A 115,343-nucleotide genomic window follows, 5' to 3' on the forward strand; every position below is an offset into this window, starting at 1 on the left:
ACCTCGCGCTCGACGTGCCGCGGGAAACCCTCCTTCTCGCGCGCCATGCTCCCCCCTCCCCGCCGGCTCCCGCCGTGCCGAGAAGATAGGCTGGAGCGAGCCGCCATGCGGAAGACGACGCTGCCCAGGGACACGCTCGCCGGCCTGGTGAACGCGGTGGTGAGCGTGCCCGACGGGCTCGCCTCCGCAGCGCTCGCGGGCGTGAACCCCGTGTACGGCCTATACACCAGCGTCGCCGCGCCGCTCGCCGGGAGCGCGCTCGTGAGCGCCCAGCTCATGCAGATCGCCACGACGAGCGCCGCCGCGCTCGTTGCCCGCCAGGCGGTCGCCGCCCAACCCGCAGAGCGGCGTCCGGAGGCGATCTTCCTCCTTGCGGTCGTCGCAGGGCTCTTCCTCGTGGTGTTCGGCCTCCTGCGAATGGGCCGTCTCTCCCGCTTCGTCTCTCACGCGGTGATGACCGGGTTCCTGGGCGGCGTCTCGGTCGTGCTCGTCCTGGATCAGCTCGCGCCGCTCGTGGGGTTCGCGGCTCGGGGGCGCAATCCCGTGGCCGAGCTCGCGAACCTCCTCGCGAACGTCGGCCGGTTCGACCCTCGCACCATCGTGGCCGGCGTGCTGGCGCTCGGCCTCGCGTCGGGGCTCCGCCGCACGCGGCTCGCGACGTGGTCGTCCCTCGTCGCGCTCCTCGTGCCGACGGTGCTCGTCCTCCTCGCGGGGTGGGAGGGCGTGCAGCAGGTCTCGGACGTCAGCCCCATCCCTCGCGGGTTCCCGCTCCCCGCGCTCCCGCATCTCGATCTCCTGTCGCCCGAGCTGCTCGCCTCGGGGTTCGCGCTCGCGGTCGTCATCGCGGTCCAGGGTGTCGGCGTCAGCCAGACGGTCGAGAACCCCGATGGCCGGCCCGTCAATCCGTCGCGGGACCTGATCGCGCAGGGTGCCGCCAACGTGGCGAGCGGGCTGCTCTCCGGGATCCCCGCGGGTGCCTCGGTCGGGCAGACCGCGCTCAACGTCGCCATGCGCGCTCGGAGCCGGTGGGCCGGGATCCTGTCGGGCGCGTGGATGCTCGTCATCGTGCTGCTCGTGCCCGGGCTGGTCGGCCTCGTCCCCATGGCCGTCCTGGCAGCCCTGATGATCATCGCGGGCCTCGGCGCGCTCGACCTGCGGGAGGCGCGCTCGATCTGGGCGACGGGCGGAGCGGCGCGCTGGGCGATCGCCGTGACCTTCGCCGCGACGCTCGTGCTGTCGGTGCCGGTCGCGGTCGGGGTCGGCGTCGTCCTGTCGATCATGATGCACCTCGCGTCGGCGAGCGACGTCACCGTGAGGGCGCTCGTGCGGCTCCCCGACGGCCGATTCGCGGAGGAGAAGCCGCCGCCGCGCCTCCCCAGCGAGGCGGTCACCGTCCTGCACACGCAGGGCAGTCTCTTCTTCGCCGGCGCGCGCCGGCTCGAGGAGTCGCTTCCGAGCCCCGTGGGCGCCGTCCGGCCAGTGGTGGTGCTCCGGCTCCGCGGGCGGACGCGCGTCGGCGCGACGCTCATCGAGGTGCTCGATTCGTACGCCGACGAGCTCGAGGCGGTCGGCGGTCGACTCTACCTGAGCGGCGTGGAAGGCGCGGTCCGCGATCAGCTCCGGCGCACCGGGAAGCTCGATCTCGAGCGCGTGGTGCGCGTCGTTCCGGCGACGACGATCCTCGGCGAGTCGACGGCGCAGGCCCTCGCGTCGGCGAGCGCATGGCTCGGGCGCCCCCGCGCCACGCGGCCGCGCGCGGGCAGCGCGTGAGCGGTGTCCTACGTGGTCCGCCGGCGCGGGATCCAGGTCCCCGCCTGTCCGCGGGCGCGTCTGCGCAGCACCTTGGCGACCGGGAACAGCACGCCGAGCGCCACGAGCGACGAGATCACCACCATTACCAGCGTCCGCGGATCGTGGAAGCTCCCCGAGGCGACCACCGTCGCGGCCGCGATGTTGCGCTGCGCGGTTGCCAGGCCGAGCACCCCGCGGCTCTCGTCGCTCGGGCCGCCGAACCCGTAGCCGACGACGAACGCGAACGCGACGACCAGGAGCGCCGCGAGGATCGCGCCCGTCCCGAAGACGTCGAGGATCGCGCGCAGGTTCAGCATCACGACCGTCGCGACCATCACGATGAGCGCGAGGGTGGACAGCTTCCCGAGCGCCGGTCGGACGCGCGCCGCCCAGCGCGGCGATCTCGCCCCGACGAGGAAGCCGACGGCCATCGGCAGGACCATCGTCACGACCAGCGGCCGCGCGATGGCGCCGGCGCCGACGTCGGCGGCGTCCGGCACCGCGATCGGCACCGTGATCGTCATGAAGACGACGGTGGCCGGGATGAGGAGCAGGAGCAGCGTCGCGCTCAGCCCGACGTCGTGTTCGGCGTGCTCCGTGAGCTTGACGAGGAACGGCGCCCCCGCGGCCACGCCGATGAGGATGAGCCCGACCTCGAGGGAGCGGTCGAGCGACAGGTGTCTGGCCACCACGACGGCGATCACCGGGACGAAGACGAAGTTCGGGACGAGCACGCGGAGGACGAGCCGCAGGTCGCGGAGCGGAGCGACGACCTCGCGCAGCGAGTGGCCGAGGCCGAGCGACAGCATGCTCGCGACCGCGAAGACGGCGACGCTGGCGCCCGAGAGGGCGGAGACGAGCTCGGTCATGCGCCAAGGAGGTGCGCACCGGCGCGGCGGGGGACAAGGCAGATCGAGGCAGTGGGACGCCCGGCCATCAGACCCGCGCGTCGCCCGCAAGCCCAGGGGCGCAGAGCGCGCCCCGGGCTCCCGCTCACCATACCGAGACGACGAACGCGGCGGCGGTGGCGAGCCAGCCCAGGAGGAGGATCGGGCCGAGCGGATAGACGTGCGGGATCTCCAGGCAGAGATCGCGGCGGGCGCAGGTGAGCCGCCGCCTGCCGAGGAGCTGGCACCGGAGGCACTGGAGCGCGCCCGGGCTCCACTCCCGAGCCGTGCCGAGCGCCGGCCGCGTTCGAGCGAACGTCCCGGCTCCGCCGGGCACCCCCGTCGGAGCCACGCCGGCTCCGTCGACCGTGGGACCCGCGGTGCTCGCCAGGAGCTCCACCCACGGCGTGCAACCGTCCACCCCCGTCGGGGGGCACATCCCGTCCGCCTCACCCCAGCTGCCCCGATCCACCAGCACCCGTGTCGCCATGGTCGCATCCTCCTCGGTACGACGTGAGGATGCTCGGCGACTGGTCGTTGAAAAAGGACCGGATCCGACATTATCGATGTGCCAGTGCGCACCTGGTCTCTCGCCCTCGCGGTCGACCGCGCCGACCCCGCGCCGGTGGTGCGCCAGGTCGCGCGCGGGATCGCCTCGCACGTCGCCGCGGGGCGGCTCCGCCCCGGCGAGCGACTCCCCGGCTCGCGCGAGCTCGCGCGCATCCTCGGCGTGCACCGCAACACGGTGGTGGCCGCCTACGCCGAGCTGCTCGCGGAGGGATGGGTGCAGTCGTCCGGCGGCCGCGGAACCTTCGTCTCGCCCGAGATCCCGGCCGCGCTCAGGCGGCGGGCCGGCGGCTCGGGAGCTGGACATCGGAATCCCGGCTTCGCGCTCGGGCCGGCGCCCTCGCCGCGGAGCGCGATCGCGGCGCAGCCCGGCGTGCTCAGCCTCGTGAGCGGCATCCCGGATCTGCGGCTCGTGCCGGTGGACGCGATCGCGCGCGCCTACCGCCGGGCGCTGCGGCGCCCCGGGATCCTCGGCTACGGCGACCCTGCCGGCGAGGAGCGGCTCCGGACGGCGATCGGCCAGATGCTCCGCTCGACCCGCGGCCTCGAGCCGGATCCGGCCGGGCTCATGGTGACGCGCGGGAGCCAGCTCGCGCTCACCGTGACGGCGCGGGCGCTCTTCCGCCCCGGGGACGTCGTCGCGGTGGAGGCGCCCGGGTACGCCGCGGCGTGGGACGTCTTCCGGGCCGCGGGCGCGCACGTGGTGCCGCTCCCGGTGGACGAGGAGGGGCTCCGGGTGGACGCGCTCGAGGCGCTGACCCGGCACGGGAAGGTGCGCGCCGTCTACCTGACGCCGCACCACCAGTTCCCGACCACGGTGACGCTCCCCGCCGCGCGCCGTATCGCGCTCCTCCGCCTCGCGGCGGCGGAGCGCCTCGCCGTCCTCGAGGACGACTACGACAGCGAGTTCCACTACGACGGCGCGCCGGTGCTGCCGCTCGCCGCGAACGACCCGGCCGGCGTCGTCGTGCACGTCGGGACGCTGTCCAAGATCCTCGCGCCTGGCCTGCGCATCGGCTACGTGCACGCGGCGCCCGAGGTGATCCGGTGCCTCGCCGAGCATCGCCGCTACGTCGACCGCCAGGGCGACCGGGCGCTCGAGCTCGCCGTCGCCGAGCTGATCGAGGACGGGGAGCTGCAGCAGCACGTCTGGCGGATGCGCCGCCGCTACGCCGCGCGCCGCGACGCGCTCGCCGAGGCGCTGCGCGCGCGGCTCGCTGGCGCGCTCGAGTTCGCGGTGCCCGCCGGTGGCATGGCGCTGTGGTGCAGGACGGCGCCGGACCTCGACGCCGATCGCTGGGCCGAGGAGGGCCCGCGCGCGGGCGTGCTGCTCCACGCTGGGAGCGACTTCACGTTCGAGGGCGAGCCCTATCCCGCGCTGCAGCTCGGGTTCGCGCTGCTGGAGGAGCGAGAGCTCGGCGAGGCGGTGCGACGGATGGCGGTCGCGCTCGAGGCGGCGGGCGGGCCGGGGCATGCGGGGAGCGGCGGTCGCACGAAGGGGCGGCGGGCGTGACATGAAGGTCTGCCCGTCGATTCCGCTGGCGCGCCGCTCGTCCGGCGGGACGGCGCCGGGGCCGCGCTACGCGGCGGCAGTCGTCGCGAGCCGGATGCCGGCGCCGATCAGCACGATGCCCGCGACGAGCGACGGCCCGATGACCTCGCCGAGAGTGAGGGCAGAGAACAGGATGCCGAGGCTCGGAGCCGCCAGGAGCGCCGTGGACATCGTGCTCGCCCGAAGGTGACGACCCGTCTCCACGACCGCCCAGTAGCCGAAGGCGGTCGCGACCGGCCCGACATAGGCGAGCGACGCCGCGCCGCCCCAGCCGATGGGCGGCAGCGCGCCTTCACTCAATGCCGCGATGGGGAGGAGCAGGATGGCGGCGGCGAGCGCCTGCCATGGCGCGAGCGCGAGCGCGGTCGCGGTGAAGCGGTGCCGGCGGACGAAGACGATCGAGATCGCCCAGGCGGCGGCCGCTCCCATGAGCATGCCGTAGGCCAGGAGCTGGCGGCTCCCGGCGGGACGCAGCGAGGGAACGGCGATCGCGACGACCCCCAGCAGCCCCGCGCACACGCCGAACAGCCCCGAGCGCGACGGCCGCTCGTGAAGCCACCACGCGGACAGCGGCAGGACCCAGATCGGCGTCGAGAACGCCAGGACCGACGCGCGACCTGGGGGCAAGACCGTCAAGGCGAGCCCGGTCAGCGCCGAGTACGCGCCCATCTGGAGCACCGCGGAGACCGCGATGAGCGGCCAATCCGACCGCGGTGGAACGGCGAGCTCGCGGCGGAGCGCGACGAGGCCGAACAGGCAGGAAGCGGCGAGCACGTAGCGCAGGACCCCGAACCAGATCGGCGGCACGGTCGTGACGCCGATCTTGATCACGGGCCAGCTGATCGCCCAGGCGAGGACGAGCAGCGCGAGCAGCAGGTGAGGGCGAGCCATGCGCTTCGTGGCCATGCGTCCGGTTCTAGGGCCCTGCGATGCGCTAGCGCGCGGCGAGCCCTGCCGAGCCGGCGGGGAGCCCGCTCACGAGCTCGACCTGCTCGAGCGCGCCGTCGCTCTGGACCGCGTAACCCGAGATGGAGCCGTCGCGCCCGTTGCGCACGTAGAGGTACCCGCTCCCGCGGCTCATGGCCAGGTCGGCCGGGGCGTCGCCGGCCGAGGCCGCCACGCCGCTCGCATCGAGGAGCGCGAGCGTGCCGTCCGGAGCGATGGCGAAGGCGGAGATGTCGTCGGCGCCCGTGTTGGCGGAGTACGCGAAGCGCCCGTCGGCGGTGATCGCGATCCAGCAGGCGGCGATCTGGAAGTTCGGAGCGGACGCGGTGACCACGTCGAGGACATCGTCGCTCAGCCGGTAGGACGAGACGGTGCTCCCTCCCGCCTCGGAGACGACGAGCAGACCCCTCCGCGTGAACGCGAAGCCGAAGGGCGTCTGGCCGCTCGAGTCGACCACCCGCGGGCCGTCGAGGACGCCGCCCTCGCCGACCGCGTAGACGCTGAGGCGGTTCGTGTTCTTCTCGGTCACGACGAGAAAGTCGCCCCCCGGATCGAACGCGATCTCGGCGGGAGCGCTGTCGGCTGCGCTGAGCGGCCGGGTGGAGCTCGGGATGGGCTGGAGATCGCCGTCCTGGCCGATCCGGAGCCCCGTCACGCTGTTCGGCACGCCCGCGTTCACCACGAACACGAGCCCGTTCGACACGGTGACGCTGATGGGCATGTCGCCGCCCGACGGAGCGCGGTCGACGAGCCGGAGCGAACCGCTGTCGGAGACCGCGAAGATCGAGACGTCGTCGCTGCCGGCGTTGACCGCGAGGGCCCAGCGGCCGTCGCGCGAGAAGGTGAGCGCACCCTGCGAGCCGAGCGCGGCGCCGGTGCCGGTCCCGCCGGTCGAGAACGAGCCGGCGGGGGAGAGCGTGCCGTCGGGCGCGCGCGCGAACGTCACCACCGCGTTGCCGGCGGGATCGTTCGAGAGCGCGTAGACCGTGCCGGCCTCGCCGGCGGATGCGGTGCCGGGCGCTTCCCCGGCCGTGGAAAGAACGGCTGCGGCGGCTTCCGCCTCGCCGCCCGACGCGATGAGGGTGGAGACGACGAGGGCTGCGAAGAGGGAGCTTCGTGGGTGCATGGTACCGACCTCCAGTTCGGGGTTCGGCTGAGCAGTGTGTCCCCGGGGTGGGGCGTTACAGGACGCGCGGCGGGGGCGAGGGACGGGCCGAGCGAGCCGCCCACCCGACGACGTGGGTGCGAGACGATGACACGCTGACGCAGGAGGAGAGGCCACGAGTGCACGATCTGGAGCCGCTCCGTGCGGGGACCCCCGATGCGCTCCGGGCGTGTAACCCCGATGCGCTACGCTTCGTCGTGTCCTTCGCTGCCGCACAGACCCGTGCGCAGCTCGCGAGACCTCCGGAAGCGATTCTCTCCTGCGAGCAGCTGCGCAAGGTCTATCGAATGGGCGAGGTCGACGTCCGCGCGCTCGACGGCGTGGACTTCCGGCTGCACGAGCGCGAGCTCCTCGTGCTGCTCGGCCCCTCCGGCAGCGGCAAGTCCACGCTGCTCAACATCCTCGGTGGCCTCGACGTCCCCACCTCCGGGCGCGTCTTCTTCGCCGGAGAGGACATGACCGCCGCCGACGAGGAGGCGCTGACGCAGTACCGGCGGCGCCACGTCGGGTTCGTCTTCCAGTTCTACAACCTGGTCCCGAGCCTCACCGCGCGCGAGAACGTGGCGCTCGTGACCGAGATCGCCGAGGACCCCCTCGAGCCGGAGGAGGCGCTGGCGCTCGTCGGGCTGGGCAACCGCCTCGACCATTTCCCGGCGCAGCTCTCGGGGGGCGAGCAGCAGCGCGTGGCGATCGCGCGGGCCGTGTCCAAGCGGCCGTCGGTCCTGCTCTGCGACGAGCCCACCGGCGCGCTCGACTTCCGCACCGGCATCCTGGTCCTGGAGGTGATCGAGCAGGTCAACCGCGAGCTGGGGACGGCCACCGCGCTCATCACCCACAACGCACCCATCGCCGACCTCGCCGACCGCGTGGTGACGCTCGGAGACGGACGCGTGCAGAGCGAGCGCAGCTCCGGCCGTGTCGCCCGGGCGCGCGACCTGCGCTGGTGACGCGATGCTGATCTCGGCGCTCAACCGCAAGCTGCTCCGCGAGGTCGGCCGCCTGAGGGGACAGGTCCTCACGATCGCGCTCGTGCTCGCGGGGGGCATCACCAGCTTCATCGGGCTCCGCGGCACCTACGCCGCGCTCCTGCGCGCGCGCGACTCCTACTACGATCGGGAGCGGTTCGCGCACGTGTTCGTGCTGCTCGAGCGGGCGCCCGAGTCCATCGCCCGGCGCATCGAGGTCCTGCCGGGCGTCGCCTCGGTCCAGACGCGCATCTCCAAGGAGGTGTTGCTGCCGATCGAGGGGAGGTCGCGGCCGGCGTCGGGCCGGCTGCTCTCGCTGCCCGCCGCGGGCGAACCCGCCACGAACGCCATCCACCTGCGCAGCGGGCGCCTCCCCGAGCGCGACCGCGACGACGAGGTGGTGGTGCTCGAGGCGTTCGCGACGGCGCACGGGCTCGAGCCGGGTCACCACGTCCCCGCCGTGATCAATGGCAAGCTGCGCAAGCTCCGGGTGGTCGGCGTGGCGCTCTCGCCAGAGTTCATCTACGCGCTCAAGCCTGGCTCGATCGCGGAGGACGCGGCCGGCTACGCCATCCTGTGGATGAACCGAGCGCCGCTCGCGGCCGCCTACGAGCTGGAGGGCGCGTTCAACGAGGCGAGCCTGCTCCTGCAGCCGGGCGCCTCCGAGCCTGCCGTGTGCGCCGCGCTGGATCGGCTGCTCCTGCCGTACGGCGGCGACGGGGCGATCGGCCGCAAGGACCAGCAGTCGAACAAGATCCTCACCGGCGAGCTCGCGCAGCTGGAGGCGCTGGCGGGCATGGTGCCGATGATCTTCCTCGGGGTCGCCGCCTTCCTGGTGAACATGGTGCTCGGGCGGCTCGTCACGCTGCAACGCCCGGAGATCGCGACGCTCAAGGCCATCGGGTACGGCAACCACGCCCTGCGCGCTCACTACGCGGGCCTGGTCGCGGTGGTGCTCGTGCCCGGCACCCTGCTCGGCCTCGCCGGCGGCTGGTGGATGGGGGACGCCGTGCTGGGCCTCTACACGAGCGTGTTCCGGTTCCCCGAAGCGGCCTTCCAACCGAGCTTCTCGCTCGTCGCCACGGGCATCCTGATGAGCGGCGTCGCGGCGCTCGCCGGCGCGCTCGCCGCGGTCCGCGCGGCGGTGCGGCTTCCGCCCGCGGAGGCGATGCGGCCGCCCTCTCCCGCCATCTATCGCAAGAGCCTCGTGGAGCGCCTCAGGCTCTCTGCGCTCGTCGGGCCGGCGGGCATGATGATCGTGCGCGAGGTCGAGCGCCGCCCGCTGCGCACGCTCCTCTCGTCCCTCGGCATCGCCGGCGCGCTCGCGCTCGTCGTGCTGGGCCGCTTCGGCATCGACTCCCTCGACAGCTACCTCGAGGCGACGCTGCGGCGCGAGCAGCGCCAGGACCTGGCGGTCTCCTTCGATCGGCCCGTCTCGCCGAGGGCGCTGCGGGAGCTCGCCGCGATGCCGGGAGTGCGCCAGGTGGAGGGTGTCCGCGCCATGCCGGTGCGGATCCGTCACCTCCATCGCACGCGCGACACCGTCCTCATCGGGCTGCCGGCCGGCGCGACGCTGCGCCGCCTCGTCGAGCGGGGCGGCCGGGAGGTCGCGCTGCCGCCGGAGGGCATCCTCGTCACGAGCAAGCTCGGCGAGGTGCTGGGGCTGCGCGCCGGCGACCGGGCCGAGGTGGAGATCCGCGAAGGCGCCCGGCCGGTGGTCCGACCCGTCATCGCGGGGTTCGTGGACGAGTCGGTGGGCCTGCAGCTCTACGCGCGCGAGGAGCTCGTCGCGCGGCTGGAGGGGGATCTCGGGGCGCTCGGCTCGGCCCTGCTCACGGTCGATCCGCTCGAGGCTGCTGCGCTGCAGGAGCGGCTCCGCCGGGTGCCCCGGGTCATCGACGTCTCCGAGGTGCGCGAAGACACCCGCCGCCTGCGCGACATGAACGCCTCGATGATGAACGTCTGGACCACCGTCGCCATCGTGCTCGCGGCCACGGTCATCTTCGGGGTCGTCTACAACAACGCGCGCATCGCCCTCGCGACGCGGGCCCGCGATCTCGCCAGCCTGCGCGTGCTGGGGTTCTCCCGGCACGAGATCTCCTGGATCCTCATCGGCAGCATGGCGATCGAGATGGCCATCGCCATCCCCATCGGCCTCTATCTGGGCCTCGCGTGGGGGCGGCTCTTCATGCGGTCCGTCGACCAGGAGCAGTTCCGCTGGGAGGTGTACGTCGCGCCCAGCACGTACCTCATGGCGGCGGCCGTCGGGCTCCTCGCGGCCGCGGCGAGCGCGCTGTGGGTGCGCCGCAACGTCGATCGGCTGGATCTGATCGGCGTCCTCAAGACGCGGGAGTGAGCATGGGCGCCATCGGCGAGCAGAGCACGCAGCCCACCCAGCCGCTCCCGGCCGACGAGCCGCCGGGCGCGCCGCCCGCGCCAGCGCCGCCGGGGCTACGCGGCACGTCCGGGGACGAGGCACGACACGCCCGCGAGCATCGACGGAAGCTCATGCGCGGGGCCCGGCAAGGGCTTCTCCTCGTCCTCGTCCTCGCTGCCGCCCTCGCCACGGTGCGGGCGCTGCGGCCGAGCCCCGTGCCGGTGGACGTCGCCACCGCGGCGCGCGGCAGCCTCGTGGTGGCGATCGAGGAGACCGGCATCGCCCGGGTCAAGGACCGGTACGTCGTCTCCGCGCCCGTCACGGGCACCGTCTCGCGCCAGCTCCTCGAGCCCGGAGACATGGTCGGCGAGCGGGACGTGGTGGCGGAGATCGCGGCGGTCCCCTCGCCCCTGCTCGACGCGCGGACGCGCTCCGAGGCGCAGGCGAGGCTGAGCGCCGCCGTGTCGGCGCTCGGGCAGGCGCAGGCGCAGGAGGGACGCGCGAGGGCGGCGGAGGGGCTCGCCCGGGAGGATCTCGTTCGCGCCCGGTCCCTGGCGGCGGGGGGATCGCTGCCGAGCCAGGGCCTCGACCGCGCCGAGTTCGAGGCGCGGATGCGCACGCAGGAGCTCTCCTCGGCGGTGTTCGCGGTGAAGGTCGCGGCCGAGCAGGTGCGCGTCGCGCGCGCGTCGCTGGGCGGGGAGGGCGCCTGGCGCGAGCGGCACGTGGACGTGCTCGCCCCCGCCTCCGGCCGCGTGCTGCGGGTGCTGCAGGAGAGCGAGGGCGTCGTGCAGGCCGGCACGCCGCTGCTCGAGGTCGGCGATCCGGGAGCGCTCGAGCTCGTCGTCGATCTGCTGACCACCGACGCCGTCCGCGTCCAGCCCGGGACGCTCGTGACGATCCTGGGATGGGGTGGCGACCGCGCGCTCGCGGCCCGTGTGCGCAGGGTCGAGCCGTCCGCGTTCACCAAGCTCTCGGCGCTCGGGGTGGAGGAGCAGCGGGTCAACGTCATCGCCGTCTTCACCGATCCGCGAGAAGCCTGGAGCGCGCTGGGCGACGGGTTCCGCGTCGAGGCGCGGTTCGTGCTGTGGCGAGGCGACGACGTGCTGAAGGTCCCGCAGGGCGCCGCGTTCCGCCAGGGCGATGGGTGGGCGGTGTTCCGCGTGGACGGCGGCAAGGCGCGGTTGACGTCGGTGCAGATCGGACACCGCGGCGAGACGGAGGTCGAGGTGCTCGGCGGCGTCGACGCCGGCGCGGTGGTGGCGGTGCATCCCGGCGATCGGGTGAAGGACGGCGGCAGGGTGGAGGTGCGCCGGTAGAGGCGAGAGCGCACCGGACCTACACCCCCCTCCAAGTACCTGTTGCCGCGAGGCACACGCGCAGCACGCGTGCCGCCCTCCAAGTGCGCGATCTTGCTCGGTTGGGGCCGCTGGCTCGAAAGCTGCTGAGCGTGCGCGGAGAGAATACGCCCCGGTGGCAGCTCGTCGGATCTCAGGAGGACAGAATGCGCTACCTGCTCGTTGCATCGTCGCTGCTGCTCGGATCGCTGACCTCGGCCACCTCGGCCCAGGCTCAGGTCTCCGTTGGCGTCGGCATCGCGATCCCCAGCATCCAGATCGGCATCAACGTACCGGCCTATCCGGAGCTCGTCCCGGTGCCGGGGTATCCCGTCTATTACGCCCCTCGAGCGAGCTCGAACTACTTCTTCTATGACGGCGCCTACTGGGCGTTCCAGGGCGACGAGTGGTACGTGAGCAGCTGGTACGACGGGCCGTGGTACGTGGTGGAGCCCGCGCACGTCCCGCTCTACGTGCTGCGCGTACCGGTGCGCTACTACCGGCAGCCTCCGCCGTACTTCCGCGGGTGGCGCGCCGACGCGCCGCCACGCTGGGGCCACCGCTTCGGCCACGACTGGGAACGGGGTCACCGCGGGTGGGATCGATGGGACCGCCGCGCCGCCCCGCGCCCCGCGCCGCTGCCCGTCTACCAGCGGGGCTACGTGGGCGACCGCTATCCCCGCGCGCCCGAGATGCAGCACTCGATTCGCTCCGAGCAGTATCGCTACCGGCCGCGTGAGGAAGTCACGCGGACGCGCTTCGAGCCGTACGGCCGGGACCGGGGGCCCGAGCGGGCGCAGCCGTATCCGCAGCCGTCTGATCACCAGCGCTGGTCGGCTCCTCCGCCGCAGAACGATGATCGCGGGGACTTCCGTGGACGGCACGACGACGATCGTCGGGACGACCGTGGGCGCCACGACCACGGCCGGCGGCACGAGGACGAGGGGCGCGGGCGCGGTCACAGGGACTGACGCGCAACTGGAGTGAGCTTCACGCGGCGGGGAGCCCGGGGCACGGGGCTCCCCGCTGTCGTTTCGTGATCGGGGATCCCGGACGAGGCGGGAGCGTCGTCCGTCTATGTTCAGTGAAGCTGACGCGTGGCATCGGCTCCGAGGGCGCAGCACCGCTTGTACTTCTGGCCGCTACCGCAGGGACACGATGCATTTCGGCCCGGGCGTGCCTCGCGCGTCGCGGGCCGCCGCGCGGACTTCGCCGAGGGAAGCGCGTCGGGGCCGGGCTGCCACAGTCGAGCTGTCTCGCGCTCGATCCGGTCGATATGCGCGCGCTGTGCATCGGTCAGCGCCCCACCGAGCTCCTCGATCGCGTGCGCGATCGCGCTCAGCTGCTCCGCCGCGCAGATGGCACAGTCGGCCTTCGCGACCAGGTCATCGGACTCGAGCGCGCGAACGAGGTGTGGAATCGCCCGGGCGTCGCCGTACCTCGCGAGGAAGGCAGCGCCACCGACGGGACTCTCGTCGAGCACTCGAACGAGAGCAGCAAGAATCCGATCGTCGCGAGCCTGCGTTCGGACCAGCGCCATCGCGAGCCGGGTGCGCTCCGCGACATCTCGCGCCGCGTGGAAGGAGGCGAGGAGGGAATCCAGCGATGGCTTCGGGCGAGTCGGCATGAGATCTCCGGCGAAGAGGTGAGCCTCCCGCGTCGTCCAGTCTGCGGACGAAGGGTCCGCGGTCCCGACGGCGTGTCCGCCGCCATTCCGGTCCTGGAACGCGAAGCGACTCGGACGGCGGGTGCATGAGCAATTCGCGTGCCGTCGGCAAACGACAGGACTGTGCTGACCTCGCGAACTGCGGTTATGATTCAAAGGGATGACCGTACGGATCCACATGCCGGAAGAGGCGCTGGCGACGTTTTGCCGGAAACATCGCGTCAGCAGGCTCGCGCTGTTTGGATCCGTTCTACGAGACGACTTCCGGCCAGACAGCGACGTGGACGTTCTCGTCGAGTTCCAGCCAGGGGCCCGGGCCGGGTTCCTGAAGCTCGCCGAGATGGAGCTCGAGCTCGGCGCCATGCTCGGCCGGAAGGTCGATCTGAGGACACCGGGAGAGCTGAGCCGGTACTTCCGCGACGAGGTTCTAGCGAACGCCGAGGTCCAGTTTGCGACCTGACGACGTCATCCGGCTGCGGCACATGCTGGACGCCGCGCGCGAGGCGATGTCGTTCGCGGCTGGACGCTCGCGGGGCGATCTCGAGCGCGATCGCGTGCTGGTCTTGGCGATAGTCAAAGACGTCGAGATCATCGGCGAGGCTGCCGCGCGGGTCAGCCCTGCACGACGATGCAGGCATCACACCCGGAGATCCCGTGGGCGCAGATCATCGCGACGCGCAACCGTCTGATTCATGCGTACTTCGACGTGGACCTTCAGGTCGTCTGGGACACGGTGACGGATGACCTCCCGCAGCTCGTCCGTCTGCTGGAGCCTTTCGTGCCGTCGTAATGCGGCAAGGTGCGAGAACCCGCGCTGAGCGACTTCATTCACGGGTGCCGTCACGGACGACCCGCCCGCCGAAGCGACGAGTCCTGGTCGTCCGGGAAGCCCGCGTAACCTTCGGCTGCGCTCTCATCGTGCATGCGTCGAGGCTAGCGGCAGTACGGACACGCTCGATCGCCGCCATCGTCAACGTGTGCCGCGTGTCGTGTGGTGCCTCCTACTTCCCGCCCGACAGCCGCTTCCACGCAGCCAGGTACCGCGCCATCCGCTCCGCATCCGCGGCTCCGAACGTCGCGAGCCTGCGGACGTCCATGTTGTCGAGAAGATCTGCGCGCTTCACCGTCGCGGCGAGCTCATCGAGGCGAACGCGCTCGATGAACGCCGCGTAGTCCTCTCCGGGCCGCTTCGTGAGCGCTACGATCGCGGTCACCTCGCGCTGCGGGTACCCGCGCCGTCGCAGCTCGTCGGGCGTGATGTCCGTGTCCTCGAGCACGTCGTGGAGCACGGCGACGCGCCGCGCCTCGTCGGTGCTCATCGCGAGCATGACGCGGAGCGGGTGGAGGATGTACGGGGCGCCGCCCTTGTCGACGGCATTTCGGTGCTTCTCGGCCGCGAGCGCGACTGCGTCGGCGACGGTGGGGGTCTGCATGGCGAGTCTCTCCTGTGTGTGGGTCAAGTCTCGGCCGCCGGCAATCCACGGGCTCATTCCAGGTCACCTCCGAACTCGCGGACGAAACGCTCCTGCGCGGCGTTCTCGATCGCGCGACCGCGAGCTGCGCGCACGATGGCGATGGCCTCCGCAGGAGGCGTGCCGCGCGCGACGAGGCAGGACGCGGCGATGGTCCCCGCTCGCCCGACGCCGCCCCAGCAGTGAACGACCACGTCATGCCCCCGCTCGAGCGCGTGCAAGATGCGGCCCACGAGCCGGCGGGCAGAGGCGAGATCCGTGGGCGCCCACATGTCCGCGATGGGATAGTGAATCCACCGGAGCCGCTCCCGGCGCGCCTCGCCGTCGAGGTCGCCGAGCTCCGCGATCTCGAACCGCTCGAGCAGGGTCACGAGCACCTTCGCACCGTGCACCCGCGCGATCGCCTCCACGTCCTCGCGCAGCCGGACGTCGGAGTCGGGGTCTCGTCCCGCCACCCAGCGGCCGGGCGCGCGCGTCAGGCCGAGCCGGCCCGGAAGAGCGAGCGCGGACGCGGGGAGGTAGTCGACGCGAAGCGCGTACGGTTCCATGAGGTCTCCTTTCTCCTCGAGAGTGGGGCGAGGCCCGAGCCGACGCATGGCTCAGGCCGACGCCGGGCCGGGGATCGCGAACGCGGGCTCCTCCTGGAGCGCCGCCGCCTCGAGGCGCGCCTGCTCGGCGCCGGCCGCGTCCCCGGTCGCCTTGGCGACGGCCGCCTTCGCCTCCCACGCCTCGCGCGAGGCGGGGTGGAGCAGCGTGACGGCGTCGGCGAGCGCGCGCGCCTCGGCCGGCTTCCCGGTGGCGAGGTGGTAGCGCACCATCGCGAGGTGCGACGGCACGTCGACGGTCCCACCCCGCTGCAGCAGCGCGTAGAGCCGAGGCGTCGACGCGTCGTCCGCGGCGCGCTCCAGGTCGGCGAGCGCCGCCTGGATGCGTCCGGTGATCACCTCGAACGAGTGGCGGAACGGAGGCGCCAGCGGGTCCTTGCCGATGGCGATGCTGATCTGCTCGAAGGCCATCTCCATCTCTCCCGAGTAGTCACAGGCCACCGCGAAGGCCCAGTGCAGGTGGGCGGAGTCGAGCCCCACCTTGCGGGCCTCGGCGAGGACCTCGCGGTACACGCTCACCGCCTCGTCCGCCCGCCGCTGCTCCACGAGGTCGTAGGCGCGGCGCATCTCTCCCAACAGTCGGTCCGTCGTCTTCCTGGGGGGCATCTCGTCTCCTCCTGCGCCGTCGCGGCGTCGTCGGTTGCGGACCGGTCGATCCCGGGCCGGTGAACGCTTCAGGACTGCCGTGCCGGACGCGCGGGGGAAGCCGCCGCGTGCCCGGAGCGCTCGTCGCGAGCGAGGGCGGTCGCGCGCGCGAGCGCCGCCTGCGCGCCGTCGAGGTCGCCACGTCGAATGCAATCGCAGGCGATGGCGAGGTGCGAGGCGACGCCGAGCGGATAGCAGATCATTGCGCAATCGTCTTTCCCGGGACGCACGGGTCCCGTCCCGCTGCCGGGCAGCGGGTTCGATGGTCTGGGCGAGGACAGGGGCGCCGGCAGGAACACCCTACACGGCGCACGGACAGGCCGAACCGGGCGCAGGCTGCCCGGGCGACCCGTACGGCTAGCGTGGCATCGCCTGCGCCCGTGGGGCGCCGCGACGATCACGCCGGGGTCCCGGTTACGTCGCTCTCTCGTGGGTCATGGGGCCTCCATCGCAGGCGGCATTGCCACAACCCCGGGATACCGGGAGCTGGCCGAGGGTCATCGGGCCGCCGCCCTCGCCTCGTCTTGATGGAATGACATCGAACATCGGAGTCGCAGTATTTATACCATTCGTCGCGAAATGTCAATCAACTGAGCAATCGCGCCCAATAGGGAGATCACCGTCCGTCCCGGTGTCCCACCCTCCCGGGACGAGCTGCAGAGCCAGCCGCTTCCCGGCCGGTGAGGTCCGGCTGCTCGGCGACCCCCATCACGACCCGCACCTCGTGCGTCCGGCCATCGTGGACGAGCGGGATCGCCCGCGGATCGACTGCCACGCCGTCCAGTTCCGCGAGGGCGACCCCGCGGCACCGCCGCTCGAAGTTGTCGACCGTGATCTCGTACCGCGTCGACCCGAGCCGCCAGGTGATCCCGTAGCCGGGCCAGGACGCCGGGATGCAGGGATCGAGCTCGAAGGTCTCGCCTTGCCTCCGGAGCCCGAGGATGCTCTCGAGCCCGGCGCGGTACATCCAGCCGGCCGATCCCGTGTACCAGGTCCATCCCGCGCGCCCCGCGTGCTCGGGGTGAGCGCAGACGTCGCCCGCGACGACGTAGGGCTCTCCCCGGTAGTGCGCGACGTCCGCGCCGGTGCGGGTGTGGTTCACCGGGTTCAGCATGTGGAACAGCTCGGCCGCCTCGTCGCCGCTCCCGAGCTTCGCGAGCGCCATCACGATCCACGCGGCGGCGTGCGTGTACTGACCGCCGTTCTCGCGCACGCCGGGCGGGTAGCCCTTGATGTAGCCGGGCTCCTGCCTCGACCGATCGAAGGGCGGCGTGAGCAGCACGACGACCTGGGCCCCTCGACGCACCAGGTGAGTCCGGACCGAATCCATCGCGCGGTCGGCGAGACGCGCCGGGGCGGCTCCGGAGAGCACCGCCCAGGACTGGGCGATCGAGTCGATCGAGCACTCGTCGTTCTGGGCCGAGCCGAGCGGTGAGCCGTCGTCGTAGTAGCCGCGCCGGTACCACTCCCCGTCCCAGCTCCGCTCGAGCGCCTCGGCGAGCCGGGCTGCCTCGGCGCGGTAGCGCCCCGCGCGATCGGCCTCGCCACGCGCCGCGCAGAGCGTGGCGAAGTCCTCGAGGACCGCGTGAAGGAAGAAGCCGAGCCAGACGCTCTCGCCGCGTCCCTCCCTGCCCACGCGGTTCATCCCGTCGTTCCAGTCGCCGCTCCCCATGAGCGGCAGGCCGTGGACGCCCGAGGTGAGCCCGCGCTCGAGGGCGCGCACGCAGTGCTCGAAGAGCGAGGCGTCCTCTTCCGAGACGCGGGGCTGGGCGTACGCGTCGTGAGCGCCCGGCGCGAGCGGCTCACCTTCGAGGAACGGGACGCGCTCGTCGAGCACGCCGGCGTCGCCCGTCGTGCGGACGTAGTGCGCCACCGCGTACGGCAGCCAGACGAGATCGTCCGAGCAACGGGTGCGCGTCCCGCGCCCGCTCGGCGGATGCCACCAGTGCTGCACGTCTCCCTCGCGGAACTGCCGCGCCGCGGCGCGGAGGAGGTGCTCGCGGACGAGCGTCGGCCGCGCCATCGCGAGCGCCATCGCGTCCTGGAGCTGATCCCTGAACCCGAACGCGCCGCCGGGCTGATGGTAGCCGGTCCGCGCCCACATCCGGCAGGAGAGGTCCTGCTGCAGGAGCCACCGGTTCATGAGGACGTCGAAGGAGTCGTCGGGCGTCCGGACCTGCACCGCACCGAGCGTGTCCTCCCACGTCCGCCTCACGGCGGCGAGCGCGGCCTCCGCGGCCTCGGCGCGGCCGTGGCGTCCGATGAGCTCCCGAACCTGCGCCACGTCTCTCCCCTCGCCGAGGAGAAACACGACCCGCCGGGTCTCGCCCGGCTCGAGCTCGATGGCGACGTGCAGCGCCGCGCAGGGATCGAGCCCCGCGCCGAAGCGAGCGGGGAGCTCCACGAGGCCGAGGGCGGCGGGCCGTGCCAGCGAGCCGTTCCGGCCGAGGAAGGCGGTGCGGTCGCCGGTCGCGGAGCGGAGCGCCTCGCTCGCGTGGGCGAACGCGACCCGGCCGGCGAACTCGTGGTTCCAGGCGTTCGTCGCGAGGACCGCGCCGGTCTCTGCGTCCTGCCGCGTGACGACGTGCTGGTTCTGACCGGCCTGCGGGGGGCCGAGGACCCACTCGCTGTACGCGAAGACGGAGAGGCGTCGCGGCGCGCCGCTCTCGTTCGTGAGCGTGAGGAGCGAGAGCTTCACCGGATCCGCGCCGTCCACGAACACGTCGAGGGCGTGGCGCACGCCGTTCGTCGCCCGCTCGAAGCGGGTCACGCCCGCCGCGTGGCGGATCACGAACCGGCCCGACGCGCCGGTGCGGGGCAGCGGCCCCGGGGTGGGCGACCACGCCTCGCCGTTCTCGTCGTCGCGGAGAAGGATGGCCTCGGAGGTCGGATCGCTCACCGGATCGTTGGCGAACGGCGTGAGACGGTTCTCGCGGCTGTTCTCGGACCAGGTGAAGGACGACCCCGACGCCGTGACGACCGACCCGAACACCGGGCTCGCGATGACGTTCGCCCACGGGAGCGGCGTCTCCTCGGCCCCCTCGAGGACGATGACGTACTCCCGCCCGGCATCGCCGAAGCCCCCGGTGCCGTTCCAGAGCGCGAGCGGCGGCACCTCGGGCGGCGCGCCGTGCTCGGACGCCAAGCCGCGCCGCGCAGGCGGGGCGAGCGCGAGCGCTGCAGGCTCCGCCGGCGGGGGCGCGTGGCGCTCGAGCTGCTGCGCGAGCGATCCGGCTCCTCCCAGGAGGATCGCGCGTGCCACCGACGAGAGCAGGAGGCGCTCCGCCTCGCTCATCCGGTCTCCGCGCAGGAGGTACGCGCCGCCCGGCTTGTGCTTCCACGTCCGCCCGGGCCCCTCGTCGAGGAGCGCCGCGAGCCGCGCGTGCATCTCGTCGAGGTAGCTCACCGGGTGCTCGTTCAGGAGCACCACGTCCGCGCGGAGTCCCTTGAGGCGCCAGTACTCCTGGGCCTGGAGGACCTGGCGGACGAGCGGGAGATCCGCCTCCGAGACGATCCGCACGAGCAGGACCGGGAGGTCGCCGGAGACGCCGTGTCCCCAGAGCCCCTCCTGGCCGAGCTCGTTCCGGGCGAGGATCTCCGGCCCCGGCCGCAGCGACGCGTCGGCGTAGAGCACGCGCGAGGCGAGGCGCTCGAAGAGGAGGGCCTCCTCGCTCGAGATGCCGAGGTGGTGGAGCCTGCTGCGCGCGTGCGCGAACGCGAGCGCGAACGTCCGCGCTGCGGCGGTCGGGTCGTGGTAGCGCTGCGCCAGCGCGAGCGCCGTCTCCCGGCTCGTCGCCATCCCGGTCGCGAACGACAGCCTCACCACGCCGCCGGGCGCGAGCCGCACGCGCTGCCGCAGGCTCACGATGGGATCGAGCAGGATGCCGGTCGTGCCGGAGAGCGCGCGGCCGTCGAGCGCCTGCGGATCCTCCGGGTCGCGACCGCGGCCGAGGAAGCGCTCGCGGTCGCTCTCCCACTCCACGGGTCCCTGCGTCCGGCCCTCCTGGCCGATGACGTGCACCGCGAAGACCTCGGCGTCGTCCGGGGCGCGGCGCCGCCGCCGGCAGACGAGCGCGTTGCACTCCGGGACGTACTCCGACTCGACGAAGAGCTTGCCGAAGGCGGGGTGGGCGAGGTCGTCGGCGGTCGGCGCGAGGACGATCTCGGCGTAGCTCGTCACCTCGAGCTCGCGAGGGCGGTCGCCGAGGTTCGTCACCTCGAGCCGGCGCACCTCGACGTCGTCCTCGGGCGAGACCGCGACGTCGAGCCGGGTCGCGAGGTCATCGTCCCTCCGCTGGAACGTCGCCTTGTCGATCGTGAACGTGACGACGTCGTCCCCGCCGGCCCGCGCGGTCGGCTGGTGCGTCGCGGACCACACCCGACCGCTCCGGACGTCGCGGAGGTAGAGGTACTGGCCTCCGAGGTCGCGCGTCGCGTCCCGGCGCCATCGCGTCACGGCGCGCTCGCCGCAGAAGCTCGCGCCGCCACCCGCGTTCGTGACGACGGCGGTGTAGCTGCCGTTCGAGAGGAACTGCGCGTGCGGGAACGTGGTGTCCGGCGAGCGGAAGCGGCGGGCAGCCGCCGGCGGCACCGGCGTGGCGACGCGCGCCGTCTCGTCCGGACGGGGCAGGATGACCGCGGCCTGGCGCGGCACGCGCTCCTGGAGGAGCAGCTCCGTCGCCTGCACGCGGCGATCGGCGTGGAAGCGCTCCACCATGCGGTTCCCCTGGAGCGCCCCCGCGATGGCCGCGAGCGTCATCCCCTGGTGGTGGGCGAGGTAAGTCCGGACGATGGTGCCCGAAGGGCGGGCGCGCGCCGGGGCCGCGTCGGACTCCTCCGGATGCCGTGGCGTGTAGTCCACCGCGTCGAAGTAGCCGTACGCGCCGAGGAGGCCTTCGCGCTCGAGGCGGCGAAGGTTCTCCGCCGCCGCGGTGGGGTGGACGAGCGCGGCGAGCGCGGTCGCGTAGGGCGCGACCACGAGCTCGTCGGCGAGGCCCCGCTTCAGGCCGAGCCCCGGGACGCCGAACGCCTTGTACTGGTAGTTGCCGTGGTGATCGACGAGGTCGTAGGCGGACTCGGAGATCCCCCACGGCGCTCCGCGCGTCGCCGCGTAGTCCCGCTGCCGCCGCACCGCCATCCGACAGCTCTCGTCGAGCAGGGTCTCGGGGAAGCTGCGCATGAGGAGCAGCGGCATCAGGTACTCGAACATCGTCGCGCTCCAGGACAGGAGCGTCGGGCTGCCGTGCACGCTCGTCACCGCGCGGCCCAGATGGAACCAGTGCTTCTCCGGCAGATCGCCCTTCGCGATCGCGATGAAGCTCGCGAGGCGGGCCTCCGAGGCGAGGAGATCGTAGTGGGCGGGATCGAGCCGACCGGGCCCCTCCGCGTCCGCGGCGCGGTAGCCGATCGCGAGCAGGTTCCGGCGCGGGTCGTAGAGGAAGCCGAAGCTCATGCCGTCGGCGAAGGCCGCCGCGCGCTGCGCGAGGCTCTCCAGCCGCTGCAGCGCATCGCTCGGGCCCGCCTCGCGCGGGGCGGGGCCGCGCCCGAGCGCGCGCAGCCCCTCGGACACCGCGATGAGCGCGCCGGCGAGGTTGCCGCTGTCCACCGTCGAGACGTAGCGGGGCGGAAGCGGCGCGAGCGTCTTCGTGTCGTACCAGTTGAAGAGATGCCCCTCGAGCCGCTCCAGGCCTTCCATGGTCGTGAGGGTGGAGTCGATCCGCTCGATGAGCTCGCCGGTGGGGATGATGCCGAGATCGTGCGCGGCGAGGGTGGAGAGGAGCCCCATGCCGATGTTCGTGGGCGAGGTGCGGTGCGCGATCCGCTCGGGCAACTCCTGGAAGTTGTCCGCGGGCAGGTGGTGATCATCCGGCCCCATGAACGCCTCGAAGTACTTCCAGGTCGTGCGCGCGACGCCGAGGAGGAAGCGCCGGTCCTCCTCGCCGAGCCCGAGGTCCCGGTCTCCGATCGGCTGCGAGAGCCGGTGCGCGACGAACGGCGCGACCGCCCACAGGACGAGCAGCGGCGCGGCCGCGAGGAGCGCCTCCGGCCGCCACACCGCCACGAGGACCACGCTCGCGAGCGCGATCGCGGGACTCGCCGCCATGGCGACGAGGAACGATCGCCTTCCGAGCCCGGTCCCCCGCGCGGCGCTCGCGGCGGCGGTCTCCCACTCGAGCAGGCCACGCCGCGTGATCGCGAGGCGGACCAGCGTGACGGCGATGGCGTGCACCATCTCGTAGGCCTGGTTCGCGAGGAAGGTGACCTGGAGCAGGACCCGCGCCGCCGTGGCCGCCCCGTCCTCGTACAGCCCGCGCACGAACGCCCGCATCGGCTGGTGCCGCCTCGGTCCGCCGAGGGCCTCGAGCGCGAGCGGGAAGAGCGGGAACGCGAGGGACGTCACGACGGCGGCGGTCCAGAGCACGGCGCTGCCCGGGAGCACGGTCCACGCCGCGAGGAAGAGGACGAGCGTCGCGGGCGCGAGCAGCGCACGCCGCAGGTTGTCGAAGATCTTCCAGCGCGCGATGAGCGGGAGGCGGTTCCGGGCCAGGCCCTGCGTCGTCCGCACGAACGGCAGGAGCCAGCCGAGGATCTGCCAGTCACCGCGCGTCCAGCGGTGCTGGCGGCGCGCGTGGGCGAGGACGCTCGAGGGGTAGTCGTCGACGACCTCGACGTCCGTCACGAGCCCGGTGCGGGCGTGGAGGCCCTCGAAGAGATCGTGAGAGAGGAGGGTGTTGTCCGGGACGCGCCCCGCGAGCGCCGCCGTGAAGGCGTCCACGTCGTAGAGCCCCTTGCCCGTGAAGCTGCCCTCGCCGAAGAGGTCCTGGTAGGTGTCCGAGACCGCGGTCGTGTACGGGTCCAGGCCAGTGTGGCCGGCGAAGATCCGGGCGAAGCGCGAGCCGGCCGCGCTCGAGGTCGTGACGCTGACGCGCGGCTGCAGGATCCCGTAGCCCTCGGTGACGCGGCCGGAGCGGGGGTCGAGCACGGGGCGGTTGAGCGGGTGCGCGATGACGCCGACGAGCTTCTTCGCGCCGTCCCGGGGGAGGCGCGTGTCCGAGTCGAGCGTGATGCAGTAGCGCACGCTGGGCAACACGCCGACGTCGCCGACCTGCACGTCGTAGCTCGTGTCGGTCATGCCGCGGAGGAGGCGGTTCAGCTCCTCGAGCTTTCCACGCTTCCGCTCCCAGCCCATCCACACGTCCTCTGCCGGGTTCCACTGGCGCGTGCGGTGGAAGAGGAAGAACCGATCGTTCTTCCCCTCGCCCAGCCGGGCGTTCAAAGCCTCGATCCCGCTCCGGGCGGCGTCGAGGATGGCGGCGTCCCCGGGCGCGTCGCGGCCCGCGGCGTCGGTGAAGTCCCCGAGGATCGCGAAGTGCACGCGGGGATCGAGGTTCCCGAGCGCGAGGACCTCGAGGTGCTCGAGCTGCCGCTCGACGCCCTCGACGCACGTGAGCAGCGTCGGGACGACCACGAGCGTGCGGGCGTCCTCGGGGATCCCCGCGGTGAGGTCGAGGCGGGGGAGCCGTCGGGGCGGAGCGAAGCGCGTGGCGAGGCGCTGGACGAGCGCGATGGCCACGTCGCTCGCGGGCAGGACGAGGAGCAGCGCCACCCCGAGCTGCGCCCAGGTCGAGCCGCCCGCGTGCCGCGCGTACGCGGCGCCGGCGAGGGCGAGCGCCGCCGTCGCGAGCGCGATGGCGCCGAGGTACGCCGCGGTCGCGTGCGCGAACGCGAGCCGCCGCAGGGACTTTCGCGGACCGGGCCGCCAGGCCACGTCGGCCTCGAGCTCGCGGCGTCCCTTCCCGATGAGGTGGTACCCGACGTGCGCGGCGCGCGCGCCGGGACCCTCGACCTCGGCGGCCTCCCGCGCGCTCTCGACCGCGCGCAGCGCGACGCGAACCTCGGCCTCCGCGGTGCCCCCGGCGAGCTCCTCGACCGCCTGCCGGTAGCGATCGCGGGAGAGGAACTCCATCCGCGCGTGGACGCCGGCGGGATCCCGCTGCAGCACCCGCTCCACCAGGCTGACGCTCTCGACGAACTCGGTCCAGTCGAGGGTGGAGCAGAGCCGCAGGCTCGTGATGACGTTCGCGACGGACACCTGGGCGACGGCCTCGCGCTGGTGCTCGCTCCGGATGGCCTCCTCCGCGGTCTGTCGGTCGAAGGCGAGGTGTGCGTCGAGATCGCTCCGGACGGCGGAGAGGCGCGGCCCGTACTCGCGCAGGCGCTGGAGGAGCTGCACGACGAACGCGGGGTGGAGGACGCGCGGCAGCGGCGGCGCGGAGCCCTTCCCCTCGGTCTCGAAGCGCGCCACGTACGCGTCCGCCAGGCGGCGGGCCGCGCGGGCGACGAGCGTCTCGTCCGCGAGCCGGCGAAGGTTCTCGACGAGCGCCAGCTTCAGCATGCTCGGCCAGGCCCAGAGCTCGCCGAGGGTGAGCGGCGCGACCGTCTGGAACGCATCGAGCCAGCGCTGAAGCTGGGCGCGATCGAGGCGGCTGTCGCTGTGGCGGATGAGCTCGACCGCGAGCGCGTAGACGCGGGCGCTCCCTGCCTGCTCGCGGGCGGCGAGCTTGGGCAGCTCGCGGTAGTAGCGCCGCGGGAGGTTCTGCCGGACGTCGCGGATCTCGGACGCGACGAGGTGATAGTTGTCGAGGAGCCACTCGGCGGCGGGGGTCACGAACTCGGCGCGGCGCACGTCGTCGGCGAGCGAGCGGTAACCCTCCCGCAGGACCCGGACGTTGTCCTCGAAGCGCGGCAAGACGGTCCGCGCCGAACGGCCCGACGGGTCCACCGTGAAGCGCGCGGCGAGCGAACGGGCGCGCTCGTCGAGGCGCTCGAGGCTGAGCAGCTCGTCGCGGAACGGCAGCAGCGGAGCGGCGAACGCGCCGCCGCGAGACCTGCGGAAGAACGACGACTCGAACCTGAACGAGACCAACAGCGCCCCTCCCGACCGGCAGCGGCGCGTCATCGGGACGATGCGGCGGGGCTGATGACATCAGTTTAACGTGAAGGACGCGGCGGCGCCCCTGCGAGATTCGCTCCAGCGCATCCGGAACAGCGCACGAGGGTTGCCCCGTCCGGGGAAGAGCGTGCGGTGGCGAAACCCCTACGGCCCCTGCGTGAGCAGGGGGCTGCCGTCGTCGTGCCGAGAACGACGGGCGCGGAAGGCGCTGCTCGCTTCCTTTTTCGGAAGCGATGCGCTGCTCGCGTCCAGCTTCGAGAGCGAGGCATCGATGCGCGGGAGCACGACCTCTTCGGTGTAACGGATGAGGCTCTCGCCGACGATCGCGAACATCACCGCGCGCGGCAATGCGGCCGTGCCGCGGCGCAGCGCGTGCGCCATGAGCCTCCAGAAGAGCTGCCTGCGACGGCCGCGGATGCCGAGGTGCCAGATCGCCCGGCCCAGCGTCCCGAGAGATCCGTTGCTGATGCTGTGCGCGACGGCGCGGCGCGGCTGCGGCGCCTGGTCCAGGTGGAGCGCGCAGCGCCGATAATAGGCGGCGGGCGAATACAGCGACGCGAGGAGGCGACGGTACCCGGCGAGCAGCACCCGCTCGTCGAGCGCGGGCACGAAGTTCGGACGTTCGAACGAGTCGCCGGACGGCACGCCTCGCAGGCGACCCTCCTGCTCGAGGCGCCGCCACAGCCGCGTTCCCGGAAGGGCGATCAGCAGGTTCACCATGGCCCGCGGGATCGGCAGGCCCGAGATGAACGCGAGCTGCCGATCGAACATGTCCGGGCCATCGGTGTCGAAGCCGATGATGAACCCGGCGTAAACCTCGAGCCCCGCCCGTGTCAGCTCCTCGACGGCCTGCTCCTGCGGCATGTGCAGGTTCTGCGTCTTTCCCGCCTGCGCAAGCGCCGTGCGAGAGGGTGTCTCCAGACCGAGGAAGACCTGCCCGAATCCCGCGTCGACCATGGCGGTCACGAGCTCGGGATGCATCGCCAGGTCGACGGACGCCTCGGTGCAGAACGCGAACGGAAAGCCGTTCCGCTCCTGCCACGCTCTCAGCGCGGGGAGCAGGCGCGCGATTGCGCGCCGGTTCCCGGCGAAGTTGTCATCCACGAAGAAGAGCGTGCCGCGGGCCCCCAGCGCGCGCAGGGCGTCGAGCTCGGCGAGGACCTGATCCGGCGATTTGACCCTGGGTACGCGACCGAAGATCTCGATGATGTCGCAGAACTCGCACCGGTAAGGGCAGCCGCGCGAGAACTGAAGCGCGTGGCTGCCGTAGCGGGAGAGGTCGAGCAGATCGAAGCGCGGCACGCGAGCGAGGCACAGGTCGGGGCGATCGTCACCTTCGGGCGACAGCAGGCGCGGCGAATTGGGCGCGGGCGACTCGAGCACGCGCACGAGCAGGTCGAGCCTCCCCTCCGCCTCTCCGCAGAACACGTGGTCGGCCTCCACGAAGAGCTCGGGCGCGCTGCTCACGGCGGCGCCGCCCACCACCGTGCGACGGCCCATGGCGCGCGCGCGGCGGAGGACCTCCCGCACCGAGGGCGCCTGCACCAGCAGGCCAGAGACGAGCACGGCATCGGCCCACGCCAGATCGGCGTCGTCGAGCGGGCCGACGTTGAGGTCGCGGAGGCGCAGCTCCCAGCCGTCCGGCAAGAGCGCGGCGAGCGTCGCGATGGCCAGCGGGGGAAAGGTGGAGTCCTTCCGGATGATCGGCAGGGCGTGCTCGAAGCTCCAGTAGGTTTCCGGGCTGCGGGCTTGGACGAGGAGGGCGCGCACGGATCGATCGTAGACGAGCCAAGCCATGCGTCCGTCAGGCCACGCGGGTCGAGAGAGGGGACGGCCCCTGGAGGGCGAGCCCTTGGTGGAGGGGACTTCCACGCGGGTCTCAGGGGTAGCCCCTGCCGTAGCGCCGTGCACCGTCCTCTGAACGCGCACAGGCGGCGCGCGGGGCGTCCACCGCTCCAAGTCCTGGTACGCGGGTGAGACAGAAGATCCAGCGGCGCGGCACGCGGACGCATATACATCCACCCAGCAGTCGCCCCTCACCCGCATCTCGCTCGCGCCGTGGCGGCTCCCGGAGCCAGCACATGGCGACGACTCACGCTCAGCGCGATGGCGCGAGCTCGGCTGCGCTCGTCGCCGAGGACGGCACACAGAAGAACGCGACGGTGCTCACCCCGGACGACCTCGCTCGGCTGCTCGACCTGTCTCGAGCGCTCGCCGTCGCCTGCGAGCACGCGGACATCGCCGTCATCGCGGCCGAACGAGCGGGCGCGCTCACCGGCGCGTCCCTCACGCAGGTGATGGAGCTGCGCGATGACGCCACGCTCGCGTTGATCGCCGAGGCGACGGGAGCTGTGGCGACACGTCGCGACGAGGAAGAGGCTTCGGTCGGCTCAACGGGGCCAGAGCAGCATGCCGCCCGTGGCGGCGCGCCGCTCTGGATCAGCTCGCTCGCGGAAGCACCGCAGCATTATCCGGGCATCGCGTTCGACGCGCTCACCGGGGGACCCTTCGGGGCGTCGTGGGCGTTTCTGCCTCTCCTCGCGGACGATGAGACGAACGGAGTCCTGACGCTCGTGTTCGACGCAGAGCAGGAGTTCGATCCGCACGCGCGCGCATTTCTTGGCGAGGTCGCGGCAGCATGCGGAAACGCGCTCGCACGAGGGAGCCTCTTCACCCAGGAGCGCGTACGCGCGAACGCTTCGGAGAAGGCGCTCGCTGCCTGCGGGCTCCGGCAGCGCCGCAGCGACAAGCAGTTCGCGGATCGCACTCACCTGTACGAGCGGGAGCGCTTCGCGCGAGCGCGCGCCGAGGCGGAGGCGGTGACCGCGGTGCACGCGGCGGACGATCTCGAGCGGGTCCAGCCTTTCACCACCGCGCTGTTCGGTGCGGAGACCGCGAAGGACGTCGCGGCTGCGCTCGCGGACTTCGGTCCTGACGCATTCGGCGCCCTCGGCGTCGAGTTGACGCCGCGAGAGGTCGCTGGCGAGGGTCCAGACGGAGCGGGGACTCAGCGCGCCCAGGCGGAGGTGGCACGACTCGAAGAGCCGCTCTGGCTCGATCCGAAGGAGCTGGCCGTGCGCTTTCCGGAGACCTCCGCGGCGTTGCTCGCCCGCGGCGCCGGCGCCTGGCTGGGAGTCCCTGTTCCGGACGAGGACCGCGCCCACGCGGTGCTCTCGATCGCGTTTCCGAAAGAGCGCGCGTTCACGCCAGGCGACCGAATGCGCCTCCTCCTCCTCGCGAGCGAGAGCGCGTCGGTGCTGGCGCGATGCGCCGCGCGCGAGGTCGCCATGGCCCAGGCGGACACCGCGAAGCCTGCGAGCGCGTTCGTGGTGCAGTACGAGGAGGATGGCGTCACGGGGCCGGTGACGCGCGTGCTGGGGGTCTTCTCCTCCGAGACGACCGCGCGCGAGGCACTGCGCGAGCTCGACCTCGCGCGTTCCCTCGTGTGTCACGCGTCGATCACCTCGTGGAGCCTCGACGTGACCCGTCCGCTGACCTCGGTCGAGATCGACCTGCCGGGGTGACGGCGCGCACGCCGCGGCGGGGACCACTCCGCAGCGGAGCTCAATTCCCGGGCGCGAAGCAGGCGTCGTCAGCGCGGGCGCGCGACGTCGCGACGCCGCGCAGCTCGTCCATGAGCGCCTTGACGGGCACGACGGCCTCGACCCGATAGGCGTTGCTGCCGACGGTGTAGAGCGGCTCCTCGTCCTCCGGGTTGTAGCCCGCCGAGCTGAGCAGCCCGTTGCAGATGCAGAAGTAGTGAGCGCCGTCTTCCTTCGCGAGGCAGCGATTGAACTTGCCGTCGCCGTCCTTCAGCAGCACGTACCCCTTGTTGCAGGCCGGCTTGCGCCTCCCCTCCAGCGTGGCGCGGAACATCGGCGACTGCTTCAGGACCCTGAACGGCAGGCCGCACGGCGACCCGGGATCGCGGGTCACCAGGATGTCGTCCTGGGTCGCGTTCACGACCGCCTGCTTGTAGGCGTCGTCGGCGGTGCTCTCCTCCGTCGCGAGGAAGCGCGTCCCCATCTGCACCCCGTCGGCGCCTTGCCGGAGGATGCTGACGATGTCCTCGTGCGTGAAGATGCCGCCGGCGGCGATCACCGGGAAGTCACCGTGCCGGAGCGCCATGTCCTTCACGGGCGGGAGCAGGGCCTCGAGCGTATTCGAGGGCAGGCCGATCTCGTCGAACTTGAAGCCGAGGTGGCCGCCCGCAAGCGGGCCCTCGAGCACGACGGCGTCCGGGCGGTAGCCGAGCTTCTCCCACTTCTTGATGATGATCTCGAGGGCGCGAGCCGAGGAGACGATCGGGATGAGGGCGGTGTCGCGCGGCGCCTGGATGGCGGGCAGCGACGTCGGCAGACCGGCGCCCGAGATGATGGCGTCCGCGCCGGCGTCGATGGCGCCCCGGACCGAGTCGGCGAAGTCGCGCTGCAGGGCGACCATGATGTTGATGCCCGCGAGGCCGCCCTGGGACTTGGACGCGGCGATCTCCTCGCGCACCGCCTCGTACGTGCCGACCTTCCTGCCCAGCCGCTTCGAGACCACCCGATCGATGGCCGCGCTCGACACGACGCCGAGCCCGCCCTCGCGGGCGACCGCGCCGGCGAGGGGGTGAAGCGATACGCCGACGCCCATGCCCCCCTGCACGATGGGCACGTTGAGCTTCTTGCCCTTCACGAAGAGTGGCGGGAGGGCGGGCCGGGATCCCGGGCGAGGCTTCGTCCCCGGGGTTGCGTCTTCGATTCGCATGTCCGCTCCGTGCTGGTGAGGCGAGTCGATGCCGCGGCGGCTCGGAGCGCCCGGCGCAGGCCGGAGCGCCGCGGCGCGTACGGGTTACTGTCCAGTAGGTTACCATACCGTAACAAGGGCACCCCGCCTGGCGCAAGAGGCCCACCGACGGGGGCAGCGTCCAGGCGCCGTTACGATTGAGTAGGTTACTTAGTGGTAATACGATCCTCCCATGTCTGAACGGGGTCGACGACTCACCGCGGCGGCCCGTCGCGCCCAGCTCATCGACGTGGGGCGCGCGGTGTTCGCGAAGCGCGGGTACGAGGCGACGTCGGTCGAGGAGATCGCGGAGCACGCGAAGATCTCCAAACCCATCATCTATGAGCACTTCGGGGGCAAGGAGGGGCTCTACGCGGTCGTGGTCGATCGCGAGATGGAGTACGTGGTGCGCCGGATCGCCGAGGCCATCGGAACGGGCTCGCCACGTCAGCGCGTCGAGCGCTCGGCGCTGGCGTTCCTCACCTACGTGAGGGACCACCCCGACGGATTCGCCGTCCTGGCGCACGGTGCGCCCGCCGCCTCGGCGACGGGTGGCATGTCGAGCCTCCTCAACGACGTGGCGGAGCGCGTCGGCGACATCTTCACCGCGACGTTCAAGGACGCGGGGTACGACCCGAAGGCCGCGCCCATCTACGCGCACGCGCTCATCGGGATGGTGACGTCGGTCGGCCAGTGGTGGACCGAGACCCGCGAGCCCAGCGTCGACGAGGTCGCGAACCACCTCGCGGCGCTCGCATGGATGGGCCTGCGTCACCTGCCCAAGAAGCCGACGCTGGCCGTGAGGACGTGAGTCGGGGTCGACGACTTCGTGGTCAACCGCGAGGTCGCGCGCCTGCTCCGCGGCGCTGCGCGCTTGCACGTCTTCCGAGAAGGAGCGCGAGGTGACGCCCTGACGGCGGCGACCTCCGTCAGGAGACGCGCCTGCTGCGACGGACGGTCACGAGCTCGGCGATGACGACCTGCGCTGCCGCGGCGAGCGGCACCGCGACCACGGCCCCCACCACGCCCATGAACTCCACCAGGAACAGGATGGCGAGGAGGGTCACGAGCGGGTTCACGTGCGCCGTGCGGCGGTAGATGAAGGGCGCGAGGACGTTCCCCTCCAGCTGTCCGTAGATCACGAAGTAGATCGCGGCCGCCAGCGCGGTCCATGCGCCGCCGGTGACGAGCGCGAAGAGCGTGATGACCGTGCCGACCACGAGCGGGCCCGCATACGGGACGAGGCTCGAGGTGCCGCTCAGGATGCCGAGTGGAAGGAAGAACGGCACCCGGGCGATGACAAGGAACGTCGTCGTGAGGACCGCGTTGATGGCGCAGATCCCGAGCAGGCCGCCGAGGTAGCCGCCCACCGAGCGGTAGACCTTCGCCGCCATGCGCTCGTAGCGCTCGCGATGGACGGGGGTCAGCTCCGCGAGGAGCGCCGTCACGAGATCGCGCCCGAACACCAGCATGAAGATGGCGAGGAAGAGGAAGGCGAGGAGCCCTCCGAACGCGGTCACCGCGCCGCCGATCGCGGAGAGGAGCGGGTTCACCGCGCCGACCGCGGCGGGGCCGGACTCGCGCAGCCGCTCCTGCAGGTGCAGCCCGGCGTCGAGGCGCAGGAACCAGGGGGTGTGCTGCACCTTCTCCCACAGGGCTGGCAGCTCGAGGGCGAGCGCCCTCCCTTGGTGCACCATCGGTGGAACCAGGAGGAACCCCAGCCCGACGAGGAGCGCCGTCACCACGAGCATCACGGCGGCGATCGCCCAGCTCCGGCGCAGGCCCCGGCGCGCCAGCGCGTCGACCGCATGATCCATCGCGACCGCCGCCATCGCGCTGCCGAGGACGAGCGTCAGGGCGACCCGGGTCCTCATCAGGAAGAAGACGAGGCCGACCACCAGGACGACCCCGAAGCAGACGGTGAACACCGTCGTGAGGCTCACCTGGGACCGGGGGTGCTGCGGCTCGGCAGTCGCCATGGCGTGAACCCTGGGGTGTCGCACCTCAGGTCCTCGGAGGTGCGCGGTCACTGCGTGTCATACGCCCTGAGCCTGTGCCGAGCGGAACGAACTTGCTCCGGTCAGCAGGGGCTGGTTCTCGCCGCCCCGAACGTCGTACGCACCAACACGCTCCGCGAGCGCCTCGACTCCGGCCGGGCAGGCCTGCGGTCGCTCTCCTGAGCTGCCCGCCGCTTGCCGTTGCGTGCTGCGCCGGACCGTGAAGCCTCGTCCCCGGCCAGTGCCTTCGGGCTCGACCTCGGCGAAGCCCCCGGCTCGCGGTAGAGATCGCGGCGGAACCGTGCCGAAACGCCGCAGTTGCGGTCCGTTTCGTCCTCGCCCCGTCCTTCGCGTGGCCACCCGTCGCATGCCTGTGCAAGGAGTCGGGCCCGTGCTCATCCGAGTAGGAGACGACGGCGAGGTGAGGCCATGAGCCCGGTGAGTGACGCGTCGAGATGGGTCACGCGGCTGCTGCGCTTCGCAGGGCGAACCCTGCGCGCGTTCTCGCGCAACCGCGGCATCCTGCTCGCCGGCGGGGTTGGGTACAACGCGCTGCTCTCGCTCGTGCCCTTCCTGACGCTGGTGGTGGCCGCGCTCTCGATCGTGTTCGACGAGGCTCGCATCATCGACATCCTGCGCCCGGAGCTCACGGCCCTCGTCCCTCAGCACGCGGACGCCGTTCTGCAGGCTGCGCGGACGTTCCTCGAGACCGAGGCGCCGACCCGCGCGCTCAGCGTGGTGAGCATGCTCTTCTTCAGCTCGATCGCGTTTCGAATGCTGGAGCAGGCAGTCGCCGCGATCTTCCACTCGTCGAGCCGCGCCGCGCACCGGAGCTTCTGGGTCTCGGCCCTGCTTCCCTATCTGTTCATGCTGGTGCTGATGGTCGCGCTCCTGGGCGTCACCGTGCTCACGGCCGCCGTCGACGCCCTCGGCGAGCACCACCTGCGGATGTTCGGCCTGCAGCGCCCGCTCGCGTCCGGGATCAAGCTGCTCCTGCGGGCGTCGGGGTTCCTGGGGCTGGTCGCCGTCTTCGCCGGCATCTACCGCGTGTTGCCGGTGGTCAGGATCTCGGCTCGGCGCGCGTTCGTCGGAGGCCTGGCCGCGGCGGCGCTATGGCGGCTCACCGCGCTGTTCGTGGTCTACTTCTTCACCAACCTCTCGATGGTCAACGTGCTCTACGGATCGCTCGCGACCGTCGTCGTCGTTCTGGTCTCGCTCGAGATCGTCTTCGTCATCCTGCTCCTCGGCGCGCAGGTCATCGCCGAGCTCGAGGCCAGCTCCGCCGCGGGAATGCGCTGGTACGAGAAAGCGGGCGAGGAGACGGGGCGGGCCGGCGCCCGCCGCTGACGACGGCGACGCACCTCACTCGAGAGCCCGGTCATTTGCGTCAGGGTGGCGAGGCTTTTCGGTGCGACCTAGAAGCTGAAGAACTCGCCCGGTATTCCCTTCCCGGCGAGCAAGTCCCTCAGCCGGCTCACGGCGCAACCATCGTCTCGGTACAGCTGCTCGAGCAATGCGAGGACGAGGGCGTCCTTGTGCTCGCGGCGGACCGTCAGGAAGTACTCGAGATCGCTGCTGCCGAGGAGCTCCTTCGGCCCCTGCCCGACGTCCTGGCCGGACAGGACGAGATCGCCCTTGTCATCGATAGCTGCGTCGACATGGATCGCGGTCGGTCCTTGAACACGCACCAGTTCGAGCTTCTTCGTTGAGTCGGGATCGTTCAACACCGTTGAGCCTCCTGTGCGGGATGTCAGAACCAGCCCTCCGCGAAGAACGCGAGCAACGCTGCAATGGTCCGCTTCGACGCCGGGTCGCCGCAGCAGTTCCGGACGCTCCCCCACGCGCGGCCGTCCAGGCGCAGCGTTCCGTCGTCCTCGATGGCGCCCATGGCCCGGCCGCCCCGGCGCACCGTGCCGTCCCGCTCCACGCGACCGATGAACCTCCCGGAAGCGCGGATCGTCCCGTCGTCCTCGACGTCCCCGACGCTCCTCCCGTCGCGTTGCACCGTTCCGTCCGGCTGGATGCGCCCGACGCCGCGACCGTTCACGCGAACCGTGCCGTCGTCCTCGATGGTCGCCCAGGCGCGGCCGCCAACGCGAACGTCGAGCTCGGCGCGAGCGGCGACGGGGGCCGCTGCGGAGGCGAAGACGGCGAGGAGGAGTGCTTTGCCTGCTGCCATGGAACAAGCATACCCGAGCGACGGACACGGCCGAGTCGACGAACACGGTGCCGCTAACGTTCGCGGCGGTTTGGGTTCGCTACGACGCTCTTCCGCCTGATTGCACTGTCGGCCAGCACCGTTTGACTCGCTCCCGCCTTCTGGCACCCTGTCCCGGTGCCGCCCCCGCGCCTGAATCCCGCCGAAGCGCCGCGCCCCGCCAAGTCCGAAGCAGAGCGAACCGTCTGGAAGGCGTTGAAGAACGGGCTGCCGTCCGGCTGGACCGCCTGGCACTCGCTCCGCATCCGCGACGGCAGGAACTACCTGGGAGAGGGGGACTTCGTCCTCGCTCATCCGCAGCGGGGGTTCCTGATCCTGGAGGTGAAGGGCGGCCGCATCGAGCAGCGCGACGGGCGCTGGTTCACGAATGGGATCCCGTTCGACACGACTCCCCTCGATCAGGCACACGGGTTCATGCACAAGCTCGAGCAGCGCCTGAAGGACTGGAAGTGCTATCCGCCAGCATTCGGCGCCGCGCTGGCTCTGCCGGACACCGACTTCGACGAGCAACCGCAGGAAGACGTGCTGCGCGGCGTCGTCCTGGGACGGATGCAGCTGCGCTGGCTCGGGGAGGCGCTCCCCGGCGTCGTCGAGCGCGCCCTGCCGCCGCCGCAGCCGGGCACGTCCGGCTGGATGGACCGGCTCCACCAGCTATGGGGCGAGACGTGGGTGCCGGCGCTCTCGCTCGGCACCCGGCTCCGCTCCCTGGGCGAGCGGCAATTCGCGCTGGACGAGGTCCAGCTCTCCACGCTCGAGGGCCTCCTCGAGAACGATCGGGTCCTCGTCCGCGGCGGCGCCGGCTCCGGCAAGACGCTCCTCGCCGTCGAGGCGGCGCGGCGCCACGCGGGGGAGGGAAAGCGCGTGCTGCTGCTGTGCTTCACGCAGCCATTGCGCAAATGGCTCGAGGTGCGGTTCGCGGGGAGCGGCGTGGAGGTCCAGACGGTGAGCGGGCTCGCGAAGTCGATCGCCGACGCGGCGGACGGTCCGGACCGGCAGGGAGATCTCACCGCGAACGAGTACTGGCAGGCGACCTACGAGCGCGCGGCGGATCTCTGCGAGGCGCGCTGGGACGCCGTCGTCGTCGACGAGGGACAGGACCTCACCTTCGAGGCCTGGTACCTCGTCCGCGGGCTCGCCGAGGGCGCGCGGCTGTGGGCCTTCCACGATCCCGGCCAGGGATTCTGGCCCGATCGTGCGCCGGTCCCCGACCTGTTCGCGACGACGTTCCGGCTGACGCGCGGTCAGCGCTGCCCTGCGGGCATCGGCGCGCTCGCAGCGCTCTATGCCGGGGAGAAGGGGGACGAGAAGGCGATCGCGGCGGCCGTGCAGGATCGCACGCTCGCGCTCGTCGAGTGCCCCGACGCCGCGAGGACGGCAGACCGGGTGGGGGAGGAGATCGATCGCCTGCTCTCGCAGGGGCTCACGCTCGCGGACATCGGCGTGGTGTCCTTGCGCGGGCAGACCGCGGCCGATGCCATCCACCAGCGCGAGCGCATCGGGCGACACGCATTCGTGCACGCGGACGATCCGGACATGGAGAACCGACTCGTCGCCGACACCTTCCTGCGCTGGAAGGGGCTCGAGCGTCCCGCCATCGTGGTGGCTGACGTGGACCCGAGCGTGAAGCGGTTCGGGACGCGGATGCACATCGCGCTCACGCGCGGGCTGGTCGCAGCGCGGATCGTCGCGGCTCCGCCGGGTCAGGGCCGCTGGCCGGGGCTCGGGTGAACGCCCCCAAGCGATCTCCACTTCGCGCTTCGTCCTGAGCTTCTCTGTCGCTCGCCCGCTGCCCCGAGGCGCGGTTCCCCGGAGCAGCGGGCAAACGGTTCATCAGCGACGGTAGACGATCGCGCTCAACGGCGTCTGGTGGGCCCGTCGTCGACCTCCACCGGCTCGATCGGCATCACGTCCGCGCCGATGCCCCGGCCTCGGTCCGGCGTGGCGCGGCGCGCGGCGGACGCGATGCGGAACGGGTCCGCCCTCGTCGCGTCCACCTGGTAGCCCAGATCGCCGAGCGACATCACCGTGGTCCGGCTCAAGGCCTGGGCTCCGCTCACGAGCCAGCCGATCATGAGCTCTTCCCCGAACACGCTCATGCGCCAGTGCGAGTCGGCCGTGCCCGCACCCCCGAGGCTCTCCACCGGGACCGGAAAGCCGGAATAGTTCCAGCCGCCTTCGTCGACGAAGCCGCTTTGCGCACCGGCGCCTACGAAGAAGGGATTGCTCGTCCCGGCGCTGGCGAGCAGGCGCACGTAGGGGTCCTGCCACATGGTGCCGAACCCGAGCACGTGGAGCAGTTCGTGCGTCATCACCGTCCGGATCTCGTCTTCCGTCATGGTCTGCAGGTCGTCTGAATCGAGCTGCAGGATTCCCATCACGGGCAGACGATTCGACGTCCGGATGAAGCAGGGGCCGGCCTGGGCCAGGATTCCTCCCCATCCATCGACGGGGGCGATCTCCACGAGCACGAGAAGGTCGTCGATGGTCTCGGCCATCCCGACGTTCCCGCAGTAGTAGAGCGGGGCCGTGCTCAACCAGATGTTGCTGAGTTCCCCCCGGACGACCTGCTCCACGCGGACTCGTGCGCGGTCGAGCAGCGCGAACAGCGCGTCGTTCACCGGCGACAGGAGGCGCATGCGAACGTCGTATCTCTCCCCGGGATCGCGGAAAGTGGCGCGGAACGCTGCGCTGTCGCTCCCCGTCACGTCGCGAAGCTTCCCGGCGACCTCCTGGGCGCCCGACGCTCCCAGGACCCAGCCGGCGGCGCGCGCGACCCCATCCGCATCGCTCACCTGCGCTCCGCCGAGGACCCTCCCGCCGCCCGACACCACTCCGAACTGCACTGGAGCGCCGGGGACGGTGTTGCCGTCGAGGTCCATCACGAGGACAGCAGGTGGGGCCTCCACTCCCTGGCTGGCACCAGCCGACTGATCCACGGTCGACGCGGCAGCGACGCTGGCCGCCGGACCCGGAGCGACGGTGACCGCGAGCGTCGCGGCGGTGAGGTTCGGAGAGGAGAACGCCAGCTGGCGAGCTCCGGTCGCGCGGCCCGTTAGCATCAAGTCCGGGAACTCGACGCGTCCCGCCGCATCCGTGAGCTGCGTGGTCGTGCCCTCGAGCGATCCGCCGCCCACGAGCGAGACCGTGATGGGCAGTCCTGCGGCCGGGGTGGAGGTGCCGGACGCGTTCACGAGCGCGACGACCGGCGCCGGGCTGAGCACCACCCGGACCTGCGCCGCCGAGAGCGAGGTGGTCACCGTCACGGCGACGGGGGCAGGGCTGGCGGTCGCCTCGAACGCGACCGCGGCGGACACCCCGTCCACGCGCGCCTCGAGGCGCTGCGGGCCTGCGTTCCCCAAAACCCAGCGCTGAACGCGCGCGACACCATCGTCCCCCGTTGCGGTGGCCGCACCCGATACGCTGCCGGCGCCAGCGATGACCGCGAACGTGACGGCCGCGCCGGGGACGCGGTTCCCGCCGCTGTCGCGCACCTCGATCGACGGCGCCACGGCGACCTCCGTCAGCTCCAGTGCGGTCTGGTGTGTGCCCGATACCGCCTGCGCCGCCACCGCGACGCCCGGCGTGAGCTGCAGGCCACTCTCGGCGACGCCGAGCCCTGGGGAGGAGAACTCCAGCGCGAGAGGCCCCGCACGGCCCACGAGCGAGAGCCCCGGAAACCGCGCCACGCCCTCGACGTCGGTCGTGGCGCTGGCGGTTCCACGCAGCGTTGCTTCGCCACCCACGATCGCAATGGAGACGGTAACCCCGCGGCGCCGCACCGCAGACCCGGTGGCGGCCACGAGGCGGACGGCGGGAGCGGGCTCGAGCGGCGCGCCGTTCGAGACGGAGGCGGGCAGCGCCGAGACCAGCTTCACGGCGGCCGGCGCTTCCGGGGCGGCCTTCTTCGAGCTGCACGCCCACAGCGCGGCGCAGACAGCGAGCGTGGACGAGATGCGAACGAGCTTCATCGAGTTCCCCCAGGGACGAGATGATCGAGCTGCTTGGCGTGCGAGCGCACAAGCTGCGCCCGCGTTCCGGCGAGCGAGCCTGACAGGCGACGTTCACCATGCGGCGCACGATGCGCCAGCGACGGACACGTTCCGGGTTCGCTCACCGTGTCGTGGAGACGCGGTACGGCGCAGCCTTGCAGGAAAGCGCGCTCGAAGGTCGAGCGGTGCAGCGGTACAGCCCGTTGCTTCACGCGTGAGGAAACGTGCGAGCCATGCTGTCGCCGTCGCGAAACGCGAAGGGCAATCGATGAGAGTGAAGGCGCGCGCGCGCACTGCGCGCACCACGCCCGCCCACTCGGTCAGCGTCTGGGCTGACCTCGTCAGCAAGGCGCGGCCCTGCACCACGGGTGGGTCACGCGGGCCTCGGATTCGCGATATCGCACATCGAAAATCTGGCAGCCCGCGCGGGCGCACCGGGCGCGCAAGCGACCGATAATCGGTCCACTCGCCGCGGGCACGCCTGGTGCTGACGTGACCCGTCCGATCGCACGCCTCCGGGGATCCGCCCTGGCGCGATGTGGTCAGGAGGCGAGACCGCGGCACACGTCCCCACGCCGCGCCCGCCGCGTTCTCATCCGGACGCGGCGCGCGCGGCGCCCCTTTACGGCGCGGCGCGGCCTCCGCAGCGGAGGTCGGCGCCGCCGAGATCGGAGACGCAATGCAGATGAACCGGATTCTCAACTCGCTCGCCGTCGGCGCGCTCGTCGCAGGTTTGACGACCAGTGGATGCGATGGCGGTGGCAGCAGCTCCGCGCCCGCCGCAGACGCGCAGGTCACCGCGGCCGTCCGCGCGGCCGCGAAGGAGCTGTCACCCGGGGTCGCGCCCGAGCGGGCGGTGAAGACGTTCATGGACGTCCTGAACGAGCTGCGCACGATCCCGGCGCTCGCCCCGCTCTTCGAGAACTACCGGGTCCCGAGGCCCGTGGCGATCGAGGGTGACCACGGGAGCACCGGACTCGTGCCGCTGCTCAGCGTCATCAAGGTCACCCGCGACCGCGAGGGGAACGTGGCGGTCACCAACCGCGAGACGGGCGGGCTGATCTTCTCGGCACCTCTCACGGACCTCGCCTCCGGCGTGTTCCACGCGGAAAACCTTCCGGCGGCGGTGACGCCTCCGACGGCGTGCACGTATACCTACTCGGACTGGAGCGCCTGCCAGCCGGACGGGACGCAGACTCGGACGGTGATCTCCTCCGGCCCCGATGGCTGTACGGGTACGCCCGTCCTCACGCAGTCGTGCACGTACGGCCAGCCCCCGGTGACCTGCTCGAGCTTCACCTACTCGGACTGGGATGCGTGCCAGCCCGACGGGACGCAGACGCGCACGGTGTTGACGTCCTCGCCCGAGGGCTGCACCGGCGGTAGCCCGGAGCTCTCGCAGCCGTGCACCTACACCCCCCCGGCGACCTGCACGAGCTTCACTTACTCGGACTGGAGCGCCTGCCAGTCCGACGGGACGCAGACGCGCACGGTGCTGACGTCCTCGCCCGAGGATTGCACCGGCGGTAGCCCGGAGCTCTCGCAGGCCTGCACGTACACGCCGCCCGCCGTCGAGTGCGGCTCCTTCACCTACTCGGACTGGAGCGCCTGCCAGCCGGACGGCACGCAGACGCGGACCGTGCTCACCTCGTCGCCGGACGGCTGCACCGGCGGCACACCCATCGTCCAGCAGGCATGCACGTACACGCCCCCGATCGACGGCGCCGCGCTGTACGGCCAGTCCTGCGCCAGCTGCCACGGGCCGCTCGAGACGAGCAACCTGAAGGGCAAGGGCATCACCGTCCAGACGATCAAGGACAGGAACATGACGTTCGGCCTGACGGACGAGCAGCTGCAGGCGATCGTCAGCGTGATCGGTCCTTAATCAGCGGCGGAGCCGCGCGAGGCGGTCCGGGTCGCTCCACGAGCGGCCCGGATCGCCCGCGCCTTCCCGGCTCGACGAGCCTTCGTAAATCGGCATGGCCGGCAACGCCGCGAACCGTCGCTACGCGAGCCGCATGTCCGTGCCCGGCGTAGAAACAGACGCATGGGCGGACCGAGCCGGGAGTCATACCTCGCCGGGATGAATTGGTGCGCTCGCAGGACTGCGGGAGGTGTCGTGGACGACGGAGGGACGAGGACGCGTGACGCATTCCGTGGGTGCCTGCTCGGCGGCGCCGTCGGCGACGCGCTGGGCGCGCCGGTCGAGTTCATGAAGCTCGAGGAGATCCGAAACCGCTTCGGTAGCGCAGGCGTCACGGGGCTCGAGCCGGCGTACGGCCGGCGCGGAGCGATCACGGACGACACGCAGATGACCCTCTTCACGGCGGAGGCGCTCATCCGCGCCCTGCATCGCTTCGAAGGGCGCGGCATCGTGTCCATCTCGGACGTCGCACGCGGCGCGTACCTGCGCTGGCTGTCCACGCAAGGCGAGCCCGCGCGCACCTTCGGCGATCCCGGATGGCTCGTGGGCGTCCCCGAGCTGCACTCGCTCCGCGCGCCCGGGAACACCTGCATGGCGGCGCTCCGGAGCGGCGGCAGCGGTACGCCCGAGCATCCAATCAACGACAGCAAGGGCTGCGGCGGGGTGATGAGGGTCGCGCCCGTCGGCCTCGCTCGGGCGCATGATCCATTTCGTATTGGTTCCGAGGTCGCGGCCCTGACGCACGGACATCCCTCGGGCCACCTCGCGGCTGGGTGTCTCGCGCTCGTCGTGAGCGAGGTGAGCGACGGCGCGGAGCTGCGCGACGCGTGCCGTGGCGCGCTGGGTCGCCTGGAGAAGGAGCGCGGGCACGAGGAGACCACCGCGGCGGTCGAGGGCGCGCTCGAGCTCGCCGCGGAGGAGGACCCATCGCCGGAGGCGGTCGAGTCACTCGGCGCGGGTTGGGTCGCCGAGGAGGCGCTCGCGATCGGGCTCTACTGCGCGCTCGTCGCGAAGGACTTCGCGCACGGGGTGCTGCTCGCGGTGAATCACGGAGGCGACAGCGACAGCACCGGGTCGATCGCTGGCAACCTGCTCGGGCTCCTCGTCGGCGAGCGCGGCATCCCGGGACAGTGGCTCGAGGAGCTCGAGCTTCGCGACGTGATCACGACCATCGCCGACGATCTGTGGAGACACTTCGGCCCCGAAGCGCAGGGCGACTGCGTCGACGACCTCGACCGCTACCCGCCCAATTAGCCGCTCGAGCTCGATTACGCCGGAACATCAGGCGTACAGCCGCTGCAACGCCTCCACCCGCTCGCGCAGCTGGGCGACGACGTCGTCGGGCGCCTCGATGGTGGCCTTGCCGCCGTACCCGAGCACCACCCCGAGCAGGAAGTTCCCCGGCGTCACCTTCGTCGTCACGCTGACGCTGCCGTCGTCGCTCGCCCTCGCTCGCGTGCCGTAACGCTCGCGCGCGAGCTGCGCGGCGGTGTCGCGATAGCGGACGGTCACCTCGCGCTCGGCGCCCGACTGGAAGTAGAGGCTCTTCCCGTAGCGCGCCAGCGGCGGACCCTGGTGCTCGCCGAAGACGCGGGTGCCGAGCTCCACCGAGACGATCCGGTCGAGCCGGAAGAGGTGCTCCTCGCCCTTGGCGACGTGCCAGGCGGCGAGGTACCAGTGGCCCTCGCGGTGGAATACGAGCCGGGGCTCGACCACGCGCTTCGCCGCCACGCCGTCTCCGACGGAGCGGTACTCGATCGTCGTCTCCACGCGCTTGTCGATGGCCTCGCGCAGCGCGCCGGCCCACGGGCCGGGCGTGTCGAGCTGAAGGTCGAGGCCGGCGACGAGCCGGTCCGCCTCGGCGCGCAAGACCTCTGGGGTCGCCTTGCGGAGCTTGCGCGCGACCTCCTTCACCGAACGCCCGCCGTCCTTCTCGAACGGCGCCAGCGCGGCGAGCAGGACGGCACCCTCGGCTAGCGAGAAGGCGGTGGGCCTGCCGAAGCCGCTCGCATAGGTGACGTGAACCGCGCCGTCCTCCACGTACACGTCGATGACGTCCTCGGCCTCATCGGGAGCGGCCCAGAGCTCGGAGAGCGCCTCTACGTCGGCCACGACCTCCTTCTCGCTGCGCGCGCCGGTGAGCTCCACCGCCCGCGAGAGGGGAAGCCCCTTGCCGCTCCGCGCAGCCTTTGCCGCCGCAGGGAGCAGGAGGAGGAGGCGCCGGATGCGCCGCAGGTCGTAGGGGCGGGTCACGGCGCCCTCCGCGCGACGCTCGCGTGCACTGCGGAGAGGATCTCCCGGGCCATGGCTCTTCCTTCGTCCGGGGCGACGAGCTCGGCCTCGGGCCCCCACGCCAGGGCCTGCCGGACGAGGCCGCGGAGGTTCCGGACGTCGAGCCGGGCCACCCGCGCGCCGTCCTCGGCGGTGGAGACCCTCGCGGAGGGGAGGAGCTGGCGCGCGATGCGCGCGAGCGAGCCGCGGAGACGGACCGTCGCCTCTACTGGCGGGTGCACGTCGTAGTCCCAGATCTCCTGGCGCGACCAGCGGCGGATGTCGAAGTCGGGCGGGATGGCGTAATCGCCGTTCTTCACGTCCCGGGTGTTCAGCTTCAGTGCGCGCACGCGCGAGAGGTAGAAGATCCGGACGCCCTTCCGCAGGTGGCACCAGCCGACGAAGATCCACTCGCCGCGGCGGCGCGCCCAGCCGTAGACGTCCACCTCGCGCTCGACCACCTCGCCCGTAAACGGCCGCCAGTAGGAGAGGGCGATCCGCTTCCGCCGCTCCCAGGCGTCCACGAGCCTGTCGAGGGTCTGCTGCTTCACCGTCTCGCCCTGGACGACGAGGTCCTGGGCCGCGGACGCGCGCGGCGGCAGGCCTCGAGCGCCCACCACGAGCTTGCGGACCGCGCTCTCCAGCTCGTCGCGGAGGGGGTGGTTCGAGAAGCGGAGCGCGCCGACGGCTGCCGTCCAGACCGCCGCTGCTTCCTCCTGCGTGAGCTCGATGGGAGGCAGCGCGGAGGCGTGCGCGTCGATGGAGTAGCCGAGCTGGGTCTTGTATTTGACGTCGCTCACGTCCTGGATCTCGAGATTGAACCCGAGGTCGCGGAGCGCATCCTTGTCGCGGGAAAACTTCTTCTCGGCGCCGGCGGATTTTGGATCGCCGTAGTCGTCCGGGAACGCCTCGAAGATCTGGGCGCGGGTGACAGGTCCCGACTGCGAGAGGATCCAGGACGCGAGGCCGATGAGGCGTGCCTCGGTGCTGCTCGACTTCGCTCTGCGACGGGCGGTCGGCATGGGCGAGGCCGAGTGTATCTCACCGCACGCTCCGAGCGAGTCGGCGATGGCCGCCACGACGGCCGGCCGCGAGGTCCGCACGCGGTACCGCCAGCCGCGGCGCGAGTCGCGCTCGACCCGGGCAGTCGGCAACAGCGCCGGCACGACGCGGGCGAGGCGTCCATCGACGCGGAGCACGAGCTCGTGCGGAGGGCCGAGATCCGGGCCGAGCAGGTGTCGCGTCGAGAAGTCGAGCGCATCGAAGCCGGAGGGCGGGGGCCCCGCGCGTCGAGGCGTGACCTGTACGCGCCTGATTCGCGCGAGATCGAGGAGGCGCAGTGACTGGCGGTCCCGAGACCAGGTCGCGACGATCCACCTCGGCGGCTCGAACGCCAGGGCGACGACGTCCAGCGTCCGCTCGGACACCGATTGCTCGGTGTCCACGAAGCGGACCCGCACCGTCCGCGAGGCCACCGCCGCGCGGGCGAGCGCCCGGAGCGAACGTGCCGCTCGCGGATCGAGGCGCGCCACGGGTCACGCGTCCAGCTGGTCCGCCGAGCGGGCCGGCTCGGAGTACGCGCGTGCGGCGTTCAGGAGCGCGCCGATGGAGCGCTGGATGACGGGCAGCGTCGGGAGCCTCTCGAGGAACGCCTCCACGTGGAAGTGGACGCTGCGCTCCGCCGGATGGACCGTGACCTTCACGGCCTTGTAGTCCGCGTTGAGGTCGTTCGCGCGGCTCATCGCGCCCGCCATGTCGGCGACGCCATCTCCGAGGTCGTAGCCGAACGCGAGGTGGAAGAACGTCTCGTCGTCCTCGTCCACGAAGAGGAGGAAGCCGGTGCCCTCCGACTTGAACCTGATGACCGATTGGTTGTTCTCAGTCCGGACCGCCTTCGGTCGGTAGCCCTCCTCGGCGAGCAGATCGAGGTAGTGCTTCGCAACCGGCTTCACCATCGATTTCCTGGCCATGAATTCCCCCGATTCGAGACGAAGGAATCATCCATGCGCGACGGACATCTCCGCAGCGCCGATCAGCACGCCGCGCCCCGCGGAGGGGCAATTGCGAACGGCACGCCGGACGACGCGATCGCGGCGGCCTGCGCCTCGCACGTGGCGGCGAGCATCGCGTTGCCCATGGTCCGCGCGAGCGAGGCCTTGTGGAGCCACGCGTCGCGCGAGACGGGCGAGAGCAGCGTGACAGCGTCGAGCAGCGTCATCGCCTCGCCGCCTTGCCGGCGTGCGCGAGGTGGCTCGCCATGGCCAGATGCGACGGCACGTCGGCCTCGCCGGCGTCCTGGAGCAGCGCGTAGAGGCGTGGCGTGGAGGGATCGTCGGGCGTGCGCGCCGGGTCGGCGAGGGCAGCCCGCAGCCGGTTCGCGATGACGTCGAAGGAGTGCTGGCACGCCGGGTTCATCGGGTCGCCCTTCACCGCTTCGCAGGCCGCCTCGAACGCCGTCTCGGCCTCACCCAGGTTGTCCAGCGCCACTGCGAGCCCCCAGGCCAGGTAAGACGAGCGGACGCCGAGCTTCGCCGTCCGCGCCCGCAGCGCCGTGAATGCCTCCCGCGCGTCCGCCCATTGCTGATCGTCGAGCAGCCGCCCAGCGCGCTGGCTGTCCCAGACCGCGTCCCGGATCCTCAGGTCAGGAAAGGTCCTCATTCGTCGTCCTCCCAGGCGAAATCCTGCCAGAGGGACGGACACGTTCGACGCGCGGGGCAGCCGATCCGGAGAGCGCGGACCGTGCGTGTCCGTCCGCCTCCTAATGTCGCCGGGCATGAAGACCACCGCCCAGCTCACGTACGAGAAGGTCCGCTTCGACGAGGCGAAGGACGTCCACCTCGTCGTCTCCCTCGCTGCGCCGCACCTCGACGCGGCGGCACCCCGTCCGCCGGTCTGCGTGATCCCGGTGCTCGACGTCTCGGGGTCCATGGCCGGCGAGAAGCTCCACTTCGCGAAGCAGTCCGTGATGAAGCTCGTGGACCACCTCGCGCCCGGCGATTTCTGCGGGGTGGTGGTGTTCTCGACCGAGGTCGAGACGCTCGCCCCGCCCGCCGAGATGACCCAGGCGCACAAGGACGAGCTGAAGGCGCTCGTCGGCCGGCTCGCGCCGCGCCACAACACGAACCTGGGCGGCGGCATGCTCGGCGGGCTCGACCACGCCAGGGTGACGAAGCTGCCCGAGGGAATGCTCGTCCGCGTCATCCTCTTCACGGATGGGCTCGCGAACGAGGGGCCGGCGAAGTCGCACGAGGCGCTCATGCGGCTCCTCGAGGAGAACCTCGGCGGCGCGACGCTGTCGGCGTTCGGCTATGGCGACGACGCCGACCAGGAGCTGCTCCGCGACCTGTCGACGAAGGGGAAGGGGAACTACGCCTACGTTCAGGGCCCGGAGGACGCGCTCACCGCCTTCGCGCGCGAGCTCGGCGGGCTCCTCTCGACCTACGCGCAGGCGATCGAGGTGCGCGTGACGCCGGCCGATGGCGTCGCGCTCACGGACGTGGTGAGCGACGTGGACGCGCGCGAGGAGGGCGGGAGCGTCGTGCTCCGCGTCCCGGACCTGCTTGCGGACGAGGTTCGGAACCTCGTGCTCGGCGTGCGGCTCGCGCCGCGGGCCGTCGCAATCGACGCACCGGTCGCCGTGGCCGACGTGGAAGTCTCATTGGAGCGGCTCGACGCCGGCCGCCCGGTGAGGGAGCGCTCCATCGCGCACGCGAACGTGCGGTTCGTCGGTCGGGCGGATGCGCAGGCCGCTCCGACCCCGAGCGTGGACGAGGTGGTCGCGGTCGCGCAGCTCGTCCGGGCGCAGATCGAGGCAGAGGAGGCTGCGGGGCGGGGCGAGTTCGCGCACGCGCACCAGGTGATGGTGCTGTTCCAGGAGGCGGTGGCCTCCCGCGGCCACGGCGCGGTCGCGGCCGCAGCCGGAAAGGTCGCGGACCGTGTCGGTGACGCCGGCGCTTTCCACGGCAGCCGCGCGTACCGCGCCAGCATCCGGAGGGGCGGGACGCGGAACGTGACGACGCTCTTTCAGGGAGAGGCGTTCGACGACCTGCGCTCGATGGGCCAGGGGAAGACGACCGCGGCGCAGGACCGAATGGCGGACTCGTTCGGCGCGAGGCACGCGCCGCCGAAGCGCAGCTCGGCCGCGAGCACGGGCCGCCGGCTCGAGCGGAGGCGGTCGAAGCGCTGGTGAAGTGATGTGGTGGGGGGGAACCGTGCAGCCCGGCGCGTCGCGGGGGGCGGCGCGCCGGGCTCCGGTGTCTCGCGAAGACGGCCTAGCGGCGCAGCGTCCACGCGCGCGTATCCGCCGGCGGCTCCACGCTGCACGCCGAGGGCGCGAGCGGCTTACAGCGCTACCTGCGCCATCTCTCCGCGAATAGGTAGGTGGACGAACGCCGCCCTCAACGGCTTCTTGAGGGCGTCCGCGAGCACGCGCGCGTACCAGCCGAGCTGCGGCGCGTACTCCTCCACGAGCCTTCGGTCCCGCTCCCGCTCGCTCCCAGGGAACGACTTGTGGTCCACCAGCACGAATCCATCGGGCAGCTCGAGGAACAGGTCCACGTCCCCGACGACGAGGCGCGGCGTGACACCGCCGAGCCGGGCGCGGACGGGCCACTCGCGATACCAGGTGGCGCCGGGGTAGCGCGCGTCGAGCCAGGTGTGGAGGGCGTCCGAGGCGGAGAGGAGCGTATCGGGCGCCACGGCCCCGACCACCCGGAACGCCTTCAGGATGCGCGTCGCCATGGTGAGGCGCGCCTCCTGGGCTCCGCCCTGGTCGGCGGCGAGGAACGCGTGGATCGCGTCGCCCGCCGGTCCCGCCTGCTCCGGGGACGCGGCGAGGGCGTGCCGGCCCCCGAGCCGCTCCACCTGGACGACTCGCGGCGTTCCCGCGAGCGGCTCCGCGGACGGATTGAGCCGCTCGCGCGGGCGCTCCGCGCGCAGCGCCGGCGCGTACCACCTGACGGCGCTGCGCGCAGGCGCGGGCGTGGCGGGCGGCAGGCCCGATGGCGTCCGCAAGCGGCAGCACCACTCCTGCTGACCGACGGCGATCTTCGCGGCCTCTCCTGTGTCCTCGAACGGCGTCGCGAGGAGCGGCTCGCTGTTCGCGCCGATGAGCAGGTCGAGCGCCGCCGTGGCCGCACCGCTCTTCTCGGTGCAGCGCGCCACGAGGACAAGCAGGTCGCGCGGGCGCGTGAAGCCGACGTAGAGGAGCCGCAGCCGCTCGCGCCGATCCGCCTCCGTCGCGCGTCTCGCCTCGGCGGTCTCGAGGGCGCGGTCGAGCAGCGCGAGCCCCTTGCTCATCTTTCCGTACGGCCAGGGCCAGTACCGGACCCAGCGGCCCTCGAGCGGGCGCGCGAAGTCGAACCGCGGCGCGGGCTCGACGGCGACCTCGAACACGCCGCGCTCCCGGCTGAAGTCGAGGTGCGACAGCACCACGACGGGCCACTCGAGCCCCTTCGCCTTGTGCCAGGTGAGGACGGTGACGGCGTCGTCGGAGCTCGCCGCGGCCTGCTTGCCTGCGTCGTCTTCGGCGTCGAGCGCCGCGAGGTGGGCAACGAGGCCGAGCATGGTCGCCGCGCTGCGCTGCGCCTCACACAGCTGCTCGTACGCGGCGGCCTCGGCGCGGAGCGCCTCGAGGTTCGCGACACGCTGGGCCGGCTCGGGCCAGGAGCGGACGAGCTCGGCGACGCCCGCAGTGCGGAGCGCGAGGTCCAGGGCCTGCGCGGGCGAGAGCCGCTCGGCGGCGGCGACTGCATTGCGCAGCCCCACGACGCGATCGTCGTCCTCGAAGGCGAGGGGCGCCGGGGGCCGGCGCTCCCCCTTCCTCTCGGCGGTGTCGACGGCGGCGCGCCAGCTCGCGATCTCGAGGAGCCGGCGCGAGAGCCAGCCGTCCGGGTCGGACGACGCGGCGCCGCCCAGCCAGGCGACCTGGAGCGCGGCGACGCCGTCGCGCGGATCCGCGAGGAGCGCGAGTGCCGCGCGGGCGAGGACGCCCTCGGGGGTGAGCGTCACGCCCGCGAGCGAAACCTTGGCCGGAATGCCGCGGGCACGGAGCGCGGCGGCGATCTGCTGGCACCGGAGGTTCGAGCGGGCGAGGATCGCGACGTCGCGGTAGGACGCCGGGCGGACCGCCTCCACCTCGGCGGTCCCGCGCTCGCGGACGAGCGGCGGGCTGGCCAGGAGGTCGGCCACCCCGGCGCCGAGGGCGTCCGGCTCGGACGCCTTCACGTTCTTCCCGTTCCGCTCGACCTTCTCGGGCGTCCAGCGCCAGCACTCGAACGAGCCCTGCTCGCGGAGCTTCGGATGGTCGGGCTTCGCGGCGACGATCCGGACCTGGTCGTCGGGAAACCCGTGGGGCGCGAGGGCGCGGGCGAACAGCTCCGAGGTCATCGCGACGAGGTCGGGGCGCGAGCGCCACGACGACGCGAGGATGTCGGGCGTGCGGCCGCCGAGGGCCGCCTCGGTCGCCGCGGTCATCAGCTCGGGGTCGGTACCCTGGAACGCGAAGATCGCCTGCTTCCGGTCGCCGACCCAGATCGACCGGCGAGCGAGCCGGGCGAGGGCGCTCACGACGGCGAGCTGGAGTGGAGACGTGTCCTGGAACTCGTCCACGAGGACGAGGTCGAGGCGGTCACGAAGCGCCTCCAGGACCGCTGGCCGCTCCAGCACCTCTCGGGCGCGCGCGAGCATGTCCCCGAAGTCCACGACGCCCGCGGCGGCCTTCTCGGAGACGAACGTCCCCAGCGTCTCCCCCGCGAGCGCGAAGAGCTGGGCCTGCATCTCGAGGACATCGTCGTGGAACCCGGCGCTGGCGTGGTGCTCGTACGCGAGGTCGACGTACTCGCCGGACCAGGTCCGGAGCTTCTTCTTGTCCACCTGCTGCGCGAGCTGGAATTGGCTCTTCCATGGAGGCATGAGGCCGCGATCGAGGTCGGCGACCAGCCGTCGAGCGGCGGCGGCGCGCTTCTTCGACTCCGCCTCGCCCGTCTCGCGGGCGAGCTCCTCGAGCTTCGCGTGGAGCGGCGGCAGCGTCCGATTCAGCTTCTCGAGATATATCGCGCCATCGAGGGTGGGCTTCCCGAGCAGCGCCTCGAGGCCCGCGCGACTCGCCGCCGCCGAGCGCTCCAGGGCCGCGCGCTCCATGCCGTTCGCGCGGGCCGCGTCCACGATCTTCAGGAGGATCTCCTTCCAGTCCTCGATCTCGAGCCGCCGCGCGAGCTCGTTGAGCGGGCCCTCCCGTCCGGCGAGCACGGACGCCAGTGCGACGTCGAACAGCCGCTGGCGCTCGGGCTCCGGGATCGGCTCGAGCCAGGGAGAGAGCCCCGCCTCGAGGGCGAACTCGCGCAGAAGCCGCTGGCAGACCGAGTGGATCGTCCCGATGTAGCCGTCGCGGATCCGGGCGGCGAGCTCGGGCCGCCCGGCCTTCATCAGCGACTCGCGGATCCGGCTCTCCAGCTCGCTCGCGGCCTTCACGGTGTAGGTGATGGCGACGACGCCCTCGGGGCGAGCCGTTCCCTCGAGGAGCGCCTTGGTGAGGTCGCCGGTCAGGCGGTGGGTCTTCCCCGTCCCGGCGCTCGCGCTGATGACGTCGATCTTCACGGCGTGGCCTCCTCGTCCTTCGGCGGGGGCGGCACGCACACCGGCTTGTAGTCGCAGTAGCGGCACGGCGGCGGGCGTCGCGCCAAGGAGTCCTCATCTGGCGGCGGCCCCGCGGCGGCGCCGACCGCCGCCGCCCAGTCCAGCCCCTCCCGCATCGACGGAACGAGCCCCGCCGCGAGCACCTTCTGCCAGTAGCGGAAGCCGTCCTCCGAACCCTTCAGCGTCGCCTCCGTCCCCGGGCCATCCACGATTGTCGCGCCCGGGAAGGCCTTCGCGTCCGTCGTGAGGAGCTGCCCGTCCTCGAGGACGAAGAAGCCAGCCGCGGGAAGCTTCCTGCCGCGCTTCCCGAGGAGCGACGCGTAGAGCGCAATCTGGAGCGCCTGACCTTGCTCGAGCTCCTCCTGGCGGTAGCGGAGCCCCGAGAGCTTGAGGTCCAGGATCGCCTCGACCCCGTCCCTCTCGACGACGAGGTCGACGAAGCCGGAGGCGGGGAGGCCCGCGAAGATGCCGTTCACCTCGCGCTCCGCATCCACCGGCCTCCACCCGGTGCGCTTCAGGAACTCGAGGAGCGACGCGGCGGCCGTGGCGATGAGGGTGCGTGCGCGGTCGAGCTCGACCTCGCCACCGCGCCGGACGAGCCGGGCCGCCTCGAGACCCACCCGCGCGTCGAACGCCTTCCGGGCCCAGGCGCGTGCGTCCTCGGCGGTCGCCGCGGCGAAGTCGAGCTTCTCATCCCCGCACAGCATGTCCTGCAGCACGCGGTGCGCGAAGTCGCCGAGGAGCCGGTTGCCGTCCGGGAGGTTCACGCCCTCGCCAGGCTTGAGCTGGGCTTGGTACCGGAGCGCCCACTTGAAAGGGCATCCCAGGAACGCCTCGAGGGAGGTGGACGACAGCGTCCCGGTCGGCACGAGGGTCTGAGGCGGGACCTTCCAGGCCGGGCGCTGCGTCATGATGCTCGCCGGGGCGACCTCGACGGTAGCTGCCCTCCAGCTCGCGTCCCCGGCTCCGGCGAGGACGTGCTCGGACGCGACGGTGCACCGGCGCAGTGCGCCGTCTGCGACACGAGACGACAGTTCGTCGAGGAACGGGTGCGCGCCGGCCAGGTCGGCCCCCGCGAGCCGCCAGCGGACGAGGATCGCGCGCTCGCGCGCGCCGAGGATCGGGCGGCGCCAGCCCTCGGCCTCGAGCGCGCGCTGCTCGCCCGGATCCGGGAGGGCGACCCCGGCGCGCCGGAGCGTTTCGCGCTCCACCCCGGTCCACGGGTCCGGCGCAGGCCCGAGGTCCGCGTCGGGGACAAACCCCCACCACACGGTTTCGGCGCAGGGCGCGGTCACGCCTGCAGGGTGGGGCACCATCGCCGGCCGACCGCTCTCGCCACCGAAGTCGGCAACCTCCGAGCCGCTTCCCACCGCGAGTCCGTGGAGCTGCATGAGCGACTGCTGCGACAGCCGTTCGCCGGGCGGGCGGGCCACGAGGAGCTGCTCCAGCGTCCGTGCGACGGCGGCGGCGTGGCTCCAGAGCGTAGAGTCGTCGACGGTGTCGGAGCCGGGCTCCGCGTTGCCGCGGTCGAGCGCGCCCCGCACGCGGCCACCCGCCCAGGCCGCGACGCTCGAGCAGAGGGCCGCCGCGGCGGGCGCCGGAATGCCGGCGACCGGGCAGTGAAGCTCGCCGCCGAACCAGTCGTCGATCCGCTCGCGGAGCGCAGCGCCGGCGGCGTCCGCCACGGACGCGTCCTTCCGCTCCGCGGCGGCCCGCGCCGTCTCCGCCGCGACCGCTTTCTCGACCGCGTGGCGCCACGCCGGCGAGCCGACCCCGGGCATCTGGCCGAGCGCCTCGAGCAGCGCGCGCTGGGCGTGGCGCGGGAGCGGGCCGCCCGGCAGCAGCAGCAGCTCGGCGGCACGGAAGGGATCCTGGGGCGCGAAGGCGAGGGCGAGCCGGAGCGGGAGCACCTGGAGGTGCGGCCGCAGGTGAGAAGCGCTCGGGACGCCAAGCGTGGGGAGGCCCTGCCGCGCCAGCGCCGCATCGAGGGTGGCGGGCTGGGTGGGCACGACGAAGGTGGCCTGCTGCAGCGCCCGCGTCCGGGCGAGCGCCGCGGTCAGCTCGGCGGCCTCGAGCGGCGTATCGGCCTCGAGGAGGAGGAAGGTGCCGTCGCCCTGGAGCGCGGGCCGCTCCGAGCGCCCATCGAGCAGGGCGCGCTGCACGGTTCCGAGGTCGGTGTCGGCCGGCGCCCGCGCGAGGGCCGCGCCCGCGTCCACGACCGTCGCCCCCGCGCCCTCGAGCGCGTCGAGGAGCCGCCGGAACAGTGGCGGGAAGGCGCGGCGCGACGCGCAGAGCTCGATCCGGACCGGGAACGGGAGCTTGCCGTCGGCGACGACGCCGGTGGTCAGGTCCGCGATGACGTCCGGCAGGCCCGCCGGAAGTGGCGGCCCGAGCTGCTCGAGCGCCGCGAGATCGGCGAGCCGCGCGCTCCCGTCGAGCGCACCGCCGTCCCAGCCGAAGAGTCGGAGGGCGTCGCGCAGGCCGAGCAGGTAGCGGGCGACCCCGAACGGATCCTGCCTGCGGGACGATGAGTAGGATCGGGAGCCGCTGTCGTCGTGCGCGTCGAGCCGGAGGCCGTAGGAGGCGAGCCGCTCCGGCGCGGTCGCGATCTCCGCCGGGACTCCGACGATGCGCCCGAGCCGGCGCACGAGGCCGAGTGGGCCGACCGGCTCGAACCCGGCGCGCGCCTCGCCTTCGGCGAGAAGGTGACGCCAGGCTGTGCCGCCGTCATGGGCGGAGAGGAGCAGGGTCAGCATGCGTGAGGTCCCCGTGCGGCGGAGTGGACATCATACGGGAGGCACGGACGCGCGCGCGACCCACCGCTCCTCGAGCCGCTTCGCGTCCTGTGTGCCCGTCATGCATGATGACCCTCTTGAGCGTGAGGGGCGGCCTTGCGCGCTTTCCGCCGACCAGGCTCGCCGGCTGCGGGAGGAAAGCCTCGTGCGCTTCAACGTCTTCGCCGCCCTGCCCGCTACCGCTCCGCCCGTTTGCGTACGCCTCGACCGGCGGGTCGTTCTCGGCGCCTAGGGACTGCCGGCGGCCCAGCGCGGGCGGGCGGCCGTCTCGTGCGCAACACCGCGCTCACATCGCGGCCCTGGCAGTCGCTCAGCACCTGCCCGGTGTGGCCTCTCGTTGACTGGCGGGTCCCCCAAGAGGATTTGAACCTCTCGCTTTCGGATACGTTGAATTACGCCCGCTAAATGGAAGGCGGGCAATCTACACAATCGTGATTATGTGCACCGGAGTTCTCGCGCGGGTGAATGCGAGGGAACTCCGGTGCACGGGTGTGTTTGGACGCGCGGTGGACGCGAAGCGGAGTCGGCATGGTCGGGGCCTTGCGTTCGCGCGGCGTGAAGCAACTGCGCCAACGTCACTCCACATCCCGCCCCGTCAAGAGCTGCTCCAGACGATCGCTCTCTCCCGCCACCGTCCGCAGGTACAGCTGGAACTCCGTCGGCGTCACGCCCGCCTTCGGAACCCAGGCCTCCCCCACCATCCGACCCCGGCGGTCGATCCTGAACCCGACCAGCCGCGACGACCGGTTCCGCTTCCACGCGAACAGGGCAGGGTCCGACATCCGCGCGACCGCCGCCGGATGCGCGACGACTGCGACGAGCCGAAACGACTCCCCCTCTTCGACGATGGATACCCGGTGACTCCGCTCGCCGAGCGCCACGTTCGCGACCCCATTCGCCACGTTCACGTCCTCCGCGCGCGCAAGCTTCGTCCAATCAGCGGTCACGCGCGCCCTCCTTCGCGAGATCGGCACGGAACGTCTCGAGCCTCTCATCCCGGCCCGGGAGCAGCTCCAGCTCCAACAGGTCCGCTCGTTCGACGACCCGGCGCACGAGCTCGGACACCCGCTGTGCGTCATGAGCGCCATCCTCCGGGAGGAGCACGTCGTCCTCGACTGTTAGGGTGTAGCTCGTCTCGTCCTCCGACACGACGGCGCCGACCCGCAAGCGGTGGTACGCAACGAGATCCTGCACGCGCCCGAGCGCGTCGTCCAGTGACACATGTCCCACGGGGCTGACGCAGCGGACGACCCCGCGATCTCGCACCGACTGTAGCAGCAGCGTGAACGGCTGGACGCGAGTCGCGAGTTGCGCGGTTCCCATCAGCACTCCGCGGCTCACCGTGGGTTCCCAGGCGACGGCGACGGCCGGGAGCAGGTCGCGGAGCGAGTCGAACCGCCGCTCCAGCGCCGCCGCCCCTTCCTCGTCGATATCGAGAACGCTGCGGTGCCCGCGCAGGTGGTGCGGCTCGACCCGGAACGCGCTCTGGAGCTTCTGTCTGATCTGCTCGACAGGCCGGCGACTGCGCACGAGTTCCCGCCCGGTGTCGATGGCACGTTCCTCTCGCCCCGCGTTCGTCAATCCCTCGTGCATGAGCCGCATGAATGCGTTCATTCGCTCGAGGACGCGCCGCACCTGGAGGACCTCTACGGTGTCCTCGAGGTGCGGGAAGTAGACCTGGAGCTTCTCGTCGTCGTTGATAGCGGAGACGGCCGAGAGCCGCCGGTCCGTCTGGGACCGCACGCGATCTATCCGTCCGATCCGCTGCTCCATCGACGACGGAGTCCACGAGATGCCGTAGTGGTGGACGGACGAGCAGAAGGTGTGGAGGTCCTCGCCCTCCTGGAGCAGGTCCGTCGTGACCAGCACGAGCGGGTACCCCGGCATCCGGAACTGGCTCACGAGCGTCTTGTTCACCTGGCCCGACATCCCGCCCACAGGCTGCTGCTGCCGGAGCAGCGCGCCGAAGAGCTTCGCGGTCGCCTGGAGCGGGCTCGTGCGCGCGTCGGGCGCGTTCGTGTCGAGCACGAGACCGAAGTTCTCGGACGTGGCCGAGAGCTCGTGGAACGCTCCGAAGGCCGCCGCGCCGGGTAGGGTGGTCCGCTGCCGATCGAGGAGATCCAGGTACACGGTGATCCGGTCCAGGTCGGCCGAACCGCCCTCGTCGTCCCGATCCTGCACGCGCGCGTCCAGGCTTCCGACGCGCTGGATCGCGAGGACGTACAAGTCGATGAACGCGTGGCCGAGACGGGCGGCGGACGCAAGGAGCTGGGCCCGCAGCTGCTCCTCGCGGAACGCATCCCTCCACTCGGACAGGCGAGACGACGGCCAGAGCCGCTCGCGGAGCTCGGGTCGCGCGCGCAGCTCGGTGAAGAAGGTGGGCGTCTCGAGGGTGTCGCCGAGTTCCGGCGCGAGGTCGGCGTGCCGCGTCCACGCTGAAGTCTCGAACCGCTCGTGCCACACGATCCGCGCGCGCTCCCGCAGCTCGCCGTCCGCCGCGTCCTTCAGCCACTCGACGGCCGCGGCCTGGATGGCCTCGAAACGATCGCCCCGCTCCACTCTCTTCGCGCGCGAGAGGAATCGCGTCGATCGCGCCCGCAGCTCGGTCGCGAGCCGCTCGGGCGTGATCTTCAGCGCGCCGGCGAGCCGCGACGCGACCTCACCGGGGCGGCAGTGGAGCAGCGCGGCGACGTGGTTGTCCTCGAAGAACGTCGAGTAGGCCGACGTCTTCTGGATGAAGCGGCGCTGGATGTTCGCTCCGCTGACCACCCCGGACGGTCCCTTCCCCCGGAAGAACCAGGCGAAGAACGTGTCCTGACCGCCCTCGTCGTGCGTCTCCGGCGCGTCCGGATCCTCGACGTCGCTCTTAGTGGACTCCGCTGCACGCCCGATCGAGTCGAGCCTCTCGCGCCGGTACCGCTCGACGATCGACTCGAACCGAGGGAGCGCGTCGGGCGGCAGCTCGCGCCGGAGCCGCTCCAGGACCCACGCGTCGTAGCGCTCGTCGAGCTTGCGCTTCAGCTCCGTCACGGACGCGACGCGCCGGACGAAAACCAGCGCCTTCTCCCCGGTCGTCCACGCGGACGCGAGGCGATCCACGAGCGCGTCCATCTTCGGGTGCGGGAGCTCGCGCCCGAAGCGCTTCCGGTGGTCCCGGGCGATTCGGTTCACGTCGGCAACGTCGATGCCTTCGCGCTCGAGCGCATCCTCGGTCTGGTCGGTATCGTCGAAGTTGGCCCGCTCGTCGTCCGCTCGCTTCACGCGCGTGGTCTCGAGGAAGCTCTCGAACGAGGCGAGCATCCCGACCTGGTAGCTCGACCCGAAGCGCTCGTTCCCGAGGATCTCCGCCACCTTCTTCTGCACGAGCGCCAGGACGAGGCGCTGCCGATCGTCCTGGACGCGGATCGGGTCATCGTGGACCGCCACGCCGCCGCGGCGCCACTCGCGGCGGTAGAGGTTCTTCGTGAGCTCCTCGGCGCCGACCTGGATGGACGTCACGCGCCGTACGAGGAATTGGCGAGCGCACTCCTTCTTCTCCTCCTCGCCCGCCGAGGGATCCCGGAGCACTTCGTACCCCTTCCCCAGCCCGAACACGTGCAGCTGGTTCCAGAGGTGCTCGTACGTCTCCTCGACCGGCGTCGCGGACAGGAAGAGCACGCGCTGCGCGCGGCGCCGGTACTCCGGGAAGAGCGCCGGGTCCGCCTTCCCGCCCGGGTGGCCGAACGTGAGCCCCAGCACGCGGTTGCGGAACGCAACGTTGTCCTTGAAGCCGTGCTTCAGGTTGTGCGCCTCGTCCACGATGACGAGGTCGAACGTTGGCAGCCCGCAGCAGAGCGCCCGGGCGAAATTGTCCTTGAACTCGGACTTGCGGAGGTCGAACACCTCGTCGCGCAGCCACGGCAGGTGCGCGCGCAGGTCGCCCCGGAGCCGCCAGGCCGCATCCGAGCTGGCGCGCTCGCCCTCTCCCGCGAGCGGCAGGCTGAAGCTGGTGAGCCGGAGGAAGAAGTCCCGGTCCGGATCGATCGCCACCTCCCGGACGAAGCCGATCAGGTTCTCGCACGTCACGAGCGGACGGGCGGGGCGCCCGTCCACCGCCTTCACCCGCAGATCGGGATACCGGACGTTGTTCGCGACGAAGTTGCGCAGCTCCTTCGTCCACTTCTGCTGGATGTTCTCCCGCGGTGCGATGACGAGCACGCGAAAGCCCGGGTTGAAGTGGCGGAACAGCGCGAGCGCGCCGAGGGCGACGTACGTCTTCCCCATCCCGACCTCGTCGGCGAGGTAGGCGACGCGCCGCTGCTCGAGCACGTTGTGGAGGGCGACCGCGCCTTCGAGCTGCTCGCGAGCGCGCTGGCCCGGACCGATCTTCGCGGAGAAGTCGAGGAGCGCCTCCGCGGCGGATATGTCGATCACGACTCGACCTCCTCCGCCGGTTTCGCGCGGGCGAGGAACCACTCGTCGAACCAGGGGAGGAACTCACCCATCTCCTTCGGAGACTTTGCCTCGAGCCGCGCTCTCACCTCGCCCACGCGCTGGAGCAATTCGTCGAGCGCCGCGACGTGGGGCCGGTGCGCGCGCCAGAATTCGGGGAACTCGCGCGCGACGGTGCGGCGGAGCTGCTCCGCGCAGAGCAGCAGCACGTATCGATCCACATCGTCGAGCTCGACGTCCGTGGCCAGCAATCGATCGAGGAGGGTTCCGAGGGAGTCGTACTTGCGGCCGAAGAGCAGGTACTCGGCCTGCCGTTCGTTGCGGGCCCCGAGCGCGTCGCGAATCGAGCGCTCGACGCGCGCGAAGCCGTGGAAGAATCCCGCGAAGCGGTCGAAGAGGGTGTCCTCGGCGGCCTCGAGCCGCGCCTGCGCGACGAGCGCCGACCCGTCCTGCGAGAGCGCGAGGGTCGGCGCCCGCGCCTCGATGAACGCGGCCCGCTGCTCGGGCGTGAGCAGCGACCAGTAGCGCAGGATGTCGGCGATCGAGAGCCGGAGGAGCAGCGACGGCTTCGAGCCCATCGCCTCCTCCTGGACGAGGAGGATGCCCGGGCTCGGGCCCTCGCCGTGGATGGTGACGAACGACGAGTCCTGCACGGCGGCGCCGATGGCGCGGGCCAGGTCCGGCGCGCACGGCTTCCATGCACGCGGCGGCCACGGACCGAGCTCGCCCAGGGGCATGCCGCGGGATTCGAGCCGGAGCGTTGGCGACGCGGCGTCCCCGTCCCAGAACGCTTCCGCCGCCCCGGAATCCCAGAAATACCGGACCTGCAGGCGCGTCCCGGACGTCGCGCCGCCCTCGTCCGCGCGCTCGTCCCTCGGCGCAAACTCGCGCGGCGGGCGGGTCTCGGGCTCCAGCCACGACTCGGGGCGCCGTTCGGGCTCGACCTCGACCAGGAACGCCGATTCGACGTTGCCGCCTCGCTGGTGCGCCGCGCGGGTGAGATTGACGGAGCCGACGAGCAGCAGCTCGCTCTTCGGGCTCTGGGTGAAGAACCGGTAAACCTTCGCGTGGACGTACCGGGGCTCCGCGTCGTCGCTCCGGCCCTGGCGCAGCCAGGTCTCTTTCGGGAGCCGCGCCCACGTCGCGCCGAGGGCGTCGACCGCTGCGTACAGCTTCTCGTTGCAAAGGGCCGCACCGGCCTTCGAGCGCGGCAGGAACACGCGGATCTCCTTAGGCTCGAACCGTCGCTTCAGCTCCTCGAGCGGCGCGCAGGAATCCGCGTTGTCGAAGAACGGCGAGATGACGTCGAGGTAGGCCCCCCGGAGCTTTCCGCCCGCGGTGGCATCGAGGAAATCCGCGAGCGACTCGTGGCCCCCGTAGAAGTGGGGGTGGAGCCTGTCGCCGACCGTCCGGTGCTTCCGCGCGCCGGTGGCGCGCAGGAATTCGATGGTGTCCTGGGCGGCCCGATGCGTCTCGTGCCCCTTCGCCCACCGGCGGAGGCGGTTCAGGAACCAGGCCAGCTCGTGCTTCGAGCGCGTCGCGTCGTCCTCGGCGATCTCCTCGAAGTGGCCGACCTCCACGTTCGACCACCAGCCGGACTTGGTGAGGTTCGCGGAGAGCGTCCCGACGAGGAGAGATTGCGCCACGCGTCGGCCCTCGTCGGGCTCGGACTCGACGAGCAGGAACAGGTTCTTCGGATGGAAGACGCCGGTCGAGAGTCGGACCGGGACCCGCCGCACGTCGAGCCGGGGCGGGCCGAAGTCGCTCGAGGTGACGAGCCCTTCCGCGTCGTAGTAGACGGCGACCTCGCCGCGGAACGTCCGGAGCGCGTCCTCGAGCTGGACGAGCCGGACCGCCGCGGCGTGGCTCACGGGGACGCCGAGGACGACCGGGAGCACGTGCTGCTCGAAGAACCCCGGGTCGAGCTGGTACGTGGTGAAGATGGCGGAGACCACGCGCCGACCTGCGAGCCGCTCCTCGAGGTGCTCCGAGAGGACCGCACGAGGGATGTCGCTCACGCATCCTCCCGGAGCGTCTGCTCGAACGTGCGCAGCGCGTCGAGGAAATAGGGGAAGCGCCAGAGGTCCTTCAGCTCCGACGGGCTCGGGAGATCCTGCTCGTCCTCGTGGAAGCGGACGTCGAGCTTGCCGCCGACCTTCTCGATCCACGCCGAGCCGCCCCGGTCCTGCATCACCGCCCGGTTCTGCTGGAGGACGAGCTCGATCGCGGCGAGGTGGTCGCCGGGCGCGAGCGCCTCCGCGATCGCGACCCACCGGTCGGCAGACCCATCCAGCGCGGCCCCGAGCTCGTCGCGGATCGCGCGCACGGCGTCCAGGTCGATGGGCGCGCCGTGCTTCCAAACCTTCGCGGTGCGCGCCGCGACCTCAGCGAGCGGCTGACGGTCGCAGCCCTGGACGTACCCGAAGAGCGCCGCCGCGGGCGCAACCACCGACTCGCATGCGCGGATACGGTCCAGCCGATGCGCGAGCGGGTGCCAGGCGTCGCCCTTGCGCCGCGCCTCGTCAGCGATGACGCGAAGCCAGCGCGGGGACCAGGCGAACTCCGCGTCCCCGAGCGTCGGTCCGAGCAGCGACACGAGCTGCCGCTGCCGGCCGCCGGTCGCGTCCTCGGGGCCGCCGAAGAGGAGGTGCTCGCGGTAGAAGGCGCGCTCCTCGGCGCGGATCTTCGGCTTGATGAGGCGCGCGACCGCCTCGAGCAGCTTCCGGTCGCGGCCGTCGGGGTCGAGGCGCGGAGAGCTCTCGCCGAGCAGGTCGACGATCCGGTCGCCGCGCCGGAACCCGCTCTCAGTGAGCATCGGCAGGTAGTAGGACTCGACGAACTCGAGCGCGGCCGGGCTGAGCCGCGGCGGGTCACCGTGGAGCAGCCCCGAGGCGCGCGCCGGCACTGTGTAGAGGCCCCAGAGCCCGTAGTTCTTCTGGTCGCCGAGGATCGCCCACGCCGCGTCGGCGGAGAGCGCCACCTTCCCGCCATCCGAGAGCCGCTTCTGGACGCGCTCCGTGCCGCGGAACGAGAGGTCCTTGTTCACCGCCGCTCGCGCGTAGGAGGCGAGCTGCTCCCATTTGAGGAACGCGTGGAGGGTGTACTCGCGCGAGCCGGTATCCGCGAGCCGCTCGGCGAAGTGGTACCCGAGCAGCAGGACGGTGAAGTCGCGGACCGAATTGGTGACGGTCGTGAGGTTCCCGACGATGTGGCGGCCGAACCGCGTCCAGATGGTCTGGATCCCGAGCGGATCGCGCGAGCCCCTGACCGCGGCGCGCGAGTCGAGATCGGTCAGGAAAGGTATGGTCAGCATGTTCCCCCAAGTGCGTCCTCCGCTTTATCACCGGAGCGGACACGGGAGGCGATCGGGGCGGGCGAGCGGTGTCGCGGGAACGTGGGATGGCTCGGACGACACGGGATGCACGCTCAGTACGCCGCGCCAGGTTCCGGCGTCGATGAACCGTTCGGTCCAGAGTGGGAACTACAAATTCACGAAAAATATCGCGACGGCCTAACGCAGCGGTTGCGTGAGCAATTCGAGTCCGAAGTACGACCCTCCTGCGCTGAGTTCCTCGTAAAGCGTCTCGGCTCGTCGTGAGGTGCGCGATCGTTCGGCGCGGCGGTGAACCGATGCATCCGCGCGTGGCAGCTGGCCCGATGCGATTACGTCTAACGTCGACGTCTCAAGACCGACGCTCAGTCGAAGACCGTGGACCTGCAAATCACCAGCACTACCAAGCGGCCGGGGGAACGAAATATCGCGATGGTTGATCACGAGGTCATGATCGAGCGCGGTGATGCGAGCAAACTGATCTATCGTGCGCCTGAAGACCCGAGCACTTTCCAACGACCACTCCGCCACCGCGTAGGCGCGCGAGACAGTCGCAGCTCCCATCAGGTGAAGAGTGGATGCCATTTCCGCGGCCCACGAAACGCGCTCAGCATCTCCTTCTTCAAGAGTGATCTTTGTGGCGTCAGGCGCGTCTTCGTGGGGATCCGCAATGCAGCACAGGGCCTGGCCACCGTTGTGCTGGGGGATATACAGGCCCGCTACGAGCGCTTCGCCCCGATACTTCTTGGGAAGCACGGAAACATTTCTCTTCTGGGGGATGCCGTCATTCATGGCTGCCCAGAGTCGCTCACGACGTTGCGTTCCCTTGCACTCGATTACGTGCACTCGGCCCGCGGAATCGAGTCCGAGAAAGTCAGGGGACTTCGCCGGACCACGCTTTCCAGCAGCGCCAAGCTGGACGTGGGCAGGCGCTACCGTGGCGAGGCGATCTACGAAGTAGGTAGTTGGACAGATGAACGCCAAGTCGAGGGCGTCAGTCAGGATGGTGCAAGGTAGCCCCATTCCGAAATCATCGCTTAAAATAGTCTTCTGGTGGGGGTCAATGTCTGACCACTCATCTCGAAGAATTAGCTCCGAGCCGTCTGCGATTGCCGGGAAGTACCTCAGCCACGCCCAATATGAGCTAAGGTCGAAGCCAAAACCGCCCAGCGGTGCCGTACACCGCGCGATCTGGACGAGTACGCGAAGAATATCGACCTTGTACGCAGCAGACGCGACGCCTAGAAGTGAGGGTGGCGGAGTGCCGGCCCCCCACGACTTCGCGTCGACGTCGACCCGCAATGTCTTCATGCCCCATACATTTGGGGCTGGCTTCGGTGATGGCATTGGTCTCACCGCAATGGGACGTGCTCTAGCGCGTTGATCGGAAGGACGCCGTGATCTTCCGTCTCGTGCGCGGTCTCCATCGTCTCGGCGCCGGTGACCGCAACACCGATGACTTCGTTCCGGCGGTTGAGGACGGGTCCGCCGCTAGCGCCGCGGACTATCGGAGCGCTGACGAGAATTCGGCGGATGCCGCTCACCTGGCGAAAGCCGGCCACGCGACCAGGGTGGACCTGAACCGTGTCGCCAAGCCGGAAGTTCGGAAAGCCCCAAACCGTAAGCTCGTCCCCGGTTTGCAGCGCGCTTGCGGTGCCCGCGCGTAACCCGTCGTCGGAGAAGTCCGCGTCGCGGAGACGAAGCACTGCCAGGTCCACAACAGAATGCCGTCCAACGATATCGATGTTGAACTTGGTGCCGGGCGCGTCCGGTCTAAAGGCGCGGATGTGATCGCACACAACGTGATCGCACGAAACCAATCCATTTCCGCGAAGGTAGAACGCCGTTCCTTGCCTAAGGCAGATGTCGCATTCCAGGACCCACACGGCTCGGGCGATTAACGCTTCAACTGTGGGAGCGGTAGGAGCTTCTTCGAAGTGCTCATCGGAGAGCGTGCAGTATTCCCGTAGTAGCTTTCTGTAGAGCGGGTCGTATCGCCCACGAATCATTCTTAAGAAATCGAGCTTGCCCTTCACGACGCGCCGAAACCGTGGAGTTGCGCGTTCGGGCGCTCGGTGCCGCCACCCGTATTTTGCTATGAACTCGGCTTCGGCAGCTTCAAGTCCGAACTTGCGCCACGCATGCAGCATCGCGCGTACTTGACGAACAAACGTTCGGTGAACGTTTGGATCTCTGTTGACGATTAGCCCGGTAACCTCTTGGCGTTCAGAGGGCCGCTGCAGCCGAACCTTGCTGGGGTTGGGTCTGAACCCATTCTGATGCACCACTCTTGAGAGCTCGGGTCCGACCCGCGCGCTCGTGCCCGTTCCAGGTGAGTAAGTTGCTAGCGCCTCCGGGAAAGTATGTGAGTGGCACGAGAAGCTCAGGTCGTCGGCGTATCGCGTGTACGTGCATCTGTGCCGGATGGCGAGTCTTTGCAGCTCGCCGTCAAGCCGTGCGCAAATCATGTTTGCGACGATGGGGGATGTGGGGGCTCCTTGAGGCAAACGGTTTAGGTGGCAGCACAGCTGCGCGATAACTGTCGCTGCTCCCTCGCCAAGATTGTATGGCCGGGCCATGAACATCCCGCGCACGCGGCCGAAGTTGATGGAGCCGAAGAAGTCTTCAAGATCGACGTTGAGAACGTAGCTTCGGCCCGAGTGGCATCGTGCATTCGTAAGAATGCTGCGCGCCGGCAAGAAGCCGTGCGCCGAGGGTCGTGGACGGTACACCGCCTGAAGAACTACATTCAGCTTACGCTGGAGGAGCTTTAAAGCCGTCGCCGGGGCAAGTATCTGCCGGGAACCGCCCGTACTCTTTGGAACGGTGAAGGTCTCGTACCTGATGCTTACGGGAGACTTGCACGCGTGGTAATGCAGCACCGAGTAGGGCACTTCGAGCAGGCGCGCGACGTCTCTGGCCGTTCGACAAGCGAAGAACCTGCGGCGCAGCTCGTCAGCGCTGGACTGGGACAGCCGAACCTGCATTCCTGGTGCAGATACGAGTCGCCACATACGCACGGTGGAGGGAAGAAGGACGCGCCTCTGCCAGAATTCTGCCTATTGGAAACTCCGACCCGGCACTGGCTATTACGACCCCGGCACCGAGACCTACGGGCACACCATCAGAGGAACTGTCGCAGGATCAACGACAGACATCAATTGAGGCGAGGCGCGTCCCGCAAAGCGTACGGGCAGTGCTCACGGCTTGTCAAGGGCGCTGTGCACCGCGCGGGGCACAAAGGACACAGGGCATTTCGGTCCAAGAGCATCTGCGCTGGCGCGGCCGCTGACCCTGCACGAGCAGCCGTGCCCGCCAGACCGGTCGGCGAACCGGTCGCGGCGACACGACTGCCAAGGACGTGGCTGTGGGCGGATGCCGCGACCATGTTCTACTTGCCGGCGGCGCACCGGCAGGGGCTCGATGCGTTGGAGCGCGACCGGCCGCCTCGCGGCGCGTACTTCTCGCCGTTATGTCCGGAGTGGGAGCAAGGTGGGGCCGTGATCGAGGCCCGGACACCAGAGCGCTGCTCGCGGCCTGCCGCTAACGACGGGTAGGCGGCCGTGGCGTGTTATACGTAACATCTAAATACTGCGTAGGACTTCGTGAAGCTAGCCCATTCATGACGTCGCCACCGCGCCGCCGCATGACGCCAGAGGCGCGTCGCCGGGTGATGTCCAGTATTCGGAAGAAGGATACTGCGCCCGAGCTCGCGCTCCGGAAAGCGCTCTGGCGCGCGGGCGTTAAAGGATGGCGCTGCCACGCCAAGCTCACCGGGTCACCAGACATCGCGTTTGCGCGCTGGCGGGTGGCTGTGTTCGTCGACGGCGTTTGGTGGCATGGGCACCCCGACTATCTGCCGCGCGGCCGCCGTGGTCCGTACTGGGATGCGAAGATCGCGGGTAACATCGCCCGGGATCTCAGGGTCAACGCGGAACTCGGTGCCGCTGGATGGACCGTGATACGGATATGGGACCTGGACGTGATCGCGGACCCGGCCGGAGCCGCGACGCTGGTCGTGGATGCGCTCGCGTCGCGCGGAAGGGGCTCGCGTAGCACGTAATCGAGTGGGAATGCGGCGAGCGCGGCAGCAGCCAGGCTGCTGCTGGACGGTGCTGGCGTTCTTGCGGGTGCGCTCTGCGCCCGCTCCTCGGCGCGCCACGAACTGCTACTGTGGCGATGTGTGTCGCTGTGGTCGAAGATTGACGACGCTTCGCGGTGATCCAGTTGGCTAGTGCTTCGCGGCGCCCATGTCCCGCCCTCGCATACACTAATCAGCGGTATGCGAGGCTCGACTCGAACGCCCCGGTGAAGCGTGAGCGCGAATCCCCCCGCTGATTCTGACGTTATGCATCAGCCGATGCTTACGGTCGCTCGGGACGGCCTCCGTAAGCTCGTCGACATCACGACACTAGCTGAGATGAAGAGGCAGGGCGTCGAACGGCCGCCTTGCTTCTGCCTCGCTTGCGATCGGCCGCTCAGCGCACGTCTTGGGCTGCGCAAGCGCCATCACTTCGGTCACCGCCCCGACCCCGAATCTGATCGGTGCTGGGCCAGTCGCCCGGAAGGCGAAATCCATCTCGCGGCGAAGAGGCGGCTCCAGCTCGCGCTCATCGATTCGTGTGCCCGCGGCGCTCCCGTATCCGCCAAGCTGCCGTGCCCGAGCTGCGGCGAGAGGGATTCCTTCTGCGAGGCGGTCGTCCGTCTACAACCCGACTACAAGGTGCTCGTTGAGCACTGGGGCGACCCGCGGAAGGTCATCAAGCCAGATCTCCAGGTGGTGACGCCGAATGGCGAAGCGGTTCTCTTTGTCGAGGTGCGCGTCACGCACGCCAGTACAGACGCGAAGATTAGGTTCGTTCGCGACTCGAGGACGCCCCTGCTCGAGATCGAGGGCGGCGACGTGCTCGCGTCAGACCTTACGGAAGCCGTCTTCTCTTGTGTGGCTCACCAGAACGTTCGCGAGACGATCGCCGCATGCGCTCCATGTATCGCTCGGCGTGAAGAAGAGGATGCCTGGCGAGTACAAGAGGAAGCGCGTCTGGAACGCGAGCGCGCTCAGCGCCAAGCTGAGGCCGAGCGTGAGAAGGCGCGAGCCGCACAGGAGAAAGCGGTTCGGGCACGCGTCGAGGCGGTGCGGCCTGAGGCGGTAAGGCGGGTTCAGCAGCGTCTCGCCGCCGAGCCCCGCACGGGCGTCGTCGCGTGGTGCCACGTTCACTTCTTCGCTGATCATCGCCTTGTGAACTCGACGAAGCTCGAGGTGCGAACCACCTGGTTCCGGGAGGCGACGTCAGTCGCGCTGATCGAGTGTGGTAAGCCCGACGTAATTCGGAGCTGGACGGGTCCGCCAGGAGAGCTCAGGCGCGTCTACCTCAACGAGCTTCGGCACTGCGCATACGACCATGCTCAACAGCTCGCTCGTAAGCTCGGCTCCGGTGTTCAGCTGGAGACCTTTGGTGGCTTCCGAACGGAGAGCTTTAAGCTTGCGCCGCCCGTCCACGTCAGAGCCCGTAGCCCGGACGGAAGTGGCTGGGTGACCGCTTACCCCTGGCGCAACTTAGCCTTCACGTACGGTCACGACGGCTTAAAGAAGATCGTTCGCGAGCACGGATGGACAACGATGAAGACTGACCGCGGCACGGTCGTCATCGCAGCACAATGTGTCCACGCGTACTACAAAGATAAGCGCGGCATTCCGAGCTTCGAGTGCCCACCGATGAAAGCCGATCCGCGGTGGCACACGATGATCGACGAGGAGCTTCGCCGGCTTGTGCCGGAGTACCAGAAGGCGATTCGCTCGCCGGAGATCCGGGTGACGTTCGCCGGGCGTTAAGCCGTGTACGCCACCGGTCGCTTGGTTGGGTCGGAATTCGCTGAGACGACGGTCAGACGTTACGAGAAGCTTTAAGCCGCGCGAGCGCCCCTGTTCCCTTGCCGGTCCCCGGGTGCGCCTGGTGATCGCCGACGAGGCGCCGAAACTCCGCCGGAACGCGCGTCACAGGACGCTCGGGCGGAACCGGAACGCGTCGCGGCGGCAAGAGCTTCAGCTCCTTCTTCAGTACGCTGTGTCGCAGAAGCTGGCGACGAATCTCGCGGCCGAGAACTTCCGCAAGCAGCGACGGGACCGCATTCCCCACCTGCTTCTGGACCGCCGACCGCCCACGCTGGATGACTACGTCGTCCGGAAACGTCTGGATGCGGCAGAGCTCACGCATGCTCAGTCGGCGGTTGTCCCAGTGAAAGGGGCCGACCGCTGGTCCTGGTTGCGCCTGGATCGTCCACGAAGGCCGGTTCTTCGCGAGCTTCAACAAGAAACTCCAGTAGCGCCGCCGCCAGCCGAAGAGAGGGAGGCCGCCCATCCGATCCGTGTGCCAGAGATAGTTCTGGCCCTCCGGAATCGAGGGCAGCAAGCGTGCCCACTTCCCTCGAACCGCGAGGTCCTCACCGGCATCGGGGTTCAAGTCGCCGATCGCGTCCCACGCTGTGCGGAACGGCTCGAGCGTGGACGTCGCAAACAGGTCCCGGACCGATCCGGGTCCCTCGAGATCCGCGTGCGTCGGCTTCGGGAACGCGAACCGCGTTCCGTCGCGCGACGCGATGAGAAAGACTCGCTCGCGAAGCTGCGGCACTCCGTACTCGGCAGCATTGAGCACGGCGAGCTCTGGCCGGTAGTTGCTGGACGTCTCCCGGTTGATCCGCGCGACGGAATCGAGGAGGAGCTTCAGCCCCTCATCCTTGCCGCTGTAAGCGAGGCCCTCAACGTTCTCGAGCAGGAACGCCCGAGGGAGCGCCTCACGCAGGATGCGGAGGTACGCGCTCAGCGTGTTCGCCCGTGGATCCTCGAGCCGGAGGGCGTCGCCGCGGCGCCAGTACCCAGACTTGCTGAATGGCTGGCACGGGGGGCCGCCGACGAGCAGGTCGGCCTCGCCCGTTCGCAGCCCCGCCGTGGCGAGGAGCTCATTCGTGGGAACGTCGAAGACGTCTCGCTCGATGATGGGCCATCGTCGGTTGGCGCGGAGCGTCTCGCAGCACGCGTGATCGAGCTCCAGCGCGACCGCCGTATCGAATCCGGCCGCCTCGAGCCCGTAGTCCAAGCCGCCGGCACCCGAGAAGAGGCTGATGACGCGAGGCTTCCTCATCGATGCTGGCATCTACACCAACACTCTGACGTCATCCTCGGCGTGACCGGAGCGCAGCCGCCGCGCGCAGCGCTTCGCCTGCGGCGGCGGTCCAGCGCTCGTCGATTCGGACTCGGTGCGCCAGCCGTCCACCGCACTTCGGATGGGCGTCCAGCTTGCTGGGGATCACGTACTTGAACTCCCACCTCGTCGTGATCGGGTGAAGGCACCCCGCCACGAGGTCGAACTGATCGCGCAAATAGTACCTCGAGCACGGGTCCGCCGGTGAGGCCCGTGTCTTCATGAAGTCCATCGTGGGCAGCCCCCGCGTCATCCGGCGCAGCACGTTCTTGCACTCGATGACGAGAGGCGGGCTGCCCTCGAACCGCAGGGACACGTCCGGCGCGCCTTCCTGGCGAATCAGCTGGCACTCAGTAACGCCGCGAACACCTGCGAGCGTTCGCTGCAGGTGCCACTCCGCGACACCGCCACGGATGGCCATCATGAGCCGGTCGTTCTTGCGGACCATCGCAACGAGCTCGGGGATGCTCATCCCGAGCTCCGCGACGAGACCGGCGTCGACCCGGAAATCTTCCTCGCCGACCGGGGCATCCGGGACGAGATCGCCGGCGAGCCTTCTCAGCTCGTCGGGCCCGTGCGCTGCTGCGTCGGAGAACAGCCCCCGATGCCCTTGGTCGAGGCCGCGCACGGCGTGCTCGAATCGAATGTAGTCGAGGAAACGCTCGGGCGTGACGCCAACGACAACCTGCTCGGCGTCGCCATAGCTGGGCGACGGGATCACGCCGGACGCGAGCGGGCTACGCACGGGACGGGTCCACGCATACCAGCCCCGCCTCTTGATTTCGCGTACATGCCGCTGCTTGTATTCGAACCGGATGTAGAAGCGTGTGGGGCTGTTCAGGACGGGGTCGATGCCGACGAAGTACCCGCGGTCGGGGCTCACGCCCAAGAACAGCGTAGTGAATGCGCCGGAGGGGTCCTGCCAGATCTCGTGCAGCTTCCCGGGAACCTTGCTGCCGTACTTGATTTGGAAGCTGTGCTCATCCTTCGGGCGGTTCTTCGTCGGAGTGAACGTCGAGGTGAACGCGTAGCACACGATCCCCATGCGCTCGCCGTCGGGCGCATCGAACACGAACTTGAACGGGGCGATCGTCGGATCCGGCGTCTTGGCGATCTTGCAGCCGCACGCGCGCAGCGCCTCAGCGATGAACGCGACTAGGCGCTCGCGCGAGCGCGCCTGGACGGTGTAGGTCTCGAGCGGCACGCCGCTATCCTGCCACGCGCGGAAGCGCTTGTAAGGGAGTCTCTGCTCGGTATGGAGGCGGTCAGCGCGTCAAGGCGCCGCCTCGATGAGCTTTCGATGGGGCTCGCGCATTCTTGCCCCGCACTCTGCACGGCGGCGGGGTAGACCAGGCGTTAGGCGGTCGAGGCAGATTTGGCTGATACCGTCAACCGGTCCGTGCGAGCTTCGAGCGCCGTTTGGGCGCGAACCAGCTCTCGCGCGAACCGCTGAAGACCCACCAACTAATCGATGAGACGCGAACCGCGGCGCTGCGTTGATCTGTCTCGTGCTCCCCGTGAACCCAAGGTCCGGGACGGCATCCGAGTCCGTGTCCGGTGTATCCTCGGCGCGCGATTCGAGACGCCGAACGAAGAACAGCGCGCATGGCGCGGGGGAGCTGTCGTGAGCACCGAGAAGGGCGGATCGGCCCAGGCGACACTCGACTATGAGCTGCTGCTCAAGCTCCGCGTCGTCGTTGCACGGTACGGTGAGATGGACAACGCCCGGTGGTGGAACACCAACGGGCAGCTCGGGCCACTCGGCGCGTCCGTGCTTCGGCGCGGTTTCCCGAGGACCTACCGATTCGCAGCTGCCCGCGGCGTCTTCGCCGTAGCCGCAGATCGTTGCGAGAAGCTGTTCGGCGTTCCGAGCTCTGCCACGCTGTGGCACCTGCCAGCGAGCATCGAGGAACAGTTCGATGCGCGCTGGGAGATGTGGCTTGACGATGCCGTGACGTGGGAGGCCTTCTTCGCGCAGGTGCAGGCGATCAAGGTCCGGGACCTTGCGGCTGTGCTCGAGGAGCTCGGCTTCGTGAGCGCTGAGGATCGAACGGCGGCGTCGCGGATGAAGCGGTCGGCTGAAGGCCGAGCCGTGCCGCTCTCGCGAAGCTTCGCCGCGGATGACGATACTATCCGGCAGCTCGCGCTCGGGTTCTCGAAGGGCGAACCCGCTCATCCGGCCGTGCCGTACGCGATCCTCTAGGGGCCCGCGCCGTGTCTAAACGCGCACATACTGTCTCCTCCTTCATGATCTCGAAGGGGGCGATGATCTCGGAGACTTACGCAGTGTTTCAGTCGTGGAGCTTCGAGGTGCCCAAGGCGGCGAACCTTGCGCGCCTGCGCGCGGAGAACTTCATCGGCGCCAAAAGCGCGGTGTGGGTGGACCAGGTCGCAAAGGTATTGAACCGGCGATTCGATCCGGAGGGGCGGGACAGGCCGCTCGTTATTCTCGCCAAGCGCAATTGTTCGATCGAGGTCTGGAAACCGATACTTCTGTGGCATATGACGCGCGACGAGTTCCTCGTGCGAGACTTCCTCGTGAACTGGCTTTATCCGGCTTTCGATAAGGGCGCCTTTCGCGTGAAGCCGGAGGACCTGTTCCCATTCCTTCGGGCGATCGAATCTCGCGGCGGGCAGGTTGAGGGCGACTGGAGCGAGAACACGATCAAGCGGGTTGCGGCCGGCCTGCTCAAGATCGCCGTCGATTTTGGGCTTCTGAAGGGGTCCGGGGTCAAGGAGGTCACGACGTACCACCTCCCCGAGGAAGCACTTCTGTACGTGCTTCATGCGCTGCGCGAGCGGACGGAGAGCGCGCAGAGCATTCTCGCCTCGGAGGAGTGGCGGATGTTCCTCCTGCGGCGGGACGATCTCGAGCGCGAGCTGCTTCATCTCCACCAGTTCCGGAAGGTCGAGTACCACGTCGCAGGCAGCCTCGCGCAGCTCACGCTGCCGTGCGGCAGCGTGCTCGAGTACGCGCAGAGGATGGTTGTATGAGCGACCTCGAACACCGCCTCAAGCATGATCTAGAGCCTATTCTCGGGCAGGCCGATCCCCGGCAGCGCATCAGCGCGTACCACGACATGCCCTACGCGCTTTTCCGCTATGACCCGGAGGAGGAGTTCACGCTGCGCCAGCAGGTGACGCTGCTCGAGACCCGGCTCTCGCAGAAGGGCAAGCGCGTTCGGCGCATCTCGCTGGCCCAGTGCCTCGACGCCGCCATGCGCTTGCACCGCCCGCTCGCGGAGTGGTTCGACGTCGAGAGGGAGCTCGGCACCGAGACGGTCGTCGACACCGTTCACTCGGTGCTCTCCGAGGGCGAGTCGTCGCTCGTCGACCTCGTCGCGTCGCAGCTCCCCGAAGACGGCGATCCACTCCACGACATCGTCTTCATCATGCGCACCGGCGCGCTCTTCCCCGTGTACCGAACCTTCTCGCTGCTCGAGCAGCTCAAGGGCCGCGTGCACGTGCCGACCGTTCTCTTCTACCCGGGCGACCTCGACGGCGCAGCAGGCCTGCGCTTCATGGGCGTGCTCGACGCGGAGCACAACTACCGCCCGAAGATCTTCTGAGGATCATCGACGATGACGACGCCCATCAAGAACCTCTTCGCCAACGACATTCACCGTCGCATCGAAGAGGTCATCAAGGTCGACCAGACCGACGAAGAGATCATCCGGGACGAGATCACCGAGTACGTCGTCACGGACGCGATCCGCACGCACTATACCGGCATCTTCGAGGCGTACCGCGAGGCGCCGAACAAGCCGACCGACGGCGTGTCCATCTGGGTCTCGGGCTTCTTCGGCTCCGGTAAGTCGAGCTTCGCGAAGATGCTTGGTCTCGCGATCGCGAACCGAACGGTTGCGGGCGAATCCGCAGCCGAGCGCTTCGCCGCGCGCGCGGGCGACAAGAAGCTCCAAGTGCTGCTCAAGGCCATCACCGAGAAGATCCCGACACACGCGGTCATCTTCGACGTCTCGACGGACCGCGGTATCCGGAGCGGTAACCAGACGCTCACCGAGATCATGTACGGGCTCTTCCTGCAGAGCCTCGGGTACGCGAAGGATCTCGACCTCTCGGAACTCGAGATCGGCCTCGAGGAGAAGGGGCAGCTCGCACGTTTCGAGGAGGAGTACAAGCGCCTCTTCAACAAGGGCTGGGCATCCGAGAAGGGAAAGATCGCCTTCGCACTGTCGGAGGCGAGCCGTGTGCTCCACAGCCTAGACCCGGAGACGTATCCGGTCGCCGATTCGTGGGTGAAGGCGGTCAAGAACAAGGCCGACATCACGCCGGGCAAGCTGGCGGATCGCGTCGGCGAGCTCATGAAACGGCGCAGGCCGGGGCTCTCGCTGATGTTCGTGATCGACGAGGTCGGCCAGTTCGTCGCGCGCGACGTCCAGAAGATGCTCGACCTGCAAGCCATCGTGCAGCAACTTGGCGTAAAGGGGCGTGGCAAGCACTGGGTCGTCATCACCTCACAGGAGAAGCTCGGCGAGCTCGTCTCCGGCCTCGACGACAAGAAGATCGAACTTGCCCGCCTGATGGATCGCTTCCCGCTCCAGGTCCACCTGGAGCCCTCGGATATCTCCGAGGTCACCAGCCGCCGCGTGCTCTCGAAGAATGCCGCAGCCCAGACTGCGCTCGGAAAGCTGTTCGACGAGCACCGCGGCCGCCTCACCGAGCACACGCGGGTGACCGCGGACATCAAGCTCCCGGAGCTGACGCGCGAGGCGTTCATCGACCTGTACCCGCTCTTGCCCTACCAGATCGACCTCATCATCCAGGTCGTCTCGGGCCTGCGCACGCAGGGCGGCGCCAGCAAGCACGTCGGTGGCGCGAACCGCACCATCATCAAGCTGGCGCAGCAGCTCCTCATCAACCCGGCCGTGAACCTCGCTGACGGTACGCTCGGCGATCTGGTGCGACTCGATCAGGTCTACGATCTCGTCGAGGGGAACATCGGCTCCGAGGTGCGCGCGAAGATCGCCGCCATCTCGAAGGGCGTTGACCACCGTCTCGCGCAGCCTGTCGCGAAGGTCATCTGCCTTCTGCAGCACGTGAAGAGCGTCCACCGCAGCGCCGAGAACATCGCCGCAGCCCTGCACGGCAGCGTCGGCGGTGACTCGCAGCTCGCCTCGGTGAAAGAGGCCCTACGCGCGCTCGAAGCAGCCCATCAAGTTCGCCGTGGCGACGACGGCTACCGTATCCCCACGCCCGCCGAGGACGATTGGGAGCGCCTCCGTAACGGCATCAGCCCGAAACCCGCCGACTCGCACCGCCTTTACCAGGAAGTGCTGTCGGGCTTCTGGCAGCCCCAGCCCTCCCACACGCTCTTCGACACCAAGACCTTCAAGGCGGGTCTCGCCATCCACGGCCGCGAGATCACGGCGGGCGACATGATGTTTCAGGTCCACCTCGCCGAGGATGGAAAGGACTTCGGCGCGCTCACCACCGAGATGCGCATGCGCAGCCAGCAGGAGCGCAAGCACGTCTTCTGGGCCATCGCGCTGACCGACTCGATCGACCGCGAGACCGTCGAGCTGTTCCGCTCGAAGGAGATGCTCGCGCGCAAGGAGCGCGAGACGAGGGGTGAGGACACGCCCGCCCTCATCGCCGAGGAGCGCGTTCGCCTGCGTCGACACAGTGACGAGCTGCGGCGGCTGCTGAAGGCTGCCGCCCTCTCGGGCCGCATCTACTTCCGAGGCAACGATCGCAGTCCCGGCGAGCGCGCCATTGATGTCGGCAGGACCGCCGCCGAGGTGCTCGGGCACGTCCTGCCGGAGGTCTTCGATCGCTTTAAGGAAGCCGCGGCCAAGGCAAACGACGTGAAGAAGGGCACTGACGCCCTGTTCACCGCCGAGAATCTCCAGGGGCTCCCAAGCGTGTTCGGCAGCATTGGGCTGCTCCGCGACGAGAAGGGCAAGACCGTCTTCCGCACCGAGGGCGGCCCGCTCAAGGAAGTCCTCGACCGCGTCGAGGAGCGCGCCAACTACGGCGACACCGCGAGCGGCCGCTATCTCACGGACGAGTTCGCCAACGAGCCGTTCGGGTGGGACTTCGAGGTCGTGCGTCTGCTCGTCCTGTCGCTGCTGCGTGCCGGCAAGATCGAGGCGACTAGCAAGGGTCAGACGCTCGACACCGTCACCGGCGTCGAAGCGCGCGAGACCTTCTCGAACAACAACCTGTTCCGGCAGGCGTCGTTCCGCCCGAAGAAGGGCATCGAGTTCGAGGAGCTGGTGAAGGCCTCCGATGCCTTCCGGGACACGTTCGGCAGTGAGGTGAAGGAGCTGAATGCCGGCGCGATCGTGTCGGAGCTGCGCAAGGAGGTCGCGCGCAACGAGGACGTCGTGGGCTCCGCGCTCGCGACGCTCACCGCGCATCGCCTCCCGGGGGGCGCGGTGCTCGAGGGAGCCATCGGCCAGATGAAGGCCATCCTCCGCGGCTCGGAGGACAACGCCATCGCGACGTTCAACACGAGCCACCGCGCCATCAAGGACGCTATCAAGCGCGCGGTCGAACTCGAGCAGGCTCTAAACGAGCCGCGCCTCCACGACCTTGAGCGCGCTCGCAACGCGCAGGGGTCGCTCTGGAGCTTTCTCAGCCGGGAGGCCGACATCTCCGACGAGCTGCGCTCGCGCGCTTCGGAGCTTGAAGACCTGCTGCAACGCGAGAGCTTCTACAAGGAGCTGCCCGCTATCGAGCAGGACACCAAGGCCCTCGAGGTCGAATACCAGAAGCGCTTCGACGAGGCGCTCGACGCCCGCGTCAACGCGTACACCGCGGCGTTCGAGAAGCTGGTCAAGACCCCGGGGTGGACCGAGATCGACGAGGACCAGCAGCGTCGCCTCGCCGAGCCGTTTCAGCGCGGGCAGAAGCGCGACGAAGGCCGCGTGCCAATCCCGCAGCTTCGCGCCGATCGCGACGCCTGCGGCGGCCGCCTGAGCATCGCCATAACCGAGCTGCGGCGCATCATCGACGGCGACCGCGTCGTCACCGTGAGCGTGGCCAGCTACTTCGCCGAGGGTATCGAGACAGAGGAGCAGCTCCAAGCAGCTCTCGATGGCATCCGCGAGGAGTGCTCCCGGCTTATCGGTGCCGGCAAGAAGGTTATTGTCCAGTAGGGCATGCCATGACGATCTCGGAGCCTGCGATCGCAGAGGCTGTTGCGCGCTACCAGCGCGAGTACGACAGGTACCTGAAGCTCTGCTCCCGAGTAGCCGATATCTGTCGGTACGAGGTCGTGGAAGCGAACGCCATTCGTGCTCACGTGACCTTTCGCGCGAAGGGACACAAGAGCCTCGAAATGAAACTGCGAAAATTCGCACAGACCGGAAAGAAGTCGATGCCGACTGTCGATTCGGTATTCGACCAGGTCCGCGATCTAGCAGCCGTTCGCGTAGCCACTTACGTGCAGACCGATGAACGCAAGGTGACCGATGCGATCGTGAAACGCTTTGCGGGAAGCAATGGAAATGCCGTGGTGATCGACCGGAAGGATAAGCACGCGACGGATCCACAGAACTTCTACAGAGCAACCCACCTTGAGGTGTACCTGCCGAGCCAGGATCTGGTTGGCACCTACTCGAACGTCGTCGGGGTTCCGTGCGAAATCCAGGTGTGCAGCATGATGGCGCACGTCTGGAACGAGATCGAACACGATATCGGCTACAAGCCGACTGGCGAACTCTCGCCGCTCGAAAGAGAGATCCTCGTTAGCCTCGGTCATCAAACCCGCTCCGGCGACGGCATGATCAGCCAGCTCCTCGCGGCAACGGACGCTCGGAACGCCGAGCAGACGGCGGCTTTCTCTGATGTCTACGACTTCGTTGCGCGTGCGCGCCGCTGGTTTCCATCCGTGGACTTCGCCACCAACGCCGGTCCGTTGTTCGAGGAGTTGCAGCTCCTTCGATTGAACACGCCCGACGGAATCCGGAAGCAGATTGGTGAGCTGTCCAGCGTCGCGGAGCGATCCCTGACGGAACTCAGGACCCTCAGCACGTCGCTTCAACAGCGAGGTGAGACCCGATACGTCCTCGAGGAGAACTCGGCGGACCGATTGCTTGTTCTCCTGCTCCCGAAGGTCGCGCAGCACATTGTGAGCAACCATCCGACGGGGCGCGGCGTGGGAGGGCCGACTCGGATTAGCTGGTTGGCTGCTCGCTACCTCGATCCTGGTGCCGCCACCGCCGGCGCCCAGTCTCCACAGGTGGGCTAGTGAACAAAGACACACGCAACGCCATTGAACGCGCCACCCAGCGAGCGCGAAAGCTCCTCGAGGAGGACTTCGGCGCGCAGCTCGAGGGCGACTTCGACGTGCACAAGGACGGCGAGGTGGCCGCGAAGGTCGGCAAGCACCTTTCTTCCCGCCAAGCGTTCTCGCGCGAGCGCATCGTCGCTGCCATCGAGCACAAGCGCGCCGCCGGGATGACCCCTGCTGATGCGGCCCGCGACTACCTGCGCGACGCCGCCTTCACCACGCTCAACCGCTTCGTCGCCTTGAAGATGCTCGAGGCCCGCGAACTCGTGCAGGAGTGCATCACGAAGGGGGAGCAGTCTGCGGGCTACCGCGAGTTCTGCGGCATGGCGCCGGGCCTGGGGCTCTTGCCCGACAGCGCGGGCTACCGGCTCTACATCGAGTCGCTCTTCGACGAGCTGTCGACCGAGGTGAAGGTCCTCTTCGACCGTCGCGATCCGTCGAGCGTGCTCTGGCCGAAGCGCGCGACGTTCGAGCAGCTCCTCGAGATTCTGAACGCCACCGAGCTCTCCCGCGTGTGGGGCGAGGACGAGACCATCGGTTGGGTCTACCAGTTCTTCAACGGCGAAGATGACCGCAAGGCCGCTCGCTATGATGAGAACGGTAAGCCGAAGGCGCCACAGAACAGCCGCGAGCTGGCCGTCCGCAACCAGTTCTTCACGCCGCGCTACGTCGTCGAGTTCCTCACCGACAACACGCTCGGCCGCATCTGGTACGAGATGCGCGGCACCGAGACCGTGCTCGCCGAGCGCTGCGAGTACATGGTCCGCAAGCCCGGCGAGGAGTTCGCCCCGCGCGCGAAGAAAGACCCCCGCGATCTGCGCGTGCTCGACCCGGCCTGCGGGAGCGGGCACTTTCTCCTCTACGCGTTCGACCTGCTGCTCTCGGTCTACCAGGAGGCGCACGCCGACCCGGAGAGCCCGAAGAGCGAAGCGACGGGAAAGACGCTCGCGGAGGACTACCCGAGTCTCGATACGCTTCGGAAGGCCGTCGCAGGACTCGTCCTCGAGCACAATCTCCACGGTGTGGACATCGACCCGCGCTGCGTGCAGATCGCGCAGCTCGCCCTTTGGATGCGTGCGCAGAAGGCATACCGCGACTTCGGCATTGGTCGCGCCGAGCGTGCGCAGATCCGGCGTTCGAACATCGTCGTCGCCGAGCCGCTCGTCGCCAACAACCACATCGCGAAGGAGTTCGTCGCCAAGCTCGGCGATGTCGAACTCGGGCGCGTCTTCGCCGCGCTTGTCGAGGCGCTGAACCTTGCGGGTGAGATGGGGCTTCTGCTGCGCGTCGAGCGTCTCGTAATGCCTCAGAAAGCGCGCGGGCAGACGGGCAACCTCTTCGCTCCAACCGAGGAGCGAATCCGCGCGGCAATCGACAGATTTGTGCGTGAGGAAGCGACTGCATCGAGCACTCCGCGCCGGTTGTTTGCCGATGACGCGGCGCACGGATTCGGGCTTCTGGTTATAGCGGAAACCAAATTCGACGCGGTGCTGATGAATCCTCCCTTCGGAGAAGGAAGCACAAAGGCGAAGAGCGATTTCGATAAGGCATATCCGCTTACGAAGAACGATGTATATGCGGCATTCGTGGAGCGTAGCATCGAACTGCTCTCTCCTCGCGGTCGCATTGGCGCAATCACGTCACGGACCGGCTTCTTCCTTACGAGCTTTCGAAAGTGGCGAGAGGAAGTTCTCTTGCGGATGGCTCCTCCCGTCGTTGTCGCTGACCTCGGTGCAGGCGTGCTCGACAGCGCGATGGTGGAGACGGCTGCGTACTGCCTGGAGGCGCGGGCATGACATCGTTCTTTCGAATGCTCGATATAGGAATTGATGAGAAGGCAGTCGCGCTAAAAAGGGCCATTCGCAACGGCACTTCCGCGTTTGAAGTCGTACCGGACGCGTTCTCTCAGATCCCGGGCAGCCCTTTCGCTTACTGGGTCGGGCCCCGTATCACCGCCCTCTTCAGCACGCTTCCTCGCCTCGAGACCGGTACACGGGTCGCTCGTGCCGGCGGCCAGACCAGCGACGATGGGCGGTATCTACGAGCATGGTGGGAGGTGGCCTCGCACTCGGCGGCACAATGGCGGACGTACGTGAAAGGTGGTGCCCCCTCCAGCTTCTACGTTGACCAGCCACTTCTCGCGAACTGGGACGACGGCCGAAGCACGTTTCCCGGGTTTCTAGGGCGCCCTGGACGAGCCAGCGAAAAACCATCGAACGTCCAACTCTACTTCTTGCCCGGAATCACGTGGCCGCTGCGCGCGAGTCGATTTGCGCCGCAAGTCATGCCTGCGAACTGCATCTTCACGGTTCGGGGCTACGCGATTATCGAGCCGGTGGACTCGATTGGGGCCACCATCGCGCTCACCTCTTCGACCGTGTTTGATTTTCTCGCGAAGCTTCTGCTGGGACGTTTTGAGTTTCCCGAGTTCGTTGTGGGGGCGATTCAACAGCTTCCTCTGCCGACGCTGCCCGCCGACGTCTCGCAGCAACTTGCGTCGCTTACTCGCAAAGCGTGGTCACTCAAGCGCTCGCGCGACACAAGCAGTGAACGGTCCCATGCCTTCATACTTCCACAGGTGCTCAATGAAAGGGTTGCCCACCTCGATCGTTCCGCCATCGAAGCCGAACTCCAGGAGATCTTGAAGAAGATCGACGATGCGGCCTTCGTCATCTACGGAATTAGCGAGGCCGATCGTGCAGTGATCGAGGCCGCGGCGAGGAGGCCCAAGTCTGCCGGTGACCTCTCGGAAGATGCATGTGACGCCCACGACGAGGATGCCGACGAGGAAGCTCCAGGCCATTCAGGCCTGGACGAGGTTGCCTCTTGGCTGGTCGGCGTGACGTTTGGACGCTTTGACGAGCGCCTTGCGACCGGCGAACGGGCCGTTCCGCGGGAACCTGAGCCCTTCGATGCGTTGCCTTCGCGTTCACCCGGCATGTACCCGGAGGGCGACGAGCCTGCAAGTCGCCCGGACATCCTCGTCGATGACGAAGGTCATGCTGACGACGTCGTAGCGCGTGTCCGCGACATCGCAGAGCGTGTTCGCGTCGACGTACCTGAGCGCCTCCGTGGCTGGCTCGCCAAGGAGTTCTTCCCGCTGCACATCAAGATGTACTCGAGGAGCGGTCGCAGGGCGCCGGTGTACTGGCAGCTCGGGACGCCGTCGGGGAGCTACTCCGTCTGGCTCTACATCCACGCGTTCAGCAAGGACACGCTCTTCCGCGTCCAGAACGACTACGTCGCGCCGAAGCTCGCGCACGAGGAGCGGCGCCTCGAGTCGCTGAGCAATGAGCTTCGCGACGGCGCAACCGCCGCCCAGCGCAAGGCGCTCGCCGCCCAGGGAGCGGTTGTCGAAGAACTGCGTGCCTTTCTTGATGAGGTAAAGCGCGTCGTGCCGCTCTGGGCGCCGAACCTGGACGATGGTGTCGTCATCAACTTCGCGCCGCTCTGGCGGCTCGTCCCCCAGAACAAGGCCTGGCAGAAGGAGCTGAAGGCCACATGGGACGCGCTCTGCGAAGGCAACTTCGATTGGGCCCACCTCGCGATGCACCTCTGGCCCGAGCGCGTGGTCCCGAAGTGCGCCAAGGACCGCAGCCTCGCCATCGCTCACGCCCTCGAAGACGTGTTCTGGGCCGAGGGAGCCGACGGTAAGTGGACCTCGCGCGGGACGCCCACCCGAGGCATCGGCGAGCTCGTGCGTGAGCGCACCTCGCCCGCGGTGAAGTCCGCGCTGAAGAGCCTGCTCGAGGCGCCCGTGGCCAGCGGCAAGAGCGCCGGGCGCAATGGCGGTGGCCGCCGAAAGGCTGCTGCCGTCACCGAAGGAGGCGTCTGATGCACCCGCTTCACGATTACGTGGCGAAGCAGCTCGGGGACAAGCTCAAGGACCGCCGCGTCGTCGTCTGGTACGACGAGCGCCGCGAGTTTCAGACCTTCGTCGATGAGGTCCGCGGTGGGCCTCGGTCAGTGAGCGAGCCCGTCCATGTGGCCGTGGGCGGCACGAACGCGAGCCTAGCCGAGTACGCGGGCTCGCTCTTCGAGCTGCGCGCGGCCGTAGAGCCGCTCGTCAGCGGCGACAAGCCGGAAGCGCTGGTCGTCTACATTCCCGGCCTCACGCACGAGGTGAAGGCGTCGGTGCTGATGGAGTTGGAGAAGGCCGGCCGAACCTGGAAGCCTGAGCTCAAGCAACTTGCCAAGAACGTCCTGCTCCAGAAGTACACGCTCGGCGTCGTCGACGAGATGCTGCCCTTCGACCGCAAGGTCTCCTACGAGGACCTCGCGCGCGCAGTGGCCGGCGATTCTGGCGCGGAGCCGCCGTCGATCCTGAAGAGCATCTTCCACGACGTGAGCGGCAACGACGGGCTCCTCACGGCGTGGCTCGTGAGCGACGCCCGCGACTCCGAGATCGTGAGCAAGGAGGCGACGCGCGAGCTGACGAAGCTCGTGAAGGCCCGCCTGGGGCTCGATCTCGTTGCGGACTCGGCGATGGCGAAGCTCCGCGCCATCACGTTGCGCTACGTGCTCGCGAGCGAGTTTCGGCTCGATCTCTCATGTGACCCGCCCGCGTCGCTCGATGGCGTCGCGAAGCCGCCCACGAAGGTCGAAGAGGCCGCTGTGCGCGAGATCGCGCGTCGCCTCCGGAGCCGCCACGCCGATGCATACGCGGCACTCGCCGACCGCGTCGAGGAGGAGCTGGGGCTCAAGAGCGCCAAGCTGCCTGCGCGCGCGCTCGGGGCCGTCGATACGTTCCGCTTCGAGGAGCGTGTGCTCCTGCGGCATGCCGGCGACCTGATCGCGAACGGCAAGTTTGAGGGCGCCCTGGCGCTCGTGACCGACCGCGAGCAGAGCTTTTGGGTTGACCGTGACGTCCCTCGGAAGGCGCAGTGGGAGGCGACTCGGCGCATGGCCGAGCTCGGCAACGCCGCGGTTCAGGTGAGAGCGGCGGTCGGCAAGACATCAGGCGATGCGGCGGCGTGGCTCGATGGCTACGCCGCACAGACCGGCTCCGGCTGGTTCCGACTCGACCAGGCCCAGCGCCGCCTCGAAGCGTGGGTCGCGAACCTCGACGAGGAGCCCGAGGAACGCCCCCTCGCCGTCGTTCGCCGCGCCTACGAGGACGCTGTCCACGCGATGGCCGAGGGCTTCACCAAGGCGCTCGGCAAGTCCGGATGGACGGTGCCCGGTGCGCTGCACCAGACGCGTATCTGGAGCGAGGTCGTCGCCGACAAGCCGAAGCCCCTCGCCTACTTCCTCGTCGACGCCATGCGCTTCGAGATGGGCGTCGAGCTGGCCGAGCGCCTGCCGAAGACCTCCGAGGTCTCCCTGCGCGCTGCCGTGGGTGCGCTACCAAGCATCACCCCCATCGGCATGGCGGCGCTCATGCCCGGCGCCTCATCGAGCTTCTCGGTCGTCGAGGAGAAGGACAGGCTCGGCGCCCGCATCGACGACTCCTTTCTGCCCGACCTCGCGGCACGGAAGAAGTTTGCCGCCGCGCGCCTGCCGAAGCTGGTCGACCTCGCGCTCGACGAGCTGTTGAGCCTCCAGCCGTCGAAGCTCGCGAAAAAGGTCGAAGGCGCGCAGGTCGTCCTCGTCCGCTCGCAGGAGATCGACAGCGCGGGCGAAACCGGGTTCACCTTCCAGGCCCGTAAGGTGATGGACACCGTCATCGACAACATTGCGCGCGCTCTCGGCAAGCTCGCGAAGGCGGGCGTCGAGCACGCGGTGGTGAGCGCCGACCATGGCCACCTGTTCTTCGCCTACGACCGCGACGAGTCGATGCGCACCGACGCGCCCGGTGGCGTCACCGTCGAGCTGCATCGTCGGTGCTGGATCGGGCGTGGCGGCGCGACGTCTGCCGGCTGCATCCGCGCGCCGGCCTCGTCGCTCGGCTATGCGTCGGATCTCGAGTTCGTGTTCCCGGCCGCGGCAGGCGTCTTCAAGGCGGGCGGTGATCTCGCTTTCCACCACGGCGGGACGTCGCTCCAGGAGATGATCATCCCCGTGCTGAGCGTCCGCACGAAGGCGCGTGACACGGCGCGTCCTTCGGCGGGGCCCATCGAGGCGACCGGACTGCCAGAGGCGGTGACCAACCGCATCTTCAGCGTCACATTCATCTACGGCGCGAAGCAGATGCAGCTCGGCGCGACGAGCATCCAGGTGCGACCGCTGCTGATGGCGGTAGGCAAGCAGGTCGGCGGTGTGGGGATGGCCGTGGACGCGCAGTTCGACCGCCTCACGGGCACGGTGAAGCTCGAGCCGAACAAGCCCGTGACCGTCGCGTTCTTGCTGGGCGACGAGAGCGCCGCCTCGTTGCGCGTCGTCGTGCAGGACCCGACGACCGACGCGGAGCTGTATCGATCGCCGACCGACATCCCGATCCGACTTGGAGTCTAGGCCATGAGCAACGGAGCAGCCGCGACGCGAGATGCGCTCGACGACAAGGTCAACCGCCTGTTCGCCGGAAAGGTGGTGCGCAAGGACCTCGTCCGGAAGGTGAAGGTCGGCGCCAACGTGCCGGTTTTCGTCCTCGAGTTCCTGCTCGGGAAGTACTGCGCCTCGTCCGACGAGGTGGCGATCCAGATGGGTCTCCAGGTCGTTAACGACACCCTCGCCAACAACTACATCCGCTCCGACGAGTCGATGAAGGCGCAGGCGATGGTGAAGGATCGCGGCCGGCACACGTTCATCGACAAGGTAAAGGTCCGTCTCGTCGACTCGGACTACTGGGCCGAGGTCACGAACTTCGGCCACAAGAACGTGCACGTGCCGGAGCACTACGTCCGCGACTACGAGCGCCTCGTAATGGGCGGCGTCTGGGCGCAGGTCGAAATGCGCTTCGAGTACGACGAGGAGTCACGCGGCAAGAACCCGTTCTGGATCGACAAGCTCACGCCGATCCAGATCGCTACCTTCGACCTCGAGGAGTATCGCCGCGTCCGAAGCGAGTTCACCACGGACGAGTGGCTCGACCTCATCATGCGCAGCATGGGTTACGAGCCCAACGAGATGACGCGGCGCCTCAAGCTGCTCTTTCTCGTGCGGCTCATCCCGTTGGCCGAACGCAACTTCAACCTCGTCGAGCTCGGCCCGCGTGGCACCGGGAAGAGCTACGTGGTGCAGGAGGTGTCGCCGTACTCCGCGCTGCTCACCGGTGGCACAACGGTCGCCAACCTCTTCGGCCACATGAACGGCAGGCAGAAGGGCATGGTGCAAATCTGGGACGTCGTCGGGTTCGACGAGGTCGCCGACCTCCAGAAGATGCCCAAGGAGGTCATCACGACGATGAAGACCTACTGCGAGTCCGGCACCTTCCAGCGCGGGCAGGAGGCGGTCTCGGGCGACGCGAGCATCGCGATGTTCGGCAACACGAACCAGCCCGTCGATGTGATGGTGCAGACCGGCCATCTCTTCGCGCCGATGCCCGACATCATCCGCGACGACATGGCCTTCATCGACCGGCTGCACTTCTATCTCCCGGGCTGGGAGATCCCGAAGATGCGGAACGAGATGTTCACGAGCCATTACGGCTTCGTCGTCGATTACCTCGCCGAGGCGCTCCGCGAAATGCGGAAGCACAACTTCACCGAGGTCATCGACCGCCACTTCTCGCTCGGCGCGCACCTCAACGCCCGCGACCGGAAGGCGGTGCGTAAGACCGTCTCCGGCCTGATGAAGATCCTTTTCCCGCACGGAGAGGTGACGGCGGACGAGCTCGCGGAGATTCTTGAGTTCGCCATCGAGGGCCGGCGCCGCGTGAAGGAGCAGCTCAAGAAAATGGGCTCCTTCGAGTACTACCAGACGTCCTTCAGCTACACGCACCAGGAGACAGGCGAGGAGAAGTTCGTCGGAGTTCCGGAGCAGGGTGGGCGGGATCTTATCTCCACGGACCCACTCTCGCCGGGGACGGTCTATACGGCAGGCGTCACCTCAGACGGAACCGTCGGCCTCTACCGCGTCGAGGTCTCGGTCTCGTCGGGCACGGGAAAGCTGAAGATGGCCGGTGGGGTCGCTGGCGCGATGAAGGAGTCCGTTCATCGCTCGTTCAGCTACATCCAAGCGAAGAAGAGTGAGCTGGGTATTGCCAGAGACCTCGACGTCTCGGATGTCCACGTAGAGGTCATCGACCTGCTCGCGAACCGAGTCGAGGCTGAGGTTGGCGTCGCCTTCTTCGTCGCGTGCTACTCGGCATTCCGGCGAGCACCGGTGAGCCCCGCGCTGCTCGTCCTGGGCGACATGAGCGTGCAGGGAAACATCAAGCCGCTCCGCTCACTCACGGAGCCGTTGCAGGTCGCGAAGGACAACGGTGCGAAGCGGGCGCTCATCCCGATCGAGAACAAGCGAAACTTCCTCGATGTCAGCGCGGATATCGTGGAGCACGTTGATCCCGTCTTCTATGGTGACCCGAAGACGGCAGCGATGAAGGTGTTGGGGGTGGGGTAGGGCGGTCCGCTCGGACTTCGCGTCCGAGAGGACGGAGCCGGATGAGTATGCGGTCTATAGCGGACGTGCGCCGCACCGCACGAGGAAGTCGTAGGTGGCGGTTAGCGCCCTTGGGTCTCGGGTAGGGTCGTCAGTGCTGCCAGGCGGTACCCAGATAACGCACCCGGCCCGCGCTCGCGTCAGCAGCACGCGGTAGGCATTGCGAATGTAGTTGCTTCGGTCTGGCGCCGCGTTCTGCCACTGCGTGCCTTTGAACTGCGAGAAGCGCCAACTGCGGGTCAGTGCGTCGAAGAGGAAATCTCCGTCCCAACAGATGCCCACGTAGTCGAGCTCCAAACCCTGGCACGTGTACTCGGAGGCCGTGACCTCGAGAGCGTAAGACGATCTCACGTCCCCAGAGGGCTTGAGGAACCAGTTCACGACGCCGTCCAGCTCGGTCATCAACAGCGAAACGCCGAGCCCCTCTGCTCGTAGCCGGCGAGCGCCGGAGCTGGCCACGAGCCCGCAGCGACGGAATCCACGAGCCTGAGACTTCAGCCAGCTTCGCGCATCGGAAAGAGAGCGAGTGATCCAGACCGGAAGCGCTGCGGCCGTGCGGGTGGTCGCATTCGCTTCCTCAGCGCGGGCGCTAAGGGCCGCGTCAACCCAGTCGGCGAGCTCGGAACAGCGGTGAGACCGGACAGGAACCGTGAGATGAAGCGCGGAGTCGACTGTGACTGAGACGTTATCAGGGCACGGTCCCGCGAAGAGCTGCGAGTGAGCGACGCCCGGGATGCCGGACAGCGCGACTGGGGACGCGAACACGCGCCACACCCGCCCGCCGCTAGCTGAGGGCCCGTTGAAGGAGGCGAGCGCACGCCCCCACTCCTCGAGACCGCGCTCGCCAGTGTTGAGCTCCTGACCACCTCCCACGAGCGCGACGATCACGGACCAGTTGGGATGTCGGGCCATGATGTCGAGGAAAAGGAAGGGCTCAGAGGCTTCGCGGCCAAACTTCCGCTTCCCATATTCAGCGTCCCAGGCGCGCTGGGCTTCGTCATACACGATGACCCGCTCGTGTGGCGCGCGGTCGCGATCGCGGTCGAGGTACTCCTCCAGAAACCCCATCAACGGCTGGATCTCACTCGTGACCTGGCGGCGGGTAGCGCCCAGGCGCTCGCCGGTGCGAGCCGCTGAATCGACCGCAAGCGCCTCTCGGAGTACCTCGACGAGCGGCATGTTGCCTGACAGAAAGGCACCAGGAACATCCTCAGCGAGCCGGAGGTGCTGGTTATGCACCGTGTTGAGACCGACGAGCGTCTTTCCCGAGCCGGGAATGCCCGTCACAAAGATGACGTGGCGCCTGGATGTGTTGCGCGCCTCGCGGACGTACTCCAGCACCTTGGACGTGGTGAGGGTCAGGTTGTGCTCACCCGCACCGGCGTTTGCGACTTCACCCACGTTGTGGCTGGCATACAGAAGTTGGGCGGCTTCGACGATCGTCGGGACTGGACAGTACGGGGCTGACTCCCACGCATTCGCATCCAACGCGCCCGCGCGGTCATCGCTCAGCGCAGTGAATGCCTCATGCAGGAGGCCGCTCAGCGCAGTCGGGCTCGTCGTGGTCACAGCATGGACACCGCCTCGATCCCACCGGGGCGCGCCGGGGCACGCTCCGCCTCCCGTCACGAGCACTGGAACTATGGTTCGTCCGAGGCTGCCCTTGTGAAAATCGCGGAGATCAAGCGCGTAGTCCTCCACCTGCGCTCGAGCGTTCGAGCCGGCTTCCGCCTCCTTGAACTCCAAGACAAAGATGAGGTCCCGCGCGAGCAAGACGGCGTCTATGCGCTTCTGGAGTCGCAGCAACGGATATTCGAGGAACACCGTCCAGGCGTGTGAAGCGGGTATGGATGTCGCTAGATCTTTCAACGAGCTCTGGAGCGAACCGATCTCGTCCGTCCATGCTCGGAGTGCAGCGGGCTGGGTGCCGGAGAACCGCGAGAGCGTTTCTGCCGAAAGCTTCCCGATGATGAGCGCCGGGCTCTCCGAGACAAAGCTGCTCACAGGCGAGCGATAGAACGCACACGACGGGGTGGCGATCTCGAGGCCGACTTGCACGTGCCGCGTCTCCTGAATGGATGCGTTGCCCGCATCCTACCGGAGAGTTAGGTGGAGCGCAGCGCCAGACACACTGCATCTGCCGTTCTCAGCGCGGCTCGCGTACGACCACCTAGGGATGAAACCGGCCAGGCGGGATCGGAGCAGCGAACATCTCCGGATCGAACTGAGCCAGGTATTTCGACCGTTTTGGTGCTGTGCTGAGAGTGAAGCACAGCTCTGCGGGGAAGTCGTGCGGCCCCGCCCCTGAGCGCTCCCAGTACTCGCTGAAGGGGTCTATCGGACTGACTGTCAAAGCTCGGAAGGTGCGGTTGGCCCACTCCTTGTAGCCAGCGCCTCCGCGGCCCGGACGGGCACGCAAGTACTCTGCCCGCCGGTCCTCCGGTATCACCCCCACGCATCCGGAATACGGAGGGCCTGGCCATTCTGCATTGACTTCGGCGGCAGACATGGCCTCAAACATCGACAATGGAACGAAAGACGTGCGCTCGCGCCTAAAAGCGAGTAGCAGTCGGTCTCCCGGATGCGGACCGGCTTCATTCGGTCGTCCGGAGTACCAAATCAGCCCATGTCTCAGGGCAAGGGTTCTCGTATCTTTGATGCACGCCCAATAATCCCCAGCGAGGAATATCCAGCCAGTGCTCGTGGGATTCATCTGTTCTTTACTCCTTGAGTTCTCGCTGATCGAGGGCCTCGCAACTGCGATACGCGGAAACTATCCACCGCTCCAGTTTTCATGTCGAGCCGGCCCCCGTGCAGCAGTGGCGTATCCCGCTCGCATCGCAGTGCGCCCACGGGTCGAAACCCGTAAGCGCCACCCAGCCAGGGTAACCGCGTATACGACGTCCATCTCCTCGGGGAGGAACAGGGTTCGGTGTGCCCGGAGTATGTGACGCGGGTATGTGTCTCCTCCGTACAGTCGCCACGCCGCGCTTGACAAACGCGAGGAACGCTCCGCGCCAGAACCTCGTCCGCTCGTCGGAGACGCGAGCCGCGATGGAGCTGCTATCCTCCCTTCGGCCCATGACACCGGGACACGGAGCCCACTGTGCCTGATTCTTCCTCTTCACAGGAACTCGGCGGTGCACTCGAGAAGCTCCGCCTCAAGCTCCTTGACCTCACCGGCCGCAATCGCCTGATCAACTTCAGGCATACGGCCGGAAAGGCGCTCCAATTCTCGGAAGGCCAACCCGGCGCCATTTACCGAAAGCTGCTCGAGGGCACCGTCTCGATCACCGGACTGCCCGAGCCGCCCCGTCGCGACTGGATCGAGCGGAACGGCCGGAAGATGCGGCCCGAGCCTCTCGAGTGGGCGCGCAAGCAGGGCATTCCGACGGCCTACGATCTCCCGCGGCAAGTCGGCGGCAACGGGTCCTCGGCACTGCTCCGGGCGCTTCTCTACCCCGACGACCTGGCAAAGCACTGCCGAAAGCTCGAGCGCGAGGCGCACCTCGCCATCGAGGAGACGGGCGCCAACATGCTGTTCCTGGTGCTTGGGTTCCTCGAGCTTCCGGACCAACAGCAGAGCGATCGCACGTTCCTCGCCCCCCTCGTAAGCGTCCCGGTCGCCCTCTCGCGGGCGGAGTCGAACGGACAGCAGCGCTTCTGGCTCCAGCACACCGGCGACGATGTCGCGGAGAACCTCTCGCTTCGAGAGAAGCTGCGCCAGGACTACGAGGTTGTGCTTCCCGATCTCGGGGACGACGAGGACCTCGACGTCGAAGAATACCTCCGCTCGGTCGCCCGGGTGGTGGCAACGAGACCTGGCTTCGCCGTACGGCGGAGAGTCTCGCTCTGCCTCCTCAGCTTCTCGAACATGCTTCTCTTCCGGGATCTCGAGCCCAAGCACTGGGCAGCCGGCGCTTCGAATGGCCTCGTGGACCACCCGATCGTGCGCCAGGTGTTCAGCGGCGGCTCGCCGGACGGCGAGGGCGGCGCGCATGGTGCACCGGCTTACGGGGACGGCGAGGAGCATCCGGTCGAAGCGGACCCGGGCGCGCAGATCCCGCTCGTATTCGACGCGGACAGCTCCCAGCACAACGCGCTCGTGGACGCGCTCGCGCTCCGGAGGAACCTGGTCATCGAGGGGCCTCCGGGCACCGGGAAGTCGCAGACGATCACCAACCTAATCGCCGCGTGCATCGCGGCCGGCAAGTCGGTCCTGTTCGTCTCAGAGAAGATGGCCGCGCTCGAGGTGGTCCGAACCCGGCTCGCGCGCGCCCACCTCGACCCGTTCGTCCTCGAGCTGCACAGCAATAAGACCAGCAAGAAGCAGGTGATCGAGGCCGTCGAGAGGCGGACCCGATACCGTTCCACGGCCGCCGACGGGCTGCCGTTCAAGCACCGGCAACTCGAGGAGCGGAGGAGGGCTCTACAGCGATACGTGGAGCTGTTGAACCAGCCCGGCGCGAATGGCCTCGGGCTGACGCTGCATTCCGCGATGTGGCTTGCCGAGCGGCACCGGCTACGCCTCGGACCGGAGGCTGCGCGGCTCACGCAGGTCAAAGTCGACGATGCCACCTCGCTCAGTCCGGACGAGCTCGCCCGCCGCGTCGTTGCGCTCGAGCATCTGGGCAGGCAGCTCGAGGCGATCGGTGGTCAGGTCGGCCCCGAAGCCCCATTTCACGGCTTCCGCCCAGCGCCGATCACCCCCGAGGTAGAGCAGCGGATTGCGCGCATCCTGGAGGGTGCGGAGGGCTGGCTAGCTGGGTTCCAGGAGGCGGCCCACCGGTACGGCGCGTTGCTCCCAGCGGGGCCGCGTGGCGCCACGCGTGAGGACCTGGAGGGCTGGGCCGCGGTGCTCGACGCGCTGGTGTCCCACGTGGACGAGCGCTGGCCGCTCGAGCTCGTGCCCCGGCTCTTCGAGAGCGACGCCACCGGCGTGGCGTCGCGCCGAGAGCTGGAGGCGCTCGCTGAGCAGGTCGCGCGCTACAGGTCGCTCGCTTCGTCCGTCGATCGCGGCCTGCTGCGCGAATCCGCAGCTGACGCGGCGCGCCTGGCCGGGCTGCGGGAGGTTGCGGCCCGCGCCTCCGATGCGGGCGTGACGCTCGGTTCCGCCCGCGAGATCCGCGATAGGCTTGAGATGCTGGTGCGCGCGCGGGGCCGCATCGCAGATGGGCTCGAGCATGTGCGCGTGTTTTGCTTGGACGCGCAGCTCACGTTGCCCGCGACGCGCGCTGTGAACGAAGGGCTGTACGCCCTCGTGTCGCTCGTTGATGGCGCGCCCATCGACGCCCTCCGTGTTCAGTGCGGGAAGTTAGCGGATCCTAGCGCGCTACGAGTGCTCGAGTCGCTCGCGGGTGCGCTGCGGGAGTGGACGGCGGCGCGGGAGGAGCTGGAACGCGACCTGTACCTGGATCTCCTTCCGTCCGAGCAGGAGCTGACTGACGCCGTGAAGACGCTGCGGGAAGGAGCCGCCTGGTACCGCGTGTTCCAGAGCAGCTGGCGGAAGGCGATCCGGCTCCACAAGCGGCTCTCGAGGGTCAAGGCACGGAAGCCCGTGGCCGAGCGGCTGCGGCAGCTCGAGGAGCTGCTGCGCCTTGATCGCCTGGGGGTTGCCTGGCGCAAGCACGAGGCTTGGACGAGTGTCCTGGGGAGCCCGGCGCCGGATGAGCCGTTCCCGCTCGACGAGCATCTTGCGGTCGCGCGCTGGAACGTCGCCGTGGCCTCGGCCCAAGAGGAGCTGGGTGCCCGCCTCTTTGAGCCGGCCGCTGTCGATCCTGAGGCGCTCCGCGCCCTACGGCGCCGGCTTTCGCCGCTCCGTACCGGGTCAACGAAGGTGAAGGAGGGCCTCGCCGCGCTCGATGCCGTTGTCGGGGAGGTCGCCAACCAGGCACCCGACGCTGACCTGGGGCCCTCGCTCCGGAAGGTAGATGCGCTCGTCACGTCGCTCGAACCTCACGCCGAGTGGCTCGCCACGGAGGTGCCGTCACACGCAAGATTCGAAGACGCTCTCGAGGGGTGTGTGGCGGCGGTTGAGCGGGTCAAGGTCCGAGAAAAGGTCTTGGACAACGTCGTCCTCAGGCAGCTGCTCGGGGCCGCGTTCGCCGGCGCCGATACAGACGTGGAGCGGCTCCTCGACCTCCATGCGTTCGTGCGGGGCTTCGAGCAGCTCGAGCTCCCCGCACCTGTGCGGGCGTTCCTGCGCTCCGGACATCCCGTTGAACGAGCCCGAATCCTGCGGCAGATTGCGCGTGAGCTCTCTGAGGGGCTCGCGCACTGCTCGGCGTATACCGCGGCGTTGGTTCCGTACGGCGAGCTCGAGCTCGAGGCTTGGAGTGGGACCACGCCGGAGAAGGACCTGCCCGGTTTCGCGGCGGGGTTCCGCGCCCGCTGCGAGCGGGCGCGCGGCGCCGTCGAAGCGCTGGTGCCTTGGTCGCAGTACCTTTCGCGCCGCCGGGAGGCCGAGGAGCTCGGACTCGGCGCGTTCGTGGCGATGCTGGAGCGGCGTGAGCTTGCGCCGCATGAGGGCGGCGACGCCTACTCGTATTGCGTCCATTCGAGCATCGTCCACGACGCGTTCGCACGGCACCCTGAGCTCGGGATGTTCTCGGGGCTCAAGCACGGGCGGGTACGCGACGAGTTCCAGCGGCTCGATCGCGAGGTGATCGCGCTCCGCGGGCTGGCCATCGCGGCCCAGAGCAAGAGCAGGGCGAACCCCCCGGACGGCAGGAATGGAGCACGGGTCGCCGAGAAGACCGAGATGGCGCTGATTGAGTACCTCTTGCCCCAGCAGCGGCCGCGCGTCCCGGTGCGCGCGCTGCTCCGGCGGGCAGGAAAGGCGGTTCAAGCCCTTAAGCCCTGCTTCATGATGGGGCCGCAGTCCGTTGCCCAATTCCTGGATCCTGCCGGCCTTCGCTTCGATGTCATCATCATGGACGAGGCCTCGCAGCTCCGCCCCGAAGAGGCCCTCGGCGCGGTGGCGCGCGGTCGTCAGCTCGTCGTGGTGGGAGATCCGAAGCAGCTCCCGCCCACGTCGTTCTTCTCCCGCGCGACTGCGACCGACGGCGACGAGGCCCAGTTCGCGACGGACGACGCGGAGAGCATCCTCGACGTGTGCTCCGCGCATTTCCGCCCGCTGCGCGCGCTGCGTTGGCACTATCGCTCGCAGCACCACTCGCTCATCGCGTTCTCGAACCACAACTTCTACAACAAGAACCTGGTCATCTTCCCGTCGCCGTACGGGCAGAGCGATCGGCTCGGCGTGAAAGCCGTCTATCTTGCGGACGCCGTGTACGAGGACCAGGTGAACTTGGTCGAGGCGCGGCGCGTGGTCGATGCCATCGTGGAGCACGCGGAGCGCCGCCCGGACGCGTCTCTCGGCGTCGTAACCTTGAACATCAAGCAGCGGGACGTTATCGCGGAGCTGCTCGACGAGCGGGTCCGTCGCTCAGAGGGCGCGGAGCGCTTCCGCCAGCACTGGCTCGAGAAGGGCCATCCGCTCTTCGTGAAGAACCTGGAGAACGTCCAGGGTGACGAGCGCGACGCCATCATCATCTCGACGACATTCGGCCGGCCACCGGGCGCCGGCGCGGTGCGCCAGAACTTCGGACCGATCAGCAGGAGCGGCGGGTGGCGCCGGCTCAACGTTCTCTTCACGCGGGCGCGCCAGTCAGTGACAGTGTTCACGTCGCTGCGACCTGACGACATTGTCGTAGACAACGGCACGCCCGCGGGGACGCGCGCGCTCCGCGACTACCTCGAATACGCGAGGACGGGGCAACTCGCTACGGCCGAGGACACGGGTATCGAGCCGGAGAGCGAGTTCGAGGCGGCCGTGATCGGGGTCCTAAAGGCACGGGGCTTCGAGGTTACACCCCAGCTTGGTGTGACCGGCTATCGCGTCGACATCGCGGTGAAGCACCCAGATTACCCAGGCGCCTACCTCGCCGCCATCGAGTGTGACGGGGCGACGTATCACTCGGCTCGCTCGGTCCGGGACCGCGATCGAATCCGACAGGAGATCCTCGAGTCGCTCGGTTGGCGCGGGAGGATTTGGAGGATCTGGTCAACCGACTGGTTCCGGTCGCCGCGCGCCGAGATCGAGAAGCTGCTCGGGTTTCTCAACGACCTTCGTACGACTTGGCGGCCCGATCACTCCCCGCTCTCGACGTGGATCGAGGAGGGCGGCGCGATTCCGGAGGGGAGGCCCGACGCGGCGCGGGATGCCGCGAGCGCGCGGGAGGTCGTGCAGCAAGTGTTGGTCGGCCCGGATGACGATCTGGAGGTTGAGGTCGGGGACCTCGTGCGCTACGTGGATATCGCGCATCCGGATGACGTGCTGACCGTTCGAATCGTCGGGCACGTCCCTGCCGTGCGCGACGGGCTCATCGGCTCTGCGGCACCGCTCGCCCAGGCGCTACTCGGCGCGGTCGTTGGAGACGAGGTGCCTTTCCACGTGCCGGGTGGGGTGCGGAAAACGCTCTGCATTAAGGAGATCAGGCGCACTGCGGCCGGTGACCAGGTTGGTAGAAGGGAGTTGGGCGTGAATGCAGGGTGACGTCGGGGGCGTCGGCGCTCGTACGTCGGACGGTGGCCGAACCAGCACAGCGTCATGCCTGGCGGAGTCCATCCAGCCGAGCGGGAACTCAGCAGTCGCCCCCTTGGCTTCCGGCCCTGAAGCGAATGGCTAGCAGCGTCCTCCAGAAACACGAAGGCCCCACCGGCAAGTACCGGTGAGGCCTCGTGATGACTGGCGGGCCCTAGAGGATTTGAACCTCTGGCCTTCGGATTCGTAGTCCGACGCTCTATCCAACTGAGCTAAGGGCCCTTGAAGCCTATTCGACTGTGCCGGCCGCGATGCGCTGGGCCGGGTTGCTGCACGACTGACTGGCGGAAAGGGAGGGATTCGAACCCTCGATACAGGTCACCCCGTATACTGGTTTAGCAAACCAGCGCCTTCGGCCTCTCGGCCACCTTTCCGAACCCTCGTTCTCCTTCACCTGGCGGAGGAGGAAGGATTCGAACCTTCGGAGGGCGTGAACCCTCTGCGGTTTTCAAGACCGCCGCCTTAAACCGCTCGGCCACTCCTCCGAATCCGTCCTCGTTCCGAAACGTTGCCAGCGGGCGCCTTCGGCGCGCGCGAGCGGACGGCCCATATACGGCACCGGCGGGCGGGGATCAAGGGGAGAAGCACGGCGGCGGGTGGGAGGCGAGGGGAGGGGCTCGGGTCCCTCGATTTCGCGTAACGGCGGGCGGTTCGGAGGAGGGATCCCTCGACCTCGCTCGGCCTGCGGCCTCGCAACGCTCGGGACAGAGCGGAGGAGGGGAGGGCAGGCGCCCGCTACCTCTCCACCCCCCTCGGAAACGCCTGCGCCGCGATGTGCTCGAGCCCGCCCATGTACGGCCGGAGCGCCTCGGGCACCATCACCGTCCCGTCCGCCTGCTGGTACTGCTCCAGGATCGCCACCACCGTCCGGCCGATGGCGACGCCCGAGCCGTTGAGCGTGTGCGCGAGCCTCGGCTTCCCGCCCTCGCCGCGGTAGCGCACGCGGATGCGGCGCGCCTGGAAGTCCTCGCAGTTCGAGACCGAGCTGATCTCCCGGTACGCGTCCTGGCCCGGGCACCACACCTCGATGTCGTAGGTCTTCGCGGACGAGAAGCCCATGTCGCCCGCGCACAGGAGCGACACGCGGTGGTGGAGGCCGAGGCGGCGCAGCACCTCGCAGGCGTCGTCCACCATCTTCTCGTGCTCGGCGTAGCTCTCCTCCGCCTTCGCGAACTTCACGAGCTCCACCTTGTGGAACTGGTGCTGGCGGATGAGGCCGCGGGTGTCGCGGCCGGCGGCGCCCGCCTCGGCGCGGAAGCACGGCGTCCAGGCGCAGTACGAGATGGGGAGCTGGTTCGCCTCGAAGATCTCGCCCCGGTGCATGTTCGTCACCGGGACCTCGGCCGTCGGGATGAGGTACAGCGGCGACTCGCCCTGTGTCTTGAAGAGGTCCTCCTCGAACTTGGGGAGCTGCCCCGTGCCGGTCATCGTCTCGGCGGTCACGAGGTAGGGCGGCAGGATCTCCGTGTACCCGCGGCTCGCGTGCACGTCGATGAAGAACGCGGCGAGCGCGCGCTCGAGGCGGGCGGCGGCGCCCTTGTAGATGGTGAAGCGCGAGCCGGAGAGCTTCGCGGCCTGCTGCCACTCGAGGATCCCGAGCGCCTCGCCGAGCTCCCAGTGCGGCCTCGGCGTGAAGTCGAGCTTCGCCTTCTCGCCCCAGGTCGAGACGACGCGGTTGTCGTGCTCGTCCTTGCCGTCCGGCACCGACTCGTGCGGCGGGTTCGGCACGAGCAGGAGGAGCCGCTCGATCTCCGCCTCGACCTGCCCGAGCTCCTGCTCGGTCGCCTTCACCGTGTCGCCGATCACGCGCAGCTCGGCGCGCGCCTTCTCGCCGGCCGCCCTGTCGGTCCGCATGAGCTCGCGGATCCGGCCGTTCGCGTCGCTCTGCTCCTTCTTCTGCCTCTCGAGCAGCACGTTCAGCTCGCGGCGGCGCGCGGCGAGCGGCTTCACGGGGGCGATCGCCTGGACGGCCGCCTCCCCGCGTCGGGCGAGCTTCTTCTCGAAGCTCTCGAAGTCCTGGGCGACGGCCCTGAGGTCGAGCATGGTGATCCTGTCTCGCCCCGAAAAGGAGCGTGAAATCGGCCGGTAGGAGTAGCTTTTAACTTCTGTGCGGGCAAGGGGTCTCATGAGCCGTGGCCCGCGCGAACGGCATGCCTGACGACGGAGACAGGACGCGGCGACCGTCGTTCCGGGTGCTCCCCGGCGGCGCGGCGCGAGCGTCCCCGGGCGAGGGCACTCCCGACGACGCGCTCCTCGCCGCGTTCCTCGTCGGCGACGACGACGCGTTCGGCGACCTCGTCCGCCGCCACGAGCGGCTCGTCCTCTCCATCGTCCGCCGCTACGCGCGCACGCCGGAGGACGCCCGCGATCTCGCGCAGCGCACCTTCCTGCGCGCCCTCGAGGCGGCGCGCCGCACGCTCCGCCGCGGCGAGCGCGAGGGCTTCGCCTTCCGCCGCTGGCTCGTGCGCATCGCCGTGAACCTCGCGAAGAACCACCTGCGCGACGAGCTGCGCCTCGGGCGCACCTCGCTCGAGGCGCTCGGGCAGAGCGAGGCCCACCCGGCGGTCGCGGTCGAGGCGCTCGAGGAGGCGGAGCGCGCCGCCGCGGTCCGGGCCGCCGTCGTCCGCCTGCCGCGCCGCATGCGCGAGGTCCTCACGCTGCGCGTGGACGCGGAGTTGCCGTTCGCCGAGATCGCCGACACGCTCGGCATCAGCGAGAACGCCGCGCGCGTGAGCTTCCACCACGCCACGCGAAAGCTGCGCGCCGCGCTCGCCCCGGAGGGCCAGCCATGAGCTCCGCGCCCGCCTGCAGCGAGTACGACGTGCTCCTCTCGCTCCACGCGGCGAACGCGCTGCGCGGGGAGGAGCGCGCCCGCCTCGAGGCGCACCTCGCGAGCTGCCCGGCCTGCCGCGACGACGTCGAGGCCAGTGCCGAGGCGCTCCGGCTCGCGCGGCTGCCCGCGCCCACCCCGGCGGAGCGGCGCGTCCTCGCCGACCTGCCGGAGCGCGCCGTCGAGGCGGTGCGCCAGGGCGAGCGGCGGCGCGGCGTCCTCCGGCGCATCGCGTTCGCGATGGGCGCGGTGGCGGCGCTCTCGCTCGTGCCGCTCCTGCCGTTCGTGACCGGGGAGCGGCGGCCGCAGCTCGGGGAGCTGCCGCGGGTGAGCGACGTCGCAGGCCACTCGGGCACGGCCGTCGAGCTGCGCGGCCCGGCCCTCGCGCTGGGCGGGTCCGCCGGCGACCGCGAGCACCCCGAGCTCGCGTCCGCGTCCGTCTCGGGGGCGGGGGCCGCGACGGCCCAGGTCCAGGCGGCGTCGTGGCAGGAGCCGGATCCCGATGAGCTCTGGGAGGACAGCTCGGTCCTCCAGTCCCTCGCCGAGGGCGAGGAGATGGCGTTCGCGGCGGAAGCCGCGGTGCAGTGAGGCACGGCCACCCCGGCCGTGCCCCGTTCGACAACGAAGGGAGAGACGTATGAGGAAGCTCCTCATCGCGGCACTCGTGTTCCCGCTCGCCGCCTTCGCGCAGGCGGGACCGCCGCAGAAGCAGCAGCAGCCACCGCCGCCGAAGCCGGGCGGCGCGCAGCAGGCGCAGCCGCCGGGCCCTGGCGCCGGCCCGATGCACGGGCAGGGCGGGGGCATGGGTATGGGCCAGGGACGCGGCGATCCGCAGCGGATGGAGCGGCGCATGCGCGTCGCGCGCACGCTCGGCCTCGCCGAGGCGCTCGACCTCGAGCCGGCCGAGGCGGTGAAGCTCTCCGACCAGCTCGCCAAGTCCGACGAGAAGCGCCTCGCCGCGCACAAGCAGCTCATGGAGGCCAACCAGACCCTGCGTCGCGCGGCATCCGGCGAGAAGGTCACCGCCGCCGAGGTCGATCAGGCCATCCAGCGGCTCTACGCCACCCGCAGCCAGCTCGAGTCGATCGATCGCGACGCGACGCAGGCGCTCGTGAAGGACCTCACCCCCGACAAGCGCGCCCGCGCGGTGCTCTTCCTCGAGCGCTTCCAGCGGCGCTTCGGGCACGGCCCCGGCCCCGGAATGGGAATGGGCATGGGCGGCCGCATGAGGATGCGCGGCGACGGCATGGGGATGGGGCCCGGCATGGGCATGGGCATGGGCGCCGGAGGGATGGGCGGCGGCATGGGGATGGGGATGATGGGCGGTGACTGCCCGAACCCGAACTGTCCGATGAACGGGCCGGACGGAGACGACGACAACTAGCTGCGGTCCGGAGTCTCCGCGCCCTCTTCCCGCGAGCAGCGGGGAGAGGGCGCTCGTGTCTGGGCAGCTTGGCGACGAACGCGGACGACGCGGCAGCGGAGGTGAGGCGGCGTCGTGTAGTGCGGCAGAGTGTCACACACCCACGCGATATCGCCCACCTGCGCCTCCATCGGAGAGTGCGACGCATCCCCGCAGTTCGGAGCACTCCCTCGCATGCGCCTCGCCGCACTCGTCGTCCTCGCCGTCCCCTCCCTCTCTCTCGCCGCCGACCCCGCGATCATCCTGAGCCCGAGCGCCGGGGACCTCACCGAAGGCTCGCTCCAGGTGACCGTCCAGCTCTCGAAGGGCTTCTACGACCAGGTCCTCGTCCCGAACCCGCTCGCCGACGCGCAGCTCACGGTCGTCGTGGACGGCTGCAGCACGCAGACGTTCTCGATCCAGAACGCGGCCGACGTGACGCCCGTCGCGAGGAACGCGCAGGGCAAGCCCGTCGGCGGCTGGCTCTGGAACGTCAACGCGGACCTGTCCGGCTGCAACTGCACCACCGGCGACGTCCGCACGCACCACTGCGACGGCTGCGGCCGCTCGTTCGACACCTGCAGCGGCGGCTCCGCGGCGTGCGCGCCGAAGAACGTCACGCTCGTGCTCACCGCCACGAACAAGCCGGGCAACTCCGCCTGCACCTCGTCCTCCTACGAGGGCCAGCTCGTGTGCAGCGTGGTGGGCGTGACGCTGCAGCCTGTCGAGGGCGCCAGCAGCGAGCAGTGGGTGCCCGCCAACTTCTGGGACACGACGAGCGGCACGCCGGTGTGCATCTCCCGCTCGAACAGCGGCATCCGCGGTCCCGCCTGCAAGCCGGTCGAGAACCATGGCGGGAACGCCTGTCAGTAGGCGAGTCGGCGCCGTCTTTGGGGGAGCCCCGTCCGTAAGGCGGGGTCCTCGCCTTTGGCGGCTGGGACCTGCCGGATCCGGCGGAGAGCGACGAATCGACGCCCCGGCCGGTCGCCCCACGCGCCACCGCGCCCGATCGCCATTATCCTTGCGGCGCGCATGTCCCCGACCGACCCTCGTCCCACGCTGGCCGTCGTCACCGGCGCCTCCGCCGGCATCGGCGCCGCCCTGGCCCGCGACATCTCCCGCCGCGGCCGCCCGGTGCTCGCGATCGCTCGCCGCATCGAGCGGCTCCAGACCCTCGCCGCCGAAGCGCGCGCGCTCGGCCAGGCCGAGATCATCCCCTTCACGGTCGATCTCGCCCGGGAGGGTGCGCCCGAGAAGGTCGCGGAGGCCGCGCGCGAGCACGGCGGCGCCGCCTGGCTCGTGAACAACGCCGGCTTCGGCGCCTACGGCCAGTTCGAGCGGCTCGACCCGGCCCGGGTGCGCGAGATGATCCGGCTGAACTGCGAGACGCTCGTCCTCCTCTCGCACGCGCTCCTGCCCGACCTGCGCGCCGCCGGCGACGGCGTCCTCCTCAACGTCGCGTCGGCCGCGGCCTTCCAGGCGACGCCCTACATGAGCGTCTACGGCGCGACGAAGGCGTTCGTGCTGTCGTTCTCGGAGGGGCTCGCCGAGGAGCTGCGCGGCACGGGCGTGTACGTCGGCGCCTACTGCCCGGGGCCCGTCTCGACCGAGTTCGGCGAGGTGGCCGGGGTCGGGAGCCGCTTCGAGCGCGTGCCGGGCCTGCTCACCGCCGAAGAGGCGGCGCGCGAGGCGCTCGCGCAGATCGAGCGGCGCGCCGTCGTCCACGTCCCCACCGCCGTCTACCGCCTCACCTCGACCGCCGTCCGCTTCATGCCGCGCGCGGTCGTCCGCCGTCTCGCCGCGCTCGCGCACCGGGAGGAGAAATGAGCCGCCGTTCCCCGAAGGACCGCGATCGCGACCGCGACGCCGCGCAGGGCATCCCGCCCGCCTACGAGGGCGCCGAGGTGCTGACCGCGCTCCTCGCCCGCGCGGGCTCGCGCCACGACGCCGCCGAGGTCGCCGAGGCGTTCCGGCGCGCGCAGGCGGCGGGCGAGCAGCGCTCCGCCGTGATCCCGGGCGTCTTCTCCGGCGAGCCGCACTTCGCCTCGCCCGACGAGGCGCGCCGGCTCTACGCGAACCTCTTCGGCCTGTGGGCGCGCGTCGCCGCTGGCGGCGGCCCCGAGGAGGAGTCGCCGCCGCCGGCGAACGTGGTAGCGGCGCAGGAGCCCCTGCCGGAGCTGCCCGACCGCGGCTCGCAGAGCGGGACGGAGCTCGCGCCCGAGCTCGTGGAGGCCGTCTGGCGCCACCTCGCCGCCCAGGCGCCGCGCGAGGTGCAGCGCCGGCGCGATCGCTTCATGAACGTGCAGCCCGACCTCGTCGCCTGGCTCGAGGCCGCGCCGCTGCCCGAGTCCGGCGCCGGCGCCGCGCAGGAGCTGGCGTTCGAGACCTGGGTGATGTTCGACCAGGCCTTCGGCGATCGCCTCGCGGCGGTGGACTTCGGCGCGCTGCGCACGCTGGAGCAGGAGCCCGCCGCGCTCGAGTCTTCCCAGCCGGCCCTCGCCGCGTACGTCTCCGAGCAGCTCGATCTGCTCGCGGAGGACGACGAGACCTTCACGCCCGAGGCGCGGGCCCAGGTGGAGCGGACGCTCGCGACGGTCGCCGGGGCGCTGGAGGGGGCGGTGAGCGAGCTGTCGTGACGGCGAGAGCGCCGCCGCGGAGCTACTGAACGTTGCTGCTGCGGGGCAGCACCGTCAGTTGTAGAGCGCGAGCGTGGCCAGGACCGCGGCGACGCTGAGCGTCGCGGCGAGCGCGCGCGTCCTCGCACCCCACGCCGGCTTCAGCAGGAGGAGCGGGGGAGCGAGGATCGCGAGCTCGAGCGCGGCGGCGAGCCCGTTCCGGAGCAGGAACCCGGCCGACCGGTATCCCTCTGCCGACCGCGCGTAGTACGCGATCGGGAGGAGGCGGACCGGCGCGAGGAACCCGCGCTCGTCGAAGGGCGCGAACGGCCGGATGGGCGGTCCGGCGCCCATGAGGAAGTCGAGGAGCAGGTGCGACAGGGCTGCGACGAGCAGCACGGCGAAGAGCCGCCCCAGCGGAGCGCGCACGAGCGGACGCGCCGCGAGCGCCAGCAGGCCCGCCGACGCCGTCGCGAACAGCAGGCTGTGCGAGAGGCCGCGGTGCGACGCCGCCCCCGGCCCGCACAGCAGGAAGAGCACGTCGAGGTCGGGGAGGAGCGCAGCGGCGATCGCGAGCGCCACGACCGCGCGCGGACGCTCCGCGCGGAGGCGATCGCCGGCAGAGGCGGCGACGACGGCGGCGGCGAGCGAGTGTCCGACGAAGGTCGACATGGTCAGTACCGGAGGAAGCCGACCGCGAGCACCCACGCGGTGACCGTCGCGGAGAAGATCGCGCCGACGGCGGGGTTGCGAGCGGCGCGGTCGAGCAGCGCGCTGACCACGGCGCAGAACGCGCCGATCGCGACGACGAAGAGCGTGAAGCGGCCGAGCCGCGGGCCCGCGAGCGGGAGCACGGCGGCGGCGGCGCCATACAGTACCGCCACAGCGGCTGCGGTGCGCGCACGGGGCCGGACGCCGACCTCGTCCGCCCCCGCGTGACCGACCACACCCTGCACGAACGCGAAGAAGGGGAAGAGCGCCGCGGCGAGCACGACCACCGCTGCGCGCCGCTCGGGGGCGGAGTCGAGAAGCGACACGTGGTACAGCTCGCGGTCCACGCCGGCGAGCGCCGCGACGTACACCAGCGCCGCCGCCAGGAGCGCCGGCGGCAACGCCCGGACGAGTTGCTGCGCTCCCGGTCCCGGCGCCCGCCTCCACCGCGCGAGCGCGAGCGCGTTCGCGGCGACGCCGGCCACCGCGAGCAGCGACGCCACGCGCTCTCCCTCCCCCAGCCGCACGAGCGCGAGCGGCGTCACGGCGTGCGCCGTGAGGAGCCCGATCCCGATCGCGAGCACGCCGATCGCGACGAGCCACGCGCGGCTCGCCACGGGCGGACTGCTCGGCTCGGCCGCCGAGGCGCACGCGCCCGCCCGTGCGACGAGCACCGAGAGGAGGACCGCCCCCGCGAGCGCGAGGAGCGCGAGGGCTCCGGCGAGGCGCGGCGTCACCACGGCCGCGGCAGGGTCGGCGGTCGGGCGGAGCGCGGGCTCGAGCCAGGCGAGCGTGTCGCGCATCACCGCCGGGCTGACGAGGAGCGAGAGGTGGTCCGCTCCGGGGACCACCTGCCAGGCGCGCGCGTCGCGCCGCGCGAGCTCACCGCTGCGCTCGCCTGCCCGCTCGAGCGTGCCAGCGGAGGCGTCGCGCAGCATGTCCTCGGCGAATCCCGCGATGAACCCGTAATCGTGCTCGGCGGTGACGACGAGCAGGTTGCCGGTGGCGGGCGAGAGCCCGCCCTCGTAGCCCGGCCCGATCATCACGAGCGTGGGGCGCCCCGGGTCCTGGCCCGCGACGCGGGCGAGGACGCTCGCACCGTACGAGTGGCCCACGAGCCCGACGCGCGCTCGCGCCACCCCGCGCATCGCCGCGATGGCGTCGAGCGCCTCCCGCGCGGCAGCGACCGCGCGCGCGTCCGAGTAGGGCTCGCGCGAGGCCCCGTGGCCAGGCAGGTCGATCGCGTAGGCGTCGACCCCGCTCGCGGCGAGCCGCCTCGCCAGCGGCACCATCATCGACTTGTTGCAGTGGAACCCGTGCACGAGGAGCGCGACGGGCCGCGCGCGATCGGGGACGCCGCGCGTCACCTCGAGCACCGGCACGCGCGAGGGCGAGGGGATCACGAACGCGTGCACCTCGACGGCGCCCCCCATCGCGCGCCACACGACGGGGGCGGAGAGCAGCGCGAGCCCCACGAGCCAGGCGGCGATGAGACGCCCGCCCTGGCGACCGCGCCGTGGCCGAGCTTCCCCGTCGAGCGTGTCCGCGGTCCCTGTCATCGCTCAGCGCCCGCTCAGTACACGAACGGCAGGAGCCGCCAGCGCGTGCGCGCCCGGTAGGCGGCGTACTCGGGATCGCGCGAGAGGAACTCCTCCTCGCCGCGGATGCGGACGAGCTGCGCGGCGAACGCGGCGATCGCCACCGCGACATTCCTCACGGTGAAGTTGCTCGCGACGTAGCCGAGGTGCGCGACCATGTACGAGGCGTAGAGCGGGTGGCGCACGAGGCGGTAGGCACCGCCGGAGCGAATGCCGCGGTTCGCCGGCAGGAGGCCCACGCTGCGGTTCAGGGAGATCAGGCCGGCGACGCCGAGCGCGGTTCCGATCGCCTGCACCACCTGCGCGGCGAACAGATCGTTCCCATCGGGCGCGGGGCGCAGGAGGAGCGGCAGGTACGTCCCGGCGAGCGTGCTCACCCACGCCGAAGGCGAGCTCGAGGTGGCCGCTGCCTGGCGCCGGACGACGAACAAGATCGCGAGCAGCGTCTCGAACAGGCCGATGAGCAGCACGCTCGCGCGCGGGCGATCCTGGAAGCTGTGGACGTGCGTGAGGGCGAACCCGCCGTAGAGCGCTGCCAGCGCGACGTTCGTGAAGGCCGTCCAGAGCCCGGCGCTGGTCACCCGATCGCTCATGCGCTCCGATGCTAGCACGCTGTGTACGAGCCCCGAACGGTGGGGCCCCCGCAGAAGGTCCCGCCTTCGCGACGCACCCGACGGGCCTAATACGAGGCCCGGAACCTGTTGGGTCGCGTTCACTCGCAGAGCGAGCAGGGACGCGCGCTGATCCGCGCGTCCAGCAGGCAGAACGTTCGCTTTCGACCGGCGACGAACGATCGTCTCGAGCGAGTGTCCCGAGGTCCCAGGACTCCCGATGAACGGCAACCGTCCGCACCTCCGCAGAGCAGTCGAGAGCATGTGGGGGAAGTAACCGAGCAGGCGCCGCGGCGACGACCGGACGAGCTTCTTCGCCTCGAGAGGCGACGACGCCGTGCGGACGCCGAATGGGCCTGGGAGGAGCGACCGCCCGCAGAGGTTTCCCGGCGCTCGCGGGCGCTCGGGGATCGCTCCGCACGCCCGGCTGGGGGCGGGCGCGAGCACGGCACACCCAGCCGGTGTGGACCATCGCGACGGGGGCACCGTTCGCGTGAGTGAAAGGGGCAGGCAATGACTCAGATGCTGAGGAAGCTGTGGAAGGACGAGGCGGCGCCGACGGCGGTCGAGTACGGCGTGATGGTGGCCCTGATCGCGGTCGTGATCATCACGGCCGTGGGCCTCCTCGGGACGAACCTGAGCACCACGTTCAACAGCGTCGCCGGCTCGGTCTCGGCGCCGTAGCGGTCTTCGTGATCCTCGACGCGCCGGCCGAGGCGTCCCGCGGCCGGCGCGAACGGACCCCATGAGCTACCCGCTCTCGCACTTCGCGCTCCTGAGCGCCCTCCTCGCGATCGCGTCGGCGTCCGACGTGGCGCACCACCGCATCGCCAACGCCCTCACCGTCGCGCTCGCCCTCGCGGGCGTCGCCGCGCAGGCGGCGGTGCACGGTGGCAGGGGCGCGGCGGGTGCGGTCGGCGGGATCGTGATCGTCGGGGCGTTGCTGTGGCCCGCGTGGTCGCACCGGATGGTCGGGGGCGGGGATCTGAAGCTGGGCGCGGCGGCGGCCGCGTGGGTCGGGCTGGAGCGCCTCCCCGCGTACCTGCTCGCCGCGGCGATCGCGGCGGGCGTCCTTTCGCTCGTCGCGTTCGGCGCATCCTCGCTGCGCGCGCGGAGCGAGATGCGGCGGAACCTCGTGGCGGTGGCGCTCGGCGCTGCCCCCACTCGTGTGTCGCTCGCGGCGGAGCACGGCCGCGCGCCCGTCCCGGCGGGCGCGGCCCTCGCCGTCGGCGCGCTGTTCGCCATCCTCACGGGGGGCACGCCATGAAGGCGCGAACGGGTCGCGCGTGGGCTCGGGGGGCTGCGGCCGTCGAGTTCGCGCTCGTGGTCCCGGTGCTGATGCTGCTCTGCCTGGGTGCCATCGAGTGGGGTTTCCACTTCTTCCAGCGCGAGATCATCGTCAACGCCGCCCGGGAGGGCGCGCGCGCCGGGAGCATCGCCGACTCGGATCCGGCCGGCGTCGCCGAGGCCCGGGCGAGCGAGTACCTGGGCGTCGCTGGGATCGACGCCTCGACCTGCAGCTTCGACATCCCTGATCCCATCGGCTCCGTGAGGGTCGCGGTCGACTGTCCGGGGGGATCGTTCACGCTTCTCTTCAACGACATCATGCCGGCGCGGATCGTCGCGACGGCCGAGATGCGCCGCTGAGCGCAGCAGCAGGGGGATCGACGATGACGAGCTCGGGCGGTGGCGATCGGGCGGGCAGCAACCTGCGGCGGGCGGCGGAGCGAGGCGCGAGGCGCACCGGTCTTCGAGCGGCGCTGTTCCTCGGGATCGCCGCGATCGCGGCGATGGCGACGGCGGTGCTGTTCACGCGCTACCTCGAGGCGAAGGCGTCGGCGGCGCGGGTCCCCACCACGAAGGTCGTCGTCGCCGCGGTGGACATCCCGTCGGCGACCACGCTCCGGGCGGAGTCGCTCGCCGTCATCGAGTGGCCTTCCGGCTCGACGCCGCAGGGGACCTCGGCGGATCCGGCCGCGCTCGTGGGCCGCGTCGTGACCTCGGCGACGACGAAGGGCGAGCCGATCCTGGCGGGCCGGCTCGCCCCGCCCGGCACTGCCGCCGGCCTCGCGGCCATCCTGCCGCCCGGGATGCGCGCCGTGGCCGTCCGCGTGGACGACGTCGTCGGGGTCGCGGGGTTCCTGCACCCCGGTGACGCGGTGGACGTGATCGTCACGATGAAGCCGTCGGACGCCGCGGGTCAGCCCCCGATGTCCAAGATCGTGCTCCAGAACGTGCGCGTGCTCGCCGTCGGCAAGGAGGTCGAGCGCGCGGACCGCAACTTCGACAAGGCGATGCCTGCCACGGTCGCGACCCTCATGGTCGACGGCGAGCAGTCCGAGAAGCTCGCCCTCAGCGCGAGCAAGGGCCAGATCCTCCTCAGCCTCCGGAGCGGCGCGGACGAGGACATGCTCGCCACGCCCGGCATCACGCCCCCCATCCTGCTCGCCGGCGGCCGCGAGCCGGAGCGTCCCGCCGCGGCGGCGCCCACGGCGGGCTCGCCCGGCCCGAAGGTCACCGCGGTGTCCTCGCGCCACCGCGCGCGCGCACCGGTCGTCGAGGTGAAGCCCGCGCCCGCCGAGAAGCAGACGGTCGAGATCCTCCGCGGCGACATGTTCGAGCGCCGCGACTTCACGAAGGAATCGCGCCAATGATCCCCCACCGCGCCCGTGCGCTCCTCGCCTCGCTCCTCGTCGTCGCCGGGCCCGCCGCCGCGCAGGACGGGGCGCAGACCACCCCCGCGCTGCGCATCGATCGCGAGATGGGGGCCGCCGGCGAGATGACGCTCGAGGCGGGCCAGAACCGGCTCCTCATCCTGTCGGAGCAGATCGGTCGCATCGCCGTCGCGAACCCCGAGGTCGCGGACCTGAAGGTCGTGACGCCGAACCAGGTGCTGCTCACGGCGAAGGGGGTCGGCACCACGGACCTCACGCTCTGGAACCGTGACAACCAGCCGCTCGTGATCGCGCTCCAGGTCGGACGGAACCTCGAGGCGCTGCGCACGCAGGTGAAGCAGCTCTTCCCCGGCGAGACCGTGAACATCACCTCGAGCGGCGACCTCGTCGTCCTCTCGGGGCAGGTCACGGACGTGCGGCTGCCGGAGCGCGTCGCGGAGGTCGCCCGCCTGCACGCGGAGAAGGTCGCGAACCTCATCCAGGTGTCGGGCGTGCAGCAGGTACAGCTCCAGGTCCGGTTCGCAGAGGTCGCGCGCACGGGCCTGCGCGAGCTCGGCGTCAACTTCTTCCACAAGTCGGACGACTTCAAGACGGTCGGCGGCCTCTTCAGCAACCGCACGCTGCCCGGAGACTTCCTGAACACGGCACAGAATCCCGCGATCCCGAGCACGGGCCCGCGAGGCCTCGCCGGAAACGGCTTTCCGCCGGACGTGCCGTCGGGGACGTTCCAGAACGCGTTCTCGGTGTTCCTGTCGCACATGGGCGACTTCCCGTTCAGCGTCATGCTGAACCTGCTCGAGCAGAACAACCTCGCGAAGTCGCTCGCCGAGCCGACCCTCGTCGCGCTCTCCGGTCAGGACGCGCGCTTCCTCGCGGGCGGCGAGCTGCCCATCCCCATCGCGTCCTCGTTCGGCCAGACGTCGGTCGAGTGGAAGCGGTTCGGCATCCAGCTCCAGTTCACGCCCACCGTGATCGGCGACGCCATCCACCTCTCCATGAAGACGGAGGTGAGCGACATCGATCCGAGCCTCGCGGTCACGATCGCGGGCACGAGCGTCCCCGGCCTCACCTCGCGCCAGAGCGAGACGAGCATCCGCCTCGCCGACGGCCAGAGCTTCGCGATCGCGGGGCTCGTGGCGGACCGGATCCGCTCGCAGATCGCGAAGTTCCCGCTCCTCGGCTCCATCCCGATCGTCGGCGCGCTCTTCCGCTCGCAGGCGTTCCAGCGCGACGAGAGCGAGCTCGTCGTGGTCGTGACCGCCCACCTCGTGAAGCCCGTCGCGCCGCACGAGCTGCCACGGCTGCCGACCGAGTACGAGATGAACGATCCCGGCGACCTGCCGTTCTACCTGCTCGGCAGCCAGGGCACTAGCGCCGAGGTCGCCGACCGCAGGCAGCCGCCGAGCGCAGAGCGTGGCGCGTCCGGGCAGAGCGGCTTCAGCCAGTGAAGGGAGCGACCATGGACACGATCCCGTTCTTCGTCACCGGGCTCGAGGCGAGCGTGCAGACCGCGCTGCTCTCGGCGCTGGACGATCTTCCCCTGCAGAACGTCAGCGACGCCGCCCGCGCCGTCGCCGAGCCCGGGAAGCCCGCAGTCGCGGTGGTGGGCCTGAACGGCGACCCCGAGACGGCGTTCCGCTCGATCTCCGGGCTCGCGGCGGGCGGCGTGCGCGTCGCGGTGGTCGGCGCGGCGAAGGACCCGGACCTCATCCTGCGCGCGATGCGCTCCGGCGCGCGCGAGTACGTCGTGGCCGGCGAGGCCGAGCGGCTGGAGCTGGCGGTCCGCTCGCTCGTGCGCCCCACGCCCACGGCCGCGGCGAGCTCGGTGACGGCGTTCTTCCCAGCCAAGGGGGGCATGGGCGCCACGACGCTCGCCGCTAACTCCGCGGCGTCGATCGCGGCTCGCGGCGCGCGGGCGTGCCTCGTCGACCTCGAGCTGCAGCTCGGGGACGCGATGTCGCTGCTCGACCTGCAGAGCACCTACACGGTGTCCGACGTTCTCGCGAACCTTCGCCGGCTCGACCGCGACCTGCTCGACAGCTCCATCGCGCGGCACCGCGCCGGGATGAGCGTGCTCGCGCAGGGCGACCGGCTCGACGAGGCCGACAAGATCGACGCCTCCGCGATCACACAGCTCATCGGGTTTCTGCGCCAGCACTACGGGAGCGTGGTCCTCGACGGGATCCACGGCTTCGACGAGCTCTCGCTCGCCGCGCTCGACGCGTCCGATCGCGTCGTCCTGGTCGTGACGCAGGAGGTCCCGGCGGTGCGGAACGCCCAGCGCACGGTCGAGATCTTCCGGAAGCTGGGCTACGACGACTCGAAGCTGCTCCTCGTCGTCAACCGCTACCAGGCGCGCTCGAACGTCACGCGCGAGGTGGTCGCCGACACGGTCCGGCTGCCGGTCACGGCCACGGTCACGAACGACTTCGCGCTGCTCGCGAAAGCGGTCGGGCGCGGCGCGACGCTCGCCGAGGTGGGAGCCCGCGCCCCGATCACGCGCGACGTCGAGGCGCTCGCGGCGCTGCTCGACGCCGAGGGCGCGAAGTCCTCCGCGCGCACCTCGTGGTGGCGGCGGCTGACGGGAGGCGGACGTGGGACTCGGTGAGCGGTTGCGCCAGCGCGCGAGCGCGGCCCCGGCCGCCGCGGCGCTCGCGCCGGAGTCGGCGCCGGAGGTATTCCACGACCTCAAGACCGAGCTACATCGTCGCATCATCGACAAGCTCGACCTCCAGGCGTTCGAGCGGCTTCCGGCGGAGCGCCGCCGGGAGGAGCTGCGGGCGGTGCTCTCCGGCGAGATCGGTCGGTCGGAGCTGCCGCTCAACCAGCTCGAGCGGGAGCGCATGGTGGGGGAGCTCCTCGACGAGCTCACCGGCCTCGGGCCCCTCGAGCCGCTCCTCGCCGACGGGACGATCTCGGACATCCTCGTCAACACCTACTCGACCGTCTACGTCGAGCGGCGCGGCAAGCTCGAGCTCACGCAGGTCCGGTTCGGCTCGAACGGGCACCTGCAGCAGATCATCAACCGGATCGTCGCCCAGGTCGGCCGGCGCGTGGACGAGACCTCGCCGATGGTGGACGCTCGCCTCGCCGACGGCTCGCGCGTGAACGCGATCATCCCGCCGCTCGCGATCGACGGCCCCATCCTCTCGATCCGGCGCTTCGGCGTCTCCCCCCTCAAGGTCCGCGACCTCGTCTCGAACGGCGCGCTCACTCCGGAGGCGGTCGGCTTCCTGGGCGCCTGCGTCAAGGCGAAGCTGAACGTGCTCATCAGCGGCGGCACGGGCGCCGGCAAGACGACGCTCCTCAACGCGCTCTCGTCGTTCATCCCCGACGCCGAGCGCATCGTCACCATCGAGGACTCCGCCGAGCTCCAGCTCCAGCAGCGGCACGTGGTGCGGCTCGAGACGCGCCCGGCCAACATCGAGGGGAAGGGCGAGATCCTCGCGCGCGACCTCGTGAAGAACGCGCTCCGCATGCGCCCGGACCGCATCGTCGTCGGCGAGGTCCGCGGCGGCGAGGTGCTCGACATGCTGCAGGCGATGAACACGGGCCACGAGGGCTCGATGACGACCGTCCACGCGAACACGCCGCGCGACGCGCTCTCCCGCATCGAGGCCATGATCGGCATGAGCGGCGTGCCGCTCAGCGAGGGCGCGACCCGCGCCACGATCTCTCGCGCGCTCAACATCATCGCCCAGCTGAACCGCGGTACCGACGGCCGCCGTCGCATCATGTCGATCGCGGAGATCACCGGGACGGAGGGCGCCGCCATCACCATGCAGGAGATCTACCGGTTCGAGCAGCGCGGCGTGGACTCGACCGGCAAGGTCATCGGCGAGTTCATGGCGACCGGCATCCGGGCGCGGGCGATGAGCCGGATCGCGCAGTTCGGCGTGGACCCCGCGGCCATCGCCGCGCACGTGCTGGAGGAGCGCTGATGCGCGAGCTCCTGATCGCCGCGGTCGCGCTCGGCATCTTCGCGGGCGTGGAGGCCATCTACTACGGCTTCCAGTTCGTCGGCGACCGGCGCCGCGCCGAGCTGCGCCGGCGGCTGCGCGCCATCGGCAGGGAGGGTGCGCTCGACGCCGAGCTCCTCCGCCGCGGGCGCATCGCGCGCCAGGCGTGGGCCGAGGGGCTGGTGACGCCGCTCCCCGGCGTCAGCTACCTCGAAACGCTCCTCGAGCAGGCCGACTCGCGCTGGACCGTGGCGCAGCTCTTCGGGATCTCCGCCGCGGCGGCGGGGACGGGGCTGCTGCTCGGCCTCGTCCTCCGGCTCGGGCTCCCCATCGCCCTGCTGCTCGGCGTGGCGGGCGCCGGCGCGCCGCTCCTGTCCGTCCTCTCGGCCAGGAGCCGACGCAGTCGCAAGATCTCCGAGCAGCTCCCCGAGGCGCTCGAGATGATGGCGCGCTCGCTCCGGGCCGGGCACGCGCTCACCTCCGCGTTCCAGGTGGTCGCCGGCGAGATGCCCGAGCCAGTGTGCATCGAGTTCGCGCGCGGGTACGACGAGCAGCGGCTGGGGCTCTCGCTCGAGCAGGCGGTGCTTCACATGGCGGATCGCTGCCCCGGGAACTCCGACGTGAAGATCTTCGCCGTCTCGGCGGTGATCCAGCGCGAGACAGGCGGCAACCTCGCCGAGATCCTCGAGAAGATCTCGGACACCATCCGCCAGCGGTACCGCTTCTACGGCAAGCTGCGCGCCCTCACCGGTGAGGGTCGCGCGTCGGCGTGGGTGCTCGGCGTGTTGCCGATCATCGTCGCGCTCGCGGTGTCGGTGATGAACCCCGGATACCTGCGCACGCTGGCCGAGAACCCGTCGGGCCACTGGATCGTGGGCTACGCCCTGGCGAGCTGGGCCGCGGGGATCGTGTGGCTCCGAAGCCTGACGCAGCTGGAGATCTAGCGCATGCCGATCGACCCGCTCACGCTCGCGATGGGATGCCTCGCCACGATCGCCGTCGCGTCGCTCGGGGCGGCAGCACGCTCGTTCCGCGCCGGCGCCGATCCCGCGGTGCGGCGGCTTCGCGCGGCGTCGCCGGATCCCCACGCGCCCGCCGCGGCGGTGGTCTCGGGCGAGCGGCTCGACGTCGGCGCGCCGGAGGCGTCGCGCGGGAACACCTCGCAGGGTGACGAGGACGCGGCATCACGACTGCGCCGGCAGCTCGTCTGGGCGGGGTTCCGCTCGACGCGGGCGCCTCACCTGTTCGTCGCCTCCAAGGCGGTGCTCTCGTTCGGCCTGCTGTTCGGGTTCCTGTTCGTGAACGCCTCCCGGGCCGAGCCCGTGCGGTTCGCCCTCGGCATCGCGATCTGGCTGGCCGGTGCGGGCTTCTTCCTGCCCAACCTGTGGCTGTCGTCGCGCATCACCAAGCGTCTCCGCCAGATCGATCGCGCCCTCCCGGACGCGCTCGACCTGCTCGTCACGTGCGTGGAGGCGGGCCTGGGGCTCGACGCGGCGCTCCAGCGGGTGTCGGCGGAGATCGCGCTGGCGTGGCCGCTCCTCTCGAGCGAGCTGAGGCTCACGTTCCTGGAGGTGAAGGCCGGCATCCCGCGGATGGACGGGTTCCGGCGGCTCGCGGCCCGGACCGGCTCCCCCGAGCTGCGCGCGCTCGCGGCGACCCTCACGCAGACCGAGCTGTTCGGCACGAGCATCGCGTCTGCGCTGCGGGTCCAGGCCGAGGGCATCCGCATCCGCCGCATGCAGCGCGCGGAGGAGCGCGCCGCGTACGTCGCCGTGAAGATGACGCTGCCGCTCGTCCTCTGCATCCTCCCCGCGCTGTTCGCGGTCATCATCGGCCCCGCCGCGGTGAACATCATGAAGACCCTCATGCCCATGCTCGGGGGACATCGATGAACCGGTCGCGCTCGCTCGCGGTGTCCTCCGCCGTCATGCTCTCCGCCGTCCTCCTCTCCGCCTGCGCCACGACGCGTCGCGCCTCCCAGGAGGGAGTGTCCGGCGTCAGGCTCGCGGTCGCGCGCGATCTCGTCGATCGCCGCCAGTACGGCGACGCGCTCGCCGCCATCCAGGCCATCCACGAGAGCGAAGGGCGGTCGGCCGCGACGTTGACGCTCCGTGCACGGGCCTACCGCGGGCAAGGCAACACCGGCGACGCCGAGGACGATCTGCGCGAGGCGCTGCGCATGGACCGCGACTATGCCCCGGCCCACGCGGCGCTGGCGATCATGGACGACGAGGCGAAGCGCTGGGCGGACGGGGAGGGGCATCACCGGCGCGCGGCGGAGCTTGCCCCGCAGAACGCGGCGTACCTGAGCGACTGGGGCTGGGCCCTCTACCGGCAGGGGCGCACGCAGGACGCGCTCGCCCGCCTGCAGCAGGCGGTGCGGCTCGATCCGATGCCGGCGCGCTACCACAACAACCTCGGCTTCGCGTACGCGCGGGCGGGCGACTTCACGCGCGCCGCGCAGCAGTTCGCCTCCGGCGGCTCGCCGGCAGAGGCGAAGAACAACCTCGGCTACGCGTACGAGCTCGCCGGAAACCTGCCGCAGGCGTTCGCGGCGTACTCGGACGCCGTGCGGCTCGCCCCGGGCTTCGCCCGCGCGCGCGCAAACCTGGAAGAGGTCGCCAAGAAGCTCGACCGCGCGGTTCCGTCGGAGCCCGCGCGGCCGGAGAAGGTGCCCTCGGGGAGGATGCAATGAAGACGCTGGTTTTCACGGCGCTCGCCGCCCTCGCGGCCGGGTGCGCGAGAGAGCACCTGACGGAGACGCATGGCCGGGCCATGCGGGAGATCTTCGTCGCGCAGCAAGCGAACCCCGGCGCGCCTCGCGTGCCCGCGCCCGCGGCGCTCAACGGCCTCGACTCGCAGGAGGCGACGATCATCGCGGAGACCTACCGCAAGAGCCTCGCGCCGAAGGGAGAGAAGGTCGAGGAGCCGCAGGTCCTCATGCTGACCCCCCAGACCACTCGCGACCGGCAGCGGCCGCTCGCGCCGTCGGTGCCCCCCAGCCGGTGAGAGGGACGTCATGCGCGCGCGAGGAACGAGGCGGGAGCGCGGAGCGGTCGCGGTGATCGTCGCGATCATGCTGCTCGTGCTCGGCGGGTTCATGGCGCTCTCGCTCAACGTCGGGCACCTGATGTCCGTCCGGGGGGAGCTGCAGAACGCGAGTGACGCGGGCGCGCTCGGGGGCGCGTGGGATCTGGACGGCACGGCCGAGGGGGTCGCGAAGGCGCGCCTCGCCGCGTTCGACTACACGGGCCGGCACTCGACGGACATCCAGCAGCTCAAGAACTCCGACACCACCGTCGAGTTCGGGTACTGGAGCGTGAACTCGAAGAAGTTCTTCCCCATCGCGGACCCCACCGCGACCGTCGACCTCCTGCACGCCACGAACGCGGTGCACGTCACCGCCACCCGGGCGGGCAACAATCCCGCCCCGGTGTTCTTTCCGGTGTTCGCCGGAGGCAAGAACACGGCCGACGTCGGCGCCGACGCGATCGCCGTGCGGGGGGGGCCGTGCGAGGAGAAGTGCGGCCTGCCGCTCGCGTTCGCGAAGTGCCAGATCCTGAACGCGACCGGCGGCCTCAAGACCTGCGAGGAGGGCCTGCCGCTCTACTTTCACAGCGACTCTTCCGACAACATCGGCTTCACCGTGCTGAACCAGTACCCGGACGTCAGCACGAGCTACATCCGCATGATGCTCGACGGGTTCAAGACCGACCCCCCGACCTGCGGGTCGCCCATTTTCGCGGATCCGAACGTCCTCATCGAGGTCTCGAACGGCTCGAACCTGAACCCGACGATCGACGACTTCGCGTTCCTGGTGGGCAAGGGGCCGTATCCCGTCCCCATCATGGACCTCCCCTGCGAGGCTCCGCCGCCGAGCGGGACGTGCTCGACCACCGGGGGGACGGACTCGAAGTTCGTGAAGTCCGCGCCGCTCGTCGCGTTCGCGAGCGTGACGGTCGCCTACGCAGGTCTGGTGAAGAACTTCCCGAAGGACCAGCCGCTCCCGCCGGGCTCGGAGTGCTGGCAGAAGAACTCCAAGGTGCTGGTCCTGACGCTCCACTGCGACGTACCGACGAAGGCGACGGCCGGCTGCGAGTTCTTCGGGCTCCTTCCTCCCCCTAAGCTCGTGCACTGACCGGCGCAGGAGGCCGTATGAGCCGACTCCTTCACGTCGCCCTGCGCGCGCTCTGGGCGGACGAATCGGCGCCCACGACCGTGGAGTACGCGATCATGGCCGCGGGGATCGCCGTCGCGATCTTCGTGGCTGTGGGGTCGCTGGGCGGGGCGGTGAACGGGCTGTTCGATCAGATCGCGACGACGTGGCCGTGAGTCTCGCGGCCCCAGCCGTGGTTTCTGCCGAACGTGACACGAGCGCCCCCACGTCTGGCGCGGCGTTCGTGTTCGTCTCGACCTGGGCGCTGCTCGCGCTCGGCGCAGGCTCGAAGCTGCTGCAGGACCCGGGCACGCTCTGGCACACGCTCACGGGCGAGCGGATCCTCGGCGGGGGCTTCCCGCACCAGGACTGGCTCAGCTTCACGTTCGGCGGCCATCCGTGGATCGCCCACCAGTGGCTCGGCGAGTGCCTGATGGCCGCGCTCCACCGGATCGGCGGGCTCGACGCGCTCGTCGTCGCGACCGCCGGCGGGATCGCGCTCCTCTTCGCCTGGCTCCATGCCCGCCTCGTCGCCTCGGGAGTGAGCGCGCTCTGGGCCGTCCTGGTGGTCGCGCTCACCGCGGTCGCGACCTCGCATCATTTCCACGTGCGGCCGCACATGCTCTCCTTGTTCGCGTTCGCCTGGCTGTACGGGAGGCTCGCGGACGTCGACGCCGGCAGGCGAAGCCTCGCCGCGCTCTGGCCAGCTCCGCTCGTGTTCCTCGCATGGGTGAACGCGCACGGGGCCGCCGTCGGGGGCCTCGCGACGCTCGCCCTGTTCGCGCTCGCCTGGCTCGGCGCCGCGGCCGTGGGGGCGCGGTCCCCGATCCGCGGAGCGCGCGCGGCCGCGGCCATCGCCGCGCTCCTCGTCGCGTGCGTCGCCACCGTGCCGCTGACCCCGTACGGCCTCGACACCGCGCGCACGTGGTCCGCGATCCTCGATTCGCAGGCGCTGCCCCGGCTCATCATCGAGCACGCCTCGCTCGTGCGAACGGGATCGTGGCAGGTGCTCGCCCTCGCGGCGGTGTACCTGGCTGCCCTCGCGGGCGCCTCGCGCCGCGACCTGCGCGCGACGAGCCTCGTGCCGCTCGTCTGGCTCGCGCTCGCGTTCGACCGCATCCGCCACGCGCCGTTCTTCGCCGTCGCCGCGGCGATCGCGCTCGCCGAGCTCCTCCCGAACGCCCGCTGGGTGGAGGCGCTCGCGCGCCGCGGCTTCCGGGTGCAGGGCGGCCCGGGGTCGATGCCGGGGCGTCGCTTCGCCTTGGGTGCGCTCGCAGCCATCGCGGCCGCCGTGATCGCGGTCGGAGCGCTCTGGGCGCGCTCGCCGGATGGCGCACCGGTGCTCGCTCGCCTCGACAAGAACCGCTGGCCCGTGGAGCTCCTGCCCGCGCTCCGTGCCGCAGCGCGCGACGCGCCCTCGGGTGCGCCCATCCTGAACGACATGCCCTTCGGGGCCTTCGTCGCCTACGAGACCCCCCGGCTGCGCATCTTCGTGGACGATCGCTGGGAGCTGTACGGAGACGACTTCATGCTGGGGTACGTCCGCGCAGAGCCGAGCTGGCTCGACGGGTGGGTGGCCCGCTCGGGCGTGAGCCTCGCGCTCGTGCAGAACGGCTCTCGCCTCCAGCACTACCTCGAGCGCGACGGCCGCTGGAGCGTGGTGGCGACCTCGAGCGCGGGGGCGCTCTACCGGCGCGCCTCCCTGGCGCGCGCGCCGTGACTGCTCGCACGTCCGGGCCAGCAGCCAGCCAGTTCGGGGAGGCCCGCTTGCAGGCGGCGGGCTAGCGATATTTCCGCTCGCAGCGCGAGAAGCGAGGCTTTCCGGGACCGGCGAAGGGATCGAGGCAAGCGAGCTCCAGCGTGCCGCCCGCGGGGAGGATGGAGGCGCAGATCGTCCCCGCCGGCCGGCCGTCCGTGCAGGGGCGCAACGTCCAGATCGGGAAGGACAGCTCGGGAGCGCGGTAG

The 115,343-nt window shown here is 70.2% G+C and carries 85 protein-coding genes, 3 tRNA genes and 1 riboswitch (2 of these 89 only partly in view); of the genes, 48 read left to right on the plus strand and 40 right to left on the minus strand.

The annotated features are described in order from the left end of the window. Positions 1-47, minus strand: partial view of an arylsulfatase gene (locus MNZ29_RS00250; protein ID WP_242352071.1) — the start only. Its footprint begins 2,317 nt before the window's first position; the window shows 47 of its 2,364 coding nt (coding positions 1-47); the start codon lies at positions 45-47; its stop codon lies beyond the left edge, outside the window. A gap of 58 nt (positions 48-105) precedes the next feature. Here MNZ29_RS00250 and MNZ29_RS00255 point away from each other — a divergent pair, with 58 nt between their 5' ends. Next, the gene (locus MNZ29_RS00255; protein ID WP_242352072.1) at positions 106-1,770 is read left to right on the plus strand and encodes a SulP family inorganic anion transporter; all 1,665 of its coding nucleotides are present in this window, start codon (positions 106-108) and stop codon (positions 1,768-1,770) included. Between the two features lie 8 nt (positions 1,771-1,778). Here the strand turns inward: MNZ29_RS00255 and MNZ29_RS00260 are convergent, their stop codons facing one another. Together MNZ29_RS00260 and MNZ29_RS00265 are read right to left on the minus strand one after the other, a co-directional pair. Then, entirely contained in the window at positions 1,779-2,660 is an 882-nt protein-coding gene (locus tag MNZ29_RS00260) for a bile acid:sodium symporter family protein (protein ID WP_242352073.1), read from the minus strand. Positions 2,661-2,784: 124 nt separating this feature from the next. Continuing rightward, on the minus strand, positions 2,785-3,168 hold the full coding sequence (locus tag MNZ29_RS00265; protein WP_242352074.1) for a hypothetical protein: 384 nt from the start codon (positions 3,166-3,168) through the stop codon (positions 2,785-2,787). Between the two features lie 84 nt (positions 3,169-3,252). Between MNZ29_RS00265 and MNZ29_RS00270 the strand changes: the two genes are divergently transcribed. Beyond that, the gene (locus tag MNZ29_RS00270; RefSeq protein ID WP_242352075.1) at positions 3,253-4,758 is read left to right on the plus strand and encodes a PLP-dependent aminotransferase family protein; all 1,506 of its coding nucleotides are present in this window, start codon (positions 3,253-3,255) and stop codon (positions 4,756-4,758) included. 66 nt (positions 4,759-4,824) lie between these two features. Here MNZ29_RS00270 and MNZ29_RS00275 read toward each other — a convergent pair whose 3' ends face one another. Both MNZ29_RS00275 and MNZ29_RS00280 read right to left on the minus strand, forming a co-directional pair. Then, a complete protein-coding gene (locus MNZ29_RS00275) occupies positions 4,825-5,703 on the minus strand; it encodes a DMT family transporter (RefSeq protein ID WP_242352076.1) in 879 nt (292 codons plus the stop codon). 28 nt (positions 5,704-5,731) lie between these two features. Beyond that, positions 5,732-6,868: a beta-propeller fold lactonase family protein gene (locus MNZ29_RS00280; RefSeq protein ID WP_242352077.1), complete on the minus strand. Its 1,137-nt coding sequence runs from the start codon at positions 6,866-6,868 to the stop codon at positions 5,732-5,734. 326 nt (positions 6,869-7,194) lie between these two features. On the opposite strand from MNZ29_RS00280, the gene MNZ29_RS00285 reads away from it, so the two are divergent. The 4 genes from MNZ29_RS00285 (at position 7,195) to MNZ29_RS00300 (ending at position 12,554) form a co-directional block, all read left to right on the plus strand. Then, positions 7,195-7,854 (plus strand): ABC transporter ATP-binding protein, encoded by a 660-nt coding sequence (locus MNZ29_RS00285; protein WP_242352078.1) that lies wholly within the window; start codon positions 7,195-7,197, stop codon positions 7,852-7,854. Positions 7,855-7,858: 4 nt separating this feature from the next. Continuing rightward, a complete protein-coding gene (locus MNZ29_RS00290) occupies positions 7,859-10,228 on the plus strand; it encodes an ABC transporter permease (RefSeq protein ID WP_242352079.1) in 2,370 nt (789 codons plus the stop codon). Positions 10,229-10,230: 2 nt separating this feature from the next. After that, the gene (locus tag MNZ29_RS00295) at positions 10,231-11,565 is read left to right on the plus strand and encodes an efflux RND transporter periplasmic adaptor subunit (protein ID WP_242352080.1); all 1,335 of its coding nucleotides are present in this window, start codon (positions 10,231-10,233) and stop codon (positions 11,563-11,565) included. A 185-nt stretch (positions 11,566-11,750) separates the two neighbouring features. After that, positions 11,751-12,554 carry a hypothetical protein gene (locus tag MNZ29_RS00300; protein ID WP_242352081.1) on the plus strand — a complete coding sequence of 268 codons (804 nt, stop codon included), beginning with the start codon at positions 11,751-11,753 and terminating at the stop codon, positions 12,552-12,554. 110 nt (positions 12,555-12,664) lie between these two features. Here the strand turns inward: MNZ29_RS00300 and MNZ29_RS00305 are convergent, their stop codons facing one another. Further along, on the minus strand, positions 12,665-13,210 hold the full coding sequence (locus MNZ29_RS00305) for an SEC-C metal-binding domain-containing protein (RefSeq protein WP_242352083.1): 546 nt from the start codon (positions 13,208-13,210) through the stop codon (positions 12,665-12,667). Positions 13,211-13,409: 199 nt separating this feature from the next. Between MNZ29_RS00305 and MNZ29_RS00310 the strand changes: the two genes are divergently transcribed. The 3 genes from MNZ29_RS00310 to MNZ29_RS25105 are packed head-to-tail and all read left to right on the plus strand — an operon-like array spanning position 13,410 to position 14,039. Further along, the gene (locus tag MNZ29_RS00310) at positions 13,410-13,709 is read left to right on the plus strand and encodes a nucleotidyltransferase family protein (protein WP_242352085.1); all 300 of its coding nucleotides are present in this window, start codon (positions 13,410-13,412) and stop codon (positions 13,707-13,709) included. A 22-nt stretch (positions 13,710-13,731) separates the two neighbouring features. Further along, complete coding sequence (locus MNZ29_RS25100) at positions 13,732-13,938, plus strand: DUF86 domain-containing protein (protein WP_374110763.1); 207 nt, start codon at positions 13,732-13,734, stop codon at positions 13,936-13,938. Then, the gene (locus MNZ29_RS25105) at positions 13,878-14,039 is read left to right on the plus strand and encodes a DUF86 domain-containing protein (protein ID WP_242370641.1); all 162 of its coding nucleotides are present in this window, start codon (positions 13,878-13,880) and stop codon (positions 14,037-14,039) included. Before MNZ29_RS25100 ends, MNZ29_RS25105 begins: the two co-directional genes overlap by 61 nt. 211 nt (positions 14,040-14,250) lie before the next feature. On the opposite strand, the gene MNZ29_RS00315 is transcribed toward MNZ29_RS25105, so the two are convergent. The 5 genes from MNZ29_RS00315 to MNZ29_RS00345 form a co-directional block, all read right to left on the minus strand. Continuing rightward, the gene (locus MNZ29_RS00315) at positions 14,251-14,682 is read right to left on the minus strand and encodes a GTP pyrophosphokinase (RefSeq protein ID WP_242352087.1); all 432 of its coding nucleotides are present in this window, start codon (positions 14,680-14,682) and stop codon (positions 14,251-14,253) included. Between the two features lie 53 nt (positions 14,683-14,735). Then, complete coding sequence (locus tag MNZ29_RS00320) at positions 14,736-15,269, minus strand: cyclin-dependent kinase inhibitor 3 family protein (protein ID WP_242352088.1); 534 nt, start codon at positions 15,267-15,269, stop codon at positions 14,736-14,738. Between the two features lie 51 nt (positions 15,270-15,320). Then, complete coding sequence (locus MNZ29_RS00325) at positions 15,321-15,932, minus strand: tetratricopeptide repeat protein (protein WP_242352090.1); 612 nt, start codon at positions 15,930-15,932, stop codon at positions 15,321-15,323. Between the two features lie 481 nt (positions 15,933-16,413). Continuing rightward, positions 16,414-16,505, minus strand: a riboswitch (SAM riboswitch). Positions 16,506-16,587: 82 nt separating this feature from the next. Further along, positions 16,588-24,897 carry a GH36-type glycosyl hydrolase domain-containing protein gene (locus tag MNZ29_RS24160; protein ID WP_277957188.1) on the minus strand — a complete coding sequence of 2,770 codons (8,310 nt, stop codon included), beginning with the start codon at positions 24,895-24,897 and terminating at the stop codon, positions 16,588-16,590. A gap of 171 nt (positions 24,898-25,068) precedes the next feature. Further along, on the minus strand, positions 25,069-26,694 hold the full coding sequence (locus tag MNZ29_RS00345; protein WP_242352092.1) for a B12-binding domain-containing radical SAM protein: 1,626 nt from the start codon (positions 26,692-26,694) through the stop codon (positions 25,069-25,071). A gap of 311 nt (positions 26,695-27,005) precedes the next feature. Between MNZ29_RS00345 and MNZ29_RS00350 the strand changes: the two genes are divergently transcribed. Continuing rightward, positions 27,006-28,448 carry a GAF domain-containing protein gene (locus MNZ29_RS00350; protein WP_242370644.1) on the plus strand — a complete coding sequence of 481 codons (1,443 nt, stop codon included), beginning with the start codon at positions 27,006-27,008 and terminating at the stop codon, positions 28,446-28,448. A gap of 40 nt (positions 28,449-28,488) precedes the next feature. Here MNZ29_RS00350 and MNZ29_RS00355 read toward each other — a convergent pair whose 3' ends face one another. Further along, the gene (locus MNZ29_RS00355; RefSeq protein WP_242352094.1) at positions 28,489-29,601 is read right to left on the minus strand and encodes a nitronate monooxygenase family protein; all 1,113 of its coding nucleotides are present in this window, start codon (positions 29,599-29,601) and stop codon (positions 28,489-28,491) included. Positions 29,602-29,884: 283 nt separating this feature from the next. Here MNZ29_RS00355 and MNZ29_RS00360 point away from each other — a divergent pair, with 283 nt between their 5' ends. Continuing rightward, the gene (locus MNZ29_RS00360; RefSeq protein WP_242333301.1) at positions 29,885-30,502 is read left to right on the plus strand and encodes a TetR/AcrR family transcriptional regulator; all 618 of its coding nucleotides are present in this window, start codon (positions 29,885-29,887) and stop codon (positions 30,500-30,502) included. 118 nt (positions 30,503-30,620) lie between these two features. On the opposite strand, the gene MNZ29_RS00365 is transcribed toward MNZ29_RS00360, so the two are convergent. Beyond that, the gene (locus tag MNZ29_RS00365) at positions 30,621-31,670 is read right to left on the minus strand and encodes an AI-2E family transporter (protein ID WP_242352096.1); all 1,050 of its coding nucleotides are present in this window, start codon (positions 31,668-31,670) and stop codon (positions 30,621-30,623) included. Between the two features lie 447 nt (positions 31,671-32,117). On the opposite strand from MNZ29_RS00365, the gene MNZ29_RS00370 reads away from it, so the two are divergent. Then, positions 32,118-33,035, plus strand: a complete 918-nt coding sequence (locus MNZ29_RS00370) for a YihY/virulence factor BrkB family protein (protein ID WP_242352098.1) — start codon at positions 32,118-32,120, stop codon at positions 33,033-33,035. Positions 33,036-33,103: 68 nt separating this feature from the next. Here MNZ29_RS00370 and MNZ29_RS00375 read toward each other — a convergent pair whose 3' ends face one another. Further along, positions 33,104-33,412, minus strand: coding sequence for a hypothetical protein (locus MNZ29_RS00375; RefSeq protein ID WP_242352099.1), 309 nt, complete (start codon positions 33,410-33,412; stop codon positions 33,104-33,106). 26 nt (positions 33,413-33,438) lie between these two features. Then, positions 33,439-33,867, minus strand: a complete 429-nt coding sequence (locus MNZ29_RS00380) for a hypothetical protein (RefSeq protein ID WP_242352101.1) — start codon at positions 33,865-33,867, stop codon at positions 33,439-33,441. Positions 33,868-34,023: 156 nt separating this feature from the next. Here MNZ29_RS00380 and MNZ29_RS00385 point away from each other — a divergent pair, with 156 nt between their 5' ends. Beyond that, positions 34,024-35,634 carry an NERD domain-containing protein gene (locus tag MNZ29_RS00385; protein ID WP_308197026.1) on the plus strand — a complete coding sequence of 537 codons (1,611 nt, stop codon included), beginning with the start codon at positions 34,024-34,026 and terminating at the stop codon, positions 35,632-35,634. Between the two features lie 125 nt (positions 35,635-35,759). Here MNZ29_RS00385 and MNZ29_RS00390 read toward each other — a convergent pair whose 3' ends face one another. After that, positions 35,760-37,874 (minus strand): leishmanolysin, encoded by a 2,115-nt coding sequence (locus MNZ29_RS00390; protein ID WP_242352106.1) that lies wholly within the window; start codon positions 37,872-37,874, stop codon positions 35,760-35,762. Between the two features lie 706 nt (positions 37,875-38,580). On the opposite strand from MNZ29_RS00390, the gene MNZ29_RS00395 reads away from it, so the two are divergent. Both MNZ29_RS00395 and MNZ29_RS00400 read left to right on the plus strand, forming a co-directional pair. Further along, positions 38,581-39,780 carry a cytochrome c gene (locus tag MNZ29_RS00395; protein ID WP_242352108.1) on the plus strand — a complete coding sequence of 400 codons (1,200 nt, stop codon included), beginning with the start codon at positions 38,581-38,583 and terminating at the stop codon, positions 39,778-39,780. Between the two features lie 234 nt (positions 39,781-40,014). Beyond that, positions 40,015-41,073 (plus strand): ADP-ribosylglycohydrolase family protein, encoded by a 1,059-nt coding sequence (locus MNZ29_RS00400; RefSeq protein WP_242352110.1) that lies wholly within the window; start codon positions 40,015-40,017, stop codon positions 41,071-41,073. A 27-nt stretch (positions 41,074-41,100) separates the two neighbouring features. Here MNZ29_RS00400 and MNZ29_RS00405 read toward each other — a convergent pair whose 3' ends face one another. From MNZ29_RS00405 to MNZ29_RS00425, 5 genes are all read right to left on the minus strand, one after another. After that, positions 41,101-42,072 (minus strand): YafY family protein, encoded by a 972-nt coding sequence (locus tag MNZ29_RS00405; RefSeq protein WP_242352112.1) that lies wholly within the window; start codon positions 42,070-42,072, stop codon positions 41,101-41,103. Beyond that, entirely contained in the window at positions 42,069-43,622 is a 1,554-nt protein-coding gene (locus MNZ29_RS00410; protein WP_242352114.1) for a YafY family protein, read from the minus strand. The genes MNZ29_RS00405 and MNZ29_RS00410 overlap by 4 nt, the downstream gene beginning before the upstream one ends. Before the next feature lie 3 nt (positions 43,623-43,625). Continuing rightward, positions 43,626-44,060, minus strand: coding sequence for a YbjN domain-containing protein (locus MNZ29_RS00415; protein ID WP_242352116.1), 435 nt, complete (start codon positions 44,058-44,060; stop codon positions 43,626-43,628). Between the two features lie 62 nt (positions 44,061-44,122). Further along, positions 44,123-44,308, minus strand: a complete 186-nt coding sequence (locus tag MNZ29_RS00420; RefSeq protein WP_242352118.1) for a hypothetical protein — start codon at positions 44,306-44,308, stop codon at positions 44,123-44,125. After that, positions 44,305-44,748 carry a hypothetical protein gene (locus MNZ29_RS00425; RefSeq protein ID WP_242352120.1) on the minus strand — a complete coding sequence of 148 codons (444 nt, stop codon included), beginning with the start codon at positions 44,746-44,748 and terminating at the stop codon, positions 44,305-44,307. Before MNZ29_RS00425 ends, MNZ29_RS00420 begins: the two co-directional genes overlap by 4 nt. A gap of 115 nt (positions 44,749-44,863) precedes the next feature. On the opposite strand from MNZ29_RS00425, the gene MNZ29_RS00430 reads away from it, so the two are divergent. Beyond that, positions 44,864-46,279 (plus strand): VWA domain-containing protein, encoded by a 1,416-nt coding sequence (locus tag MNZ29_RS00430; RefSeq protein WP_242352122.1) that lies wholly within the window; start codon positions 44,864-44,866, stop codon positions 46,277-46,279. Positions 46,280-46,431: 152 nt separating this feature from the next. On the opposite strand, the gene MNZ29_RS00435 is transcribed toward MNZ29_RS00430, so the two are convergent. From MNZ29_RS00435 to MNZ29_RS00470, 8 genes are all read right to left on the minus strand, one after another. Further along, positions 46,432-49,686 carry a UvrD-helicase domain-containing protein gene (locus MNZ29_RS00435; protein ID WP_242352124.1) on the minus strand — a complete coding sequence of 1,085 codons (3,255 nt, stop codon included), beginning with the start codon at positions 49,684-49,686 and terminating at the stop codon, positions 46,432-46,434. After that, positions 49,683-52,481 carry a PD-(D/E)XK nuclease family protein gene (locus MNZ29_RS00440; RefSeq protein ID WP_242352126.1) on the minus strand — a complete coding sequence of 933 codons (2,799 nt, stop codon included), beginning with the start codon at positions 52,479-52,481 and terminating at the stop codon, positions 49,683-49,685. Before MNZ29_RS00440 ends, MNZ29_RS00435 begins: the two co-directional genes overlap by 4 nt. A gap of 614 nt (positions 52,482-53,095) precedes the next feature. Next, on the minus strand, positions 53,096-53,467 hold the full coding sequence (locus tag MNZ29_RS00445; protein WP_242352128.1) for a YbjN domain-containing protein: 372 nt from the start codon (positions 53,465-53,467) through the stop codon (positions 53,096-53,098). After that, the gene (locus MNZ29_RS00450; RefSeq protein WP_242352130.1) at positions 53,457-56,933 is read right to left on the minus strand and encodes a DEAD/DEAH box helicase family protein; all 3,477 of its coding nucleotides are present in this window, start codon (positions 56,931-56,933) and stop codon (positions 53,457-53,459) included. The genes MNZ29_RS00445 and MNZ29_RS00450 overlap by 11 nt, the downstream gene beginning before the upstream one ends. After that, positions 56,930-58,969, minus strand: coding sequence for a hypothetical protein (locus MNZ29_RS00455; RefSeq protein ID WP_242352132.1), 2,040 nt, complete (start codon positions 58,967-58,969; stop codon positions 56,930-56,932). Before MNZ29_RS00455 ends, MNZ29_RS00450 begins: the two co-directional genes overlap by 4 nt. Further along, complete coding sequence (locus MNZ29_RS00460) at positions 58,966-60,264, minus strand: hypothetical protein (RefSeq protein ID WP_242352134.1); 1,299 nt, start codon at positions 60,262-60,264, stop codon at positions 58,966-58,968. The genes MNZ29_RS00455 and MNZ29_RS00460 overlap by 4 nt, the downstream gene beginning before the upstream one ends. Positions 60,265-60,462: 198 nt before the next feature. Next, a complete protein-coding gene (locus MNZ29_RS00465; protein WP_242352136.1) occupies positions 60,463-61,038 on the minus strand; it encodes a hypothetical protein in 576 nt (191 codons plus the stop codon). A 596-nt stretch (positions 61,039-61,634) separates the two neighbouring features. Continuing rightward, a complete protein-coding gene (locus tag MNZ29_RS00470) occupies positions 61,635-63,269 on the minus strand; it encodes a trypsin-like peptidase domain-containing protein (RefSeq protein WP_242352138.1) in 1,635 nt (544 codons plus the stop codon). 635 nt (positions 63,270-63,904) lie between these two features. Here MNZ29_RS00470 and MNZ29_RS00475 point away from each other — a divergent pair. Next, the gene (locus tag MNZ29_RS00475; RefSeq protein ID WP_242352140.1) at positions 63,905-64,345 is read left to right on the plus strand and encodes a very short patch repair endonuclease; all 441 of its coding nucleotides are present in this window, start codon (positions 63,905-63,907) and stop codon (positions 64,343-64,345) included. Positions 64,346-64,642: 297 nt separating this feature from the next. After that, positions 64,643-66,115 carry a competence protein CoiA family protein gene (locus MNZ29_RS00480; RefSeq protein ID WP_242352142.1) on the plus strand — a complete coding sequence of 491 codons (1,473 nt, stop codon included), beginning with the start codon at positions 64,643-64,645 and terminating at the stop codon, positions 66,113-66,115. A 52-nt stretch (positions 66,116-66,167) separates the two neighbouring features. On the opposite strand, the gene MNZ29_RS00485 is transcribed toward MNZ29_RS00480, so the two are convergent. Beyond that, positions 66,168-67,421 (minus strand): DNA cytosine methyltransferase, encoded by a 1,254-nt coding sequence (locus tag MNZ29_RS00485; protein ID WP_242352144.1) that lies wholly within the window; start codon positions 67,419-67,421, stop codon positions 66,168-66,170. A 31-nt stretch (positions 67,422-67,452) separates the two neighbouring features. Continuing rightward, a complete protein-coding gene (locus tag MNZ29_RS00490) occupies positions 67,453-68,685 on the minus strand; it encodes a hypothetical protein (protein WP_242352146.1) in 1,233 nt (410 codons plus the stop codon). A gap of 420 nt (positions 68,686-69,105) precedes the next feature. Between MNZ29_RS00490 and MNZ29_RS00495 the strand changes: the two genes are divergently transcribed. From MNZ29_RS00495 to brxL, 9 genes are read left to right on the plus strand one after another with little or no spacing between them, the layout of a single operon-like run. Next, entirely contained in the window at positions 69,106-69,684 is a 579-nt protein-coding gene (locus MNZ29_RS00495) for a BrxE family protein (RefSeq protein ID WP_242352148.1), read from the plus strand. Positions 69,685-69,728: 44 nt separating this feature from the next. Beyond that, complete coding sequence (locus MNZ29_RS00500) at positions 69,729-70,475, plus strand: BrxA family protein (RefSeq protein ID WP_242352149.1); 747 nt, start codon at positions 69,729-69,731, stop codon at positions 70,473-70,475. Then, positions 70,472-71,050, plus strand: a complete 579-nt coding sequence (locus MNZ29_RS00505; RefSeq protein WP_242352151.1) for a BREX protein BrxB domain-containing protein — start codon at positions 70,472-70,474, stop codon at positions 71,048-71,050. Before MNZ29_RS00500 ends, MNZ29_RS00505 begins: the two co-directional genes overlap by 4 nt. 12 nt (positions 71,051-71,062) lie before the next feature. Then, positions 71,063-74,602, plus strand: a complete 3,540-nt coding sequence (gene brxC, locus MNZ29_RS00510) for a BREX system P-loop protein BrxC (protein ID WP_242352153.1) — start codon at positions 71,063-71,065, stop codon at positions 74,600-74,602. Between the two features lie 8 nt (positions 74,603-74,610). After that, on the plus strand, positions 74,611-75,696 hold the full coding sequence (locus tag MNZ29_RS00515; RefSeq protein WP_242352155.1) for a GTP pyrophosphokinase family protein: 1,086 nt from the start codon (positions 74,611-74,613) through the stop codon (positions 75,694-75,696). Then, the gene (locus MNZ29_RS00520; RefSeq protein WP_242352157.1) at positions 75,696-77,534 is read left to right on the plus strand and encodes a BREX-1 system adenine-specific DNA-methyltransferase PglX; all 1,839 of its coding nucleotides are present in this window, start codon (positions 75,696-75,698) and stop codon (positions 77,532-77,534) included. The genes MNZ29_RS00515 and MNZ29_RS00520 overlap by 1 nt, the downstream gene beginning before the upstream one ends. Then, positions 77,531-79,573 (plus strand): BREX-1 system adenine-specific DNA-methyltransferase PglX, encoded by a 2,043-nt coding sequence (locus MNZ29_RS00525; protein WP_242352159.1) that lies wholly within the window; start codon positions 77,531-77,533, stop codon positions 79,571-79,573. The genes MNZ29_RS00520 and MNZ29_RS00525 overlap by 4 nt, the downstream gene beginning before the upstream one ends. 20 nt (positions 79,574-79,593) lie before the next feature. Further along, positions 79,594-82,131 carry a PglZ domain-containing protein gene (locus tag MNZ29_RS24755; RefSeq protein WP_242352161.1) on the plus strand — a complete coding sequence of 846 codons (2,538 nt, stop codon included), beginning with the start codon at positions 79,594-79,596 and terminating at the stop codon, positions 82,129-82,131. A 3-nt stretch (positions 82,132-82,134) separates the two neighbouring features. Further along, a complete protein-coding gene (brxL, locus tag MNZ29_RS00535; protein WP_242352163.1) occupies positions 82,135-84,177 on the plus strand; it encodes a protease Lon-related BREX system protein BrxL in 2,043 nt (680 codons plus the stop codon). A 54-nt stretch (positions 84,178-84,231) separates the two neighbouring features. Here brxL and MNZ29_RS00540 read toward each other — a convergent pair whose 3' ends face one another. Beyond that, positions 84,232-86,274 carry a DUF2075 domain-containing protein gene (locus MNZ29_RS00540; protein ID WP_242352165.1) on the minus strand — a complete coding sequence of 681 codons (2,043 nt, stop codon included), beginning with the start codon at positions 86,272-86,274 and terminating at the stop codon, positions 84,232-84,234. A 1,048-nt stretch (positions 86,275-87,322) separates the two neighbouring features. On the opposite strand from MNZ29_RS00540, the gene MNZ29_RS24760 reads away from it, so the two are divergent. Beyond that, the gene (locus MNZ29_RS24760) at positions 87,323-92,773 is read left to right on the plus strand and encodes a DUF4011 domain-containing protein (RefSeq protein WP_242352167.1); all 5,451 of its coding nucleotides are present in this window, start codon (positions 87,323-87,325) and stop codon (positions 92,771-92,773) included. 193 nt (positions 92,774-92,966) lie between these two features. Here MNZ29_RS24760 and MNZ29_RS00550 read toward each other — a convergent pair. From MNZ29_RS00550 to serS, 4 genes are all read right to left on the minus strand, one after another. Further along, a tRNA-Arg gene (locus MNZ29_RS00550) sits at positions 92,967-93,043 on the minus strand. Between the two features lie 60 nt (positions 93,044-93,103). After that, positions 93,104-93,195 (minus strand) — tRNA-Ser (locus MNZ29_RS00555). Positions 93,196-93,216: 21 nt separating this feature from the next. Then, positions 93,217-93,306, minus strand: a tRNA-Ser gene (locus MNZ29_RS00560). Between the two features lie 250 nt (positions 93,307-93,556). Beyond that, positions 93,557-94,864 (minus strand): serine--tRNA ligase, encoded by a 1,308-nt coding sequence (gene serS / locus MNZ29_RS00565; RefSeq protein ID WP_242352169.1) that lies wholly within the window; start codon positions 94,862-94,864, stop codon positions 93,557-93,559. A gap of 107 nt (positions 94,865-94,971) precedes the next feature. On the opposite strand from serS, the gene MNZ29_RS00570 reads away from it, so the two are divergent. The 6 genes from MNZ29_RS00570 to MNZ29_RS00595 all read left to right on the plus strand — a co-directional run bounded on the left by MNZ29_RS00570 (position 94,972) and on the right by MNZ29_RS00595 (position 99,689). Next, on the plus strand, positions 94,972-95,613 hold the full coding sequence (locus MNZ29_RS00570) for an RNA polymerase sigma factor (protein ID WP_242352170.1): 642 nt from the start codon (positions 94,972-94,974) through the stop codon (positions 95,611-95,613). Then, entirely contained in the window at positions 95,610-96,239 is a 630-nt protein-coding gene (locus tag MNZ29_RS00575) for a zf-HC2 domain-containing protein (protein WP_242352172.1), read from the plus strand. The genes MNZ29_RS00570 and MNZ29_RS00575 overlap by 4 nt, the downstream gene beginning before the upstream one ends. 49 nt (positions 96,240-96,288) lie before the next feature. Beyond that, positions 96,289-97,035, plus strand: coding sequence for a hypothetical protein (locus tag MNZ29_RS00580; protein WP_242352174.1), 747 nt, complete (start codon positions 96,289-96,291; stop codon positions 97,033-97,035). 213 nt (positions 97,036-97,248) lie between these two features. Continuing rightward, positions 97,249-97,926, plus strand: coding sequence for a hypothetical protein (locus tag MNZ29_RS00585; protein ID WP_242352177.1), 678 nt, complete (start codon positions 97,249-97,251; stop codon positions 97,924-97,926). 159 nt (positions 97,927-98,085) lie between these two features. Then, positions 98,086-98,880, plus strand: coding sequence for an SDR family oxidoreductase (locus MNZ29_RS00590; protein WP_242352179.1), 795 nt, complete (start codon positions 98,086-98,088; stop codon positions 98,878-98,880). Further along, positions 98,877-99,689 carry a hypothetical protein gene (locus tag MNZ29_RS00595; RefSeq protein WP_242352182.1) on the plus strand — a complete coding sequence of 271 codons (813 nt, stop codon included), beginning with the start codon at positions 98,877-98,879 and terminating at the stop codon, positions 99,687-99,689. The genes MNZ29_RS00590 and MNZ29_RS00595 overlap by 4 nt, the downstream gene beginning before the upstream one ends. A gap of 54 nt (positions 99,690-99,743) precedes the next feature. On the opposite strand, the gene MNZ29_RS00600 is transcribed toward MNZ29_RS00595, so the two are convergent. The 3 genes from MNZ29_RS00600 to MNZ29_RS00610 are packed head-to-tail and all read right to left on the minus strand — an operon-like array spanning position 99,744 to position 102,570. Further along, complete coding sequence (locus MNZ29_RS00600; RefSeq protein ID WP_242333406.1) at positions 99,744-100,340, minus strand: metal-dependent hydrolase; 597 nt, start codon at positions 100,338-100,340, stop codon at positions 99,744-99,746. Positions 100,341-100,342: 2 nt separating this feature from the next. Then, the gene (locus tag MNZ29_RS00605) at positions 100,343-101,938 is read right to left on the minus strand and encodes an alpha/beta fold hydrolase (RefSeq protein ID WP_242333408.1); all 1,596 of its coding nucleotides are present in this window, start codon (positions 101,936-101,938) and stop codon (positions 100,343-100,345) included. A gap of 14 nt (positions 101,939-101,952) precedes the next feature. After that, the gene (locus MNZ29_RS00610) at positions 101,953-102,570 is read right to left on the minus strand and encodes an isoprenylcysteine carboxylmethyltransferase family protein (RefSeq protein ID WP_242333410.1); all 618 of its coding nucleotides are present in this window, start codon (positions 102,568-102,570) and stop codon (positions 101,953-101,955) included. 540 nt (positions 102,571-103,110) lie between these two features. Here MNZ29_RS00610 and MNZ29_RS00615 point away from each other — a divergent pair. The 14 genes from MNZ29_RS00615 (at position 103,111) to MNZ29_RS00680 (ending at position 115,098) form a co-directional block, all read left to right on the plus strand. Continuing rightward, the gene (locus MNZ29_RS00615) at positions 103,111-103,272 is read left to right on the plus strand and encodes a Flp family type IVb pilin (RefSeq protein WP_242333412.1); all 162 of its coding nucleotides are present in this window, start codon (positions 103,111-103,113) and stop codon (positions 103,270-103,272) included. 61 nt (positions 103,273-103,333) lie between these two features. Next, positions 103,334-103,855 (plus strand): prepilin peptidase, encoded by a 522-nt coding sequence (locus tag MNZ29_RS00620; protein WP_242333414.1) that lies wholly within the window; start codon positions 103,334-103,336, stop codon positions 103,853-103,855. After that, positions 103,852-104,235, plus strand: coding sequence for a TadE family protein (locus MNZ29_RS00625; protein WP_242333416.1), 384 nt, complete (start codon positions 103,852-103,854; stop codon positions 104,233-104,235). Before MNZ29_RS00620 ends, MNZ29_RS00625 begins: the two co-directional genes overlap by 4 nt. A gap of 23 nt (positions 104,236-104,258) precedes the next feature. Then, on the plus strand, positions 104,259-105,242 hold the full coding sequence (gene cpaB / locus MNZ29_RS00630) for a Flp pilus assembly protein CpaB (RefSeq protein ID WP_242333418.1): 984 nt from the start codon (positions 104,259-104,261) through the stop codon (positions 105,240-105,242). Then, positions 105,239-106,711: a type II and III secretion system protein family protein gene (locus MNZ29_RS00635; protein ID WP_242352185.1), complete on the plus strand. Its 1,473-nt coding sequence runs from the start codon at positions 105,239-105,241 to the stop codon at positions 106,709-106,711. Before cpaB ends, MNZ29_RS00635 begins: the two co-directional genes overlap by 4 nt. 11 nt (positions 106,712-106,722) lie before the next feature. Continuing rightward, positions 106,723-107,871, plus strand: a complete 1,149-nt coding sequence (locus tag MNZ29_RS00640) for an AAA family ATPase (protein WP_242333421.1) — start codon at positions 106,723-106,725, stop codon at positions 107,869-107,871. Beyond that, entirely contained in the window at positions 107,858-109,204 is a 1,347-nt protein-coding gene (locus MNZ29_RS00645; protein ID WP_242333423.1) for a CpaF family protein, read from the plus strand. Before MNZ29_RS00640 ends, MNZ29_RS00645 begins: the two co-directional genes overlap by 14 nt. Beyond that, positions 109,204-110,166, plus strand: a complete 963-nt coding sequence (locus MNZ29_RS00650; RefSeq protein ID WP_242333425.1) for a type II secretion system F family protein — start codon at positions 109,204-109,206, stop codon at positions 110,164-110,166. The genes MNZ29_RS00645 and MNZ29_RS00650 overlap by 1 nt, the downstream gene beginning before the upstream one ends. A gap of 3 nt (positions 110,167-110,169) precedes the next feature. Beyond that, complete coding sequence (locus MNZ29_RS00655) at positions 110,170-111,114, plus strand: type II secretion system F family protein (protein ID WP_242333427.1); 945 nt, start codon at positions 110,170-110,172, stop codon at positions 111,112-111,114. Further along, the gene (locus MNZ29_RS00660) at positions 111,111-111,917 is read left to right on the plus strand and encodes a tetratricopeptide repeat protein (protein ID WP_242333429.1); all 807 of its coding nucleotides are present in this window, start codon (positions 111,111-111,113) and stop codon (positions 111,915-111,917) included. The genes MNZ29_RS00655 and MNZ29_RS00660 overlap by 4 nt, the downstream gene beginning before the upstream one ends. Continuing rightward, entirely contained in the window at positions 111,914-112,231 is a 318-nt protein-coding gene (locus tag MNZ29_RS00665; RefSeq protein ID WP_242333430.1) for a hypothetical protein, read from the plus strand. Before MNZ29_RS00660 ends, MNZ29_RS00665 begins: the two co-directional genes overlap by 4 nt. A 10-nt stretch (positions 112,232-112,241) precedes the next feature. Beyond that, positions 112,242-113,360 (plus strand): TadG family pilus assembly protein, encoded by a 1,119-nt coding sequence (locus MNZ29_RS00670; RefSeq protein WP_242352189.1) that lies wholly within the window; start codon positions 112,242-112,244, stop codon positions 113,358-113,360. 17 nt (positions 113,361-113,377) lie between these two features. Continuing rightward, on the plus strand, positions 113,378-113,554 hold the full coding sequence (locus tag MNZ29_RS00675; RefSeq protein ID WP_242333433.1) for a Flp family type IVb pilin: 177 nt from the start codon (positions 113,378-113,380) through the stop codon (positions 113,552-113,554). A 17-nt stretch (positions 113,555-113,571) separates the two neighbouring features. Then, positions 113,572-115,098, plus strand: a complete 1,527-nt coding sequence (locus MNZ29_RS00680) for a hypothetical protein (RefSeq protein ID WP_242352192.1) — start codon at positions 113,572-113,574, stop codon at positions 115,096-115,098. A 61-nt stretch (positions 115,099-115,159) separates the two neighbouring features. Here MNZ29_RS00680 and MNZ29_RS00685 read toward each other — a convergent pair whose 3' ends face one another. Then, positions 115,160-115,343, minus strand: the end of a protein-coding gene (locus tag MNZ29_RS00685) for a hypothetical protein (protein ID WP_242352195.1). Its footprint extends 1,331 nt past the window's final position; the window shows 184 of its 1,515 coding nt (coding positions 1,332-1,515); the start codon falls outside the window, past its right edge; the stop codon is at positions 115,160-115,162.

It is taken from the genome of Anaeromyxobacter sp. SG64, assembly GCF_022690745.1.
GTDB classification, from domain to species: Bacteria; Myxococcota; Myxococcia; order Myxococcales; family Anaeromyxobacteraceae; genus Anaeromyxobacter; species Anaeromyxobacter soli.

Coding starts and splice junctions, on each gene's coding strand:
- MNZ29_RS00255 (WP_242352072.1), top strand. CDS start 106: ATGCGGAAGACGACGCTGCCCAGGGACACGCTCGCCGGCCTGGTGAAC.
- MNZ29_RS00260 (WP_242352073.1), bottom strand. CDS start 2,660: ATGACCGAGCTCGTCTCCGCCCTCTCGGGCGCCAGCGTCGCCGTCTTC.
- MNZ29_RS00265 (WP_242352074.1), bottom strand. CDS start 3,168: ATGGCGACACGGGTGCTGGTGGATCGGGGCAGCTGGGGTGAGGCGGAC.
- MNZ29_RS00275 (WP_242352076.1), bottom strand. CDS start 5,703: ATGGCCACGAAGCGCATGGCTCGCCCTCACCTGCTGCTCGCGCTGCTC.
- MNZ29_RS00280 (WP_242352077.1), bottom strand. CDS start 6,868: ATGCACCCACGAAGCTCCCTCTTCGCAGCCCTCGTCGTCTCCACCCTC.
- MNZ29_RS00285 (WP_242352078.1), top strand. CDS start 7,195: ATGGGCGAGGTCGACGTCCGCGCGCTCGACGGCGTGGACTTCCGGCTG.
- MNZ29_RS00290 (WP_242352079.1), top strand. CDS start 7,859: ATGCTGATCTCGGCGCTCAACCGCAAGCTGCTCCGCGAGGTCGGCCGC.
- MNZ29_RS00295 (WP_242352080.1), top strand. CDS start 10,231: ATGGGCGCCATCGGCGAGCAGAGCACGCAGCCCACCCAGCCGCTCCCG.
- MNZ29_RS00300 (WP_242352081.1), top strand. CDS start 11,751: ATGCGCTACCTGCTCGTTGCATCGTCGCTGCTGCTCGGATCGCTGACC.
- MNZ29_RS00305 (WP_242352083.1), bottom strand. CDS start 13,210: ATGCCGACTCGCCCGAAGCCATCGCTGGATTCCCTCCTCGCCTCCTTC.
- MNZ29_RS00310 (WP_242352085.1), top strand. CDS start 13,410: ATGACCGTACGGATCCACATGCCGGAAGAGGCGCTGGCGACGTTTTGC.
- MNZ29_RS25100 (WP_374110763.1), top strand. CDS start 13,732: ATGCTGGACGCCGCGCGCGAGGCGATGTCGTTCGCGGCTGGACGCTCG.
- MNZ29_RS25105 (WP_242370641.1), top strand. CDS start 13,878: ATGCAGGCATCACACCCGGAGATCCCGTGGGCGCAGATCATCGCGACG.
- MNZ29_RS00315 (WP_242352087.1), bottom strand. CDS start 14,682: ATGCAGACCCCCACCGTCGCCGACGCAGTCGCGCTCGCGGCCGAGAAG.
- MNZ29_RS00320 (WP_242352088.1), bottom strand. CDS start 15,269: ATGGAACCGTACGCGCTTCGCGTCGACTACCTCCCCGCGTCCGCGCTC.
- MNZ29_RS00325 (WP_242352090.1), bottom strand. CDS start 15,932: ATGCCCCCCAGGAAGACGACGGACCGACTGTTGGGAGAGATGCGCCGC.
- MNZ29_RS00350 (WP_242370644.1), top strand. CDS start 27,006: ATGGCGACGACTCACGCTCAGCGCGATGGCGCGAGCTCGGCTGCGCTC.
- MNZ29_RS00360 (WP_242333301.1), top strand. CDS start 29,885: ATGTCTGAACGGGGTCGACGACTCACCGCGGCGGCCCGTCGCGCCCAG.
- MNZ29_RS00365 (WP_242352096.1), bottom strand. CDS start 31,670: ATGGCGACTGCCGAGCCGCAGCACCCCCGGTCCCAGGTGAGCCTCACG.
- MNZ29_RS00370 (WP_242352098.1), top strand. CDS start 32,118: ATGAGCCCGGTGAGTGACGCGTCGAGATGGGTCACGCGGCTGCTGCGC.
- MNZ29_RS00380 (WP_242352101.1), bottom strand. CDS start 33,867: ATGGCAGCAGGCAAAGCACTCCTCCTCGCCGTCTTCGCCTCCGCAGCG.
- MNZ29_RS00390 (WP_242352106.1), bottom strand. CDS start 37,874: ATGAAGCTCGTTCGCATCTCGTCCACGCTCGCTGTCTGCGCCGCGCTG.
- MNZ29_RS00395 (WP_242352108.1), top strand. CDS start 38,581: ATGAACCGGATTCTCAACTCGCTCGCCGTCGGCGCGCTCGTCGCAGGT.
- MNZ29_RS00415 (WP_242352116.1), bottom strand. CDS start 44,060: ATGGCCAGGAAATCGATGGTGAAGCCGGTTGCGAAGCACTACCTCGAT.
- MNZ29_RS00420 (WP_242352118.1), bottom strand. CDS start 44,308: ATGACGCTGCTCGACGCTGTCACGCTGCTCTCGCCCGTCTCGCGCGAC.
- MNZ29_RS00425 (WP_242352120.1), bottom strand. CDS start 44,748: ATGAGGACCTTTCCTGACCTGAGGATCCGGGACGCGGTCTGGGACAGC.
- MNZ29_RS00430 (WP_242352122.1), top strand. CDS start 44,864: ATGAAGACCACCGCCCAGCTCACGTACGAGAAGGTCCGCTTCGACGAG.
- MNZ29_RS00440 (WP_242352126.1), bottom strand. CDS start 52,481: ATGCTGACCCTGCTCCTCTCCGCCCATGACGGCGGCACAGCCTGGCGT.
- MNZ29_RS00460 (WP_242352134.1), bottom strand. CDS start 60,264: ATGCTGACCATACCTTTCCTGACCGATCTCGACTCGCGCGCCGCGGTC.
- MNZ29_RS00470 (WP_242352138.1), bottom strand. CDS start 63,269: ATGCAGGTTCGGCTGTCCCAGTCCAGCGCTGACGAGCTGCGCCGCAGG.
- MNZ29_RS00475 (WP_242352140.1), top strand. CDS start 63,905: ATGACGTCGCCACCGCGCCGCCGCATGACGCCAGAGGCGCGTCGCCGG.
- MNZ29_RS00480 (WP_242352142.1), top strand. CDS start 64,643: ATGCTTACGGTCGCTCGGGACGGCCTCCGTAAGCTCGTCGACATCACG.
- MNZ29_RS00485 (WP_242352144.1), bottom strand. CDS start 67,421: ATGAGGAAGCCTCGCGTCATCAGCCTCTTCTCGGGTGCCGGCGGCTTG.
- MNZ29_RS00500 (WP_242352149.1), top strand. CDS start 69,729: ATGATCTCGAAGGGGGCGATGATCTCGGAGACTTACGCAGTGTTTCAG.
- MNZ29_RS00505 (WP_242352151.1), top strand. CDS start 70,472: ATGAGCGACCTCGAACACCGCCTCAAGCATGATCTAGAGCCTATTCTC.
- brxC (WP_242352153.1), top strand. CDS start 71,063: ATGACGACGCCCATCAAGAACCTCTTCGCCAACGACATTCACCGTCGC.
- MNZ29_RS00515 (WP_242352155.1), top strand. CDS start 74,611: ATGACGATCTCGGAGCCTGCGATCGCAGAGGCTGTTGCGCGCTACCAG.
- MNZ29_RS00525 (WP_242352159.1), top strand. CDS start 77,531: ATGACATCGTTCTTTCGAATGCTCGATATAGGAATTGATGAGAAGGCA.
- brxL (WP_242352163.1), top strand. CDS start 82,135: ATGAGCAACGGAGCAGCCGCGACGCGAGATGCGCTCGACGACAAGGTC.
- serS (WP_242352169.1), bottom strand. CDS start 94,864: ATGCTCGACCTCAGGGCCGTCGCCCAGGACTTCGAGAGCTTCGAGAAG.
- MNZ29_RS00570 (WP_242352170.1), top strand. CDS start 94,972: ATGCCTGACGACGGAGACAGGACGCGGCGACCGTCGTTCCGGGTGCTC.
- MNZ29_RS00575 (WP_242352172.1), top strand. CDS start 95,610: ATGAGCTCCGCGCCCGCCTGCAGCGAGTACGACGTGCTCCTCTCGCTC.
- MNZ29_RS00580 (WP_242352174.1), top strand. CDS start 96,289: ATGAGGAAGCTCCTCATCGCGGCACTCGTGTTCCCGCTCGCCGCCTTC.
- MNZ29_RS00585 (WP_242352177.1), top strand. CDS start 97,249: ATGCGCCTCGCCGCACTCGTCGTCCTCGCCGTCCCCTCCCTCTCTCTC.
- MNZ29_RS00590 (WP_242352179.1), top strand. CDS start 98,086: ATGTCCCCGACCGACCCTCGTCCCACGCTGGCCGTCGTCACCGGCGCC.
- MNZ29_RS00595 (WP_242352182.1), top strand. CDS start 98,877: ATGAGCCGCCGTTCCCCGAAGGACCGCGATCGCGACCGCGACGCCGCG.
- MNZ29_RS00600 (WP_242333406.1), bottom strand. CDS start 100,340: ATGTCGACCTTCGTCGGACACTCGCTCGCCGCCGCCGTCGTCGCCGCC.
- MNZ29_RS00605 (WP_242333408.1), bottom strand. CDS start 101,938: ATGACAGGGACCGCGGACACGCTCGACGGGGAAGCTCGGCCACGGCGC.
- MNZ29_RS00610 (WP_242333410.1), bottom strand. CDS start 102,570: ATGAGCGATCGGGTGACCAGCGCCGGGCTCTGGACGGCCTTCACGAAC.
- MNZ29_RS00615 (WP_242333412.1), top strand. CDS start 103,111: ATGCTGAGGAAGCTGTGGAAGGACGAGGCGGCGCCGACGGCGGTCGAG.
- MNZ29_RS00620 (WP_242333414.1), top strand. CDS start 103,334: ATGAGCTACCCGCTCTCGCACTTCGCGCTCCTGAGCGCCCTCCTCGCG.
- MNZ29_RS00625 (WP_242333416.1), top strand. CDS start 103,852: ATGAAGGCGCGAACGGGTCGCGCGTGGGCTCGGGGGGCTGCGGCCGTC.
- cpaB (WP_242333418.1), top strand. CDS start 104,259: ATGACGAGCTCGGGCGGTGGCGATCGGGCGGGCAGCAACCTGCGGCGG.
- MNZ29_RS00635 (WP_242352185.1), top strand. CDS start 105,239: ATGATCCCCCACCGCGCCCGTGCGCTCCTCGCCTCGCTCCTCGTCGTC.
- MNZ29_RS00640 (WP_242333421.1), top strand. CDS start 106,723: ATGGACACGATCCCGTTCTTCGTCACCGGGCTCGAGGCGAGCGTGCAG.
- MNZ29_RS00650 (WP_242333425.1), top strand. CDS start 109,204: ATGCGCGAGCTCCTGATCGCCGCGGTCGCGCTCGGCATCTTCGCGGGC.
- MNZ29_RS00655 (WP_242333427.1), top strand. CDS start 110,170: ATGCCGATCGACCCGCTCACGCTCGCGATGGGATGCCTCGCCACGATC.
- MNZ29_RS00660 (WP_242333429.1), top strand. CDS start 111,111: ATGAACCGGTCGCGCTCGCTCGCGGTGTCCTCCGCCGTCATGCTCTCC.
- MNZ29_RS00665 (WP_242333430.1), top strand. CDS start 111,914: ATGAAGACGCTGGTTTTCACGGCGCTCGCCGCCCTCGCGGCCGGGTGC.
- MNZ29_RS00670 (WP_242352189.1), top strand. CDS start 112,242: ATGCGCGCGCGAGGAACGAGGCGGGAGCGCGGAGCGGTCGCGGTGATC.
- MNZ29_RS00675 (WP_242333433.1), top strand. CDS start 113,378: ATGAGCCGACTCCTTCACGTCGCCCTGCGCGCGCTCTGGGCGGACGAA.